This is a genomic window from Dyadobacter sandarakinus, assembly GCF_016894445.1.
In the GTDB taxonomy this organism is placed as follows: Bacteria; Bacteroidota; Bacteroidia; order Cytophagales; family Spirosomataceae; genus Dyadobacter; species Dyadobacter sandarakinus.
In genome coordinates this window covers 1,503,476-1,618,818 of sequence record NZ_CP056775.1, presented here as the reverse complement: position 1 = coordinate 1,618,818, position 115,343 = coordinate 1,503,476, and the positions used below count along the sequence as shown (strand labels likewise).

Below are 115,343 nucleotides of genomic sequence, written 5' to 3'. Positions count from 1 at the left end.
ATCACCACCCAGGAGGCCGGTACGCGTACATATTGCGCAAATCCGCCGCGGGTGTTCATCCCCAGGTCAAACCCGGTGACCAGCACCTGGTCACCGGGTTTCCATTCGTGAGCGGCAGACTCCACCACAATCCCGGCTGCATCAATGCCCGGCGTGTGCGGGAAAGTACGCGTGACGCCCCGGTTGCCACTGGCAGATAGCGCATCCTTGTAGTTGAGCGATGAGTAATGCACGCGGATCAGCACTTCGCCCGCAGGAAGCTGATCAAGCGTCTTGTCTACAACTGCCAGGCTGTATTTTCCATCGGACTCACTTACCTCCAGTGCCCTGAATGTATCTGCCATGTTCATGTGCGGTTATAATGGATGCAAAATGTATGTTGTTAATCAGGAATCGCTCCCTGTCTTGGTCAGCACGATTTTACCCTTGGTTTTGCCACTTTCCTGCTGCCGGTGTGCTTCACGCATCTGTGAAAAATCATACAGGTTTACAAAAGGCTTAATGGTACCATCTGCCAGCAGTCTGGCCAGTTCGTCCATGTGGCTGCCGTCGGATTCCACTAGAAAAAAGAAGGCGCGGATGCCCTTTTTCTCAGCTTCCGCAACGGCCTCGGCCTGCACGGAAGTGGGGGTACTGATGAGCGTTCCGCTGGGTTTGAGCACTTCGAGGGAGCGTACAATGTTGTCGCCGCCGATGGTGTCCAGTACAAAGTCGGCATCGGAAACAAGCTCTTCAAACCGTTGCGACTTGTAGTCGATATGTTCATCTGCACCGATCTCCAACACGTAATCGCGGTTTTCTGCGGATGAAGTGCCAATTACGTAAGCCCCGATGTGCTTGGCAAGCTGTACCGTAAAATGTCCGACCCCGCCGGCGGCGGCATGCACGAGGATCTTATCGCCTTTGTGTAGCGGGCCTTTCAGGATGAGGGCCTGGTAGGCGGTCAGTGCAGCCAGTGTGGTGGCGGCAGCTTCCGCGTGGGTGATACCGGCAGGTTTCAGGGCGAGGTGCGAGGCAGGTGCAGCCACAAATTCGGCATATCCGCGGCCGTGACCGGGAAAGTTGACCATGCCGAAAACATCGTCGCCCTCTTTAAACTTCGTTACGTCAGCACCTGTTTTGACAACCGTACCGCTGATATCCCAGCCGAGGATTATGGGAAACTGATCTTTGAGCCGGCCCGCCATGCCTTTTCCGGCCCGGGTTTTGGCATCCACGGGGTTAATGCTCCACGCTTTTACTTCAATGAGGACTTCTCCGGCTGCGGGCTCCGGTACAGGTACTTCGGTATAAATCAGCTGACCGGCGTCGCCGAAGTCGTTTAAAATGATCGCTTGCATAGGATTTTGAGCTTTTGTATTGACTTTATTTCGTTTTTTGTTGTTGCAAAATTGCAGAGAACCGCTGTCCCGTCTGCTGTAACTTTCGGGGTATAACAGGTAAATTTCCAGGTTTAAAATCAAGCAACATGTTTACCGAAAATGCAGTACTGCCTTTTGACATCAGCATAGAGGAACTCTCAGTCTGGAATAAAAGACCGCACCAGCACACCTTCTTTGAGCTTGTTTATGTAGAAAAAGGCGAGGGAATGCAATGTATCAACAAAAACATGCTGCCTTATGGCCCCGGTGCGATTTTTCTGCTGCCTCCCTATGACTGCCACAGTTTTGAGATCCGCGCTAAAAGCTCGTTTGTGTTTATCCGTTTCAAGGCATTGTTTTTCGGAAAAAATGCATGGAACCGCACCGATTACAGCGATTGGTTCACCAACCTGCACTACATCCTCAGCAGCTATAACCGGCAGCCCGGTGACATCCTGGCGTCGTCCACCGATAAAATGCTGGCTGTGAGCCTGATTCATAGTATCCGGCACGAGTTTATGCAAAACGAAGATGACTCCGAGCCGATCATCCGCACCAATATGGTGGCGCTGATGAACCTGATCGTCCGGAACTTTGAACGTACTTTCCGCCAGTCGCACCAGGGCGGCGACCGGCAGCCGGGCGATATGCTGCATTACATTCAGTACAACCTGTTTGACAATGAAAAGCTGCGTATAGATGCACTCGCGGAACGGTTCAATCTTTCTGCCAACTATGTCAGCGAGTACTTCAAGAAGAAAACCGGGGAGAGCCTGAAAGAATATATCCTGCGTGCAAGGGTCAATGTAGCGCAGAGCCGTATGCAGCATTCAGGACAAAGTATCAAGGAGATAGCCTGGGAGCTCGGATTTACCGATGCCAGTCACCTGTCCAAAGTCATCAAGAAATACGATCCCGCTCAGCAGGCATGTACCGCCACGACCTGGTAGCCTGCCGGCATAGCGGAACATGCCTTTGAGATACCGGATGTGCGGGTACGGGGTAGAATGCTGGCGTGATAATTTAGGGCAGCACTTTATTGTAGTTGTACCAAAATTGAACTAATGCAGTCACAAGCGGGATACCAGCGGATTGAAGATTATGGAATTATCGGCAACATGAAGACCGTTGCCCTGGTCAGTATGAATGGTTCAATCGACTTTATGTCGTTCCCAACTTTCGACTCACCCACTGTATTTGCCAGCTTGCTCGATCACCAGCGCGGGGGCAGTTTTTCGGTAGCCCCGATGATCAGCGATTTTACCACCAGCCAGCTTTACCTGCCGGGAACTGCAGTATTGCTCACCCGTTTTTTTTCTGAGGACGGGATTGTAGAAGTAACGGATTACATGCCTGTGAAAAACGGACATGCCATCAAATCCAATGCGATTGTACGCGAGATCAAAAGTGTGCGGGGCAACATCCGGTACCAGGTTCGCTGCGCACCTGCGTTCGACTATGGTACCGTCGGACATAGCTGCAAGCTGGAAGACAACGAGCTGACCTTCCGGTCGGATACGGCCGAACCTACGCTGCTGCGCCTCCTGGCCGACGTGCCGCTGGAAGTGCGTGAAAATGCAGGATATGCTGAGTTTACAGTAAAGCAATCCGAAACCGCCTACCTCGTACTGGAATGTGGTTACGATAAAATTGAAGAATCCAATCCCATTGATTTTTACAAGTTACATACCTACAAGGACACCATCGATTTCTGGCGGGGATGGAGCACACAATCGACCTACAAGGGACGCTGGAAGGAAGCTGTAAACCGGTCGGCGATCACGCTCAAACTTCTGACATCTTCGGAGCAGGGCTCCATGGTGGCTGCGGCTACGTTCAGCCTGCCGGAGACGATTGGCGGCGGGCGCAACTGGGACTATCGCTTTACCTGGATCCGGGATGCGGCTTTCACGATGTATGCATTTCTCCGGCTGGGATATACAGACGAAGCTACTGCATTCCTGCAATGGATCCACGACCGCAGCGAGGAGGATAAGCTTTACCTGATGTATTCGATTGATGGTAAGCATGATCTGGACGAACGTGAGCTGGACCACCTCGAAGGCTACAAACAATCGAAGCCTGTGCGGGTGGGCAATGCAGCCCGGGATCAGCTGCAGATAGATATTTACGGCGAGCTGATTGATACGGTTTACATCTACAACAAGCAGCACACAGCCATTACCTATGAGTTCTGGGAGACCATCGTGAAGCAGGTTGAATGTGTGAAGGAGGTATGGAACCAGGCGGATCACGGTATCTGGGAAATCAGGAACATCAAAAAAGAATTTCTGCACAGCAGGCTCATGTGCTGGGTAGCCATGGACCGGGCAATCAAGATTGCCGAGTTCAGGTCGTTTCCATATCCGCAGGCCGAGTGGCAGCAGCTGCGTGACCAGATTTACCTCGACATTTACCATAACTTCTGGAATGAAGAGGTAGGTGCATGGGTACAGTACCGGGGTGCCGATAAGGTGGACGCCAGTGTGCTGCTGATGTCACTCATGCATTTCATATCTCCGCTGGAACCACGCTGGCTCTCTACGATGAAGGTTGTGGAAAAGCAGCTCGGGCTCGACGTACTCCTGTACCGTTACCGGAATGGCGACGACCAGTTTGACGGACTTGGAGGGGAGGAGGGCACATTCAACATGTGTTCGTTCTGGTATATCGAGTCGCTTGCCAAAAGCGGGGAAGTGGCCAAAGCGCTGGATAGTTTTGAAAAAATGAACGGATATGCCAATCACCTGGGTCTTTTCAGTGAGCAGATCAGCCACAAGGCTGAGCACCTCGGCAACTTTCCACAGGCATTTACCCACCTGGCCCTGATCAGCGCAGCGCTCGAACTCGACAAGCAGCTCGACCGGCATTAGGAGGGTCGTGGGCTGATCCACCAGCAGGCATAACGCTGCAACTGGCGGGCTATCCTTTATCTTCCGGGCCCACTTTTGTTTCGCCAGACAATGCCAATGCTTTGCGCACGGCCGGTGCTACGATGGTTCCAAACAGTTCAATGGCTTTCAGGTTCTTCTCATGCGGAAGATCCTGGCCATTGACCATCTGCGCCAGGTAGCGCGTATTGCCGAACAACTCATGGAAATGCAGGATTTTTTCCGTGACTTCTGCCGGGCTACCGACGGTGAGCGGACCGTATGTGCGGCTATATTCGTACTGATCACGGGTCAGGCGCGACCAGCCACGTTCCCGGCCTACGCGGTTCATCAGCAGTTGATAAGGCGGATAAAATTCGTCAGCTGCCTGCTGCGACGTTTCTGCAACGTAAAAGTGGGTATTGATACCCAGCTGTAATCCGGAAACATCATGCCCCGCCTCCCGGGCCGACCGGCGAAAAATATCGGAGAACGACACAAACCTATCGGGCGGCCCGCCGAGTATGGCCAGGGTCATGGGCAGGTTGAGCTTGCCTGCGCGTGCTGCGGAGGCAGGTGTCCCGCCTACACCAATCCAGATCGGCAGCTCGGACTGGTAGGGCCGCGGGTACACACCCAGGTTATTGATCGGCGCGCGGTGGCGTCCTTTCCAGGTTACTTTTTCATTTTTGTTGATCTCTAAAAGCAAGTTGAGCTTTTCGCTGAACAGTGCATTGTAATCGTCCAGTTCGTACCCGAACAGCGGGAACGATTCAATGAACGATCCTCTTCCCGCCAGGATCTCTGCCCGGCCACCGGATATGAGGTCGAGTGTGGCGAAATTCTGGAAAGTGCGGACGGGATCGGCCGAGCTAAGCACGGTCACGGCACTGGAAAGCCGGATATTTTTGGTCATGGCGGCCGCCGCGGCAAGCACCACCTCCGGTGCCGAAATAAGGAAATCGGGCCGGTGATGTTCGCCAACCGCATACACGTCCAGCCCTACTTCATCGGCCAACTTGATTTCTTCCAGAAGCTGCTGCATCCGGGTATGTGCATTCACTGCCTTGCCGGGCAGGCCGTCGGGCGTAATTTCTGCAAATGAACTGATCCCAAGTTCCATCTGATCGTCGTTTTTTAAGCCTGCATAACATCCACCAGGGCAAATGCGTGCATTTGCAAGCATTTGCCCTGAAAGCGGGTACCTTACATTTTGACAAAAGCTTTGTTCTGATTCACCGTTTTTCCCGTAATCCTGATGTAGTATACTCCCGCCGCCACGCCATCGAGGCTCATCGCGATCCTGCCTGACTGAGGTGATACTTTCATCTTTTTATGTTTGATCAGAATACCTTTTTCACTGAAAAGCTGCACAGAGACAGTCTCCGGGCCTGCGGGAAAAACATTTATACTCACTTCTTCGGCTCCGGGATTGGGAAACAGGTAGGATTCTTCCCCTGCATGTTCAAGCGAGATGATCCGTGAATAGGTATAGCTGCCATCTGCATCATTCATTCTCAGCCGGTAGTACAGCTTTTTATGCTGCAAGGAAGGTAATGTATGATCTGCAAACTGGTAGTTCTTTGTTTCGGTCTTGCTGCCTGCTGCATTCACCGTACCTACTGCTTCAAAAGTCTTTGCGTCCATACTTCGTTCGATGGTAAAATCACGCGCATGTACCTCACTAACAGTTTCCCAATGCAACTGTACATGGCTTTCAGCCATTTTTCCGGTAAATGTAAGGAGGGTGACAGGCAGGGCGGGGATACTGGTGTGTACGAAAAAGCCACTGAATCCCTGGACGGGAAATGTAACTTCCCATCTGCCGGACTGCGGGTTCCATACAATTGCTTCATCCGCCGGGTCAATCGTAACTTCTGCTCCGTCGTAGCTGCCGGGCAGACCCGATGCATCGCTGCTGGTACCGTGGTACTGCGCAATCCTGAGATTGCTTCTCGCAGCAAGGTCGTCCGGGCTACCAGGGAGTTTCAGTGTGCTGGCCGGATGCGCATTGAATGCATTGAAGTCTTCCTGTGAAAAGTAGAGGGTGACCGTTCCGGTAGCCGTTCCGGCATTGTTGTCGGGCGTGATCTCGTAATGCCGTCCGACAAAAGGCCTTCCCTCCCAGGCAGGTACGTCAGTCTCCTTCCATACCTTCGCACGGATGTTGCCGGCCGCCGCATGCTCTCCCGAAACCCGCAGGGAAGAGATGACTTCACAATCGTTCGCATTCACGAATTGTGTGCTGCTTTCTCCATTTACTTGTACGGTGACCTCGCTGTACCCCTCGGGAAGGGTTACCCGGGTGGGTTTGAAAATAACGATCTTGTTATCAAAAGGCCGCCCTACGATCAGGTAGTCATAGGTTGAACTGTAAGCCGTGACAGGATTGTAGCTATCATCGACGTTGGCGCCCATGACACTGTTGCAGCTGTTGATCATACCCGACACACCTTCCGCTGCACTTCCCCATGTGATAGCGCCGCGGCGCCCGTTCCAGGAGGGACTTGCCACCAGATAGTCGCCATTTGGAAGTATTGTAACGCCATTTTGCGGCACGATACTGCCAACCTGATCATGAGCAGCACTTCCGATCAGCGAGTTGGATTCGGTTATATACCCAGAGGTAGGCCTCGTTCCGTCTGCCCAGGTAACTGCGCCCGGGGCGTTGTGCCAGACGTTGCTGCTGACGACGTAGTTTCCATTTGGTAAGGCCGTGATGTTTATTCCGGCATTATCGAACATTTTGTCGCCCATCAGCGAATTGGCTGGTGAAGCAGCTCCTGTGGTCGGTTTTGTACCATTACACCAGGTAATTGTTCCATTGTAAATCGGGCCGGTCCCTACAACTACATAATGCCCGTTGGTAAGCGGAAAAATGCCCCGGTTGCCGGGCCACGAATTTTCGCCTGCCCCGAATGCATTGGTACTGTCGATAGGACCCGTTGAGGGTTGGGTGCCATCCATCCACCTGACGCCCGTCATGTCATTGATCACGTAGTTGCCGTTCACAAGCGGCACCACACCCGGCTGATCTGCGCCCAGAATCCGGCCGCCATATGCGTGTGCAATCACCGAGTTTTGCGCTCCGACTAGTCCTTTGATCCCCGTTTTACCACTGCCCCATGTCACCGCGCCCTGTCCGTTCCATTCGCTGCTGAGTACCACATAATTTCCATTGGTAAGTGCATGTATTCCACCACCGCCAACATTGTCACCGGACTTGGTCCCCACCAGGGAATTCGCTTCACCTACGATCCCGGTAACTGGTGACCCGCTTCGCATAAAAGTGCATGCGCCTGTTGACCGCTGCCAGTACGCGCTGCTGGTCACGAAATGGCCGTTACCAAGATCGAGCATCTGATAACCTATCCAATCATCTTCATCGCTTCCGATCAGCGAGTTGGACGCGCTGATTTCACCCGTAATGCCCTTCTCTGCATTTCCTACGGTCACTGCACCGCGTTTGCCGTTCCAGGAAGGACTCTGGACCACATAGGTACCATTCGAGAGTGGAAAAATGTTTATCCCGACGTAGTCGCCGGGTTCTGAACCTACCAGGGCATTCGTGGCGTTGATTTCACCCGTGGCACCGGCCACCCCGTCGCAGCGCATGACCGCTCCGCGCTTCTCATTCCAGCGCGACGCAGATATAATATAACTGCCGCCCGACAACTCGAATACGCCGTACCCAAGCTGGTCTCCCGGGAAGGTACCGGTGACTGAGTTGGACGGTGACACAGTTCCGGTAAGTCCCGTACTTATGTTGTACCAGGTGACTGCACCCCGTTTCTCATTCCACTGCGGTGACCCTATTGTAAAGTTTCCATTTTTTAAAACCAGCGGACGCTCGCCCACCCGGTCACCTTCCCTGGTTCCTGTCAATGCCCGGGCAGCGTCGATCTCGCCCGTAAAAGGCTGACTGAGAAGTACGACGGCCCCGCGGTCGTTGTGGTAAGAAGGCGCAGCAACCAGGATTTTGTTGTTGTCCGTGAAATTCATCATTGCTCCCACGCTATCCCCGGGGTAGGTGCCTGTAAATGCATTGCTGGTGCTGATATGACCGCTGGGCAGGGTATTTCCGTCCGAATAGATGAGGGCCCCGCGGGATTCGTTCCAGGTAGGAAATCCCATTAGGAGCTTGCTATCGGGTTTGCTGCGGAAGTGAAGAAACAAATACTTATCCTTCATGACGAGCGAATTGGCAGCCGTGACTACCACGGTGCCGGTCTGGTTTCCTTTGATGAGTGTGAATGCCGTGCCTCCTTCCGGAAGGACGGATGAAGTGATGAAGTTGCTGTTGGGCAGCGCTACGATAAATCCGAGATGAGCATTTGCCGCCCTGCCGGTGATCCGGGACATCAGTGCATGTGTTTTTCCATTGTACAGGTATACGGCACCTGCATCCTGTTTGTCGCCTTCGTCGAAGTTGGCATCTGAGACTACATAGTTACCGTTGGGAAGTAACACCACGTGGCCGCCAAAGTATCCGCTCCCAGCCGGACCATTGATTTCAATGGATTGGGCATTTGCAGGCAAACAGAGGAAGAAACATGAGGTAAAAAAAATAAAAAGCAGAAGTTTTTTCATAAGCAAGCGGAGGGGTTGAGGTGCGTTTGTCCTGTACGTTTTATAAATCAGAAAGATACCGATAAATGCTGCACATTTGTAACCCTGTATAACAAAATGGACAATCATCTGTATGGTAATACTCAGGTAACATTTGCACGATATTTTTGGAGGGGCGCGCTATGCTTTATTAACTGCGAAAAAATTAACATTTATGGATTGGTATGAACAGGAGGTGGAAAGAGTTGTGGCGGAAAGAGACCAGCTGGCCTACAAACCGGAAACTATTTTCTACGGAAGTTCGAGCTTCACAAAGTGGGAAACCCTTTATCATGATTTCTCCGGGTACAAACCCGTAAACCTCGGTTTCGGTGGCTCCACGCTCGCGGCCTGCTGCTGGTTTTTCGACCGCATTGTGGCACCCCTGCCTGCACCTCAAAGGATCGTGATCTACGCGGGCGACAATGACCTGGGCGACGGGCGGAATCCCGAGGAGGTATTTATTTTCTACCGCGACCTGATGCGGCAGATCACGGAAGTATTTGGTGAGGTACCCTGCTACTACATCAGTATCAAACCGAGTTTGCAGCGCTGGAACATCATCGGAGCCATCCGCGAGCTGAACAGGCTCATACAGGACGAGGTCCGCCGGCATGAGTCGCAGCATTACATAGATATTACCCAGCAGATGCTTACCGCCGGGGGTACCCCCGATCCCGCACTGTTTGAGGAAGACGGGCTGCATCTGAGCCCCAAGGGGTACACATGCTGGACCCGTATCATCAAGGCGGCATTGGGCGCGCCGGCACAACCATAACGATATAAAGGTCATGAACAGGGCATATCTTCAATCTGCCAGTACTGTGCTGGGTAAATGCATGGAGCTGCTCATTTTCGGCGACAGGGGCAATCCCGTCATCTTCTTTCCAACTCGCATGGCGAGGTTCTTTGATATGGAAAACTGGCGGGTCATCGAAGCCATGAGGCCACGGATCGAAGCAGGGGAAATTCAGGTTTTTTGTGTAGACAGCAACGATTCGGAAAGCTTTTACTCAGACCGCGAGCCGGCCGAGCGTATCCGTCAGCATATGCTTTATGAGCGCTACATCCTCGAAGAAGTGATCCCGATGATCCGGACCCACAACCAAACGCCGGGACTGATCGCGGCCGGGTGCAGCCTGGGCGGGTACCATGCAGTCAATATTGCATTCCGGCATCCTGATCTTTTTGTAAAGGTGGTGGGTATGAGCGCCCGGTATGATCTTACCAGGGCACTGGAATATTTTCCTGATGTATTTGACGGGTACTATGATGAAAACATTTATTTCCATACACCCAATCATTATATCCCAAGACTTTCCGAGCCCGGCATTATCAGCCTTTTGCAGCAGATGGATATCATCCTGGCCGTAGGGGAGGAGGATGCTTTTCTTGAAAATAACATAGAGCTCAGCCACGCTTTGAATGACATCGGCGTGAGCCACCAGCTTTTTATATGGGGTGAGGAAGCCCATCGCCCGCGTTTCTGGCGGGAGATGGTGAAGCTTTATATTTAACCTTAATATGGAAAATAAATACTGAATGTAGCGCCCTGACCGGGCTCGCTCGTAGCCATGATCGCCCCCCCGTGATTAGCTGCTACCTTATCACAGATCGCCAGCCCGATCCCGGTACCTGCAAACTCGCTTTTGCCGTGAAGCCGCTGGAAAACCTGGAATATGCGGTTTGCATACTGCGGGTCGAACCCTATGCCATTATCTTGTATGTCAACGCGGTAGTACTTGGGCGAGGCCAATGCAGGATGCACGTGCGGCGGCACGTCCGATGCGTCTACTACTTCAGATGAAATGGTGATTTCGGGCTTACCGTCGGGCTTTCTGAATTTGATGGCGTTGCTGAGCAGGTTGGTAAAAAGCTGTATAAGCTGCATCTGGTCACCCAGGATTGCGGGCAGCTTGTCAAAGTTCACCATGGCGCCCGATTCCTGAATGCTCAGTTCAAGGTCCGAGATCACCTGATGCACCACGCTGCTGAGCGAAATGCGCGAAATGTTGGTCTGGTTATTGGAAATGCGTGAAAACGAAAGCAGGTCTTCGATCAGCACGGACATTCGTCCTGCTGCGGCCCGCATGCGGTGCAGGTAGTCGAGCCCGTCGCCCAGGCGCTCGCCGTAGCGGCTTTCGAGCAGGTTCCCGAACGACTGGATCTTGCGGAGCGGCTCCTGGAGGTCGTGGGAAGCTACGTAGGAAAATTGCTGCAGATTGTCGTTCGAGCGGGTCAGCTGCTGGTTGCTTTTCGTCAGCTCGTCATTGGCATTGGCCAGCTCGTCCACGGTACTTTCCAGCTCTTCATTGGTAGCAGCCAGTTCTTCGTTGGCGGCTTCGAGCTCCTCGGTACGCAGCTGCACGAGCTCCTGCAGCGATTTTTCAACTGAGCGCTGGGCAGTCACATCCTGTACCGTCCCGCTCATTTTGTAGGCTATGCCCTGTTCATTGAAAAATGCCCTGCCACTTACCGACAGGATCCTGCGTTCGCCTGCCACTTCGGGATCGAGCGCATACTCCACGGAAAACATGCCGTCGGAGCCGGGTCTTGTCGCTGATTCAATGGCCTTTTTCACGCGGGGTACATCCTCTTTGGCTACCACGCTGTCCGAGCGTTCCATCGTAAGTTCCTCTTCCGGGCTGATCCCGAACCATGCGCGCAGGCGGGGCGAAAAATTCATCTGCTGGGTTCGCATATCCAGCTCCCAGGTACCAAGCTGGGCCATGTCCACGGCGCTGCGCAGGTTCGACTCCGCCTCCTGGATCTGGCGCAGCGCCATCACCTCCTCGGTCACGTCCACTGCCATGTGCAGGATCGCATACACTTCGCCCGAAAAGTTGCGGACGGGCTTGTAGGTAAAATCAAAATACGATGTCCTGAGCTCGCCGTTGATCATCAGGTTTGCACTGCTGCCCTGGGACGTATAAGTGGTACCGGAGGAGTATACATCTTCCAACTGGCTTAAAAACGGCTGTCCGGCCAGCTCCGGCAATGCTTCCGCCAGCGGCAAACCAATCACCGAATGGTCTTTTCCCCAGTAGCTGATCATGGTATCGTTCACAATCTTGATCCTCAACTCCGGTCCGATATACAATGCAGTGGCTACGGGAGCTTCCAGGATCATCGTTTTCATCAGCGACTCACTGCCCTTCATGCCCGTCACATCTCGGGTGAAGCAAAGGAGGCTCTGTACTTGTCCGTGGGCATCTTTCTCGGGAATGACGAGGGTATGATGAAACAGCTCGCCCTGCGGGGTCGTAAGCTTGTTGTAATGCTCATCCTGCTGGCCGGATGCTGCCACCGATTGCAGGCACGAAAGAAAATCCAGGGCAGCTTTGGAATTGAGAACTGAATCTGTCAGTTTGGTTCCGTGCAGCCTGGCATATTCCACACCTATAACCCGTTCCAGGGTTGGATTGGCATAAATCAGCTCGAAGTCGGTATTCCAGCGGGTAATAATATCGGGTGAAGCCTGAACAATACTGCGGTAATCCACTGCATTGTCAGACTCTGAAGAGAGGGAGAGATGGCTCATTCAAAACTACTTGGTTGTAAAAAGCTGTTATGCGGTTGTTTGGAAGGTGTGTTGATGAAGTACCAGAACACGCAAGGTCTTGCGCAAGCATTAAAAGTATAGAATCTTCACCTGATTATAGAAAAAAAATCAGCTGCGGGCGAATTATTTTTAACTACCGCCTGGCTGGATTTAAATGCCCCTGCAAGCTCCTGTACACACTTTTTGATGTAAACAGCAGTTACACTTTACAGGCCGCCACTCCCGCAGCAGCTACCGACCCGGGTATTTTTTTCCGCCCCACTTGGCGCGAAATTTCATCAGCTTCTGGGAGGGCAGAACCTGGATTTGAATTACCATTCTGATACATCAGCGGGATTGCGTTTACAGGTAAGTGTTAGGGGAGCAAACAGTTACGTATGCAGCCGGCGGTACAATCCCGATGTGCTGAGAAGCTTATTCCACATAACTAGTTGGGGCTTTGTAGGGGCAATGTTCCACTTCATTGAGAACCAGCTGTAAAGATGTTTTTGGCACACGGTTTTAAACAGCGAAGCTGTATAACTCTTTCAGTTCATCCAATTCGTCTCCTTAAAGCTTCTTTTTAATGATTGAAAAATTTTACCTCCCGGCCGTATTACGGTCAGGGCTCGCCCGGTACAGCGGCCTCAGTTCCCGTTTATTTTTTAAGATGTGCGCTGGTGCCATCGTTTGTTCTCCTGCTGTAAACGCACAGGATTGTCTCCCCAACAGCACATTGCCCTGCGACAGCGTCAGGGTTGCGCTGCCGTTCAGGCTTACTTTTGCGGGCTCCGTGCCCAACTCCATTCAGGATGCCGCAGGCGCGGGTACCGGTTTCAGGATGGTGCAGCATTATACCGGAAGCCGCCTGGCGGCAGACGGCGCGGTTGCCAATGCATCATTTCCTGCCTACCTGCCTTCCAAATTGCTGGTGACAGGCGGTCAGCTGAAAGTAGAGTCTACCAAAGGCATCGCTTACCTGGATAATAACAACCAGCTTAATACATTGGGCGTGCAGGTTGATGCGCGCAATGAACTGGAAATCGTGGCAGACCTGATCAACCCGTTCAATGGGTCGCAGGATGAGCAGGCGGGTATCTGGTTCGGGCTCGGTGAGAAAACATACATCAAGTTGGTTGTCACTGAAAACAGGTTTGAGTTCCGGCGTGAGCTGAATGATCTTTCCAATAAAACCACGGGCACGTCCAATCCCGACCAGCGGCAGACAGGCGTCGTCAGCGGACTAGGCAGCAAAACCGTCCGGCTCAGAATGGTGATCAATCCTGAAACCGGAAAGGCAGCAGGTTACTACTCCACCAATGGGGGGGCGTCGTATTCCAATGTGGGTGCAGCGTATGCGGCTGCAGAGCTCAGCATTGCAGACATGGGGCTTACCGGCGGCAGCGCCTATGCTGGATTGTTTGCCACCCACCGAAATGGCAGCAAGCCTGTAAACTATTATTTTGACAACTTCGGCGTGAGCCGGCCCCTGTACTTCGATGCTTCCCGCTACGACTTTGAGGTCGTGGACAGCAGTCCGGCAGGTTCACAGGTAGGCAGTGTGCGTGCGGGAGCTTCGGGCGGAAGCCCGGTTTCCTACCAGATGATCGCAGGAAATACCAATGGGATGTTCAGCCTCAATGCATCATCCGGTGCATTGACAACCGGTAAAAGGCTCAACCACCACAGTCAGCAGGAATTCAGGATCACGATCGTGGCAAGCTCAGGCACGACCCGCGACACTACCACGGCTGTGGTACGGGTAAATGGTCAGCCTGTGCCCGAGGCATTTACAAACATATCCTGGACTACCACTGCATCCCAGCCCTACCGCGTGAGTGAGGCCCAGGGTGAAGTGGTCGGCGGGCGACTGTATTCCTTTGGCGGGTTCGATACGCAGAAGGTCAAGTTTACGCCTACTTTCCGCTCCTATATGTATGATCCGGCATCCAATAAATGGACGGCGATTGCCAATCTTCCGCATACGCCAAACGGGGCAAACTATGGTGGGGTGACCCATGCAGGTGTGGGCACAGATGGTACCGACATTTATTTTGCTGGGGGATATACTTCCAATGCAGATGGTACCGGGCAGACATTCGGGGTGCAGCAGGTATGGAAATACAATGTTTCTCAAAACACGTATTCAAAACTGCCCGACCTTCCGATCCGCATTGCAGCAGGCCAGCTGGAATATGTTGCCGGCAAGCTGCACCACATAGCAGGTACGAATGCTGCACGGACGCAGGACCTGGGCAATCATTATGTACTTGACCTCGACAACCTTGCAGCAGGCTGGAAAACACTTGCGCCGCTTCCTACGCCGCGTCAGCATGCCGGTACTGCTGTTTTTGAAGGAAAGATCTACTACATCGGAGGTCAGACCGGCCATGACGAAAAACTTGCGACCAGGAAGGACGTGCATTGCTATGATCCCGCTACCAATACCTGGACCAAAATGGCCGACCTGCCTGCACCGGGCACCTACGGGCTCGGGCATATTTCTTCGAGTGTGGTAATTGCAGGAAACAGGCTGATTGTCATGGGAGGAGAAACACAGCATGGTACCTCGGTAGGGCTGGTGTCGGCGTACTCTCCGGCAACCAATACCTGGGAAAGCCTCACGCCACTGCCGGCCGGGCGTTACTCGGGCGTGGCAGCCTACCTCAATGGCATGCTCTTCTACACGGGCGGTTCCAAAACAAATACGACTTACAAAGGTATCGTCTCGTCACCGGCAGGTACCACGGCAAGGGTAGCGGCTGAGTTGCCGCAATTATTTTCAACGGAACGGAAGCTTGTGGTATTTCCGAATCCGGCAGTGAGCGGAAACATTTCCGTGCAACTTGAAAATTTTGCAAAAAACGAAAGTGTCAAAGTTTATATCGTAAATGCATTCGGTAAAACAATAGCATCCGTAAGATGTATAACCGATGAAAATGGTCATGCAAATACTACGTTTAGAAACGCAATTTCGCTACCCAATCAAACTTATATGATTAAAGCGGAAGGTGCGCAGGGAAATGCATCAGGCAGAATCCTGGTGCCTTAAACAGGTTTATCGGTAATCGTTTTACAAGCGGATTGTATTGCTTTCCAGAAGTTTGGGGGGTAATGCAATCCGCTTTTATTTACTTGAAAAAGAAGAAAAGAGCGTTAAGAGAAATCTGATGCAGGCGAATAGTTTATGGGTTTATAAACATTATAATAAAAAACTACTTTAATTTCGCGAATGCAAAAGTGAGAATAAATAAAATGTTCCATTACTTTTGTAGAAGTAATTTATAATAATGTTATAACCCATTTAATTATGAAGCCGAAGACAATTAAGTTCTTTTCACCGGAAGAAAACGCACCTAAAACAGAGACCAAATCACAAGCAAAACCAGGCGGCTATATCTCAGGATCAGGGAAATTGGTATTCCCTTCCAAAACCCTTGAGGAACTCGGTATAGAGCCGGACGCTGCACACTTCAAGATCGGAACACAGGACGGTAAAAGAAAAATGAAATACCTTTATCTGATTCCGACTACGGATGCTGATTCTTTTTCACTGGTGAAAAGCGGCCGTGGTTATGTGGTTCCATTGTCATTGATCCTGCAAAAAGGCGGCATTGATTTTGCCAATACAAAGCATGAGTTTGTTGTTACGCTCTTTAATTACGAGGAAGGTGTAACCGGTTTTGAATTGGAACTGACCTCCAATGAAGAAAAACCTGAATACACCGGCAAACGCCGCGGACGCAAACCAAAGTCTGAGACTGTTGCGGAATAAGAAAATAGATTATGCAGTTAAAAGCCTGTGAAGATCGTCTTCACAGGCTTTTTTTGTGGCTCTTAATTCTTGGGAACGCTTCCTTTGCTCAGGATCGGGATTCGCTTCCGGAATACCGGGAAGGTCATCGGGCTGCGCGGCGGACGTTCGTCCCCAAGCAGTACTCCCCACTGCCTGAACAGGGTAGTACGGTCGAATATCACTTTCAGGACCGCAATAATAGGCATGGAAAGGAACATGCCGGATATGCCCGCGATGTTGCCGCCGATAATGACACCGAGGATGGCGAACAATGCATTGATCTTGACTTTAGAGCCTACAATGCGCGGCATCAGTATATTGTTATCAAGAAATTGTACACCTGCAATTACACAAAGTACGGTTACAATCGGCCATAACTCGGTTGATGACGTCAGCGTAATCAGAACGCCGATGATATTTCCCAGCAACGCGCCCACATAGGGAATCAGGTTAAGAAATGCGAAAATTACACCGATCAGCAATGCATGTTTTATCCCCACAGCCATCAAAATACCGCCTACCAAAACAGTCATATAAGTAACCTGGATCATCAGTCCGACAAGGTAGTTTTTGATAATAGATTCTGTTTCGTAAATCGCTTCCTTTACTTTTTCATGATGATCTTCTTTGAACCACATGAAAATGAAGCGCAGTAAAATGCTTTTGTAAAAAAGGATGAGGTAAATGTAAATAGGGAGCAGTCCGAGAAATACGAACAGCGAGCTGAGCGTAACAGCTGCGCCACTTGCAGTTTTTCCTGCAAAGCTCAACAGATCATTTGTATTCTTATTAATGAGTTCGACCTGCTCGGTGGTAGAGTAATCACTGATTTTGTAAACCCAGTTGCTCAGGGTCTGCAGGTGAATATTAATGTTCTTTCTGATCTGCGGAAAGTCGGCCACCAGGTCTCTGATCTGAGAGGAAAAAAACCAGACGATTAATCCCAGAATAACAACCAGCAATAATATCGGCAAAACAATGGCGATCGGTTCCGGCACCCGGTACTTGATTAAAAAACGAAAAACCGGGAGCAGCACAAGGCTGATAAAGAAGGCCATGATAATAGGCATCAGAATATCACTGCCTACTGCCAGTACTGCCACCAGCAGTACCAGGCCGAGTAATTCAATGGATCGCTTGACAGTAATCGGAAAGTCGTTCATGTAATTAAACAGGGGTAAATTAATGGGATGATTTGCAACTTTTTATTTTAACTCAGTCACAAAAACCATACCGTTTCCCCGGCCCTCGCACCAGACCTCTTCCCGGAACAACATACATCAGTGCGGGCGATACAGCATTTAAATTACTCAAAAGTTCTACTACATTGTAGATACAAGTTTTTGTCAATCAGCAATTTAATTCTAAAAACCTTTTATTTTCCATCGCTTTGCCCGTATTTTTAGGGACTTTATAACGCTATGACACCAAGCCGGGCGGCCATTTGCCTGGCAAATTATTAACCAGGGAATGCCCCGTCCCGCATAAGTTGATGATTTTGAGTTGGTAATGAGGATCAGGTTCCGCGAAAATGTGAAAAGTATCTACTAATACGTAAACCTCTATGAAAAAATCTTTTACCGGCTTCCGCCCGATCGGGTGGCTTGCAGGAATGATGTGCGTGCTGCTGTTACTTCATGCAGGCATTTCCAAAGCACAAAGCGTGAACTTCACCCCGAGCGGGCTGAAAGAGATCAAAATCAAAAATCCCACCTCCCTGCAGTTTGGTCCGGACGGCAGGTTGTATGTTTCCCAGCAGGACGGGATCATCCGTGCCTACACCATCAAGAGGAACGGGAAAAACGATTACACCGCCACGGCTACCGAGACCATCAGCCTCATCAACAAAATCCCCAATCACAATGACGACGGGTCGCTGAACAACACTGTCAAAAACCGCCAGATTACCGGCATACTCGTTACGGGTACCGCGGAGGTGCCGGTCATCTATGTAGGTTCCAGCGACAGCCGTATCGGCGGGCCGGATGGTGATCTGAACGTGGATACCAACTCGGGCATCGTATCCCGGCTGACCAAAACTTCGGACGGCTGGGACAAGGTGGACCTTATCCGCGCATTGCCGCGCTCCGAGGAAAACCATGCAAACAATGGCATGCAGCTCGACAAAAAAACCAATACACTTTACGTGGCGGTGGGCGGCTTTACCAATGCGGGTGCTCCCTCGACCAACTTTGCCTACATTACCGAATATGCCTGGGCTGCCGCCATTATTGCTGTGGATCTGGGCAAAATTGACGCGCTGCCTACCAAAGGAAGCGGCGATACCAAATACAAGTATGACCTGCCCACGCTGGATGATCCTACCCGGCCCAACAATGCGGACGGCAGTGATCTGAATGATCCTTTTGGCGGCAATGATGGCCTGAACCAGGCCAAGATCACCACGGATGGTCCGGTAAAAATATACTCCACCGGGTACCGCAATGCCTACGACCTCGTGATTACCCAATCGCGGAAAATGTACACCGTCGACAATGGTGCCAACCAGGGATGGGGCGGAGGCCCGGACAATGAAGGTACGGACGGCAAGGTGACCAACAAATATGTGAAAGGAGAGCCGGGTTCGAGCGGGCCCGGGATGAATGATCCGCAGGTCAACAACCTGGACGGGCTGCATTACATAGGCAACATCGATACCTACGTAGCGGGCAGCTACTACGCCGGACACCCCAATCCGATCCGGGCGAATCCGGCCGGGGCAGGACTATATACCCGCTCGGCAACCGACAGCGTGTGGCGAAACAGCAAGACGGGCGACCATCCGCTCCCGGCTGACTGGCCGCCGGTGCCGCTGAGTATGGCAAACCCGATTGAGGGCGACTACCAGAACCCTGGTGAAACGGACAATTCGCTGCTCACTTTTCCAATTTCTACCAATGGCATTGCGGAGTACACGGCTTCGAACTTCAACAATGCCATGAAAGGCAACCTGCTCGCCGCCTGCTGGAACGGACGTATTTACAGGATTAAACTGAATGAGGCAGGCGATGACGTGCTCAATAAAAAGGGTGAAAGCCGCCTCAACCAGGACGCTGCTTTTGCGCAAAGTTTTGGCTCTCAGCCGCTGGATGTGATTGCGCAGGGCGACAACGATGTATTTCCGGGTTCTATCTGGGCCGCTACCTACGGGGCCGATGCGATCATGGTGTTTGAGCCGGCGGACTTTGCTGCCTGCACAGGCGAAGACCGCGCTGACCTGGACGACGATGGTGACGGCTATTCCAATGCGGATGAAATTGATAACCAGACCGATCCCTGCTCGGCTGCGAGCATGCCAGCGGATGCTGACGGTGATAAGATTTCGGACATCAATGATGACGACGATGACAATGACAAGATCCGGGACGATGTGGACCTGTTTGCAATTGATGCCAAAAATGGCCTCGGTACCAGCCTGCCTGTTTCCTATGAGTTGTTCAACAATGATCCCGGCACCGGATTCTTCGGACTCGGGTTCACGGGGTTGATGACCAATAAAAAAGCCGGCAACGATTACCTGAAAGTATTTGATGAAAATAACCTGATTGCGGGTGGTGCCGTGGGAGCATTCTCCATTGTAAAAGTGTCTGCAGGTACAGCCCTCGGCGCGCAGAATGATCAGGAAAATGCATTTCAGTTTGGGATCAATGTCAATAAAGAAACAGCTCCGTTCACAGTCCGTGCGCGGATACTTGGTAGTTTTTTTAACAATAGAACGCCGCAGGACGGACAATCTCAGGGCATTTACATCGGTACCGGCGATCAGGATAATTACCTGAAAGTCGCGCTGAATGGAAATAAAGGCAAAGGCGGTATTGAGGTTATGTTTGAAAATGAAGGAAAGGCGGTTACTACTCAGGTGGATGTCGCCGGTATCCTGGATGCAACGACCATTGATCTGTTGCTGGCTGTAAATCCTGCAACCGGTAATGTACAGCCTAAATATGCCATCAATGGCGGCACTGCTGTGAATGCAGGTGACATTGTAAAAACAGCCGGTACCTTACTGGCTTCTATCCAGAATGACCCGGCGCTGGCCGTGGGTATTATTGCTTCTTCAGGCTCGGGCGCGGACTTCACGGCAACCTGGGATTACATCCGCGTCACATCGGACGCTGCGGCAGGAGCAGGCTCCTGGCAGGCACTCGACATCCAGTCCGGGGCAATCATCGGACGGGAGGAGAATGCATTTGTTCAGGCGGGAGATCAGTTCTACCTGCTTGGCGGGCGGGGTGTGCTGGCCGTACAGGCGTACGATCCGGTCCGGAAAACCTGGGAAAACAAGGCGAAGGTACCTATGGAGCTCCACCATTTTCAGGCCGTCGTGCTGGACGGGCTGATCTATGTAGTAGGTGCGCTCACCGGCAACTATCCCCGCGAAACACCCGTGCCGAATGTTTATATATACAATCCTCTTACGGACAAGTGGACCAAGGGCCGCTCCATACCCGAGGATCGCAGGCGCGGTTCCGCAGGGGTCGTGGTTTACAATAAAAAGCTGTACATAGCAGGCGGTATCCTCGATGGTCACTGGACCGGACACGTGCCCTGGCTTGATGAGTATGATCCTGCTGCCAACACCTGGAAAGAGCTGGCAGACGCACCCCGCGCGAGAGACCACTTTCAGGCTGCCGTAGTGAACAATAAGTTGTATGCAGCAGGAGGGCGCAGGTCGTCCGGCAGTACCGGTGAGGTTTTCAGCCTTACCGTACCAGAGGTAGACGTTTATGATTTTGGTACGGGTAAATGGAATACACTGCCCGCAGCTGCTAACATCCCTACCCAGCGCGCCGGTGCCGGTACCGCGGTGCTGGACGATGAGCTGATCATCATCGGAGGCGAAAGTCCGCAGCCCAAAGCTCATAACGAAACCGAGGCGCTAAATGTCAATACCAATACCTGGCGCAAGCTGGCTAACCTGAAACAAGGCCGCCATGGATCGCAGCCGATTGTCAATAACCGGGGAATTTATGTAGCTACCGGGGCAGGCAACCAGGGCGGCAGTCCGCTGCTCACCAATCAGGAAGTGTACTTTGCAGGTGATGCTACCACTCCGGTGGGCACGGCTCTGAAAGCAGGTGTGCTGGAAAGCGTCTCTACAATTGACTTTGGTAAAACAACAACAGGCCGCACCGTTACGAAGAGCTTGAAAATTTCCAATACCACGGGCAATCAGGCCATTGTAATTACGGCACTTAATAAGACAGGTGATGACGCATTTACCTACACAAGCCCGGCCGCACTGCCATTTGTGATCGGTGCCGGCGGAAGCATAAGTCTGGAAGTACAATTTAAACCAACCCTGGAAGGAGCTGTCACAGGAGCAATTGAGATCAAACACACTGCGGGTGATGGTACCAGCACGATTGCGCTGACAGGAGCTACGGGTGACGACGCTGCGCAGGCAACGCTGTACCGGATCAACTGTGGCGGGCCTGCAATTACACTCAATAATAAGCAGTGGTCGGCCGATCAGTATTTTACGGGAGGTAAAGTGTATTCCAATGCTGCGATCAAGGACATAGCGGGTACTACATCTGATGAGCTCTACAAATCGGAACGGAGCGGTGATACACCGTTCAGCTATTCTTTTCCGGTCAAAGAAGGTGTGTACCGGGTTCACCTGCACTTCGCGGAAATTTACTGGGGTGCGACCGACGGCGGGGCAGCAGGTGCTGGCAAGCGCGTGTTTGACGTCAACATAGAAGGTGGAGCTGTGGAGCTTGAAGATTTTGACATTTACAAGGAAGCAGGTGCGATGAAGGCTTTGGTAAAATCCTACACGGCATACGTTCGCGATGGAAATCTCGACATTGCATTTGAAGTAGGTAAAAATCAGCCCAAGATCTCAGCCATTGAAATTGAATCACTCTCCAGCGAGCTGCGCAACCAACTCGCTGCTAACAAGGAATTGCTGTACTTTTTCAGCCAGCAGGCAGGCTCGGTGTCACAGCGGCAGACCGTACGGATCACCAATGTGGGCGACGAAGTGATCGACATCCGCGATGTCCGCATTGCGGGTGTGAATGGAAACGAGTTCGTCCTGGATTCTGAAGGAAGCTCGAAACTGGGCAAAGGTGTGAGCAGTGAGATAGCTGTGTTGTTTAAGCCGCAGGCGCTGGGTGCGCGCGTGGCTACCTTGCAGATCAGCTATGCCGACCGCATTGATCCGCTCGAGATCATGCTGACAGGCGAAGGTACTGATAACCCCGCCCAGGATGCACGCCTGGTGATGGCTTACCCGAATCCCAATCTGGACGGGCATATAGCAGTGAGCATGGCACCGCAGGTGTCCGGAGATATCAGCTACGAGCTTGTGTCATCCACCGGTGCGGTCCTCGCGAAAGGACATTATGGAGACGCAGAGCCTGGCGCAACCATTCATCTGGATTTTTCACAGCAAATGCAGAGCGCCGGGATTTATCTCCTGCATGTGACGGGTCCGCAGGTACAGCAGTGGATCAGGCTGGTACATGAATAAGCAGGCTTACGGATGCCGGGAGGTCAGACTTATTGGACCCTCCGGCTAAATTATTTTCATTTTCCTTTAACCGATGCCCGGCCATGAAGCCGGGCATTGCTTTTACATGCCTGCGGGAACTTTGTCTTTTACAAGCAATCTCCAATTTGACAACTTTTTCAATGGGCTGATTTGGTTCCTAAACCGTGCACAATAAGGCACGATAAGCAATATACGTAGAGCGATTTTTCCAGGTATTTACATCATCAAATCCCTATAAAAAAACAAGCCGTTCAATCAATTTTGAACGGCTTGCGTAAGAACTTTAATGACAGTTAGATGGCCCGGAGCCGCTTTCTGAAGGAGTGTTTTAAATCTTCAACCTGGTTCTGCAGAAGCCAGTCTCTGAAATCAGGTACATTGGCAGGTTGGAAGTGTGTGATACTTCCATCTTTAAGCAAAATGGTGAACAGCTTTCCAGCCTGCAAAAATCTTGTTAAATGCGAAAAAGGGTAGTGAAATTCAGGGAAAAAATAGTTTGAAATGTCATTGTTCATTTTACCGAGCTAATTTTAATTTCAAAAGCTAATTAACGTTGAATAAACTGCCAGTTACCTGGTTAATCAGGAGAATTCCTTCTTCACTTTTTCATACAGCGAGAAGATGCGGTTGGATACCATTAAACACTCCTGCGACGACATCTGATCAATCGTGTTAGCGATTGCATTCCGGATGATTTGGCCTCTCTCATTGAAGCGCGGGCCTTTGTGGCTCACGATACTATAAATACTTTCCCACTCCCGGTTCAGTTCTCCGGAGAAGTACTTGGATGGAATCAGCTGGAAATAACTGGCTTGCGCTTTCAGATTTTCCTTGCATTGCAACAGGTTTGTGGTAAGGCTTTCTGTAAGCTTTGACAGCTCAATCAGAACAAAAATGTTTGACTTTCTCATATCAGGACGGCGTTATGTAACAATAATTAGTAACTTTCTTTCTACTGGTGTCTTGATCCTTAATGAACTGAAATCAGCGGGGAGATGATGAATGCTTACCTCGCAAGCTGCTTCCGATGTTGTTTAATGTTGGGATACCAATTTTCTAGTTAGTTGTTTAATTCATTGGTTGCACTTGAACTATGCGTCTGATAGATGGATTGGGATTACTTTATGAATTCCAGTGGATTTACGTTTTGCTATGCTTTCTATGCTGATCTTCTAACTTTTTCTTTCAAATACTTGCGTAATTCAAAATTTAGGTTATATTATTAGAAATAGTTTGCATTAACATACCTTCAAAATTGATCAAAAGAAGTGTACCTTAAAATAGGGTAGGGCTCAAATGGACAAATTGGCTCGTGAGGCGGACAAAGTTCGATGTGAAAAGTAGCAGTCCTGATCAGTAGTCGCTTCGTGCCTCTTTTTACTCATGAACATTCAGCAACAATTTCTTACCTGTAATAGAAAATATTCGCTTAAATAAACAGAAGTTATTTTGAGACACATTACTCTGCCAGCAACCCTGACCATCTTCATAGCGGCAAGCGCTACCTTTTTTTTCAATATTAAAAAGCATGCAGTACCTATCAATTCGCCCGACAAATATGCTTCCGAAGAACTCCGTGCAGATACCCTGCATGCGCCTGACTCCAGTCGCTTTACATACCTCACCCTGGCGTCGGGACTGGATGAACCCATGCAAATGGCAATCCTTCCCAACTACGATGTTGTGGTTGCCGAGCGCAAAGGTGCATTGCGGTACTACGACAATACAGCCCGAACCCTCAAAACCATTGCACAGCTGAATGTCTTCAGCGGGATTGAGGACGGGTTGCTCGGGGTGGCGGCTGACCCTGATTTCAGTAACAATCACTGGTTATACCTGTACTACGGAGTAGGAGGGAACAAAAATGTTAGTCACCTCGCGCGGTTTGAACTGAATGGTCAGAAGCTCGTTCGTTCGTCGGAAAAGGTGCTGCTGGAAGTCCCTACCCAGCGCCAGTACTGCTGCCACTCTGCGGGTTACATTACGTTTGATCCTCAGGGACTGCTGTACCTGTCGGTTGGCGACAATACCAATGCTGAAGAAATTGAAGGGCACAATCCCACAGATGAGCGGCCCGGCCGGGAGCTCGCCGATGACCAGGGTACTTCCGCCAACAGCAATGACCTTCGTGGCAAGATACTCCGCATCAGGCCCGAGTCAGACGGCACCTACACGATTCCCGACGGAAATCTTTTTCCAAGAGACGGCTCACAAGGCAGGCCGGAGGTGTACGCGATGGGCATGCGTAATCCATTCCGGGTTTCGGTAGATGCCAAAAACGGGTATGTGTATTGGGGAGATGTGGGTCCTGATACCGAAATAAAGGCCGAGGAAGGCAAGCTCAGCTACGAAGAGATCAACCAGGCCCGTAAGCCGGGATTTTTCGGCTATCCTTATTTTTTAGGGGCGAATGAGGTTTTTCCCGATTATGATTTTGCAACCAAAAAGGAAGGTCCCGGCAAAGATCCGGCACGTCCGGTGAATGACTCGCCCAACAACACCGGCATACGGGAGCTTCCTCCTGCGCAGCCGGCGTGGATCTGGTACGGAAAAGGTCCGTCCCGCCGCTGGCCGGAGGTCGGCAAGGGCGGCGCCAGCGCGATGACCGGTCCGGTTTACTACCGCGATCTATACCCGAATGCACCTTACAAACTGCCGGAATACTACCATGGCAAGCTGTTTATCTACGACTGGATCCGGAAGTGGATTATGGCCATAACGATGGACAAGGAAGGCAATTATGTACGCATGGAGCCTTTTTTGCCGGAGCTGCGCGTGGTCGCACCTATCGATATGCAGATTGCACCCGACGGCGCCATTTACCTGCTTGCCTACGGGACCAACTGGTTTGCGCGGAATACCAACTCAGGCATCATCCGGGTAGAGTATGCAGAGGGAAACCGTCGGCCGATCGCCGTGATGAGTGCCCGCCCGAATGTGGGAGGCGTGCCGCTTACCGTGCAGTTGTCTGCGAAAGGTTCGCGTGATTTTGATGAACATGATAAGCTTACCTATACGTGGAATATTGGCGGCCGGGCGTATCAGGGCGAGCAATTGAAACATACTTTCACAAAACCCGGCGTGTACGATGTTGTGCTCAGCGTCGCGGACCAGCATGGGAGCAAAGGCACGGCCACCACGCAGATCAAAGTAGGAAATACGCCGCCCGAGGTCCGGATCACTTCCCAGTCTAACCGGAGCTTTTACTGGGACGATGCCGCATTTGACTATAAAATCAGCATTAATGATAAAGAGGATCAAACTTTAAATCCGGAACGGATCACTGCGAGCTTCAACTACCTGAGTTACGGCAAGGACCTGGCGACGGCACTGGCATCCACCGGTGGTACCGGTATGGAGTACGTGCGGGCGCAGCAGCTTTATGCGTCGCTGGACTGCAAATCCTGTCATACGGTAGAAACTAAATCCATCGGTCCCGCGCTGAAGATGATTGCTGAAAGGTACAGGGACAGCACAGGAATGAGCGCCAGGCTGGCCGACAAGATCATCCGGGGCGGGAGCGGAAGCTGGGGCTCTTACCCGATGCCTCCTCACGCCGACCTCCCGCGAAAAGATGCCGAAGACATTGCGGAATACATTCTTTCGCTTGCCCGGACGCCGGAGCAACTCCCGCTGACAGGCTCCGTCAGGCTGACAGGGCATGAGGGTAAAGGATCCGAAGGAGCCTATATGATCCAGGCGGGCTATACGGACAGTGGGCACGCGGGCATTGAGCCGATACATACCAGCAGCCACCTGGTGCTGCGGAATCCGCTGATTCAGATGGAAGATTATGACGAGGGGAATGCAGGCGTGGTCATCGCCACCAAAAACACGGGTTTTATTTCCTACATCGCCAATATCACCTTCGGCAAATTCGTCCGCTTCAATCATATTGATCTCACTGGTGTTGCCGCCATCCATTTTCGGGTGCAGGAGCAAGGCGCTGGCGGGCGGATCGAGATCAGGCGGGGCACAAAAACGGGAACACTCATCGGCTCAGTCGAGATCGCGGGGGGCCAGGCAGCCGATCCGGTACGCGACTGGAAAGACCTGCGCGTGCCGCTTTCCGGTGCCCGGGGTATGTCTGACTTGTTTTTTGTTTTCAAAAACGAAAAGAAAACCGGGCCGCTCTTCCACGTCGACTATATGTATTTCGAAAAGCAAAAGTAGCTGCTCGGTTAACCACAGCTATACCCGGCCGCCTTCGAACCGGGTACAGCTGTGGCTGGAAAAAATGTCTTTCAGTGCCTAGTACCAGGTAAACGGACTGCCTGACGCGACGTGTGTTATTTTAATGCTCTGCAACTTGGGTTGAAGCCATTCCACGAAGTACTCCATGCCCGGCTCCTCGCTGGCAGCATGTCCGAGCACGATAAGTGCTGTTTTGTTGCCCATCAGCCCTGCATCCCTGAAATACTCGGGCGATTCCCATTCAGGTGCTTCACCTACGATCAGCACATCGGGCTGCTCGGCTTCCGACAGGCGCACGTGCCCCTGTCCGCCGGACGCACCCGGCAGCAGCGCAACACGCGTGCAAAGCTGCTCAGGGTTGCCAATGACGCGGAGGTGTTCAATACCAAGTGATTGCTTCAAATGCGCGACCATCGCCCCGAGCGAAACCGACGGGATTGTCATCATGGGTTTGTTTTGGTAATAAGGTACCCACCCGGTTTTCCGGACCACGCCGTAGCTGATCACGTCGGGCCTGATGGAGTGACAATAATCATGAAAACGCCATATGGCCATGTTATGTTTTTTGAGCAGCTCCTGCTTCTGGCTCACGATGCGGTTTGCCGCAACCCAGTCGGTGGCATCCTTATGGTTGTAAAAAGTCGGTTCATGGGCGATAATAAAATTGGCTCCCAGCTCCGCAGCTTTCCTGATCACTTCGGCAGTGGCAAACATCGTCGTTACAATGCTGGTTATCTGCTGGCTGCCGCTTCCCGCCTTGATCGTATCCACCGTATCCGGAATTTTGCTCAGCTTTCCTTCTTTCAGGATCAGATCAATGATGTCCTGTACCGTGTAGGTCTTGTTGTTCGTGCTGTTTGCGGGTAAAAACAGGCTGGTGCCTGTTGCTGATATGGTCAGTGCCGAGCGGATCAGTCCGGCTGTGAAGCGGCGGCGGCTCAGGTCGGTATGGCAGCTTGGTTCCGTAGGATACATGTATGCAGTGTTGAATGTTTCCAATGAAAAGGTACTATACAGGCTGTTTTACCATTATACTACAAGGTACCTTTCAAGCCTGCACGCCCTTGTTCCTGCCGAGCATGCCGGAGGCCGGCAGAAAGTACACCGTCACCGACCGATCCTGCATTGTTTTTTGTTAAGTAAAAAAGAAAATGATCAGGTAATATGCAGCAGCTCCATCTTTTTAATCCGTCCGAAAGCCTCCGTTTCCCTGAAAACCTGCTCGAATTTTATCCTGACTTCCTGCCAGGGAATGAAAGCACTGTATTACTGGAACACCTTGCTGCGACCGTGCCCTGGATGCAGAAGCGCATTATGATGTATGGAAAAGAGCTGCTGACGCCCAGGCTCACGGCCTGGTACGGCGACAGTGGCAAGTCCTACGCATTTTCTGGTTCAAGGTTTGATCCGCTTCCGTGGACACCTGAACTTTTTGCATTGAAGGAAAAAATAGAAGCGCGTACATCGCTGACTTTCAACAGCGTGCTGCTCAACTACTACCGAGACGGGAACGACTCCGTGGCCTGGCACGGCGACAATGAAAAGGAACTCGGACAAAATCCGAACATTGCCTCGCTCAGCCTCGGGCAGGCGCGCCAGTTTGAGTTCAGGAGCAGGGATGACCATGCCGCCCGGTATGCCTTGCGGCTGGAAAGCGGCTCACTGCTGATCATGAAAGGTGATTTGCAGCACAAGTGGGAACACCGCATTCCCAAGAGCAAATCGGATAGCGGCAGGCGCATTAACCTGACTTTCAGAACCATTTATTAAACCCCTGAGCCACCCTTGGCTGCACCGGGGCGGTACTCAGCAGGCCTGTCCGACAGGCGATTTTTTGCAGGTATAAATAAAGAGCTACTATCTTTACCTTTCCTGAATGACACAAAAACCCAGGCATCCCGGATGGAAAAAGAAAATGCTTCTTACGGAGTAAAGGAAATTGCAAGAAGAGCAAATGTTTCTACTGCCACCGTGGACCGGGTATTGCACAACCGTACCGGCGTGTCGGAAAAAACAAAGCAGCGGATCAACGAGATCATCAAAGAGCTTGATTACCAACCCAATATCCTCGCCAGCCGCCTCGCATCCCGAAAGGTCATCAATCTCGCAATCCTGATTCCGGCCGTGTCCGAAGAAACGAATTTCTGGGAGGCACCCCTCAATGGCGTGCGGCGTGCAGAGGCTGAGCTGAAACAATACGGGGTACAGACGCGGGTGCATTTTTTTGATCTGAACGACAAGGACAGTTTTGCCGGAAAGGTGCAGGAAATCCTGGACCAGGAAGTACAGGGCATATTGCTCGCTCCGTCGTTCATTGAAGAGACCAAGAAGTTTGCCGAGCTTTGTCACAAGCGCAAAATCCCTTTTGCCTTCATCGATTCGGACGTGCCGGGCGTCCACAACCTTACCTACATCGGACCGCATTTATACAAAAGCGGCTACGTAGGTGCCAAGCTGCTGACCTACCGGCTCAATGCGGAAAAGAAGGTACTGATCATCAACATCAGCAAGGAAATCGATAACTACAACTACCAGGAAATCGAGGACGGTTTCCGCTCGTACTTTAAAGATCACGATCAGCCGAATGAGATTGTCCGCATCGATATCCGCGAAACCGATTACCAGTCTGTGGCCAGGCACCTTACCTACGTTTTCCACCTCAATAAGGACATCGGCGCTGCATTCGTCACCAACTCCCGTGTTCATACCGTGGCTTCATTTCTGAAAAACAGCCACCGTACCGATGTATCCCTCATCGGCTATGATTTTGTAAAGGAAAATGTGGGTTACCTGGAAAGTAATGTCATCGACTTTCTGATTTGCCACCGGCCCGAAGACCAGGGTTACCGGGGCATCATGGCACTCTACCAGAGATTGATAGTCAACTCGTCAGTGACCAAGCTGAATTACATGCCCATCGACATTGTAACCAAGGAAAACTACGAGTTTTACCAGAACTAACGCAGCCTGCCTGCTGTAAGAATTCCTTTTTGGCAAACAGCATCTTTCCTGAAATTATTTTCACAAAACTTTACATATCTGATCCTCAATTCAGAAGAATTTAAATTTTCTTTCTACATTTACGGGCACGTGCCCGGTACTCACATCAAGTCACAGGCATTCGTTTCCTAAACCCCTTTTTTACATTGGCAAACCTGAAAGATAAAACGCTCCGGTGGCTCAAATCGCTCGGACCCGGCATGATTACCGCTGCCCTTGTTTTTGGCCCGAGCAAGCTGACGATTACTTCCAAGCTCGGGGCGGTGTACGGTTACTCACTGCTGTGGGTCGTGATCGTAGCGATTTTGTTCATGGCCGTTTTTACAGGCATGTCCACGCGCATCGGAGTGGCTACACACCAGTCGCTGCTGGCGTCGGTCAGGCAGAAATGGGGGAAGCCGGCCTCGGTGCTCATGGGGATTGGTGTTTTTCTGGTGACTACCTCGTTTCAGGCGGGCAACTCGATCGGGGTTGGGATTGCGGTAGGCGAGTTGTACCATACTTCTCCTGTTCCCTGGATTTTGTTTTTCAATGCATTCGGGATCAGCCTGTTGTTTTTCAGGAGTTTCTACTCGGTACTGGAGCGTACCATGATCCTGCTCATTTTTGTAAAGCTTTTTTCATTTGTCACCACCTTTTTCTGGGCTGAACCTGATGCGGGTAAAATCGTCAGCGGTTTCACCACACCCACCATCCCCGAAGGTTCGCAGGGGCTGATCATCGCATTTATCGCATCCTGCTTTTCCATTGTGGGTGCATTGTACCAGTCGTACCTGATCCAGGAACGCATCCGCATTAACCCGGCTTTGCGCGAGGCCAAAAACGACAGCACCACAGGGATCATATTACTTGGCGGAATGTGCAGTATCGTGATCATTTGTGCTGCGGCGATCCTCAATCCCAAAGGCATAGCGGTTAATTCTGCCACGGATATGGCCAAGGCACTCGAACCTATTTTCGGAAACAATGCATCCACGCTCTTCCTCGTCGGGCTATTCGGAGCTGCATTTTCCTCATTAATCGGCAACGCTTCGGTAGGTGGTACCCTGCTGGGCGACGCGCTGGGGCTGGGCAGTAATTTCAGCTCCCGGTCGGTGCGCTACCTGGTGGCACTGGTCATGATCATCGGCGCTTCCATCGCGATCCGGTTTGGCAAACTCCCGCTCGAACTCATCGTTTTTGCACAAAGCGTGACCATTTTCATTGTACCCTTTATCGGTACGGCCCTGTATATGGTGGGCAACGACCGGGAGATCATGGGCGACAAGGTCAACAGTCCGCTTGTGAAAGTAGTAGCAGGGCTTGGACTGCTCGTCATCTTTTCGCTGGCCATCATCAACTGCAAAGAATTATTCCTGAACAATCCGTAATTTAAGTAAAAATGATTGACATTGAAGCACTTGAAGAAAAGTGGCTCGCGCCTTCCGCTGCACTGATCGACGCTGTCAGGCAAATTGACGGCGATATCCTCATCCTGGGTGCGGGCGGTAAAATCGGACCAAGCATTGCCAGGCTTGCGCGCCGGGCATTGGACCAGTCGGGCAGCAACAAGCGTGTGATTGGCGTGTCAAGGTTCAGTGAAGAAGGCCTGGCTGCTGCACTGAATGCCGAAGGTATCGAAACGATCGTGGCCGACATCCTGGACGACGCCCAGTTGCAGGCGCTTCCCGAGGTTGGGAATGTGCTGTATCTTGCAGGCACCAAGTTCGGTACTTCTGGCAATGAGCCTTATACCTGGGCAATGAACACCTACCTGCCCGGCCGCGTCGCTGCCAAGTTCCGGAACGCACGCATCGTGGTATATTCAACCGGCAATGTGTACCCGTTTACGCCGGTACTTTCCGGTGGCGCCACCGAAGACCTTCGTCCTGATCCCGTGGGTGAGTACGGCCAGTCGTGCCTGGGGCGGGAGCGAATGTTCCAGTACTTTTCGTCGGTTTACGGTACACCCCTGCTGATTTACAGGCTCAATTATGCCATCGATTTCCGATATGGCGTGCTGCTCGAAGTGGCAAAGTCTGTGCTGGCCGGGAAGCTGGTTGACGTGACCATGGGCCATGTCAATGTAATCTGGCAGGGCGATGCCAATGAAATGGCGATCCGGTCGCTGCTGCATTGTGATACCCCGGCCAGGCTGCTCAATGTAACCGGGCCTGAAACCGTACCATTGCGCTGGCTGGCACAGGAATTCGGACGTATATTCATGATCGAACCGCAGTTTACAGGCGAGGAACAATCCACGGCTTTGCTCAGCAATGCAGCCGAGGCTTTCCGCCTTTTCGGCTATCCGCAAACAACCCTGAAACAAATGATCGGCATTACAGCCCAATGGCTGCGGGAAGGCGGGCAGACGATCAACAAGCCCACGCATTTTCAGGAGCGGAAAGGAAGATTTTAGGCTCAGGCGGAGCATGGAGGGGGTGTTTGGGTAATAAAATGTTATTATATGTTAATAGAAGATATAAAAAACCTGCTGTTCGACGGGACGGTGATACCGGCTCATCCGCTGGCGCTGAATGCTGCCTTACAGCTGGATGAGCAAAAGCAGCGCGGCCTTACGCGGTATTACATGGCCAGCGGGGCCGGCGGTATTGCCATTGGCGTACACACCACCCAGTTCGAGATCCGCGATCCGGCAGTCAACCTGTTTGAAAAAGTACTGGAAATTACCGCCGACGAAATTGCGAAAGCAGACCTGAAAAGGCCCTTCATCAAGGTGGCAGGCATATGCGGCCTTACGCCCCAGGCATCGCGTGAGGCGACGATAGCGGCAAAGCTCGGCTACGATATGGGGTTGGTCAGCATGGCGGCTTTCAGAAATGAGTCCGAATCAGAAATCATTGCACACGTAAAAACCATTGCAGGTATCATACCGGTATTCGGATTTTACCTGCAGACGGCCATTGGCGGAAGAGCATACAGCTATGATTTCTGGCGCCAGTTTGCCGAAATCCCCAATGTTTACGCCATCAAAATTGCTGCATTCAACCGCTACCAAACGCTGGACGTGGTGCGGGCTGTTGCCCACTCGTCGCGGCGGGAGGAGATCGCCCTTTATACAGGCAATGACGACAACATCGTGGCCGACCTGCTGACGCCCTACCGCTTTAACATCGACGGGCAAATGGTCGAGAAAAGATTTGTTGGCGGACTGCTCGGGCACTGGGCGGTATGGACCCTAAGTGCAGTGGAGTTGCTTGCTGCTGTGAAAAGTACGCTGGCCGGACCTGCTGCGGATGCTCTCAATATGCTGGCAACCAATGTGGCAGTGACGGACATGAATGCTGCGATCTTTGATCCGGCGCATGGATTCCATGGCTGCATTACAGGCGTGCATGAGGTACTCCGCCGGCAGGGGCTACTGGACGGCATCTGGACGCTAAACCCGGCCGAAAACCTGTCTCCCGGTCAATCCGAGGAGATCACGCGGGTCATTGAAGCCTATCCGCACCTGGTTGATGATGCATTTGTCGCTGCATTGCTTGAGAAAGAAAACAGTTTGACCTGAGCCTATTCCTAATCCTGATCGATAACCCTCTGCGCGTGTTCGTGCAGGGGGTACTTTTTTTCTGCCCGGGCGTCCTGCCGGTGATGAAGAACCAGGCTGCCTATTCCTTTTTGCAGTGGTACGGTTTTTCATAGAGGTTCGTATCCGCTACTAATCGCTTTTACATGGATATCGACTTCAACAACCGCGTCCGGCAGGTGTACTTTCTGCTGTTTGTAACCCTCATCGGGATCATTATCTTTCTTGAACTGTACATCTTTTTTCCGGGCTTCCTGGGCGCAGTTACCCTGTATATTCTTTCAAGAAAATGGTATTTCAAACTGACCGTTGGGAGAAAATGGAAGAAGGGCCTGACTGCCCTGTTGTTCATACTGGCATTTGTGATTTGTGTTGCAGCGCCGGTGTACCTTTCATTTCAGCTGTTATACAACAAGCTGAACATCCTTTTCAAGGATCCTCAGCAAATTGAAGCATTCGCCAAGTCCGTATCTTCCCAGATCCAGCAATGGACAGGGCAGGAGCTGGTAACCAAAGACCTGACGGGCAATATACAGAAAAGCCTTACCACCTTTGTTCCCCGGTTACTCAACAGTTCCGCCACCATAATGGGTAACTTCTTCATGATCCTGTTTCTGGCATTTTTCATGTTTGTCAATGGTGTGGAAATGGAAAAAACACTGCAGGAATACATTCCATTGCGGCAGCAGAACATAGACCGCCTTGCCGACGAGACCAACATGATGGTGCGTGCCAGTGCCATCGGTATCCCTGTTATTTCCATTATTCAGGGACTTTGCGCTGCGGTGGGTTACTGGATTTTCGGGGTAAAAGACGTGGTGTTGCTGGGATTTATGACGGGGATCTTCGCCTTTTTCCCGGTGGTCGGTACCGCTGTGATCTGGTTGCCTTTGGTGATTTTTCTGTTCTCATCAGGTGAAAGCGGCAAGGCGATCGGGCTGGCGATTTATAGTGTGGTAGTAACCGGCAACATTGATTATGTCGCCCGCATCACACTTTTGAAAAAGATCGGCGACATTCACCCGATCACCACCATTCTCGGGCTGATCGTCGGGCTGAAACTGTTCGGCTTCTGGGGCTTCATCTTCGGTCCGCTGCTGATCAGCTATTTCTTGCTCCTCATCCGGATTTACCGCAGCGAGTTCGGTCCCACGAAGGCCGCGTAGCACAAAAAAAGCCCTCCCCGTAAGAGGAGGGCTCGTAATATTTCTCAAAACCTACTTCACCGGCCGCTTGAACAAATTGGCATCCACCGGTGCATTTACCACGATTTTGTTGGTCAGGAATGATATGGTACCCGCTTGCGGATTGGTGATTTCCATTGAATTCGGAAACTTCACGCCGTCCACTTCCTTGTAGTCGGTGAAGTCGATCTCTCCATCCTGACCGTCCATTGAAACTTTGATCTTGGATATCAGGTAAGTATTTGCGTCCAGAAACTCATCCATAGACATACCCTCCTTACTGGTTACTTTCAGGTGATAAACATCTTTTTTATCTACTTTTTCCTTGCCCACCAGCTCTACCTGGTTGCCTTTTTCCTTATAGTTGACAAGCCCCCCGAACGGATCCACTGAGCTTAGCTGCTGTTTCAGCTGGGCTGCGGGCATATCCTCCGGCTCGCCGGTACCGCCCATCATCGTCGGCCGCACCATCCAGCCTTTTGCGTCATCCACTACCTGGATCATCGTATTGCCCATCACGGTGGATTCCGTCCGCACCGATTTGCCTACTACAATGGTTGTCTTCGTCGGGATTTCCATACCCTGCACGGCCAGCGACCGTTCGGTAACCAGGGTGTTTACGGCCTTGATCTTATCCATGCCGCCAAGCGCAGCAACGTGCTTGGCAACAATCTCGTCGACGGTTTGGGCGTAACTACCAACAGAAATGCAGGTAGCAGTAAGCAAGGCAATGAGTTTGTTCGTCTTCATCTGGTATGTGGTTTGTTAAAAGGTGGTTCTTAAACTGGTTCTTACTACTGGCGTCCGCCTCCTGGCTGACCGCCCTGTGTACCGCTACCCTGGGTGCCGCCTTCGCTTTTTACGTCGTCGTTATTTACCGATTTGGCTTTTCTGCGGGGCGCATCCATCGTCATTTTTCCGATTTTATAGGTAAATGTGAGTCGCAGGCCGCGGTTGTACAGGTATACATTATTTACCTGGTTAAACTGAATCGAGTTCAGCTCCGTACGCATTCTGAACCTTCTTGTAAGAAAGTTTTCCGCAGCCAATCCGATACTCGCTTTCTTGTTGGCAAATTCTTTCTTCGCGCCCACGGTATAGAATCCGAATCCGCCCTGCTTTCCCTGCAGCTGGATCTGGGTTCCCTGCATAAAACCGAATGCCTGAGCCGCCCAGCCATTGTTGAAGGTAGCCTGTGCAAACATCCCCCCGCTGATATTGATACCATCGTTGGTCAGCTCCTCGGGAGTACCATTCTGAGCCGTCGTCTGCCCGGTGAGGATGGTGTAAAAACCATTGGCAAAAATCCCGAAGTTGATTTTGGAGGTCGCCGCAATGTTGGCAAACAGGTTTACGCCGTACGCATGCTGCCGCCCGATGTTTTCATAAGTGGTGATGATCGCACCTTCCAGGGTATCCGACGGCTGGCGCACCTGGGTGATCGCATTGTTAGTTACCCGCCCGAAAAATGTCGCATTTACAAAGGTTTTTTTGATGTTTTTACTTAAACCCACCTCAAAGTTGTTGGTCAGCTCGGGACGCAGCTCGGGATTACCGATCGTAATGTTCTGCGGATTGGCTGCATTGAAGTTGGGGTTCAGCTGCTGCAGGCCCGGCCGCTGGATACGGCGGTTATAGGCCAGCTTCACCGTAGTACCCTTGAAAGTCTTCGATGCGTTGACACTCGGTACCAGCACGCCATAGTTGCCTACACCCACCACGCCTTCATTGGTGCTTGCATCAATAAACGTATGTTCGTACCGCAGTCCACCCTTGATCGTATACCGTTTTTTGGTTGTATAAGTATAAGATGTATACCCTGCGGCGATGTTCTGGTGGTATTCCAGGTCGCCGGAAGGCTGATCGGTTTCAGGTACATAGCCCCCGGTATTTTCCGCAATCAGGTAGCGGTAGCTGCTGTTTACCTGTCTGAAAATGCCTTTTCCGCCAAATTCGATCAGCTGGTTTTTTCTGATCGGTGTCTGGTAGTCACTCTGAAAAGTAAACTCCTGGTTGATGTTGTCGTTCAGGTTCCGCTGGCGGTTGGTGATTTCACTGCTGCCATTGAGCAGGTCGGCATCAAAGTTGTTCTTCAGATCGTTGCGGCTGTACAGGGTCGAAATGCTCCATTCCTGCTGCGGCTTGAAAGTATGCAGGTAGTCGAGGTTCACATCCACCGTACCCGAAAGGTTCTTGGCCTCCACATTCCTGCCCGATGTTTCGTCCAGCGACCCGTTATTATAGATTCTTGTGATTAGGTCCTGCTGGCTCGTGAAGTTGCGCACGCCGTATTTTACACCCGCCGTAATACTCTGGTTCTTGGCCAGGTCATAGTCAAAACCCAGATTATAATTCCCGAACAGGCCCCGGCTGCTTCCATCTCCTGTCTGGTTGGTCAGGGTAGTCAGGTCGTTCACCACACTTGTCTGGTCGAGGGTAGTGCGCGTCACGGTGTTGTAATTAGCCCGTCCGAATCCCCCGAGCGTAAATCCTGCCTTCCCTTTCCGGTACCCGCCGTTCAGTGACAGGATGGAGCCCCGGTTACCCACGCCCGAATCAAGGTTCAGATTAAGCCCCTGCAGACTGTTTTTCTTGGTAATAATGTTGATGATACCTCCCGATCCTTCCGCATCATACTTCGCCGACGGGCTCGTGATCACCTCTACCGATTTGATCTGGTCCGCCGGAATTTGCTTCATGGCATCCGCCACACTGTTGGCGATGATCGTACTGGGCTTGTTGTTGATGAGGACGCGGATGTTCTGGCTCCCGCGAAGGGATACGTTTCCGTCCAGGTCTACCGTGAGCAGGGGTACCTTACGCAGCACATCCGTGGCATCGCCGCCTTTTGCAGTGATGTCTTTCTCCGCATTGTAAACCAGCCGGTCCACTTTTTCCTCGATCAATGCAGCCTGTCCCGTAACGGTTACCTCGTTCAGTGTCCTGGTATTCGACGATAGCTGAACTGTACCCAGGTTCAGTTCCTGGCCTTTCGCCAGTTTGATATTACCAAGTGTTTTATTGGCATAACCGATAAACGAAATGAGGATTCGGTACTGACCCTCAGGTATTTTGCTGAGCTCAAACTTGCCCTTATCGTCCGCTACGGTACCGTCTACCGCCTGGTTTGACTGGGTATTATAAAGCGCAATGCTGGCAAACTCAATCCCTTTGGCCGAAGCAGAGTCTGCGATGGTGCCGGTGATCTTCGAGCTGCCTTTGGGGCTCTGGTCTCCGGCAGTGCCCGGAATGGCCTTGGGCTGCGTAGTTCCGCCTGCGGGAAACTGCGCAAGTACAGGCGTCATGCAGGTGATGAAGAGGGCAAGAATGGCTGGCAGAAATTTTTTCATTTTCAAGAATTGCTTTTTGATCGCATAAAGATGCCGGATCGCCGGTACAGGATGAATAAATTATTGATAAAGGCGGTATTTGAGAGGATGGATGCGGGCTGCGGGCCGATAAAGTGTTTATATTGGTTTTTGTTAAACCATCATCAGGCTTTATGGGTTATTCCGGACTTCAGAAAGGTACCGTCTCCGTTTGGGGCGGTGAAACCGAGCGTTTTTATAAGGGTGCCACGACGGTACCCGTTGTGCAAAGTGTGGCATTCTCTTACGGCGATCCGGACGAGTGGTATGAGGTAGCCACCGGCCGGGCCGAAGGCTACATTTACAGTCGCAATACCAACCCGACCGTGCGCGTGCTCGAAGAAAAGATCAGGGCACTGGAAGGTGCGGAAGCCGCGACTTCTTTTTCCACGGGTATGGGCGCCATCAGCAACACCCTATGGGCACTGCTCGGGCCGGGCAAAAGGGTGGTAACGATCAAAGATACATACGGTGGCGCAAGCCGCCTTTTTCTTGATTTTTTGCCGGCTTACGGCATTGAGGTGACCCTTTGCGAGACCGGTAACCATGAAGAAATGGAAGCCGAAATTGCGCGGGGATGCGACTTGGTTTATCTTGAAACCCCTACCAATCCCACGCTCAAAGTCGTCGATGTAGCCCGGCTTTCACTGGCTGCACGTACAGCCGGGGCAGTTACGGTCGTGGACAATACTTTTGCAACCCCCATTAACCAGAATCCCCTGAGCCTGGGCGCCGACCTGGTTATCCATAGTGCTACCAAGTTCCTGTGCGGGCATTCTGATGCGATGGGCGGCCTGCTTTGCGGCAAGGCAGCTTTGGTGCAGAAGGTGTATGGATTCAGGGAAATCAATGGAGCCAGCTTGCAGGGCGACCCTGCCTACATGATCCTGAGGGGTATGAAGACGCTCGAACTCCGCATTGAGCGTCAGAATGCGTCGGCGATGCAGGTCGCGCAGTACCTGCTCGCACACCCCGCTGTCGAAAACGTATTTTATCCCGGCCTGCCGTCCCATCATGGTTATGAGGTGGCCAGCACACAGATGTCGGGCTACGGAGGGGTACTTAGCTTTGCATTAAAAGGAGGGTACGATGCTGTAAAAGCATTTTTACCCAAACTCAGACTCGTGCACCTGGCCGCCAGCCTGGGGTCCGTAAGTACCCTTGCGGGCCCGCCGCGCACCACCAGCCACGTGGAGCTCACGGAGGAGCAGCGTGCATTGCTGGGTATTCCGGAGAGCCTCATCAGGTACTCGGTCGGCATTGAGAATGTACAGGATCTCATCGCTGATCTCGGTCAGGCACTGGCTGTCCTGTCAGCACCACCAACCCCGGAAGTGCGATGAGAAAGTTGCTTTTTGCCGCGGCGTTTATGGCTTTACCGGCATTTTCTTTTGCACAGATCAACATTACAAAAGCACACATTGCAGCGTACGACCAGTACGTGGAGGAGGTAAGAAAAGACTGGGAAGTGCCCGGCCTCGCCATGACAATTGTCAAAGACGGCAAGGTGATCCTTAAAAAAGGGTATGGTGTGCGGGAACTCGGAAAGCCTGAGCCTGTGGACACGATGACCCTTTTTGCCTGCGCATCCACGACCAAGGCAATGACCGTCACACTGCTGGGCATGCTGGTGGACGAAGGAAGGCTGCGCTGGAATGATCCGGTGCAGAAGTTCCTCCCGGAGTTACAGCTGTACGACCCCTATGTGTCGCGGGAGGTCACCATCCGCGATCTTCTTGTGCACAATACCGGCGTGGGCGGAACGGATTATTTTACAGGCGCCATGCAGATTCCGGTTGCCGAGATGATCCGGCGGATGCCCCTGGTGAAGCCTTCGTATAGTTTCAGGGATGGATTTGTGTATCAGAATATCATGTATTCCTTTGCAGGCCGCATCATTGAGCGTATAACCGGTAAAACCTGGGCGGAGGTGATCAGGGAGCGTATTTTCCTGCCCCTGCACATGGATGGTACCGCAGCCAAGCGAGGACTGGCCAAAAGCGCCAACATGACCCGGCCACACTTCCGCATGGAGGATACGATTCGTGTGATCCCGTATGGGCCCGACAGTGAGATCGGGTCGGCAGGGGCCGTGTGGTCCAATGCGGAGGATATCGGCAAGTGGGTGATCAGCATGCTCGACAGCAGCAGGTACGATGGAGGCAGGCTCCTGAAGCCGGGTACCTGGACGGAGATTTTCCAGCCGCAGACATACTTCCCGGCAGATGAGTACCCCACCATGCAACTCGTAAAGCCTGCCTGGCGAACCTACGCCCTAGGGTGGTACCAGCACGATTACAAAGGCAGGAAGCTCAACTTCCATACCGGCAGCCTGGGTGGACTCACGGCCATTACGGCCCAGCTGCCGGAAGAAGGCCTGGGCATTTTCATCTTCGGCAACCTGGACCATGCGGAGGCGCGGCACGTGCTGATGTACAAGGCGCTCGACTGGTTTGCATTGGGTGGAGACCGGGATTGGAACAGTGAGATAAAAGCCCTCTATGAAGATCTTTCCGTAAAAAACGCACGCCAGACCATTGCATTTGAATCCAGAAGACAGGCGGATACCAAGCCGTCACTGCCGCTTGACAAGTATGCCGGCAGGTATCGGAGTGCATTGTACGGCGAGGCCGAAGTAGTGGTCAAAGGAGATGCATTGTACTTCAATGTCAACAATTTTTTGAGGGCTACTTTGCCGCACTGGGAGTACGACAGCTTTTATGGCGTCCAGGAAAAAACCTGGAATGGCAAAGTCATGGCAAGGTTTACCCTGTCACAGGATGGAAGCGTGCGGGAACTGGTTTTTGGAGGAATGTCCTTCGGGAGGTAGTTTTTTCATACATAAAAAAGAGCGGTTGCACTGGCAGGTACAATCGCTCTTTTTGTGGTTAAAGACGTCGGTACAATGCCGGTTACAGCACCATTCCGCCGGAAACTTCAATACGCTGGGCATTGATCCACCTGGCGTCCCCGGTACAAAGAAAAGCCACCACGCCGCCAATGTCATCCGGCCGGCCCACACGGCCCAGCGCTGTAACCGACGCAATATGCTGGTTGACCTGCTCATTGTCCCGAACCACACCGCCACCAAAATCTGTTTCAATCGCACCCGGCGCCACTATATTCACCCGTATGCCCCTGCTTCCAAGCTCTTTGGCCTGGTAGCGCGTGAGTACCTCCATGCCGCCTTTCATGGCAGCGTAAGCGGAGTAACCGGGCATTACGAACCGCGCGAGACCGGTAGAAATATTAACAATCCCGCCGCCGTCATGGAGCACCGGCAGCAACTGCTGCGTTAAAAAGAACGGGCCTTTGAGCTGAATGTTCAGGAGGGTATCAAACTGCTCTTCACTGGTTTCAGCAAAGGAAGCATTGATGCCGATCCCTGCATTGTTGATCAGATAATCAATCCCATCAGCATCAAAAGTGGTGTTCAATGTCTCTTTCAGGTCATTGCTAAATGTGGCGAAGCTTGCACTTTTGGAAACATCCAGCTGCAGGGCGGCTGCTTTTCGCCCGAGGGCTGCGATTTCCGCTACGGTAGCCTCTGCTTCTTCTTTCTTACTGTTATAGGTGACGATGACGTCGAGCCCTTTTTCGGCGATACGGATCGCCATTTCTTTACCTAATCCACGGCTTCCCCCTGTCACGAGGGCAATTTTGCTGCTTGCTGTACTCATTTGTTTTTTGTTTTTAGTAGGGTACAAATGTGCAGCAAGGATCAGGCCCCGCAGTTACAAATCCGCCACAATTGATTGCAAAATCGCAAGGTCAGCCGGGCTGATGCATGCGACGGTAGCTCGCAGGGGTATGTGCGGCATTTTTCTTGAAATAATTACTGAAATGGGCCGCCTCCGCAAACCCGAGTGCAAATGCAATTTCCTTCGAAGACAGGCTGGTGTTGCGGAGCAGCGTTTTGGCTTCTGCAATAGTTTTTTCGGTAATCCATGCGCTGATGGTCTTGCCGGTTTTGTTCCTGATCACGCTGCCGAGGTAGGTGACATTGAGGTTTTGCATATCGGCATAATCCTGCGGCCGCAGCGTACGGTCGGTTTTGCCCTCACTTAGCTCGCGAAAGTGCATTTCAAGATTTTCACGGAAAGTTTTGACGATTTGCGAACTGCGGCGGCCCTCGTCGATGGGGTCATAGTCCAGCCAGAAGTGCTCTTTGATTTTAAGTAAAAGTACAACCAGCAGATTGGCGATAATGCGCTTACGGAGCACCGAGGTGCCATCATATTCCTCCTCGATCTGGTTTGTCAGCTTTTCAAACGCTTCGAATGTGTCCGGGTCCAGGATCTTTGGCCGTACAGTTTCGGCGAGCAGGAAAGGGAATTCCGTAAAGATATCCGCATGTACATTCTCCTTCAGAAAAGCTTCTGTAAAGGTGACAATGCATGCATCGGAGGGTTCGAGCCACTCAAACGATTTGAAGTGGCCGGGGTTGGTGAAATAAACAGTGCCTGCTCCGAATGGAAATGTACGATCATCCGTGGTATAGCTGCCCCTTCCGTTTTTTACAAACAAAAATGAAAAATAACCTGTCCGGAAACCCGGCGAGCGGTAGGGCAGGGGCATTTGCATTTCACTTACCTGGCTGATGGTAAAACCAAAGTCCGGATCCAGTTTGGTGACGGGCGCACCCACCGCCGCGTATAGGTCGTACAGGCTCTGAAAGGTTAGTATCGGTTCCGGCATGAAAGGATTGTTAATGTTGATCAAATTTAAACAGTCGCTGCCACGATGGTAGCGTGCGTTGGGCATAATTGTTTAATGTTTTGTAAAAAATCAGCAACAAACAAACTCCCATGAAGCCGGTCATTAATTTTCTGTTTGGCTCAGCCCTGGCCATGATGGCCAATCAGGGTCACGCCCAGGCTTCCAAGGAGCCACAAAAACGGTTTGTAAAAACACCGACCGGGTACCTGATGGTACTCCGCCAGGGTGATGACGTACTCGCACAGATCGAGTCACTGGCACGCACCGAAAAAATCCCTTCGGCTAACTTTACCGGGATGGGGTTTGTGAATGTACAGTTTGGCTACTTCAATTTTAAAACCAAGGCGTATGAGCCCAAAGACTTCAAAAATGTCGAGCTGGCAAGTATGACCGGATCCATTGCCTGGCAGGACAACAAGGTTTCGCTGCATACGCACGGCATCGTGACCGATAAGAAATTCAATGCATTCGGAGGGCATATGCTGGGTGCTACGGTTGGTACCGGCTCTGTGGAGATTATGGTGGTGGTACACGACCGCCAGCTCGAACGTGTGATGGAAGAGCCGCTGGGCGCCAATGTGCTGAGCCTTGAACCCTGACCTTCCGGGCAGCAGCCTGTCAGAAACCAAATTTCAGACCGAGGGATAAGCTTGTGATTTCGGGCAGGCTAAGGAAGTGCGTATTCTGTACATAGCTGATCATCAGCAGGTCGTAGGAACCCACCTCGTAGTAAAACTCAAGATTTCGCCTTTGCCCGTTCAGCTTTACATCTTTTCCAACCTTTCCGCCAATGTATGCGCCGGCCCGTACTGCCGTAGCCCACCAGTAGTAACCTTTGGGATAGTACGACGGCCACTTGGTATCGAATTGTGGCCCGAAGGTGTGACTCAGGTACGGCCCGATTGAAAACGGTACAATGTACGCATGATCCCGCAGGTGAATGCGCCAGGGTGAGTACGTCGTCTTCGCAGTAACGGTTATCAGCGCATCGCCACCGTACTTCATCGGCAGAAAGCCGAAAAGGAAATCGGTTTCCAGTGTTTTGTTCCGGGAAATGTAGCCCGGCCCGCTCGACATGAAGCCGATGTTTCCTGCAAACTGCAGTTTGATGTGGTCGGGCAGGTACCATTTTCTTCTGGTCGGCTCAGGCAGGTCGGTTTGTGCCGCGAGGGGAAGTGCGTACAGGAACCCTGCAAGGAGGAGTAGTTTTTTCATCATTTAAAATTCAACACGCTGTACATCATACCCGCCTTTCCAGACCGTCACCAGCATGTAGCCGCGGGCACCCACCGTAGTCGTAACAAAATAGTGGACACCATCATTGTAGTACTCTCCGTCGCTGAATGAGTGGTTGTGGCCGTAGAGGCTCATCTTCACATTTGGATCGTCCCCGAGGATTTTTGCATAGGTTTGTTCAAGATTAGGGTCGAAGTCGGCCGCATAGGGAGGAATGTGCGCAATGACGATCGCATCCTTGTTCCCGGGATTGTCCGCCACCTGCCCCCGAAGCCAGTTTACGTCCGGTACCGTGCCGTCGAATGCATACTCGCGGGAATTGGTATTCACAAAAATGAACTTGTGCCCGCTGAATTCGAACGAGTAGTCGGGTGGTCCGTACATTTTCCGGTAAGCGGCCAGTCCGTTTGCAATTTTGTCGTGGTTGCCCATGGCAGTTACATAGGGATATTTGAGGCGCGTCATGATCTCGTGCACCCATTTGAACTCGGCCGTCAGCCCGAAGTCCGAAATATCGCCGGCGTGAATGACGAAGGAAACGCCAGGCTGGTTATTGGCACTTTTTACAAAATCTTCCGTCTCATCGTACCAGCGCTGCGTATCGCCCATCAGGATAAACTTTAGCGTATCCTGCTCAGGCAATTCCAGTATTTTTTCAATGTTGTGAAAGTTGATGTCACGCTCATCATGTCCAAAAACAAGCTGGTTCGGATTGTACTGAAAAAGGTCGTCGCATGACAGCAGGAGTGGGGCAATCAGGACAAGAAGAAAAGGAGAGATTCTCAAAACATTGCGGATTTAATGACATGTAACCACCTTCGTTCAACTGTTTTCCAAAGGGTATAATTCCTGAAAGTGTGTTAAAATTTGCCGCAGAGGGCCATTTCGGCCGAGGCACGATTTTTTGAAATTTGTTTTGACATATAAAACATGAGATATGAAAATGAAAACTATAGTCGGCGCCCTGGTACTGACTTTCACTACAATGACGCTGTTTGCACAGGTTGTTTCAAAGGATTCGCTGAATAATCTGAAACAGCGTAAAGACGCCATTGAGGTGAATAAGAAGCTGACTGACAACAAGCTCGAACTGGCCAAACTGGAAAATGAAGTAGCGAAGAAAACCGCGGAGGCGGATAAAACTGCGGACCAGGCACAGAAGTCGGCCGACGAAAACCGCAAGAATGCAGAGCGGCTCGGACGTGACCCGCAGGATCGCAAGCTGGCCCGCAAAGCAGGCAAAAGTGCCAGTACTGCCCAGCGTGATGCAAAAAAAGCACGCAAGGCATCGGAGAGCCTGGAAAAACTAAGAAAAGACATCGAGTCGCTCCGGGGTAAGATTTCCGACGACGAAGCAAAGCTGGCCTCCATGCCTGGTTACATGCCAAATAACTAGTAGAGCAGCTACCAGCAGAAATGGATGAAAGCCGGTACCGGAAGGTACCGGCTTTTTTGTTGCTCAGCGCAGGGTACCGGGTGGCGTGGAAAGTACGAGGTGTTTCCTGGTCTTGCCCGACAACGCGGCTGATGCTGCCGGCTGAGCTGCCGGCTCACTGATGATCGTTTCGGACTTCCATGGCATGTTCATGGCATACGAACCCTGGCCGCATGCACTGATGGATAAGATGTACGTAATGACTGCCAGTATGCTTCGCAGTGATATTGCATTCAGTACGCAGCACGCAGGCAGGGAAGAGGGTAATTTTTTCATGGCTAACAGACCATCAGGAATTGGTGCATCCGGTATCCTGATGTCGTGTGCAAAGGTGCGGGTTACAAGCCTTGGTTTGCCTACGTAAAGAGGTTGAAAAACTACGGGAAACGGATTTTAGTTAATGGTTGAAAAAAGAAGGATCAACTGCGAAGACTCCTCCCTCAGGAATGGCCATAATACTAAAAGTAGTAAGCATGTAAAACTTGTATTATTAGTAGATCAGGTTAGTAGAGTATTAGTGTGACAGGTCTTTATCTGTTAAAATCAAATTGCCGATTTTCAGCTCCAAAGTGAGATAATGAGCTAAATTCTGCATTCCGGAGCCTGTTTTGTGTGCATACACAGAAAATATAATTTTTTAAGCATTTTCTAAGCTTTAATATTTGGAGGTGACAATACTTTATTTCTATTTTTGTCATGTAAATACATCAACAGGAAAATATAACATCTGTGAGCGTATCGAGACCAATGACTGACACACTTTTAAGGCTCCCGTTCACAGCGGTTTTACAGATATCAAAAGGGCGTGAGCTCTTCCTCTTTTCAGCTCAGAAGACAACGGTTTTATAGCCGGTCGGCCTGCGCTATTATGCGGTGGGAAAATCTTTTTTAATTTATGCCGGCAAGTTCTTGTCGGCATAATTTTTTATCAGGGTTGTACGAATCAACAAATGAAAATCATGAGTACGACTAAAGAAAAAACCGCAAAAAGTACTTCCGCTAAATCGGCAGACAGCAAGAGCAAATCAGCCGATACCAAAAGCAAATCAGCCGATACAAAAAGTAAATCTGACGACAGCAAAAGCAAGGCAGCAGAGACCAAAAGCAAGGCTGATGACAGCAAAAGCAAGTCTGCGGAGACAAAAAGCAAAGCCAGCGAGAGCAAAAGCAAAGACAGCGACACAAAAGCTAAATCTGCCAGCAGTAAAAGCAAATCCGGCGATTCAAAAAGCAAATCGGGGGATTCGCATTCACACGCTACCACAGACCACGATGAGATCAAGCAATGGATTGAAAGCCGCGGCGGTAAGCCTTCCACTGTGAAAGGAACCGGTAAAAAAGGAGATGAAGCCGGCATCCTGCGGGTAGACTTCCCGGGCTACTCGGGTGAAGACAAGCTTGAAGAAATTGAATGGGACGAGTTTTTTGAAAAATTCGAAGCCAGTGAACTTGAATTCCTGTACCAGGACAAAACAGCAGACGGAAAGGAAAGCCGCTTCAACAAGTTCGTGGCTCGCTCCAAATAACATTATTACACACTAGCAAACAGGCCGCAGCAATGCGGCTTTTTTGTTTGAATAAGAATACGAATTGGTGATTAGCCTAATGAAACGAACAGGAAAGGCAGTGTCGGATAAAGTGAGATTTGAAGCGCTGCCGATTTATTGGATTACACCGCTGATTCGTGCGGAAATTGCAAAAAAAGAAGCCTGACCAAACGGACAGGCTCTTTAACTATGGAGAATATGAAATGACTAGTGTGTGTATAGCAATAGTGTGTGCCTCACATTCGCTTGTATCTACTTGCACAAACAAAGCACAAGGATCACTGCTTTTCAAAACCGATGATTGACTGGTTGGTTGCAATGAGCAACCGGCATTAACTTTTTATTAAGTCCGGGATTTGAGGGCGCGGCGCGGTACTTTTGGTACATCAACGTTAACCTTCTTATGAACGCCCGCCTGCTCTTCCAAGCTTTAAGAACCCTGCTGATGGGTATGCCAATGCTGCTGACGTCACCTGCGTGGACGCAGCCTGTTTCGTACTCCCTGATTGCCCATCGTGGCGGCGTCACAGGAGGTAAGTATACTGAAAACGGACTTCCTGCATTGGAAGAGGCTGCCAAAGAAGGTTATGCAATGATTGAAACAGACCTTCGCGTGACGGCTGACGGGGTCCTGATCGCGAACCATGATGCAGATTTCCGCAGGTTTTACGGCGTTGAGAAAAAAGTAACGGAAACCCGCTGGCAGGACATCAAAAAGCTGAAAAGCAGCCTCGACGGCAACTCCCCGCTACTCCTCGAAGATATCCTGAGCTACTGTCATACGCACAAGTTGGGTATCATGCTCGACAACAAGATTGCAGGTTTGGATACAATCCTTTTCAACAAAGTGATCGGCCTGCTGGATCGGTACGATCTCCGAAGCACCGCACTGATGATCGGTACGGATGAAAGTACTGCTTTTTTTACGGGTAAAATCAGGCTGAGCTGTTCACGTACCCAGCTCGAAGAGAACATGAAAAAGCCGGGCTACCGGGCGGCTGATTACTTTTTCTTTGAGAGGCCTGCCAGGCTGACGCAGGAAGATGTAACCTGGGCACGATCGAACGGTATCATGCTCGTTGCGGCTATTAACAAATTTCACTACAATCAATCCGGCGACATGCTGACCGATGCGGCAGCAGACTGCCGGCGTATGCTGACCTCCGGCGTATCCTGGTTCCAGATAGATTCAGATTTCCGGCATTTCTTCGAGCGCTGAATTTTTTTGTAAAAAAAAACAAAAATGCATTTAGGGAAACCCTGCACTGGATTGACTATACATCGCAACCCACTTCCTCAATGAGTAAATTTCTGACCGACGAACAACTCGTCTTACAGCTTCAGGAGAGTAGTAAACGAGCTTTTGAGCAGATTTACGAGCGTTACTGGTACAAGCTGTTCAGTATTTCCTACCATCAGGTAGGTTCAAGAGAAGAAGCGGAGGAGCTGGTTCACGACATTTTTGAAAGCCTGTGGAACCGCCGTGCCGAACTGACCATCAGGAACCTGGGTGCCTACCTGGTCATTGCCATGAAATACCGCATAACCAACTTTATCAAATCCCAGATTACCTGGCGCAGGTACCAGGAATATTTGATTCTGAACAAAATACAGGAAAGCTATGCGACCGACGAAATCGTCCAGTTTTCGGACCTGTCCAGGGCTGTGGATGAGGTGATGAGCAGGCTGCCGGAAAAAACAAGCCGCATTTTCCAGATGAGCCGTTTTGAAAACCGGTCGGTGCGGGACATTGCCGAAAACATGCACCTTTCCGAAAAAGCCGTCGAATACCACATCACCAAGTCGCTTAAAGCCTTGAAGGACAGTCTCTGGATGTACCAGTCCGAGAATTAAACGCACGCCATGAATCACTTCCACATTAACGAACTCATTTCAAAATACGTGAATGGTACCACCAATGCAGATGAAGATGCGCTGGTGGAGCAGTATCTCGAGAATAATCCGATGCCGGAAAATCACGACCTGATCGCCGAAAAGGATGAAATAGGAGCCCGGATCAGCAGGAAACTATACCGCAACACCATCCGCAAACCACTGTCGGTTTGGTGGCGCAATGCAGGGATCGCCGCGGCTGCCTGCCTCGCACTTACCGCCGGACTGGGTTGGTACTTCGGCAGCGGCAATGCAGGTTACGGGACCGTTCTGACGGCGCTCCTGCCGGATCAGCCGGAAGGGGTAGAGGTAAAAAATACATCGAGGAAGCCCCAGCGGCTGACGCTGGATGACGGGAGCGAGGTGACACTGCAGCCCGGCAGCCGGATCAGTTATCCCGAACGTTTCGGGTTAAAAAAGAGGGTGGTAAGCCTGCATGGAGAGGCGTTTTTCAAGGTAAAAAAGGACCCTTCAAAACCCTTTGTGGTCGCTACCGAAAACCTGGCGACCCAGGTACTGGGAACAAGCTTCAACGTGCGGTCCTATGATCGTTCGGGTTCCATTGAGGTGCAGGTCGCGACAGGGAGGGTGTCAGTATATGAAGTATCGGGCCGGAGCAATGCCAAAAGGAATGGGGTGATCCTCACGCCCAATCAGCGGATTGTTTTTGATAAACGTTCCCAGAAAATGGAGCTGGGGATTGTGAAGAATCCGATCGTCGTCCGGCCGCTTGCAAGCCGGCAGCACTTTGAATTTACCGAAAGCCCGGTAATCAATGCGCTCGATATGCTTGAAAAAACCTACGGGATCAGCATTGTAGTGGAAGGTAATATGCTGAGGAACTGCCTTTTCACCGGCGATCTGAACAACCTGCCGATGTTTGATCAGCTGAGCCTCATTTGCCGCTCGGTCAATGTGGACTATGAGCAGCGGGGTACCACCATTTTCATTGACGGGGAAGGCTGTCCGGGCAACATGTAACATTCATAAATGAGGTCAGATACAAGTCACCCGATCCAGCACGTGTGTGCCTTCCACCAGAAGGAAAAATTCTTTTCAGAGTCGTTCAATAACCACAAAAACCACTAGTTATATGCATAGAAAAATACCCATCAACCGGGCTGTTCACAAAATGATGAGCGCTTCTGCCAGACAACTTTTCATGGCATTGCTTTGCTGCGGTGTATCCATGGCGCGCGGCGTGTACAGCCAGGAACTGCTTACCCGGGAAATTTCCCTGAAAGCAGAGTCGCAGCAGATCAGGCTGATCCTGAAGCAGATCGAAAAGCAGGCGGATGTGAAATTCGTGTACAGTACCAACAGCATTCAAAGCAATGCAACCGCGCCGGCCAGGCAGTTTCAGGGATCGCTGGACAAAGTGCTCGACCAGCTGCTTACGCCCATGAACGTTTCCTATGAAGTAGTGGGAACAAGCCGGATTTTACTGCGAAAAAAGGACGAGGCTCGGTCGGTGCCCCTGACAGGGGCCGGTACGATACGGGGCACTACCGACAGGACCATTAAAGGAAGGGTAACCGATGATAAAGGGGAAGGTTTGCCCGGCGTAAACGTACTCATTGTAGGCACCCAGCAGGGAACTTCCACCAATGAAGCAGGCGACTACACCCTGAACGTGCCCGAAGGCAATGTGACCCTGCGCTTTTCATTCATCGGTTTTGTGAGCCAGGATGCCGTGGCAGGCAGCAGCGCGGAGCTGAATATCAGCCTGGCGCCGGATGTAAGTGCACTGAAAGAAGTGGTGGTGGTAGGATATGGTACCCAGGAGAAAAAAGATGTAACCGGAGCTGTGTCGTCCGTAAAAGGTGCTGATTTCCAAAACCTGCCCTCAGGCGGGGCCCAGCAGGCGCTGCAGGGACGTGCGGCGGGTGTCAACATCATCCGTAATGGTGGCGCACCCGGTGATGCAGGCAGCATCCAGATCCGCGGTTTTGGTACCGTCAATAACTCCGACCCGCTGGTGGTGATCGACGGCATTCCGTCAGGGACCATGAACGACATCAATCCTAATGATATTGAATCCATTGAAATCCTGAAAGATGCTTCGGCATCGGCCATTTATGGTACCCGGGCTGCAAATGGAGTTATTATTGTGACCACAAAACGCGGTGCTTTCGACCGGCCGATCTCATTGTCTGTAAACGGATATGCAGGTGTTACCAACCGTATCAAGATCGTGAATGTGCTGGATGCACCTACATATGCAGCGCTCAAAAGGGAAGCGTACACCAATGATGGCCTGCCTGTACCATCGATCTGGCAGGATCCCCAGTACCAGACCCAGCGCACCAACTGGCAGGAGGAGCTCCTGAAGCAGGGTGTTACGCAAAACTACGATGCTTCCATACGCGGCGGCGGCAAATACTCTTCATTCTCGATCTCGGGAGGGTATTATAATGAAAAGGGTATCATCGGAAAGTCGTATTACAAACGCTACACTTTCCGCGTGAGCTCGGATCATAAGATAGGGAACAGGCTGAAAATCGGGCAGAACCTGCAATTTACCAATACCAACAGTACTGCCCCCAATACAACCTCGTCCCAGACCGGCCTGTTATGGACTGCAATCCGCTTCCATCCCGGCCTGCCGGTGCGCAATGCCGATGGTTCGTACAGTACCACCAAGGGGATCGGTGCATTCGGGGACATCAATAACCCGGTATTTACCGTAGACATGCAGGATCAGAACAGTGCCAGGAACCGTTTTCTGGGTAGTGTGACGGGAGAATTCGAGCTGGCCAAGGGGTTGAAAGTACGCGCCAACCTGGCCATGGACGCTACGTTTTCGGAAAACTACGTTTTTGACGTGAAGGTTGATGACCAATTCCGGACCAACTCCTATAACGAGCTGAACCTGACCCACGGGAAGTACTGGTCGTTTCTGCAGGAATATTTCGTTTCCTACGACAAGCAGTTCGGTAATCATAACCTCAGCCTGGTAGGCGGGTATACTTCCCAGACCTTCAATAACCTGGTAGCCCGGCAGCGGGGCAGGGACTTTGCGAGCGAAGATCCCACATTGCGGTACCTTCAGTATGCGGGAACGATCGTATCCGTGGCCGGGGAAGACGGCAACCGCAGCTATGATGCACTTGCATCGGTATTTGGCCGCGCCAATTATTCCTTCAGGGACCGGTACCTGGTGACTGCCACTTTCCGTTCGGACGGTTCGTCAAAGTTTGCGCCTGATAACCGCTGGGGCTATTTTCCGGCATTTTCATTAGGTTGGAGACTCTCGGAGGAAGACTTTATCAAGAATACGCTTCCTGTCATCAGCAACCTGAAACTCACCGGCGGCTGGGGCCAGCTTGGCAACCAGAATGTGGCTTCCCTTCAGTACCTTGCGCTGATCAATTCTTCGTACCGCTACGCCCTGGGTACCGGCGGAACGCAGAACAATGTTTCGGGAGCAGCACAAAGCCGGCTCGCGAATACGCGGATAGGGTGGGAAACTGCCGAGATGAGCAATTTCGGGATCGAAGCCGGACTCTGGAAAAACAGTCTTTACTTCTCGGCCAACTATTTTATCAAGAATACCAAAAAGATGCTGCTGGCACCGCCTTCTGTCGGCACCAACGGCACTGCGCAGATTCCGGACCAGAACATTGGTCAGCTGCGCAACAAAGGTCTTGAAATAGAAGCATCGTACCGGCGCACCGTAGGTCAGGTGACCTTCAACCTGAGCGGAAATGCCACATTTATCCAAAACAAGATCACACGACTCGCTACGCCGGGCGGCTTCCTGGCAACACAGCTGTACGGCCGCGGGCAGCAGGAGATCGTGCGAACTTACGAGGGGCAGCCTTATGGTACCTTTTATGGCTACCGGACTGCCGGTATTTACCAGAACCAGGGTGAGATCGACTCGGACCCGAACATTGCCAACGATTCACGCAAGACCGGCGGGCAGATCAAGCCGGGCGATGTGCGGTTTGTGGACCTGAACGGGGACGGGATCGTGGATGATGACGACCGCACGATCATCGGGAGTCCGCAGCCGAAGATCAATTACGGGTTCAATGCAGGGCTGAACTACAAGGGATTTGACTTTACGGTGTTTTTTGTTGGCGTAGGCGGAAACAAAATTTACAATGCAGACCGCATGCAGGGCCTGGATGCAAGTTATTCCTTCAACCTGTATGCCGATGCAGCCAACCGCTGGAACAAAGAGGGGTCGAGCAATACCATTCCAAGGGTGAGCATCGACAATGCGAACCGCAACTTCCGTCCGTCGGATCTGTTTGTGGAAAACGGCGATTTTCTGAGGTTGAAAAACTTTACGCTTGGCTACTCGGTGCCTAAAACGCTGCTGGAAAAAGTCAAGCTTACCCAGGCGCGGTTCTACGTCACAGGGCAGAACATTTTCACTTTTACCAAATACTCGGGTATCAATCCTGAGCTCGGTTATGTGAGTGACAGCGGCAAGCAGCTGAACGTGGATTACGCACAGTACCCACTGGCTCGCACCTGGACGATCGGCGCTACCTTATCATTCTGAAACCTGGCGGATTTTATTTGAAATACGAAGATGAAAAAGACTTATATACTCGCCGGAATGTTTTTTCTGGCCATGCTGACAAGCTGTAATGACGACCTGCTGGACAGTATTCCCTACGGTCAGGTGACCTCGCAGCAATACTGGCGTAATGGTGACGACGTAGTAGCTGCTACCAATGCCATTTATGCGCCTCTGCTTAATGAAGACGGTTTCGCCCATACGGAATATACCTTCGACAACTGCTCCGACGATATGAACCGGGCGGGTGACCATTCGGACGAAACATCGCTTGAAATGTTCACTTTCGATGCTTCAAACTCGCATATCCTGGCTACCTGGGCGACCAAGTACGAGGTAATTTCCCGTGCAAATGCGGTGCTCATCAATGCACCGAAGGTGAATATGGACGAAACGCTCCGCAACCGCAGCCTGGGTGAAGCCTATTTTCTCCGCGGGTTCATCTACTGGCGGCTCTCCCTGATCTACGGCGAGGTACCGATCCTTACCGAGCAGGATGTGCTGGATCAAAAGTACAACAAGCCGAAGTCGACCCTGGCCGAGGTACGTGCGCAGGCAGAGTCGGACTTCCTGAAAGCGGCCTCGCTGCTGCCGGTGGCGCATGATGCTGCGGAAGCAGGCAGGGCCACGCAGGGTTCGGCGTATGGTTTCCTCACCAAATTGTACGTGTACCAGGAAAACTGGCCCAAGGCAATCGAAGCAGGCACCAAAGTGATCGGCAATGCAGCTTACAAGCTGTCCGGCAACTACCGCGAAAATTTCGAGGTAGTTACTGAAAACAATCCCGAAGTGCTGTTTGCGCTGCAATATGAAACCGGCTGGACGACAGATAACTCGCCCACTTTTTACCACACGCCGCAGACTTTTGGCGGCTGGGGATTTCACGAGCCGATTGAGGACCTGGTGGATGAGTTTGAAACCAATGATCCGCGCAGGGCTTATTCCATTTACAGTCCGGGCGACAAGGTGGAAAGAGGCACCGCCGGTACCACTACCTTTGAAGCAAACATGACGCGTGTAACCGGGTATGCATTCAAAAAATACACGGCATTTACCGCCTCGGGTGATATGAGCCAGAGTTTGAATGCCCCCTTCCTGCGCTCCTCGGACGTGTACCTGCTCGTAGCCGAGGCCAAAATCCGGTCAGGTGCAAATGGTGATACGGAACTGAATGCCGTGCGCACGCGCGCCGGTCTGCCGAAAAAGACCAGTGCCAAGATGGCCGACATCATGCACGAGCGCCGGGTAGAACTCGCCGGCGAAAACGAGCGTCACCAGGATCTGCTGCGCTGGGACAAAGCCGGGTTGATCGACATTGCAGCACATTACCGCATCCCGCGCGGGCCGTACAAGCCTGCCCGCAACTTTGTGAAACCCAAGCACTACTACTTTCCACTTCCGCAGCGTGAGGTGGATCTGAGCAATGGGGTGCTGGTTCAAAATCCTAATTATTGATCGTTTACAGCGGCTCCGGTTTTTACAGGCCGGGGCCGTTTTTCTTTTTTGTAAAAAAATAAGATATTACCCCTACCGGTCTTGAAGCGTATTGTCTGTATAAAATGGAAAGGAGTACTAATGCTGGTGATTGGTGCTTTGTGCGTGAGCCGGTGCAATGTGCCTGTAGCTATGCAGGAGCGCGCGCTCGAAGGAGCCTGGCAAACCGACTCGATCCAGAATATCGTCAACGGATTCAGTTACACCAATAATTCTTTCGATGAGCACTGGTCGACGTTTGAGTACCATGCAGACGGCGTGCTCACCGAGCGGAAAAAAGATAAATTCAGAAATTACCGCTACCAGCTGCCTGCAAAAGACTCGCTCGTGTACACCGATTCGCTTGGCAACCACATGAGCGCATTCCGGATTCTGAGACTGGACAGCCGGCAGCTCGTGCTGAAAAAGGCACAAAAGCCTTATCTTCCCGGAAAAAACCAGGTACTCTTTGAAGTCAGGTTTTTTTCAAGAATCAATAAAGAAAAATGAACCCTCGCGCATGAACCACGGCCGCGAACTTGCCTGTATTTTCCTGATGATCTTCCTGGCGGCATGCAGCCGCCGACAGCCGGATACCCTTTTTGAACTCCTGCCGGCAGACGAAACAAACGTTCACTTTGCCAATAACCTGCGCGAAGACGACCGCCTCAACATCCTTACCTACGAGTACTTTTACAATGGGGGAGGTGTGGGCGCCGGTGACTTCAATAATGATGGTCTGACCGACCTGGTATTTGGCGGCAACATGACCGAAAGCCGCATTTACCTGAACCGCACCAAGCCCGGAGAAAGCATTCATTTTGAAGACATTACGGAGACTTCGGGTATTAAAGTTCCGGGCGGCTGGGCGAGGGGCATTGCGCTGGTGGATATCAATGCGGATGGTTACCAGGACATTTATATTTCGCGCTCAGGTCCTGCGCGTGCAGGTGCATTGCCCAACCTGCTTTTCATCAACCAGCGTAACAATACCTTCAAAGAGCAGGGAGCGGCTTACGGGCTTGATTTCCGGGGCAATACCACACAAGCCGCTTTTTTCGACTACGACCGGGACGGTAACCTGGATGTGTACCTGGTTACCAATGTGATGAACCGCAATGGTCCCAACAACATCCGGAAAAAAGTAACGGACGGCTCTTCTCCCAATGCTGATCGTCTTTTCCGCAACAATGGAAATCTGACGTTCACAAACGTATCGGCCAAAGCCGGGATCCTCGAAGAAGGGTATGGACTAGGTATTTCTGTGGTGGATGTGAATGCCGACGGCTGGACGGATGTATATGTTTCCAATGACTACGTTTCCAATGATCTGCTGTACATCAACCAGCAGGATGGTACATTTAAGAACGAGATAGCGTCCGCTTTCCGGCATCAGAGCTACTCGGCGATGGGCAATGATGCTGCCGATATCGACAATGACGGCATGGTCGATATCATCACCATGGACATGCTGCCGGAAGGCAACGAGCGCCGCAAGAACATGTTCGGGCTGATGAACTACGACCGGCATTTGTCGGAACTCCGGATGGGGTACGAGCCGCAGTTTATGCGCAATACTTTGCAGCATAACAATGGCAACAGGCCGGGTAGCAGCCATCCTTTTTTCAGTGAGACGGGGCGGTACTCCGGGGTGCAGGCGACAGACTGGAGTTGGAGCGCGCTCCTGGCCGACTACGATAATGACGGGTTTCGTGATCTGATGATCACAAACGGGTACCCGCGGGATATTACCAACCGTGACTTTGTAATGTACCGCATGGCCGAGTACCAGCAGCGGCGGGGACCGGCAGGCGAGCGCAGGCTTGCGGAGGCACTGAAAAAAGTGCCCGGCGCCCATGTACCCAACTACCTGTTTGCCAGCAACCATGACCTGACATTTACAAACCGATCGGCCGAGTGGGGCTTTGACCGCCCTTCATTTTCCAACGGAGCCGTGTATGCAGACCTGGACAATGATGGCGACCTGGACCTTATTACCAATAATATTGACGAAGAAGCATTCATTTATCAAAACCATTCAGACAAAAAGCCCGACCGCCGTTTTCTGACATTCAAGCTCCGGGGTACGCCGCTGAACCCTTATGGCTTTGGGGCAAAAATTTGGGTTTACAGCGGTGGAAATATGCAGTATGCCGAGCACTCGCCCTACCGCGGTTACCAGTCGTCGGTAGGGAACGATATCCATTTTGGAATGGGTAAAGCGGAAACAGCTGATTCGGTCAGGATCGTGTGGCCCGATGCACGTATGCAGGTACTGGTAAATGTAAAGACCAATCAGAAGCTGCAACTGGAATACAGCCGCGCGACAGCTGCATACAATACTCCATCGCCCGGAGCGGCCACGTTGTTTGCGCCTGACACCATTTCCGGCATTGACTTTACCCACAAAGACCCCCTTTACATTGACTTCAAAATTCAGCCGCTGCTGCCACACCTGCTTTCCCAGAATGGTCCCGGCATTGCAGTAGGAGACATCAACGGCGACGGACTAGAAGATTGCTACATCGGCGGGGCATTCAACCAGTCGGGTACATTTTATGTGCAGGACGAAAAGCAGCATTTCAAGGCACAGGTACTTACTACCGGCACGAAATACGAGGAGGATATGGGCTCGCTGCTTTTTGATGCCGACGGTGATGGGGATCTGGACTTGTACGTGGTGAGCGGAAGCAGCGAGTTTGCACCGGGGTCGCCCTACTACCAGGATCGGTTGTATACCAATGATGGGAAAGGGCACTTTACGCCTAACCCGAATGCATTGCCCGCGACCCTGGGCAGCGGGTCATCTGTAAATGCGGCTGACTTTGACCATGACGGTGATCTGGATCTTTTTGTGGGAGGGCGGCTTGCTCCGGGCCAGTATCCCATGCCGGGCGAAAGTTACCTGCTCAGGAATGATGGCGGGACTTTTTCCGACGTGACCGACCAGGTTTGTCCGGAACTCCGCAATCTGGGTATGGTCGCTGCTGCATTGTGGACCGACTTTGACCAGGACGGGCTTACCGACCTCATCGTAACCGGAGAGTGGATGCCCATTGTTTTTTTTAAAAATGAAGATGGAAAGCTTGAAAATGTAAGCAGCCAAACCGGTCTCGCACAAACCCACGGATGGTGGAACAGCCTCGCAGGAGCCGACTTTGATGAAGACGGAGACGTGGATTATATTGTCGGGAATGTGGGACTAAATACCGAGGGACATCCTTCCGTCAACAGGCCCGTCACGATGTTCGCCAAGGATTTTGACGGGAGCGGCACCATGGATCCGGTACTCTGCCGGTACTATGGCAATGAACTTTACCCGGTACACCCCCGGGACGAAATGACCAGCCAGATGAACTTCCTGAAAAAGCGCTTCGTCTACTATGCCGATTATTCGAAAGCGGGCATCAAAGATGTGTTTAAGCCTGGGGAAATGAAGGGTGCTACCCGGCTGGTCTGTGAAGTCATGGAATCCGTCATGCTAGTCAACCAGGGTCAGGGTAAGTTCGTCATGCAGAAACTGCCTGCCCCGGCCCAGCTGGGAACAATTTACGGCCTGGCCACCGGCGATTTCAACCATGACGGGCATCAGGATATTTTGATGACGGGCAACAGCTATGCAACGGAGTCGATCAGCGGGCGCCTGGACGCATTCAGCGGTCTGGTACTGGCTGGCGATGGCCGCAGCCATTTCCGGGCTTTGTCGCCCGGCGAAAGTGGTTTTCTGGTCGAGGGGGATGCCAAAGGCCTTGCCACACTCCGGCTTCCTGACGGTGCCACGCTTGCGCTCGCCGCCCAGAACAATGATCGTATGCTGACATACAGGCTGCCGGCAGCACCGGCAGGAAGGATCGTGCCCGTGCTGCCCGGCGATGTGGCAATCGATGTGGTGTATAGCGATGGGCGCAAGCAGCGCGCGGAACTGTACTATGGCTCGGGCTATCTTTCCCAATCCACCCGGGTTCCGGTCGTTTCAGCTACCGGGCTGCAAAGCATTACCATCACCGGTTTTGACCGAAAAAAACGAAAGGTAGACCTGGATCAATAGCGCCTAGCCCGCGTTATTACCCTCCATTTTACTAATCACAGCTGTAAGATCAATGCCCGGGCCGAGGACCGGTGTGAACAGGTCGCCTTCGCTTTTGATACGATCCATCGCATTAAGAATGGTAAAATCGCGCAATTGCAAGCCATGCTTCACCTCATCCCAATGCAGCGGCATGGACACTGTCGCTCCTGGCTTCGGCCGAACCGAGTACGGTGCCGCCAGTGTCGCTTTCGGACGGTTCTGCAGATAGTCGATGTACAGCTTGCCTTTCCGGTTTTTGGTCATGCGCTCAATGCTTGTAAATGTATCCAGCTCCTGCTGTGCCTGACTGGCAATCCAGTTTGCAAATAGCTGGCATTGGTCATAGTCATACTGCGCACCCAGCGGAATGTAAATGTGCAGTCCGGTCGAACCCGATGTCTTGCAATAGCTCGGGACTTTGAGGTCGTCCAGGAGGTGTTTGATCGTCTGGGCGGTGGTGATTACCTGCTCAAATGTGTTGCTGGTGTCAGGATCGAGGTCGAGGAGGCACCAGTCGGGATGATCGGGTTTTTCAATGCGGCTGTTCCAGGGATTGACGTCGATCGCGCCAAGGTTGGCCATATACAGGAGGGTAGCCTCATCATTGCATACCATAAAGTTCTTTTCCTCTTCCTCATCATTCGCGTGGTAGGGCGTGGTTTTGATCCAGGAAGGTACCTTGCCGGTTACGTCTTTCTGGTAAAAACTTTTACCATGAATGCCATTTGGAAACCGGTTGAGGGACAGTGGCCGGTCTTTCAGGTAGGGCAAAATGTAGGGCGCCACCTGGTAGTAGTAGTTCAGCAGATCTCGCTTCGTCAGATTGTCCTCCGGCCAGAAAACCTTCCCCAGATTTGAGAATTTGAGCTCCTGCCCGTTCACTTTTCTCACCTGGCTGTCGTCTTTGGGATTGAGCAAGGTTTTGCGTGAGCTCGCAGCCGGTTTTTCGATGATCGGTTTGAATTGTGCTGCCGCTGGCTGCGCTTCGGCCTGCTCCACAGCCTTGCCGGTAGGTTCCTCCACCTCACGCACCACCTCGGCGGCCTTCTTGTCCTCCCGCATTCCCTCAAACGAAGGGTGCCTGAAAACACCATCTGAAGTAACTTCCGTAAAGCTCACCTCACATACCAGCTCCGGTTTGAGCCAGGTAGCATTGGCACCGGGCGGGTTGGGGCGGAACCGGGAGGGTTTGTTGTAATCCGGCATTTTATCGAAGGGACTTTCGGGTGTAAACAGCGGTTCAAACAGCGCCATCATTTCCCGCTGCTGCTTGTCGCGGAAACCGGTTCCGACTTTGCCTACGTACATTAGTCTCCCGTCGTCATACACCCCCAGCAGGAGCGAGCTGAACAGTTTCGAAGTCCCTTTATTTTGCGTAAAACCACATATAATTACCTCCTGACGCTTGTTCACTTTGATTTTTAGCCAATCGCGGGTACGCAGTCCGGCCTGGTACGGGCTGTCGGAACGCTTGGCAATAATACCTTCAAGCCCCATCTTACGTGCCGCTTCATAGAAAGACGTACCCTCTGCGGTCACACTGTACCCCACCCGGATCAATCCATCGGCAGGCACCAGGCTTTGAAGGATCTGCTTGCGCTCAGAAAGGGGCAGGTTGGTCAGGTCTTTTCCATCCAGCCACAGCAGGTCAAACACATAGTACAGCAAGTTGCCGTCGGCTTCGCTGCGCCAGTTTTGCAATGCACCAAAATCCGAGTGACCATCCTCCTTCACCACGACAATTTCCCCGTCTACCACGGCCTCAATGTTCCAGGTTTTCAGCTGATCGAAAATGGGATAGAACTTTTCGTCAAAGGATTTCTTATTGCGCGATTGCAGCGAGACGGTACCTTTGTGCATATACGCCAGCGCACGGTAACCATCCCATTTTACTTCATATTCCCATCCCGGATCGTCAAAAGGCTCATTCACGAGCGTAGCCAGCATGGGCACAATGCCTTCCGGAAACTTACTTTTTTTTCCTTTTTTCAAAATGTCCGCCCGATCTTCCCCGGACTGCTCGGGAGTCGGTTCGGCAGGCTGCTCTTTTACCGCTTCGGGTGCTGCTGCTTCCTTTTTTGCCTTTTTGCTCTTCTTCTCCTTGTCGCCTTTTTCGTCATCTTCACCATACACATGTTCCGGATCGGCCTCAATACTTTCGAGCGTTTTACGCGATAATACCGAGCGGTCCTGCCCGGTAATGTCCTCCTTGGATGCGTATTCATCCCTGTGCTTGATCAGCAGCCAGGCATTTTCGTCCATGCCCTTTGTTTTCACCAATGCAAATTCACCATGGAGTTTCTTCCCGTTCATCCTGAACTTCAGTGAACCCGCCTGCAGGCCTGCGAGCAGTATCCGTTCCCGGTCCTTTCTGGTTTTGGCCTCCTCGAGCGGCTCATACGTGCCCGTATCCCACACCATCACGGTACCAGCCCCATAGTTTCCTTCCGGGATAATGCCTTCAAAGTTTTTGTAGTCGTAAGGGTGGTCTTCCACCATCATGGCGAGTCTTTTCACGGCGGGGTCCATGGATGGCCCTTTGGGTACAGCCCAGCTTTTCAATACTCCTTCCATTTCGAGGCGGAAGTCGTAATGCAGGCGGGTCGCATCGTGTTTCTGAATGACGAAGATCAGGTCTCCGGCGTTGGATTTACCGCCCTCGGGTTCAGGCGTTTCGTCGAATTTGCGTTTCTCCTTGTACTTGGTGAGGCTCATATCCGATGTGCTTAATGGTGATTAAACAGGGCGTCAGGCAGGCATTCTGATTTCTGACGGCATTCAGCAGGTACCATTTCCGTGCCAGATCAGGCATGTGAATGCCGGACGAACAGATATCAAATCCTGCATTCCTGTCCTACCATTGTCCGTCTTCGGGGAGTCCACATGTACCTGGCGGGAGCATGCTGCGCTTTACGGCAGGTGCCACTTTCGGCAGTGTGTTGCGGGAATGGTTTTTTATCTAAGATAAACAAGGAAAATAGGTTTCTATCTGATTTAAATACGTCTGTAATGAGTGTAATTGATATTTTGAGCGAGCAGGATGATACGCTTGGTACTGCGGAAGACCTTCGGGAGGAGATCGTTGTAGACGTAGCGGTGCAGGAAGTTTCGGGCAGTCTGGTGAAGATCGAATTTGAAACTTCTGTCGGCTTGTGCCGGGGACATTATATCAGCAGCGAGCTCGGGCATGAAGAAATCCACCTGGACGAAGCTTCGCTGGACATTCTTCAGCGCCTTTTCCCCGTCTGCAATGGTGCGTTCATGCACCAGGTCAACCGCGATTGGGTGGAGATCAGCCTGGCTGAGCCTATGCATGGCTTGCCCGAGTACAAAATTTACAGCCGCGTAGTTACAGGCTAAGACCCGCGTTTTTTCCGGGAATATCCCGATATTGAAGCATTGACTTCAACAAATGCTTCAATGAAGGACGTAACAGTACAAGAGCTGCAAAGCATGGAAGTTTTCCGGGATGTTCCGGGCGACCAGCTGCAATGGATGATCGACAGAAGCCGGCACTACGAGCTGGAAGAAAGGCAATATCTTTCCGGACCTGGCGACCCGCTCGTCGGTACCCACGTCGTTATCTCGGGGCATATCGAGCTTTTCCGGCTGCAGAGTAATTCCAAGCACATCATTTCGGAGTTTGTGCCGGGCAACGTGACCGGTATGCTGCCTTTTTCGCGCGGAAAAACGGGCATTGCCTATGCACAATGCACAGCCAGTACGCAGCTGATGACTTTCCCCGGCGAGCAGCTCCGCGAGCTGGTCGTCACCAATTACGAGCTCACACAGGCGCTGGTGACGGTGATGACCTCACGCGTACGGGAATACACCGAGCTCGAACAGCAGAATGAAAAAATGATGGCGCTCGGGAAGCTCTCCGCAGGCCTCGCGCATGAGCTGAATAATCCGGCCGCGGCTCTGGTGCGCGGCTCTGCCCTGCTGAAAAAACACCTTCAGTTACAGCCGGATGCATTCCGGAAGCTGATCTCGATCCATTTATCCAAAGAAGAGATTGAAATTATCAATGAAAAGATGTTCGCGATCCTGTCCGGATCTTCTCAGCCTGTACTTTCCATGATGCAGCGGTCCGAGCGTGAAGACGAAATCCTCGACTGGCTCGACTCCAACCAGATTGCGGAGTGCGACTACATGGCTGAAAACATAGTCGAATTCGGAATTACCGAGCAGGACCTTGAAGAGTTGAAAAGCAAGATCAACAAAAATGATTTTTCACCCGTATTGTTCTGGATTAATCTGAACCTCACGACCGAGCGGATGGTCACGGACATACACGAGTCGTCGCGCCGCATTGCCGAGCTGGTAGGGTCCGTGAAGCGGTTTACGCACATGGACCGCGGCGGTGAAAAAGAGCTGACAGACATTCATTCAGGTATTCAGAATACCCTTACAATGCTGAATTACAAGATCAAAAAAGGCAATGTAAAGCTGGTGAGGGAGTTCGATAACACCCTGCCTCCGATCAAAGCCATGGTGGGCGAACTCAACCAGGTCTGGACCAACCTGATCGACAATGCGGTGGATGCATTGGAAAACCAGCCTGATCCACAGCTTACCATCAGCACACGGCGTGAAAAGGAATTTATCAAAGTATCGGTTTGCGACAATGGTCCCGGAATTCCCGAGGAGATCCGCACGCGCATCTTCGATCCCTTTTTCACGACCAAAGCCATCGGCCAGGGAACCGGCCTGGGACTGGACGTGGTATGCCGCATTGTGAAGCAGCATCATGGCTCGGTAACCCTGCAGTCGAAGCCGGGCCAAACCGAATTTCTGGTTTGTTTCCCCATTAATGGATAAATTGTCCGCCTTTCCCACTCCATAATCAATGCCCTCATGGCTTTGCCCATTATTTTTTCCATTGACGACGATGCCCAGGTGCTGCGGGCGATCAGCCGCGATCTGAAAGCCCACTACCGCGACCGGTACCGCGTGCTGAGCACGACATCGGTGCAGGAAGCCCTCGACAGCCTGCTCGACCTTCAGAATAAAGGAGAGGAGGTTGCCATTTTTGTTTCTGACCAAAGAATGCCCGAAATGCAGGGCGTTGATTTCCTGCAGAAGGCAATGATGTTTTTCCCTGATGCAAAAAGAGTACTGCTGACTGCCTACTCGGATACCGAGGCGGCGATCAAGGCGATCAACGATGTGCAGCTCGACTATTACCTCATGAAGCCCTGGGATCCGCCCGAAGAAAAGCTTTATCCTGCCATCGACGAGCTGCTGAATGACTGGGAAGGAAGTTACCGGCCTACGTTCAGGGGTATTAAAGTGATAGGTTATCAATTTTCACCTAAGTCCCACGAGATAAAGGATTTCCTGGCAAGTAATCTGGTGCCTTATGCATGGCTTGATGCGGAATTCAGCGATGCCGGCAAGCAGATCGCCGCCACAAACAGTCTATGCCCGGTCGATTTTCCTGCCATTATTTTCGAAGACGGATCACTGCTTAAAACGCCTTCGCTGATCGATGTGGCAACGCACATTGGTTTGAATGCCAAGGTCAAGCAGCAGATCTACGATGTCATTATCATTGGTGCAGGCCCTGCCGGCCTGGCAGCTTCGGTGTATGGGGCTTCGGAAGGTTTGAGTACCTTACTGATCGAGCGGAAGGCGCCTGGTGGTCAGGCAGGTACAAGTTCAAGAATTGAAAACTACCTCGGTTTTCCCACGGGTCTGAGCGGTGCCGAGCTCACCCGGCGTGCGCTGATGCAGGCCACGCGCTTTGGTACCGAGTTCCTGTCCCCGCAGATTGTCCAGGAAATTCGTCTGAAAGACAGTTACAAGACAATCGTGCTGGCCGACGGGAGTGAGATCAACGGAAAAGCGGTAGTGATTACCACCGGGGTCGACTACCGCAAGCTGGAAACGAAAGGAATCGAGGAGTATACCGGCATGGGCATTTACTATGGCGCTGCGAGCACAGAAGCGAGTTCCTGCGGCAACAAGGACGCCTACGTGCTGGGCGGCGGCAACTCGGCGGGTCAGGCTGCCATGTACCTTTCCAAGTTTGCAAGAAATGTGTATATCCTGATCCGGAAAACCGACCTGACCTCCTCCATGTCGTCGTACCTGATAGACCAGATCAAAGGTACCGAGAACATTACCGTGCTGGGTTGTACCGAGATCGTGGAGGCGAGCGGTGACGGCCATCTTGAAACGCTCAGGCTGGTAGACCTGAATACCGGCGAGCAGCGCGACGTTCCCGCCGATGCATTGTTTATCTTTATCGGCGCACGCCCCTTTACGGACTGGATCGGGTTGGAGATCATCAAAAATAACAAGGGTTTTATAGAGACGGGGCGTGAAATGAAATCGCATCACCGGTTCAGGCAGATCTGGAAAATGGATCGTGACCCGTACCTGCTCGAAACCAGCTCGCCAGGCATATTTGCGGCCGGCGACGTGCGCGCGGGTGCTATGAACCGCGTGACCTCAGCAGTAGGCGAGGGCTCTATGGCCATCAGTTTTGTTCATCAATATTTAAGTGAAGTATAAATGGAAGGAGTTTGTGAGCATATCAATGCATTGGAGACTGTACGGCAGCCGGCAGAGCTCATTTGTGAAGAATGTGTAAAAACCGACGGCAGCTGGGTGCACTTGCGCACCTGCCAGACCTGTGGCGTCACCCTGTGCTGCGACAGCTCGCCGTCCAAGCACATGACCAAACATTTTCACCGTTCAGGCCATCCTGTGGTGATTTCGGCTGAGCCTGGCGAGCGGTGGCTCTGGTGCTATAAAGACGAGTCTTTTGTAGCGTATGAATAAAGCAAGTTCCTGGGAACGTTCCCGGGGCTTGTTGCTGAAAAGGCTTTCCATGCCTTTCCGATGGTGCGGGTTCTCAGGTTTGCATTTAAAAAATTAAAAGACAGCGGCCGCACAATGCACAGAAGCAAATTGCTAATAGTTTGAATATGTTGGATATTTGTAACGGATTGAACTAACAATACTAAGAATGTCCAGAAGAGGGCCAATTATTTCAATTGAAGACGACGTTGACGATCAGTTTTTAATCAAAAGTATTATCGAGGAGCTGGAAATCCCTAACCCGGTCATCTTCCTTGAGAACGGCATGGAAGCACTGATATTTTTGGAAACTACTCAGGAGCAGCCATTCCTCATTATGTGCGACATCAATATGCCGGTTATGAACGGTCTCGAACTGCGCGACAGAATTGAACGGAACGAGTACCTGAAAAAAAAGGCGATCCCGTTTATTTTCCTGACCACAGCGGACGATCCGCGCGTGATCAATCTTGCCTACGATGATACCATACAGGGGTTTTTCAAAAAAGAAACCAACTTTACCGAGCTGAAAAGCCGTTTTCAGGTTATTTATCAGTACTGGCAGAGCTGCCTGCACCCCAATACCTTCGCGTGATCTGCCGGCATGAGTAAAATTCTGGTTATTGACGACGAAGACAAGCTCCGCGGGCTCATTGCGCGGGTAATTTCCCTGGAAGGTTTTCAGACCCTCGAAGCGGCTGACATCAAAACAGCCTGGAAAAAGCTGGAACAATCGGATATTGACGTGGTACTCTGCGACGTAAAGCTGCCCGACGGACATGGCGTGACGTTCGTGAAAGACCTCAAAGCGAAATACCCGTCCATTGAAGCGGTACTGCTGACAGCCTACGGAAATATAGAAGACGGCGTTCAGGCGATTAAAAACGGCGCTTTCGACTACATTACCAAAGGAGACGACAACAACAAAATCATTCCGCTGCTGCACCGCGCCATGGAAAAGGCCGAGCTGAACAAGCGCGTGATCAACCTTGAAAAGCAGCTCGGGCAAAAGCATTCCTTTGATGCAATCATCGGAAAGTCGCGGAAGCTGCTGGCAAGTGTAGACCTTGCGCGGAGAGTAGCACCCACAGACACAACCGTCCTGCTGCTGGGTGAAACCGGCACCGGGAAAGAGGTTTTTGCACAATCCATTCATCAGGGCAGCGGGCGCGCTAAAAAGCCTTTTGTGGCTGTGAATTGTTCAGCATTTGGAAAAGACCTGCTCGAAAGCGAGATGTTCGGGCACAAGGCAGGTGCATTTACAGGTGCTTTGCGCGACAAAAAAGGGTTGTTTGAAGAAGCCAGTGCAGGCACCATTTTCCTGGATGAAATCGGCGAACTTGCGCATGAGCTCCAAGCCAAGCTGTTGCGCGTGCTGGAAACCGGCGAGTTCCTCAAAATCGGGGATACGCAGCCTACCCGTGTAAATGTCCGCGTGATTGCTGCTACGAACCGCGACCTGCAGAAAGAAATCGAAAAAGGAGAATTCCGGAGTGATCTGTACTACCGGCTTTCTGTATTTCAAATTACAATTCCCGCCCTGCGTGAAAGAACTTCCGACATTGCCAGCCTGGCAAGCAGCTTTGCAGCACAGTTTTCGCTGAAAGCCAACCGGAAGATCGCATCCCTCAGCGAAGCGTACATTTCGGCATTGGAGCATTATCCGTGGCCCGGAAACATCCGCGAGCTCAAAAATGTGATTGAGCGAAGCGTCATTCTTACAGACGGACCCGTACTCGACGTGCAAAGTCTGCCCTACGAGCTTACACAGCCAGCCGCACGCGACCACAAGGGCATGTCTGCATTTTCCATGTCCAGCGCTGAGAAAATCCATCTTCAGAAAGTACTCAACTACACCCAGGGCAACAAGGCGGAGGCAGCCCGCCTGCTCGAAATCGGGATTGCGACGTTGTACCGGAAAATAGAAGAGTACAAGCTGTGAATGCTGCTTACATGCTGTTTTTTACCCAAAGACTATCGGTAAAGTAATGCCTGCAATCCAGGAAATGCTCCACAACACCATACCCGGTTGCCGCGGCTACCGCCTCAATTTCAGGAAGGGTGTACTTCCGCGAAAGTTCCGTCGAGATCAGCTCATTGGCTTCAAAATCATAGCATTTATCCATGCGCGACAGGTGTATCCTTTGCTTCGCAAGACTGACCAGGTAACTTCTTACCTCCCCGTTTACGGGATTGTAAAATGAGTAAAAGTCAAACTGGCTGGTAACGATGTTGCCGCCAAGTTCCCGGTTCATCCTGTGCAGCAGGTTCATGTTAAACCTTTTGGTGATTCCGGCAGGATCGTCGTAGGCATTGCGGATCAGGGCAGGATTCTTGCGCAGGTCGAACCCTGTCAGCAACTTGTCACCGGGCTTCATACTTTTACCAAATGCCCGCATGAGGTCATGCACCTCGGCGTCTTCATAGTTACCGATATTTCCTCCCAAAAACAGGAACAGGCTGGGCGTATCATCCCCGGCAAGGGTTTCGAGCACTGAAAAGTAGTTGCCCACTACTGACCGGATTTTCAGCTGCGGCAAATGCTGCAGCATGCTGGCTTCCAGCTCGTCAATCGCTTTCCTGGAAATATCAATGGGCATATAGGAAAATGCAGCGTCCTGATCAATCAGCTTTTTAAGCAGCTGCCGGGTCTTCATGCCGTCACCCGCTCCGAATTCAACGATATTAAAGGGTTGCTGAAAATCCAGCTTTGCAATGATCTTGTCACTTTGCATGGAAAGAATCTCAAACTCGGACCGGGTAGGGTAGTACTCGGGCATTTGCATGATCTCCTGGAAAATAACGCTGCCTGCATCGTCGTAAAAGTATCGGGACGAGATATACTTCTGCGCGGCAGAAAGGCCCGTATGAATGTCACGGGCGAAGGTAGAATCTGACATAGTGGGTTTTGTTATCGGGCCAAACGGATGCCGGTATACTGCCAGCGTTCGTGGGCGTGAAAAAAGTTGCGGTAAGTAAATCGGCTGTGTCCAGGTGACGTAGCCACCGAGGCTCCTCTCAGTACCATCTGGTTGATCATAAACTTACCATTGTACTCGCCCACCGCTCCCGGTGCCTTGCTGAATCCGGGGTATGGAAGATATGCGCTGTTGGTCCACTCCCAGCGTAGCCCCCACGGAATGGTTTGCGACGCAATCTCCCATTCAAATTCGGTAGGCAGGCGCATGCCTTTCCACTGGGCATAAGCGGAGGCCTCGTAGAAGCTGATATGCGCAACCGGTGCCTCAGGGTTGATCTTTTTGAACCCGTCGAGGGTGTAGTAGTACCATTCACCGTCCTGCCGGTACCAGTACATGGGCGCGGCAATATTGCTGTGCGTGACCCACGACCAACCTTCGTCCATCCAGAGGTTGAAGTCGCGGTAGCCGCCTGCATTGATAAAATCAATGTACTCTGCATTGGTCACCAGCGCCCGGCTGATCTCGAACGAATGGAGGTACACCTTGTGGCGGCCCAGCTCATTGTCGAAACAAAATCCCGGTCCCTCATGACCTATCTCATATACACCCTCCGGAATTTGCTCCCAACCGGTAGCCGGGTTGGTGCCGTCTACCAGGTTGCAGCCCGGCCTGTATACAGGAAAAAGCGGGTTGTGGCCCAGAATGTACTTGATATCGGTAACCAGCAGTTCCTGGTGCTGCTGCTCGTGGTGCAGCCCGAGCTCTACCATTGCCAGTGCGGCAGGATCGGCGAGCTCGTCGAGCAGTTCGAGCATCTGGGCGTCCACGTATTTGCGATAGGCGTACACATTCCGGGTGGTGGGGCGTGTAACATTTCCCCTGTCGGTACGGATGGTACGTTCGCCTATGTTGTTGTAATAACTGTTAAAAAGGTAGTTGAAATCGGGATCGTATACTTTGTAGTTCGGGACCAGGTTTTTCAGTATAAATGTTTCAAAAAACCATGTAGAATGCGCCAGGTGCCACTTTGGCGGACTTACAAATGCAACGGGCTGGGGTACGTAGTCTTCGGTTTCAAGAGGTTCGCAGATTTGTTCGGAGTAAGTTCGTACACGGCTATAAGCCTGACCGATCTCTGTGGTTGTCATTCGATGCATATTGTTTAAGATCCGATATCGTATTCAGCTTAAAGGATTGTGCCTGTTTTCGGCGCATCATCAGCGCATATGCATTGTTGAACCCGATCGGGCGCAGCCACTGCAGCTGGTACTGCCTTGAAAACTCATTTTTGACATATTCAAATACCTTGTCCCGGTCTCCCATGACCCTGGCGAGCTCGGCAGGCCGGGGTTTCAGGATCACCAGAAGGCCTGTGCCGGTATACTCGGGATAGAGGTCAATCTCTCCGTTTGTCAAGGCATCAAAGCAGATCTTGGTACCGCCCAGTCCCGTCTTGGTGACTACCTGAAGGTCTGTGTACCCTTCAATCAGCATTTTGTACATAGCCGCCAGGGTGTACTGTTCACCAAAAATCTTCGACCCGATCCTGATTTGCCCTGCATGGCCGGAGCGTGCCGGTTTCAGTAGTCCTTTTGACCGCAGGAAGTCACGTGCTACCTGTTCAGGCGCCTGTTTTTTGACGTCGGTACGGTAGTTCAGCTCTGTCATCGTGGCGTCATCAATCTGCCCCGAGAGCATTTCGAGGACGGGTTGCAGCCCGGGATATTTTTTCAAAACAGCTGTACGCACCAGCGGGGCAGCATAATAGGGAGGGAAAATATGCTGGTCGTCTTCCAATGTCACAAGATCGTATGCTTTGAGGCGACCATCCGTACTATACCCGCTGATCACGTCGAGCTTCTTTTCGTAGGCTGCCTTGTACATGACGGCGTCACTGATGACGACGACGGGAATCGCGAGGCCATATTTACTTTTCAGGCCCAGGTACCCGTCTTCCCGGCCCATGAACTCCGGCGTGAACCCGCCCAGCAATCCACTTCCCGAATAAGGGAGCAGGTAGCAGGAGGAGAGAATCAGCAGCAAAGCCGGCAGCGCTGCCGCCACAAGCCGGGATTTGCGGATATTCATCTGCTGCAAATGCGATAGCAGGAAGTCAAAAAGAATGGCCAGCAAAGCTGCGGGTATGGCTCCTGCCAGGATCATATTGGTGTTGTTCAATGCAATTCCGCCGAAGATGAACTCACCCAGGCCTCCCGCCGCTATATACGCCGCCAGCGTGGCTACGCCTACATTGATCACGGTCGCCGTGCGGATACCCGCCAGGATTACAGGCAGTGCCAGCGGAATCTCAACGCGCGTGAGGATCTGGCGGCTGGTCATACCCAGTCCCCGCGCCGATTCGGTAATTGCGGGATCAATGCCCGTAATGCCCGTGTACGTGTTCCGGATGATGGGCAGGAGGGCGTAGAGGAACAAGGCCGTGATGGCGGGCAACATGCCTATGCCGAGTAATGGTATCATAAATCCCAGCAACGCGATGCTCGGGACTGTCTGCAATATGCCAGCTATGCCAAGGATGATCCAGGCAAGTTTCTGGCAGCGCGCGATCAGGATGCCGAGCGGCAGTCCTACCAGCACGGCTGTGAACAGTGAAATGGAAGTAAGGCCGACGTGCGCCAGTACCTGGTCCCACAGCTTGTCGGACTGCTGCTGCATAAACTGCCAGAGTGTTTGCGTTTCTTCCATCAATATTCATTTTTGATACGACTGTAAGCCTCGAGAATGTGCGAAAACGTAAGCCCTCTTACATCTTTGCCTGCGGGATCAGCCACCTGTACAGCAGCACTTTCCCTGCCGGAGAGTACATCCAGCGCATCCCAGAGACTGCTGGCAATGCTTAGCTTTGAAGTAGTCGATCCTTCTCCCGGTGGTAATTGCTGCCAGATATCGCGCAAGCTGAGCGCACTCAGTTCGAGCATATAGCGCTGGTGATCAAAGAAATTTGCAACAAATGCATTTGCGGGGTCAAACATCAGGTCATGTGCACTTCCAGCCTGGACAATGCGTCCTTCATGCATGAGGCAAATCGTATTGCCAAGTGCAAAAGCCTCCTGTATGTCGTGCGTGACGAGCACAATGGTTTTGCTTTTTACCTGCTGTATGGCCAGAAATTCATTCCTGACAGCAATCCGGGTCACGGGATCGAGCGCGCCGAAAGGTTCGTCCATCAGCAGGAGCGGTGGCTCCGCCACAAGTGCCCGCGCCAGTGCAACCCTTTGCTTTTGGCCGCCGCTGAGCTCGTCGGGGTACTTGCTGCCGTACATGTCAGACGGGAGCCGGAGCTGTTCGAGCCAGTGACCTGTCTTACGGGCAGTCTCAGCCTTGTTCCACCCGGCAAGTCCGGGCACAATGCCAATGTTTTCAGCAACAGTGTAATGCGGAAATAATCCGTGGTGCTGGGATACGTAGCCAATGCTGCGCCGGAGCTCCTCGCGATTGCGCGTTCTGATATCCCGACCGTCGATGGTGATCGTCCCGGACGTAGCATCGATCAGCCTGTTGAGCATTTTAAGCGTTGTGGTTTTCCCGCATCCGCTGGTGCCCAGCAGCACCATGATCTCGCCCGCTTTTACTTCAAAGGAAACGTTTTCCACTGCGGCCATCAGGCCAAAATGCTTGCTGACGTTGTCGGCAACGATCATGCTGGAAGCCATGCATCTGTGTTATTACTTTTCAAGTGTTGAGAACAGATTATTAAGTGACTCGGCGTAGGTAGGATGTGCAAAGACACTGTTCATGATCTGATCGTAGGTAATTCCGCCCATCATTGCCATCTGAAGGATCGTAACGATCTCCCCGCCCTGTTCTGCCAGGATAGATGCTCCCAGAATCTGCCCGGTATAGGCGTCAACCACAGCTTTCATCATCCCGCGTTCATCGCCGGTTTCTATGGAGCGGGCAACGCTTTCATTTTTGAGCACTGCTACTTTTACATCCATTCCTTTCTCCTTCGCTTCAGTTTCGGTAATGCCTACACGTCCGAGCTGCGGGTCGATGAACATGCAGTAAGGTACCGGGCGGTCCTGCACCGATCTGCTGCCCGGCTTATCCATGTTTTCATAAATAATGCGGTAATCGTCAAATGCGATGTGCGTAAATGCAGGCCCGCCTTTGACATCGCCCAGCGCGTAAATGCCCTCTGTGCTGGTTTCAAGCTGGTCATTGACCGTAATATAGCCTTTTTCATCTGTTTTAACACCCGTCATTTCCAGGTTCAGTGCGGGTGTCTGCGGCTCGCGGCCGGCAGCCACCAGTACGTGCGTGCATTGTACCTCCCGTGTACTTCCATCGGAATGCAATGTGGCACAGATCAGACCACCCTGGCGGGCGAGCGACATTACTTCTGTTTTTACCAGAATGTCGATGTGTTCCAGAGAAAGGATGTCCGCAATATTCTGCGCAATATCTTCCTCTTCATGCTTTAATATGCGTGCGGAAGGCTCAATAACCGTCACTTTGCTGCCAAACCTCCGGAACATCTGCCCGAATTCAAGACCGATATACCCGCTGCCGAGTATAAGCAGGTGTTCGGGTACAGTATCCAGCTCCATGATTGAAGTAGATGTAAGAAATTCAATGTCCCGGATGCCGGGAATGTCAGGAACTTCCGGTTTCAGTCCTGTATTGATGTAAATGCGGTCGGCAGTGAGCACCTGTTCTTCTCCGCTTTGCAGCTGGACCGTTACCTGCTTCATACCGGAGAATGCCGCCGTGCCGTAAATCAGATCCAGGTTTTCCGTTTCCAGAATTCCTTTTTCGGAGTTTTCCCGCATGCGGGTTACGATCTCGTTTTTTCGCTTGATGATGGAAGGAAAGTCAACATGCGCATGTTCCACGAGTACACCCAGCCGGGCACTGTTTTCGGATACCCACACTGCTTTGGCAGAGGCAATCATGGCTTTGGTAGGGGAGCACCCATCATTTACACAGGTACCGCCCACCCACCTTTTTTCAATTAATGCTGTTTTTAAACCGGAGTTGGCCAGTTTTTTGGAAAGGGGAGTACCGGCCTGGCCAGAGCCAATTACAATCGCATCGTAGTGTTGCATAAAGATGGGTTTTCAGCAAAGCAGTTTGTCCGTGCTGTTCTGTACCATCCTGACAACATTAAAAGTGTGCCCGTACCAAGCGGCACGGGCAATATCATTTTTACATTTTTGCTAAAAAAGAAATGGCGCTTTCACGGTCGATCATAAGCTGACTTACAAGCGCATCCAAACCTGCAAATTTCTGCTCCGGGCGGAGATAATGCAGCAGATCCAGTTTAAGATCTTCACCATAAATTTCCTGATCAAAGTCGAACAAATGTGCCTCAATGGTGCGCAGCGTACCGTCTACGGTGGGTCTCACGCCAATGTTGAGCATACCCTGAAAGCGTTTTCCTTCATGGTCGGCATGAATCACATACACGCCATTCATCGGTACAAGCTTGTACGATTCGTGCAAATGCAGGTTTGCAGTTGGAAAGCCGATGGTACGTCCGAGCTGCTTGCCTTTCACCACATTTCCGACGAGCGAATAGGGCCGGCCGAGCAGTTCATTGGCCTCCTGGATGTGGCCCGTAGCCAGGGCCTTGCGGATGCGCGACGAACTGATGGCCATATTCTCAATGTCCTCACGCGGTATTTCCTCCACATCGAAGCCATAAATGGCACAATGCTCTTTCAGAAACTCAAAGCTGCCTTCCCGGTTGCGGCCAAAACGGTGGTCGTAGCCGATTACCAGCTTTTTGGTGCCGATCTTTTCCACCAGTATCTGTATGATGAATGCATCGGAAGACAGTTCAGAAAATGCCCTCGTGAAAGGTACGATCACCAGATGGTCAATGCCGAGGCCGGCGAAAAGCTCGATTTTCTCTTCGATGGTCGACAGCAGCTGTAATCCCTGGCTGTCTTCCGAAACTACCGTGCGCGGATGCGGCCAGAAAGTGAGCACCACGGATTGTCCGCCTGACTGGCGGGTAATTTCAAGGAGCCGGGCTAGGATCTTGCGGTGGCCCAGATGCACGCCGTCAAAGGTCCCGCTTGTGACAACACCCAGTTCAAGCCTGGGGAAGGTTTCGAGACTATGATATATTTTCATTCGTCGACCGTCAGCTTCAATTCCGTTCTTTTACTGCTGATGTACTCAGTCAGGTTCCATGCATCTTTCAGCTCGAATGCGCCGATGCGTGTCCGGCACAGCGCGCTCAGGTAAGCACCGCTCCCTGCCAGCAACCCGAAATCACGCACGAGGCTGCGAATATAGGTACCTTTTGAACAAATAATCCTGAAATGCACCTGGGGGAAGTCCGCCGCGTCGATCTCGAAAAGAGAAACGGTCACCGGGCGGCTCTTGATCTCAATCTGCTCTCCGCGCCTTGCTTTTTTGTAAAGACGCTCTCCGTTCACACGCAGGGCAGAGTAAATAGGAGGAAGCTGGTCGATCTGTCCGGTCAGTTGCTGCCGGGCATTGTCCAGTATTTCAGGTGTGATATGTTCCGTTGGAAAACTGACATCAAACTCCGTTTCAAGGTCGATGGATGGCGTGGTCTGCCCGAGCACCAAGGTGCCGGTATATTCCTTTTCCTGCGCCTGGTAGCTGTCAATCTGCTTGGTTTTCTTGCCGGTACAAAGGATGAGCAGGCCGGTTGCGAGCGGATCGAGGGTACCTGCATGCCCGATCTTTTTAAACTTGCAGGCACGTTTCAGCTTGTTGGCAACATCAAAGGACGTCCAGGTGAGAGGTTTGTCGATCAGAATTACCTCTCCTTCGTCCGGTACGGGCGGGTCGTTGTTCAAAATAGCAATCAAAGTATGGGCAATGGATAGGGTGCAAAACTACACAATATCCAGCTTATAGCCTGACGCAAGCAGGCCAAGCAGCACAAGCCCCAGAATGATCCGGTAGTACCCGAAAATTTTGAAACCGTATTTGGTAAGAAAGCTGATAAAAAACCTGATCGCGAGCATGGCCACTACAAAGGCAACTGCATTGCCGATCAGCAGGGTTTTGATATCCTCAGGACGGATGCTTTCATAGGTTTTCAACAGCTTGTAACCACCTGCCGCAGCCATAGTAGGTACAGCGAGAAAAAAAGAAAATTCAGCCGCCTGCTTTCTCGAAAGTCCCTGAAGCATGCCTCCTATGATGGTGGATGCGGAGCGCGAAACGCCTGGGATCATGGCAATGCATTGGAAAAAACCGATCTTTAGGGCAGTGCCGTAGGACACCGGCCTGTCATCGCGGGAGTTGTTTCCGAGCCGGTCGATGAAAAGCAGGATAATGCCACCCACCAGCAGGGATACCGCTACTACGACCACGTTTTCGAGCAAAGCATCAATAAAGTCATTCAGCAGAAACCCGATCACTGCCGCCGGCAGGAATGCCACAAAAAGCTTGAAATAGAAGTCGGTTGTTTGAAAAAAACGCTTCCAGTAAAGCACCAGTACCGAAAGTATGGCACCGAACTGAATGTTCACCGTAAACATTTTGGTAAATTCCAGGTGGCTGATCCCCATGAAAGAGGATGCAATGATCATGTGCCCCGTGGAAGAAATGGGTAGAAATTCGGTAATGCCTTCGACAATCGCGAGGATAATGGCCTGCCAGATACTCATGAATGCGTGGGTTTACGTAAAATAGCCCAGAACTCGATGATAAAGCCCAGGATCGTGATGATGGGGCCCAGCGTGATGCCGAAAAAGCCAAAGCCAAACTCCTCGCCATCAAACGTCATGATAAGGAAGCCGGCCAGGATCACGGCAATGCCGATCAGCATGGTCGTGTAATTGGCGGCGGAAAAAGGAAGCTTGTCGCGGGATGTGCTCATAGCTGGTAAGTTCTTGATTGTTAATTAAATGTCGGATCAATAAAGGTCGTCGAGGGCCATGCGGAGATAGCGCGCCAGCGACTGGTAAGTACTGGCAATCCCAATTGAGATACCCAGTATCACAACAATACCGATCAGGATGCCGATTTTTTCGTACTCCTGCAATAGTGCAAGGCCTTCCACATTCCGGACCGCTACCTGCTGCAATACTACCAGCAAAGCCGCGGCAAGAATTCCGCCCACCAGGCCCTGGATCGCACCACGCATGACATAAGGTTTCTGGATAAATCCGTTGGTAGCGCCCACGAGCTGCATACTGCGGATCAGGAAGCGCTGCGAGTAAATAGCCAGCTTAATGGTATTGTTTACCAGCAATACAATGATGATCAGCATGATCACTGCAAAGCTGGCGAGTACAATGTATATTTTGGTAACGTTCTTGTTAATATTATCAGCCAGGTTTTCCTGGTAAACAACCTCGTAAACGCCGGTAATCTGTTCGAGCTCCTTTTTGATCTGCGCAAGCTTTACCTCTTCAAAGTACTCCTCGCGTACCTTCACCCGGTAGCTGTCGCGGAGCGGGTTTTCACCCAGAAAGTTTACAAAGTCCTCTTTGGTACCCTGGATAAATTCCTTGGCAGCATCCTCTTTGGATACGTACGTGATAGGTTGTGCTTCGGCAGAGCTTAGTACAAAAGGTTTCGCCTGGATGATACTGAGTATGGAATCCTGCCCTGCTTTGGTAACCGATTTGTCTACAAATACGCGTACTTCAACATTCTGACGGATAATGGAAACCAGCTTTTTGGATTGAATTACCAGCAGACCGCAGAAGCCGATGAGGAACAGCGCGGCTGTCAGGCTTATCACGATCATGGTATTGGGATAGCTGCCAATCTTTTTTTTCTTGGGCATACGCGGGCGGTTTCTCGGGATATCGGGAGGACAGAGTGCGGCAAAAATAGGGATTTAAACTTCAACCCAATGCCTGGTACAGCCTGCCTTAACTATTTTTAACTTAAACGTAAAAAGGCCTGCCTAGTTGCGGCGGCCCATTTCATCCCTGATCTTGGCTGCTTTTTCGTAGTCCTCCTTGGCGAGGGCTTCTTCCAGCATTTTCTGTAGTTCATCAAAGGGAAAATCGCGCAGCTGCTCCTTGGCAGTGCCCGGCTTGATGGTCTCGCGAACCGACTGCTCGTCGTCCTCATCCTCCGACAAGGTGCTGGAAATAATTCCTGCCTCGGAAAGGATTGCCTCGTAGGTGAAAATAGGAATATCGAAACGCAGGCCTATGGCAATCGCATCAGAAGGGCGGGCGTCAATCTCTACTTCCCGCAGGCTGTCGGTACAAATGATCTTGGCGTAAAAAATACCTTCTTTCAGATCCGAAATGACGATTTCTTTCAGTGTGTAGTTCATCCCGTCGGCAAAGGAACGGAAAAGGTCGTGGGTCATCGGACGGTTCGGGACGATGTTTTCTATCTGGACCGCGATGGCCTGGGCTTCAAATACACCAATGATGATTGGAAGCCTGCGATTACCCAGTTCTTCACCCAGAACAAGAGCAAATGACCCTGCCTGGGATTGGCTTGGGGATAGACCCAGAATTTCTAGTTTTATTTTTTTCACGTTAAAACTTAAAGCGCAACAGTTGTGGTGAACGCGTCCGGATAACAGATTTCCGGTCCGTTAAAGTTGCAAAAGTAAAAAACCCGTGCTGCATAAAAAAGCGCTGCACGGGTTACCAAAGGTATTATCAGGGTCAATTAAGACGCTTATTGTGATAAATGGCTGATTTTTAAGAAAAATACTGCCGGCAAAATCCGGTAATACCGGAAACGATTGCCCGAATTGTGTCTGATGTGCTTTACCGCAGCTTCCTGGCCGCGTCCGTAAGCCGGGGCAATATCTCGAAAATATCCCCTACAATCCCATAATCCGCCGACTTAAAAAACGGAGCCTCCGGGTCCTTATTAATTACGACAATGCAGCGGGAACCATTGACGCCGGCCAGGTGCTGAATGGCACCCGAAATGCCGCATGCGATATACAAGCCCGGAGTTACCTTAATGCCCGTCTGGCCAATGTGCTCGTGGTGCGGGCGCCAGTCGAGGTCGGATACCGGCTTGGAGCAACCCGTAGCTGCACCCAGAGCCGAAGCGAGGTCCAGCAGCAAATGCCAGTTTTCCGGTCCCTTCAAGCCCCGCCCGCCGGATACGATGATCTCCGCTTCGGTCAGGGATATTTCATTGGTGACTTTTTCGGTGCTGATGACTTTTGCCTTAAACCCTGCTTCGCTCAGTACCGGGGAAAATGCTTCCACTTGTGCCGGAGATCCGGTTGCATTTTCATCGGTCTCTATGGCGTTTTTCTGGATCACCAGTATTTTTCTGGCCGCTGCCATGTCGATGCTGGCAAATGCCTTTCCGGAAAAGATCCTCTTGGTCACCCGGAAGGTGTCCCCGGTAATTTCCGGCAAGCCTGTAATCCCGGATACGACCGCAGCTTTCAGCCTGGCACCGGCACGGGCAGCCACAGCATCGCCCAGCCCGGATTTCGGGATGATTATCACCTCGCTCTCTTCTTGTTCTGCAGCCTGCACCAATGCTTCTGCATAGGCAAGGCTGTTTTCATGATCAAGGCGCGGATCGGCAACGTGCAGCACCTTCGCTGCGCCGTGATGACCGGCTTGTTCAAGTTCTGATGAATTGGCCGTACCCAGTGAGAGGGCAGTAGTGGTGGTACCGAGTTTGGCAGCAATCATCGCGCCATATTGAATGGCCCCAAATGAGGTTTTCTTAACTGAGCCTTTGTCCAGCTCAATGTATATCAGGACAGACATGATTTGTTCAATGATTGGAATGGGAAATCAGATAACCTTTGCTTCGGTCTGCAGCAGGCGGATCAGCGTCTCGGCTGCATCTGCCGGTATCATTTTGCAGGCACCTTTGGGAGCAGGCAGGGTGTACTTGCCGGTCACCGACAGTTGTTCGGTCTCTACCGGTGGTACCACCTGTAGTGGCTTGGTACGAGCCGTCATAATGCCCTTCATGCTCGGACTTTTCCATTCGGCGATGGGCTCCTGGCAGCCGAGTACGAGCGGTAGTGAGGCTTCCAATACTTCTTTTCCGCCGTCGATCTCGCGGGTGATGGTAGCGGTGGATCCGTTGATGTCGAGCTTCATGACCGGCGAGTAGGAGGGCAGGTCGAGCATTTCTGCGACGAGGCCGTGAACAATCCCGCTATTGTAGTCGATGGACTCACGGCCCATCAGAATGAGATCGTAGCTGTTTTGCCTCGCAATATGGGCGATCTGAACTGCGGTATCGTAAGAGTCGGCGGGCTCCACATCCACCCGGATCGCCTCGTCCGCACCCAGTGCAAGCGCCTTGCGGATCTGCGGATCGGCATCAGCTCCGCCTACGTGCAGCACTGTCACCTTGCCGGCAGCCTGCTCTTTGAGCTCCACTGCCCGCGACAGTGCGTAGTCGTCGTAAGGCCCGATGATGAGCTGCACGCCCGCTTTATTCAGTTTGGTGTCGTTGTCTGTAAAAGTTATCTTGGCGGTTGTGTCCGGCACACTGGTTATACAAACAAGAATATTCATGATATTGTAATTAAAAACTTTGACTTTTCTTCGAATAAGTTGTTTTTGCAATTACGCAAAATCTAAAATAGTATGCAAGCATAATAAAATACGTCATGAATAGCACACTTTTTGAAAATCTGCTCGGCTTTTACGAAGACGATCCTGCTGATCCGTTCAATGTATATGCACTGGCACTGGAATACACCAAGTCTGAGCCGGCGAAGGCAGCGCATTTCTTTAATAAGCTGCTTACAGAGCACCCAACTTACCTGCCAGCTTACTATCATGCCGGTGCTCTTTTTGCAGAAATGGAACAAATTGAAAAGGCTGAAAATATTTACCAGAAAGGGATCGAACTCGCCATCACACAGCAGAATACGAAAGCGCACCAGGAGCTTTTAAGGGCCTACCGCAACTTTCTGGACGAGCTGGACGATTGAGCAAAACCGAAATTTGTTTGGTTCTTCCTTAAAAAAATTCTAACTTTATTTTAATAAGTACATAACTGCTTCCTCCTGGTTACTGGTCTGCAATTTCCTCTGTTCAGTTCCTGTTAACTTTTTAGCATTAATTCCCGGTTGGGAATAACTAATTTCATTCACCTATGGAAAAGAATTTGTTCATTCCACTTGTTGTCAAGTGGGCAAAGGCACACGGCTTTAAGGATATCCAGGCAAACCTGGAAGGGTATGAGGTACCCAAGTCTTACGAGCGGTCGGGCGACAATACCAGGTTCACCCCCGATGTTACAGGCGTAAATATGTTTAACAGGCATTACCTGGAAGTTTCGGTTAAAACGGATCAGCTGAGGGGAAGCATTTCCAAATGGAAGCTTCTGAGTGAGCTGGCAGGGATGAAAGGAGCAAAACTTTACCTGATGGCACCGAGAGGACACGTGAGGTTCACGCGGGAGGTCATAGACCAGTATAATATTCCGGCCGAAGTTGTCCGGATCGACTAAAATAAAAAAGGGCCTGCATTGTTGAGATGCCGGCCCTTTTTTATTTGCTCAAACTTCCGGGTATTTCCATTCACCCCGATACTCCCGTCTCAGGAGCTTGTTGGCCTCTTCATCCCCGGGAATAATTTCCTTTTCCCCATCCCAGATAATGCTTCTGCCCAGCTTGTACGAAAGCATGCCGAGCAACGCAACGTTTGTAGAGCGCTGACCAATTTCGATCTCACAAATTGGCGGCGTACCGGTTTTGATGGAGGTCAGGAAGTTGGCCCATAATTGCTGAATATTCTGGTCGTCTGGTTTATTAAGCTGCGGATCCTGGTGAATGACAGGCTTATTGGGGTTGGACGGGTAAAACGTCCATCCATCGAGCCAGCCCATGTGAAAGGTTCCTTCCGTGCCATAGAAGTATACGCCCACCGCCTGCTGCGGGTGCGTTTTCTCGGCCGTGTTCCCAGCAAACGTCCTGTGTTCCCATTCAAGCGTAAATCCGTCGAAGTCGTAAACTGCCACCTGGTGGTCCGGCGCATCCGTACTGTCCTGCCGGATGGCGCGCCCTCCGGTCGAGTAAATCTTTTTAGGGTATTTCTGCTCCGACCACCACAGCACCTGATCCAGCCAGTGAATGCCCCAGTCACCGAGGGTACCATTGGCAAAGTTGAGGTAATTGCGGAAGCCTCTGGGATGGATCGTCTTGTTGTACGGTACCAGTGAAGCAGGACCGCAGTAGAAGTCCCAGTCCAGTCCCTTCGGAGGCTCCTCGTTAACAGCTTTCTGACCTGCCCCTCCTGCGTAGTGCACAAATGCGCGCGCCATGCCGATCTTACCGGCTTTTCCCGATTTAAGGAACTCCATACCCGAAATATTATGGGGAGAAACACGCCTGTGCGTGCCTACCTGTACTATGCGGCCATGCTTGCGGGTGGCGTTCACCATGGCACGGCCCTCGGCTATGGTATGGGAAATAGGTTTTTCAACATACACGTGCGCTCCCGATTCAATTGCTGCAATGCAGCACAGGGGATGCCAGTGGTCCGGCGTCGCCACGATCACGATCTCCGGTTTTTCCTTTAATAACATTTCGCGGAAGTCGCGGTAGCGCTTTGGCTTGTCCGAAGTGAGCTTAGCAACTTCGGTCTCACAGATGTTTAGCTGGTTTTCGTCTACGTCGCACAGCGCGACAATCTTTGACTCACCCGCCTGTATGGCGCAGCGCAAGATGTTGGTACCCCACCATCCCGCACCAATCAGTGCCGTGCGGTAGGGAGCAGCCCGGTGCAGTGCCGAAAGCAACGGAAGGGCCGAAAATGCCGCACTTGCAATAGTTGATTTTTCGAGGAATGAGCGGCGGTCCATAGGCTCTTCGTTCGTGAAGTATTTTTTGTTAAATGTCATTTTGCTTTCAGTTTGCCGATCAGCCACTCGTTCATGATGTCTCTTTCTTCCTGGTAGGTCCAGTGCCCGGTATCCAGGTAAAGTTTCAGCTCTTTCGGTGCAGTGGTCACATTGTAGGCTGCATACATGGAAGTAGGAGGGCAGGTCTCATCATTGAAACCCCAGATGTAAAAACCCGGCGCTTTCACCCTTCTTGCAAAATTTACAACATCATAGTAACCCAGGGTAGCGAGCTTTTCCTTCGTGTTATTAATGGCCATACTGCCTTTGTCAAAGTAGTGCGGCCAGCCACCGGCACGTCCGTGAAGGTAACCCGTCACATCGCTCAATGCCGGATAAAATGCTCCCAGCCACTTTACACGGGGGTCCAGGGCAGCAGTGACGATCGACAAAGCACCTCCCTGACTTCCGCCGGTTACAGCCAGGTTTTTCCCGTCATATTGCGGCAGGCTGACCAGAAAATCATTGGCGCGCACACAACCGAGATAAACCCTTTTGTAATAAAAACGGTCAGCATTGTCCAGATTGTAGGATGGATAGCCATTGAGCGCGCCCTGACCCAGGTCGGTGTACACGCCCGGATCCATCGTTACAGGAATGCCGTGAATGCCAATTTCAAGCGTGATGATATCGTTTTCAGCGGTCGTCACGTCGCCATAGTAGCCCCTCACACCAGCTCCTGGAACGCGGAGGAGCGCAGGATACTTTCCTTCTTTTTTGGGAATGGATAAAATGCCATAGAGGCGCGCGCCTTTTTTGAAGTTTTGCAAATTGAGATGGTAAACATTCACTTTCTCAGTGCAGCGCTCGGGCAAAAGGGTCATTTTGGCATCGAGCGGAAGGTTTGCCAGCTCCTGTTTTGCCTTTTCCCAGAAAGTGTCAAAGTTCTCCGGGTTGGTGACGGTCGGCTGGATAGCCAATGGATCAAAGCCCGCCGTAGCAAGGCCGCGCACTTCCAAACCGTCTACATTGGCATAGGCAACGCACCTCAGGAAACCGGGACTTTTCATGGTGCCGCCATCGACGACCAGCTTGCCTTCGGCGGCTGTTTTACTTTCCGTGATCGTAGGATCCAGCTTCTCGGGGCCGATTTCATACCGCACGGGCGCATTCCGGACCAGATTGCCATTCCGGAATACCTGTATGGTAAACCTGGCCTTTTCTCCGGTCTTATAAGTCCAGTCTTCATGGTCGGCGGCAACGATCACCTCGACCGGGCGACGGGCGGGCTGGGCAAATGCCCCAACGGAAATACAGATTAAAATGGCATGCAGCCGAAAGCGGAGTTTCATAAAGGCGTCTTTGTTTCTTTTCTTAGCGTTATTTTAATTTGATAAAGGGCTGGCAAGGCCGAATCTTTATCCGGTCGGGGATAAATTTTGCTTGCAGCCATGATTTACCCGATTTAGAGAACATTACTTCAATTGCATTGACATTGATCAGGATTAACAAATGGATCAGCGAAACGGGTTTTTGCTCCCGGCGGGAAGCTGACAGGCTGGTACAGGAAGGCCGCGTCACCCTGAACGGTCGGGTGGCCGTGCTGGGCGACAAGGCATCCGAAACCGACGAGGTAAAAGTCAACGGAAAGCTGCTGAAAGCCAAACAGGCTGCGGTGTACATCGCTTTCAACAAGCCGGTGGGCATTACGTGTACCACCGAGCGGGACGTAAAAGGAAACATTGTCGATTACATCGGGCATCCCCGCCGCATTTTTCCGGTCGGCAGGTTGGACAAACCGTCGGAAGGGCTTATTTTCCTGACCAGCGACGGCGATATCGTGAATAAGATCCTGCGCGCCGGAAACCGGCACGAAAAGGAATATGTGGTCACGGTGGATCGGCCGGTCACGCCCGAGTTTGTGCAGAAAATGTCGTCGGGCGTACCCATACTGGACACGATTACCCGTAAATGCCGCGTGCGGAAGGAGAGCGCATTTGTCTTCAACATTGTGCTTACACAGGGATTAAACCGCCAGATCAGACGTATGTGCGAGTACCTGGGCTACCAGGTGAGGCGCCTCAAAAGGGTACGGATCATGAATGTTACGCTGGACAATCTTCCTACCGGCAAATGGCGCGACCTCACTCCGGAAGAACTCGCCGAGATCATGGACGCCGTGGTACATTCTGTGAAAACGGAGGAGGCATCATTGGGCGACCCTGATCAGGACGAGGACTAAGCCGGGTTTTCAGCATTTCAGGCCCGTGAAAGTTTAGGTGACGGAATTGAAGTTGTTCTTGTATTTGTATAAATTTAAAAGGAAAAACCAGCAAAGAACAGCTCCATGAAAACACTGATATCCAGCTTGCTTGTGCTGTGCTGTATGGCGAATGCAGCCGCACAGGTTCCGCAGAAAACTTACCGGATCAAAAACGGTACCAAAGCCTCCGAGGTCATTCCCTACGATGATCGTTTTCAGTATCAGGAATTTACCGACGGACAGGTGTTTTTCAGAAACGGGCGTACCGGAAGGGCAAAGCTCAATTACAGCTTGTTACATGGCGAGGTGATGTTCATTGGACCGGTCAACGATACTTTGCTGCTGACCAACAACGATTTCATTCATAAAATTGAGATTGGTTCCCAGGCTTACTATTTCAACAAGGGACGCGGCCATATTGAGCTCATTGGCGATTACGGTAATGTCAGTTTGGGTAAAAAGCTTTTGCTGGTACGTGCTGGAAATGAAAAACTGGCTGCCTACAATCAATATACCGAAACTTCCTCAATTGATACTTTTTCCTCATTTATCAATCACAATGGCGATTTCCAGTTTTTACAGGGTTCTGATAAGCTGATCCTGCATAAGCGTGAGCTGTTTTTTCTCATGGACCGCAATGCTCAATTTCATTTTGTCAATCGCGCCAGTATCGGCAGGCTATACCCCGGGCACAAGCGCGAAATCGAAAGTTTTATTAAAATCAACGGGTACGATCTGGAAAGGGAAAAGGATCTGAGGCAGGTACTCGACTTTTGCAGCACATTATAACCTGAATGCCCAATCGCTGCTATTCTCCTTAAAACAGAGTGGTGCAGCGACTTAATCCTAAACCTTTTAATTCATGTTCATTTTTTCAAGAGCCTGGCTGATCGCCATGCCGCTGTGTTTTACGTGTCTTTTTGCCCATACACAATCTTTGCCCGTCTGGAAACCCGAACCACAGCATCACACCCCCGCCGACTGGCTTATTACGCCCGTCAAGGAAAAGGCAGGCATTTACCTCAGCAGCGACCGGAAGGACATTGTGCTCTACAATGGTCTTGTTAAAAGGGTTTTCCGCATCACACCAGACCTGGCCTGTACCGACTACCGCAATATGCGGAACGGGCAGCAGCTGCTTCGGGCTGTGAAGCCCGAAGCCCGGCTGGTGATCCATGGAGTTACTTTCCCGGTAGGTGGGCTGACCGGTCAGAAAGAGCTCGGTTACCTGCTACCCGAGTGGGTGGACGACCTGCGCAGGTCAGACAGCGCATTTCATTTCGTTGATTTTACAACAACCGAATTGCAGCCTGTACTGGAATGGAAGGGTGCATTCTGGACGGGGGTCAAAAAGGGTGCGTCAGGCAAGAAAATTTCGTTTCGGTTTACATCCGAGCTACCTGCACTGCGTGGCCTGGAAGTGCTTGTGCACTATGCGGTATTTGACGGACTTCCGCTGCTGAGCAAATGGGTAACCGTCGAAAACAAAGGTGAACAAAAGGTGCTGATTGACCAGGTAATCAGTGAAATTCTGGCAGTCGCGGAGGAGGAAAGTGCAGTGGTGGGAAGTACGGAGAAGCTGGCGAAGCCCAATGGTATTTACATTGAAAACAATTTTGCTTTCAACAATGCCATGCGCTACAACCTGAGCGACCAGGCCACACACTGGATGCCCGACCCGGCTTATACCTCGCAGGTGAACTACGATTTTCAAACGCCCTGCCTGCTGGAAATACATCCGACCCGGAATATGGGGGTAACACTTGCAAAAGGCGATTCGGTCGAATCTGTGCGCACTTACGAGCTGCTGCAGGATACTTACGACCGTGAGCGGAAAGGGATGGCAATCCGCAGCATGTACCGCGCCATCGCTCCGTGGACCACCTCAAACCCGATCTTTATGCATCTGGTGAGTAAGAATGATGAGGAAGTTGTCACTGCCATTGACCAGTGTGCCGCAACCGGGTACGAGGCATTGATCCTCAGCTTTGGAAGCCACTGCGACATGGAAGATGTATCAGAAGCAAACCTGCAAAAATGGAAGAAACTTGCAGATTATGCCAGGAGCAGGCATATTGCTATCGGAAGTTACTCGCTGTTCAGTTCAAGAAAAATCAGTCGTGAGGACGATGTGATAGATCCGAAAACCGGGGAACCCGGCGGCGCGTTTTTCGGGAATGCCCCCTGCCTGGGAAGCAAATGGGGCCTGGCGTACCTGGACAAGCTGAAAAAATTCATGAGCAACACAGGCTTTACAATCTTCGAAAACGACGGTCCGTACCCCGGTGATGTTTGCGCATCCGTAACCCACCCCGGTCACGAAGGGCTGCATGATTCGCAATGGAAGCAGATGGAGCTGCAAAAAAGCCTGTACCGCTGGTGCAATGCGCAGGGGATTTACGTCAATGCGCCCGACTGGTATTTTCTTGACGGTACGAATAAGATCGGCCTCGGTTACCGGGAGGTTAATTTTTCCTTGTCAAGAGAGCAGCAGAGAATTTTGAACCGGCAGAACATATTTGATGCTACCTGGAATGAGATCCCTTCCATGGTCTGGGGCTTTGTACCATTGACCAAATACCAGGGAGGAGGGCCCGATGCCATCCTCGAACCGCTCTCTGAGCATCTCGGCGATTACGAACAACTCATGACGCAATACTATGGAGCCGGTGTGCAGGCCTGCTACCGCGGGCCCAGGCTTTTCGACACGGAAAAGACCCGGCAGACTGTGGCCGGGGTTGTGGATTGGTACAAAAAGTACCGCGATATCCTTAACTCCGACATCATCCATCTCCGCCGGGCAGACGGACGTGACTGGGACGGTATCCTGCATGTGAATCCTGTACTGCCGCAAAAAGGGCTGGCCATGCTGTACAATCCGTCGGAGAAGCCGCTGACCCGCGTAATCAGCCTTCCAGTGTACTATACGGGTCTTCATAAGTCCGTGACGATCCGGGAAAAAGGCGGACAAAGCAAGACGTACACCGTCTCCCGCGACTACCACATAACCCTGACGGTGCAAATCCCGGCCGATAGTTATACCTGGCTGACCCTGGAATAAAATAGCGGCCGATCTTTCATTCCAATGCAAATGCCACGTACTGATTTCCTTTCCGGGTTCCCAGCTTGGTGCCGCCGCACGCGATCACCACGTATTGCTTTCCATTGACTTCGTAGGTCGAGGGAGTTGCAAAGCCTGCGGCGGGCAGCTGCGTTTCCCACAGGAGCTTACCTGTTTTTTTATCATAAGCATGAAACTTGCCGTCGCGGGTAGCCGCTATGAACAGCAATCCGCCCGCCGTGACCACAGGCCCACCGTAGTTTTCGGATCCGGTAACAGGTATCCCTTTGTTACGCAGGCTCTCGATTTCACCAAAAGGAATTTTCCAGAGGTACTCGCCGGTATTCAGGTTGATTGCATTGAGCGTACCCCAGGGCGGTGCAATCGCAGGAAGGCCGTTTGCGTCCAGGAATTTGTTGTACCCGGTGCTTTGATATGGCAGGAAGGTTTTTCTGGATGCAGGCAGATCGCTGCCGGGTTCCGTTTTTTCTTCTTCAAACAAAAAAGCGATCAGTGCGGCTTTTTCGCCCGCAGAAAGCATGGTGAACCCGGGCATCATGCCCTTACCTGTGGTGAGCAGCTGGCTTACATATGCATGATCACGCCGCTGCCCGATGCCCAGGAGCGATGGATATCCACTTTTTGCATTTCCTTTACGCTCCGGTCCGTGGCAAGTAGTGCAGTAGGTGCTGTACACTTTTTGCCCGGGAGTCAATGCAGCCAGGTCACTTGCCTTAGGCGTATCTTTCATGGTCAGGATCCAGGCCATTTCATTGCTGTTGACGTACAAAATTCCGCGGTCCGGATCAGCGGCTGCGCCTCCCCACTCAGCTCCGCCATCAAATCCGGGCATAATGACCGTACCTTCCCGGCTGGGCGCAGCAAACAGCTCCCGGCGGTACGTACTGAACTTCGCACGCAGTGAATCGCGATCCGGCGCATAGGGACTGATATCCTTTTCTGTAAGCGTATAAGCCTGCCGGGCAAATGGTGCCGGCTGGGCGGGGACGGGCTGGGTTGGCCACGGAAATTCTCCGGGCAGCGCATCCAGGGGCGCATTCACTTCCTTGATCGGGTATACAGGTTTTCCCGTTTTTCTTTCAAAAACAAAAACATAGCCCTGCTTGCTGACCTGCGCTACTGCTTCAAGGGTTTTGCCATTTTTCTTCACCGTAATCAGGTTTGGCGGTGCGGGAAGGTCACGATCCCAGATGTCGTGGTGCATCGTCTGGTAATGCCAGATCCGCTTGCCCGTGCGGGCATCGATTGCGAGAAGGCAGTTGGCAAAAAGGTTGGCACCCTTGCGCTTGCCGCCATAAAAGTCGTATCCGGCGGATCCCGTAGGAACAAACAGGATCCCTGACTTGCGGTCGATTGCCATGCCCGCCCAGTTGTTGGCTCCGCCAGTATAGGTGTTTTGATATGCATCCGGTGGAAACGTCTCGTAGCCAAATTCACCGGGGTAAGGGATCGTATGAAACGTCCATTCCAGCTTTCCTGTCCGCACATTGAATGCGCGCAGATCACCCGGCGCGGCATCCGATTCTTCCGAAAGCCTCAACGGCATGATGATCAGGTCTTCAAAGATGGTTCCGGGCGTGTTGGATACCATGTATTTGTCCTGCGCAATATCGGGAAGACCGGTATGCAGGTCTATGCGCCCATGATCGCCGAAGCGTTCCATTATCTTGCCTGTGCGTGCATCCAGCGCGTACAGGTACGGGCCCATGCTATGAAAAATCACCTTTTCGCGTCCGTCAGTCCAGTAGGTAAGCCCCCGGCTGGTATTGGAGCCTACTTTTGATTTATCCCCAAACATCCACAGCTCCCGGCCGGTAGCTGCGTCGAGTGCAAATGCCTGAACCCCGCTGGTCACGCCATAAAGCACCCCATCCACAATCAGCGGATTTACCTGCGTCTGGCCTGAGTCCGGCATGGCATACGTCCAGGCCACTTTGAGCTTTTGTACATTGCCGGTGTTGATCTGACTGAGGGTAGAGTAATGATTGCGGCCCGGACCGCCCAGGTACTCGGCCCAGTTCTTACCGGAGTTTTCACCGTCCTGGTCTCCGGCAGTTATAAAAGCAAATCCGCAGAAAGCAGCGGCTGCGGCAACAGATTGTAGAAATCGCATCAGTGGGTCAGCAGTATAAGTTTCCGGAATTACTTACTCGAATTTGGCATTGATGGTTGTGCCGGGCCAGTCGTCTGTGCGGAAGGGACTTGCAGGCAGGTTGTCCTGACCATACAGGTTGGCATCGTCCGGGGCATACGCCCAGGCGTAGCGCACGGCTACCGGGCGCGTCACGGCAGGATGCGACACGATGACTTTACCTCCATCCACTTCTGCCTTTGCAAAATGGAATACCTTATCTTCGCCGGCGATTTCAAAACCTTTCAGGTAGCCGTACCGATCCTTAACCACAAGGCCCTGCTCCGCATGTTTGAAAGTGATAACAGCCTTGCTGCCTTCCACTGACATTTTATCGTATAGGGGAGAGGCATAAGGTAAATCCATCCCGTAATCCATCTTCAATGCATTTACCGCCAGCCGGTGACCGACATCCTGCTTGTTGGTGGGGTGAATGTCTTTTGGGTTGCCCACATCGGTTGTGACCGCCATGCCTGTTTTGGGCAGTTCAAGCGTCATGTTCTGCGCTTCGCGCAGCTCGGCCCAGTTGCTGCCTTTGTTGCTGTCAGTTTCGGGTCCGAAGCTGGACAGCTGAACCCAGTAGAAAGAAAACTCGTCGTTCCATGCCTTGCGCCAGTCTTTGATCATCAGCGGAAACGTACGGCGGTACTGGTAGGCGCGCCCTGTGTTAGTTTCGCCCTGGTACCAGAGCGTACCGCGTATGCCAAAAGGAACCAATGGAGCGATCATGGCATTGTAAATCGTTGTACCGACATTGTTCATCAGGTGAGCGTACTGGTGGGGCGAAGCAAACGAGGGCATCAGGTACCAGTCTTTGGCGAGGCTCACCTTTTGTCCGCCGGCTTCCACGTAAAGGTCGCCTGCTGAACCCATCATTCCCGGTCCGAACCATGCATTTGCCACCATATTTCCCATTTTAACAACAAGTTGGTTGCTGCCTGCCGACCAGGTTCCGGCCGGTACAGTGATCTTCCGCACTCCTTTCTGAGTGCCTTCGTGAACGATCTTTCCATTGATCCAGATCACATTTGGACTATCATTTTCAGGAAGCGACAGGATCGTCTCTTTACTTGCAATTTCAGCGGGAATATCGACTTCCTTGGCCATAAATGCCTGTCCGCGAAAGCCCATCAGACCTTTCCAGTCCCACTGCCCGATAGGATCTTCGACTTTTTGCCAGGCTGAAAAAGCAGCTTTTCCGCTCGCGTAAGCCTTTTCATCTTCTGGCGACGGCGTATAGCCTGCTTTTTTGAATAGTTGTTTTTTTAATTTTTCGTCCATGATACCATCCGCCTGCTCCCAGGTTTTGGGCATGGTTGCCACATAGGATTTGAGCTCGGGGTCGGTAAGCATCGCTTCCTTGCTGATCCAGCCTTCAATCTGGGAGCCACCCCAGGAGGAATGCAGCAGCCCGACCGGCACGTGCAGCTTTTCATAAATTTCCCGTGCAAAGAAAAATCCCACTGCCGAAAAACCGCCGACCGACTCCGGCGACGCAACTTTCCACTCACCGGTTTTCAGGTCCTGCTCGGGGGTGAGCGTCACCTCATGGTCCACACGGAAATGACGTATCTGGGGGTAATCTGCATTTTTGCGCTCCTGCTCGTAGTTTTTGGCCGAGGCAACGGTCCATTCCATATTGGACTGGCCTGAACAAAGCCATACCTCACCAATGAGTACGTCGTTGACCGACAGGCTGCCCGACTTTGCCGTGGCAGTGATGGTATGCGGCCCGCCTGCTTCGAGCGGGGCAAAGCGTACGGCCCATTTTCCATTGGCGTCGGCTTTGGTGCTCAGCGTCTGGCTGGCAAGCATTACCTTCACACGTTCGCCCGGAGCTGCCCAGCCCCATACAGGGATGGGTTTCTGGCGCTGCAATACCACGTGGTCGGAGAAGAGCCTTGCAAGTTTGAGCTGGGCAAATGCCGTGGTATGGACTACCAGCAGCAGGAGGAACAGAATGCGTTTCATACGTATAGGGATTTTGGTAATAAATGCGCTGCCGGGTCGTATTCTACTTAAAACATTAACTTTGCCCACCATCTTCACGGTCTATTTTTCATGATTTCCATTGTTATCTGTTCCGTCCGGCCTGCCGATCTTTCACAGGCTAAGTCGAGCATTGAAGCCACCATCGGGGTACCACACGAGATTATTGCAATCGACAATGCTGCGGCTCGGAGGGGAATTTGTGCGGTTTACAATGAAGTTACACGTGCGGCCAGGTACGATATCATTTGCTACATGCATGAAGATATTGAAATGCTGACACCGGACTGGGGGCAGAAAATAGTGGAAATTTTTGATGAGAATGCCAGGCTTGGGATCGTCGGCATTGCGGGAGGCGGATACAAAAGTCTTTGCCCGTCAAGCTGGTACAATTACCATTTGCAGGAAAATGGCGGCTTTTACTGCAATCTTATTCAGGGATACCGGCATTCCGGCGCACCTGATAAGGCTGACCTCCGGAATCCCCGGAATGAGAAGTTGTCGCGCGTTGCCTGTGTGGATGGCTGCTGGTTTTGTGCACGGAAAGAAGCGGCGGTCAGGTATCCGTTTGATGAACATTTACTGAGGCGCTTCCATGGGTATGACTTGGATTTCGCTATCGCAGCGGGACAGGCGTATGAGGTAGCCGTCACATTTGAAATCCTGCTCAGGCATTTTTCCGAAGGGAATTTTGATCATACCTGGCTGGAAGAAATCGTGAAGGTGCACGAAAAATGGAGCCATATTCTCCCGGTGAATGCAGACAACCTGCCTGAAAAGAACCTCAAAAGCCTGGAAAGGCATGTTCTGACCTTGTTTTTACAGGACTGTATCAACAAGGAAAATTTTACAAAATTACAGCTGCTGCGCCTGGTATGGAGTACGCGGAGGTCACGGGTTGCTACACTTTCCTTTCCTTTCAAGCTGATGATTGCGCTGGTGAGAATGAGAAAGTCGGTCTGATCACCGGATTTTTTTGAGCTCCGTATAAAATTTACGCAGCCGGTTGAGATAGGAGAAGTAGCTTCGACCTTCCCATTTGTACTCGTAGTAAAACCGCTCGCGGCTCGTCAGTTCAAGCCGCTCTTTCACATTCTTCGTGTTCAGCGTGCGGCTTTCCAGGTGATCGACAATGGAGGAAGTCACCAAGGCGTGTTTGAGCCCGAACTTCTGAAGTGTATTGCTGTAATCATTATCAGCATACCAGAACTTAAAAGCAGGATCCAGGCGGCCGGTCGTTTTCAGTATGCTCCTTTTAAAAAGCAGGCACCAGCCGATGAGTTCCTTACGTACCTCATAGCCGTAATGTAAGCCGGAGTTCAGAGCAATGCCGTGCTCGGGATGATGCACACTGCACGCCGGGGATACGCTCACGAGTTCCGGATCCGATCGGAATGCTTTGAGGATTTCACTGGCCCAGCCGGGATGAAAAATAAGGTCGTTGTTGCAGATACACACATACGGCGCACTGGTTTTGCGGATCCCGATGTTCATGTAGCGGTGGTAGCCAAACTGCTGCCAAGGATATAAGGTAGTCGTACCCGGGTACCGGTAAGGTTTCAGCGACTTGTTCGATTCCAGCACGACAATGTTAAACTTCACTTCTGCGGGATTTTCGGAAGCCTGCAGGGACCGGACGGCATCTTCGGTGATCTTCTTTAAAGCATTGCTGCTGGCATAGCTGAGCATGATGATGTCGATCTCCACCGGGCTTTGTGCATTTTCGGGTACCATTTACCTTGATTTTTTGAAAAGCGCCTTCCGCTTGTAGTTGAGGGCTTTGAAGTAAAATGAAACAAACGTCTTGAAGCTTGTGAGTCCGTACATGGTCCTGAGCTGCTCCGGGCTCGCCAGGTTTGCATGGTACATCATGTACTTGTAAAGCTTATGGGTGCTCGCCTCGTTTTTGGCTAGCAGCCGCTCTTTCTCTTCCCCGCTCAAAAATGCAGATTGCTGCACATTCGCAACAATCCTTTTACGGTACTTCAGCTCGCCGGCCTGCATGATCTGGATGTTCCGGCTGGTATTGCGCTGGTGAATGCGGATCATCGTAAGGGCATCGGGATGGTTGAGGAAAGTGTAGCGGGCACCATTTACGGCACACAAAAACCAGAACTCCCAATCCTCGGTATAGTTGCTGTACTCGGGAAATCCATTTACTTTTTCAACAATCTCCCGCCGGAGCAAGGGACTACTTACAACAGCTATGTTGGAGTATATCAGCACATTAACAACCTCATACCCCCTCGCGTCAATCTTAGGCAGCCAGTTGTGGTGGTTCATTTCATAATCCGGATAATGAATGTCCGGCTTATTGGTCTCAAAGTAAATATGGTCCGTGTACGAAATGTCCGTATCCGGGTTTCTTTCCAGAAAATCGACCTGTAATGTCAGCTTGTCGCGACTCAGCAGGTCGTCGGCATCCAGAAACTGGATGTATTTCCCGTTAGCCTTTTGAAAACCCAGGTTGCGGGCTGCCGACACGCCCTTATTTTCCTGGGGGAAGAAGCGGATGCGCGCATCCGTATCCACAAATTGCCTGACGACCGCCGCCGTATTGTCGCGCGAGCCATCGTCCACAATGATCGCTTCCCAGTTTTGAAATGACTGATCCTGAATGTTGCGCAGGGTTTCGCCAATAACAAAACCGTAGTTGTAAGAGGGTATGATAATGCTGACGATCGGGTTCATACGTTATTTGTTGACGGGGTTCAGGCCAGTACCTTGGCTTTGCGTCCCCATATTTTCCTCAGCGTATAAAAAAACTTGCTTGTAGCGGGTTTTTTGAGCAGATATAAAAGCGTCCGGCGATTTTTCCAGATCTCAATGCCGTAACGGAGGTTCATAAATGAATTGTTTCTGATGCGGCAAAGCTGCCAGAGCCGCCCGATGAGTTCGCGGTGGGTTTCTCCTAGCCGCGAGCACAAGGCGAGCCACTCTTCCTCACGTTCAAGTTGTCTGATGCGTTCCTGCGCACTTCTTTTCTTTACATGCAATGCAAGCAGGTCAGTGTTATTATTCCGGTGCTGACGGTACTGGACAAGGTTTTCGGGTATGAAGTCAATCGAGCCTGTACCAGCCGCCACAAATGCCAGCCACTGGTCGTAATGAAAGTGGTGCGGAAAAGGTAGCGCACGCTGCAGCAGGCTGCGTTTCATCAGAATCGTATGTCCGGATACACAGTTCATGTACAGGAAAACTTCGGGCTCACTGCCCCGGTAAAAGTTGAATCTTTCAGAAATTGAAACATGCATCGGCTTACCGTGCTGGTCGATCAATGCCGAGTCGTGGTACACCAGCTGATGGTCACTCATTGCATTCAGCTGTGTCTGCAGCTTGTCGGGATGCCATACATCATCCTGGTCACAAATGGCAATGTAATCACCGTCACACAGCTGTACTGCTTTCTCAAAATTACGGTTGTAGCCCATATTATCCGCATTCCGGTGCAGACTGATGCGCTCGTCCGCTCCGGCGTAGCGTTGCAAAATATTCCAGGTTTCATCCGTGGAACAATCGTCCACTACCACCAGCTGCCATTTTTTGAATGACTGAGCTATAACCGACTGCAACTGTAATTCCAGGAATTCGGCTCCGTTGTAGGTGCACAATGCAATCGATACCAGCGCAGCGTTTTCCATCATATTTCGGTAAACTGCTGCATGTCCACCAACCTGCGGTAAAGGCCTTCCCTCGCCATCAGTTCCGCATGGTTGCCCTGCTCTACAATGCATCCGTCTTCCAGTACCACAATGCAATCGGCACTCTGGATGGTGCTGAGTCTGTGTGCGATAACCAGGGAAGTGCGGTTTCTCATCAGGTTGTTCAATGCTTCCTGAACCAGCTTTTCTGATTCCGTATCAAGGGCAGACGTAGCTTCGTCGAGCAACATGACAGGTGGATTTTTGAGTACGGCCCGCGCAATGCAGAGGCGCTGCTTTTGTCCGCCCGAGAGCTTCACGCCACGGTCGCCGATGTTTGTATTGTACCCGTGCTCCGTTTGCATGATAAATTCATGTGCATTGGCCACCCTGGCTGCCGCTTCCACAGCCTCGCGGGTAGCACCCGGAACGCCGAATGCAATGTTGGCGTGGATGGTTTCATTGAAAAGTACCGACTCCTGGTTCACAACACCAATCAGCGACCAGAGCGATTCGAGCCTGATCTGGCGGGTATCGAGTCCGTCCAGCGTAACACTTCCTTGATCTGCCTCGATAAACCTTGGTATGAGGTCCATCAGCGTTGACTTGCCACCGCCCGACGGACCTACCAGCGCAATCGTCTTTCCTTTCGGTATGGTCAGGTTGATTGATTTGAGCACCTGCCGGCCGGGGTAGGAGAACGACAGGTCGTGAAGCCTGATGGATTCTCTGAATTCCTGTACGTGAATGGCATCGGGCCCGTCCTGTATCGCGGGTTTTTCGTCAATCAGTTCAAGTACACGCTCACCCGCAGCGATGCCCGCGTGAATGGTGCTGAACGAGTCTGTAAGTGCTTTGGCCGGGCGCATCACCTGCGAAAACAGGGCAATATACCCGATGAACTTGGGCACGGTGAGCTCAGACTGATTGTCGAGGATCAGCGTGCCGCCGTAGAGTACAATGACCGCTACCATCAGCACACCCAGAAATTCGGATACGGGCCCGCCAAGCTGCTGCCGGCGCGCCATTTTCCTGCCCAGCTCGGAGTAGCGGATATTTTCCTGATGAAATTTGTCCTTGATATCCTGGGTGGCATTGAATGCCTTGATGATCTTGATGCCCGAAAGTGCTTCATCCAAGTAACTGATCATCAACCCGAACAACTGCTGCGCCTGGGTCGCCTGCTCCTTTAATCTCTTGACAATCTTTGAAATCAGAAATGCGGAGATCGGAATTACAAGTACTGCAAAAAAGGTAAGCTTCACCGAAATCGCAAAAAGCATGAACACGTAGGCAATCAGCTGAAGCGGCTCCTTGAATACGACCTGCAGCGTCCCTGTCACAGAAAATTGCACCACCTGAACGTCCGACGCAATCTTTGAAATAATATCACCTTTCCGCTGGTTGCTGAAATAGCCCGTGTGCAGGTTCATTACATTGTCAAAAACCGTTTTTCGCAGATTCAGCAGGGTATGAATGCGCAGGTTTTCCATAACCCGCTGCGAAAAGTATTTGAAAACATTGGAGAACATCACGGAAAGCACAATCACGCCGCACACGATCTGAAGGGCCGTATGCGGACCGTAGGTCTGGTTGGCCAGCTGTGCGTAGTAGGTCATGACATCCGTCACCTCCCACCAGCTTTCAGGCTTATGCACGGGTACGGCAGTTTCCCTCGTGCTGAACAACGTGCTCAGCAGGGGTACCAGAAGTGCAAGGTTTAATGTATTGAAAATAACCCCGAGAACAGTGAAAATGATGTAGGGTACAGCGAATCTCGCAATGGGTTGGGCAAAAGAAAGTAATCTGAAATATGTCTTCATCAGCAATAAGGGCGCGACTGGCACGCCTGAAAGTAAAATAGCCGGAAATCGTGAGATTTCCGGTTTTTAGAGGGTCAAAATTAACCCATATCGGCAGAAAACCCGCCCGTGACTATAATTTAATTACCTGCTTGTGTTGTAGCATGAAATGGATGTTCTCCATAATTTCCTTGATGCCAATGTTCGATTTGTAGGTTTTCATCTGCTTGGTGAACGCTGTCTTCTTCAGTTTCAGCTCGTTCATATTCTGCAGAAAATCGAAGTAAGCCTGCGCTTTATAAAACTGGAACGTCAGGATACTGGGAATGACATCGCTCAGAATTACCTGCAAATGATACAGATTCAGGTCAATGCCGTGCAGGTGCAGGTGGTGCATGTAGTACCGGTTGCGGAAATAAATTCTTTTGACAGAATAATTGTCCTTATGCCCCTTGGTACTGGCCGAAACCTCGTGCCGGCACACTGCATTGTGCTCGTAGTAGCATTTCCAGCCGAGTCGCCACGCGCGGATCGACATTTCCTGATCTTCCCCGTAATAAGGGTTAAACATTTCATTGAAACCGTTGATCGCTTTCAGTTTACGCGTATCCATCAGCGCGATGGCACCGGAAAGGTAAAAAGTCGGCGTAAGACTATCGGAATCCTGCAAATAGAAGAAGTTGCTCGGTTTAATCTTTCTCCCCAGGATTTTGGGTGAGCGGGCGGCATCCAGGATATTGTCGTCATCCATTCCGATAATGCGCCCCATAACACCAAAGGTGTCTTCCAGCTCAAAATATTTGTAAAGCTTCTCAAAATAACCTTCTTCAAGGGTCACATCGGTATTGAGAAGAAATATCAGATCGTTGTTTGCTTGCTGGATGCCCAGATTGCAGGTGTGTGAAAAGCCTGAATTTTGTTCCTTACGGATGATGGTAATCTCGTCACCGTAATGTTCTTCCAGGTAAGCGACGGAATCATCCTTGGACGCATCGTCGACGACAATGATCTGGACATTGGTGCCGAGCCGCTGAAGAATCCTGTAATTACTCTCGAAATACTTTTCGAACAGGTGTCTTCCGTTGTAGTTCGGAATTACTACCGAGATGCTTTTCATTAATCTTCCTGTTTAAGTGTAGAGTATATAGTGTACCCGATAGCATTCAGTTTTAAGTAAACTTTGTGGGCGAAGAAGGAAGCGGAATGCTTTTCAAACGCCTTGTACTCATATTTCATTGCCCTCTGCTTTGAATGTAAAATCCACTTGTAAATAATTGAACCATCCTTTTCGACCTGAAAACGGCCTCGCAGACCTATATACGCTTGTCAATGGCCGGTTACTTTCTTTTTTCGGCATAGGCAGCCCGGAGCTGAAATAGGGACGGCAGAATAAGGATTGCTGGCTTTGGTTGGTGGATTTGGAAGAAGCGCAAAGGTACTTTCAACTGTCTGGTTCAGCGGATCACCGGGTTTGTCTATGCCTTTCCGGCATTTGGTAAAAACATTATTTCTATTCTCCAATTATTCCCGCCTTTACCCGGACAAGTGCATCGGTGCGGCATCCTGTGTTCTCTTACTGAAGTATTCATTTGATTGGTGTTTTTGCAATGTTCATGGCCGCCGGATCGATTGCCTTCCGGCATTTTATATAGTGTACGACGTCAGCGTACCGGGATTGGTTGGAACGCAAGGTGCATTTTTTTGTAGAACAAAATAGATAAACACTTATTCTGCGGCTGAAAATTGTTCATTGTCACAGCAATGCGCTTCTGATGATGGGTAAAAAGTCTTGGATTGTTGAGAAAAAAAATACTCAGTGCCGGCTCCGCCCAACTTTTTGAAGTCTGCGTTTGTTCATACAGGTAATCGGCCCAAACCCGTTTGTCAGGCATTCACAAGCCTGGAACATCACCATTAAAATGTTCGTCAGATGATTTTTGATCTCCCTAGACCCGAGGTAAGTGAAGGAGCCTCGGTACCGGTCACGACCTATAAAGCAGCCCGCATTGTTTCGGCAGAAGTTGAGCGGCACTTTCAGAAGCATCATTTGTCGGTCCGCAGCTACTATGAACAGGAGCTGGCACCTATCCCGACGGCTGGTATGATCGAGACGATCATTGATACCACTTTCTGGGCCAGTCTGGGCAGGGAAGAGGGACGTTCTCCCAAAATTTCACTTGCCTTCCTGCCGCCGGAGGCTGCTGAACATCCCCTCATTTTCGGTCAGAACCTGCCGCTTACAAGTGCCAACCTGACGAAGCTCGCACCGGCAGTGGAACGTTCAGGCATCCATCTTGGCATCTGGAATTATGGTGGCGAGCTGAAAATATGGGGCACCACCCGCGTCATTCCGGGCCTGTGCTTTGTGCTGGAAGTCATTGAACCCGGTATGCTCGTGATCAAGCACCGGAGGGTTGATGGTTTTGGAAAATTCGTGAACGTGGCGGTTCTTAAAGGTGACCAGGTAAAAGTGGTCGACGAGTCGAGCGGGCGGGTGAGGGACTGTCCTTCGGTAATCAATTCCATGATCGGCTTTACGGCCTCTACCATCTGGAATGACTCACTCAATATTCTGGTGCAAGTGGCAGTATCCATGCGCAGCCACGAACGCGGCGGTATTTTGCTCGTCGTACCCAAAGGAAGTGAACGCTGGCGGCGCTCGATCGTGCATCCGATTACCTACCAGGTACAACCATTTTCCGAGCTATCCTCGGTGCACCGGCGCTTTCGCGATGAGCTGCATCCCGTGGTCTGGCAGGGACAGCTCACTGCCGCGATCGACCACCTGGCAGGGCTTACTGCTGTGGACGGTGCTACCATTATCAATGAGCAATATGAGCTGCTTGCCTTTGGCGCGAAGATCAGCCGGGCGGAAGGAGCGCCGGCGGTGGAGGAAATGCTCGTGACGGAGCCTGTGCTGGGCAATGTTCCGGCGGTAGTGCACCCCGTACAGAACGGTGGTACCCGGCATTTGTCAGCAGCCCAGTTTGTGTACGACCAGCGCGACACGATTGCACTGGTGGCGTCCCAGGACGGCCGATTTACCATATTTTCGTGGTCACCCTGCGAGGGCAAGGTACAGGCACACCGCGTGGATGCATTGCTTCTGTAAGTTTCAGGTTAAAGGGAAAAGTTCGAGCTGCTCGGGGTAACCCGGGCGGCGCACTACTTCCCGCTCTCCGAAGTTGGACAGCGAAATACCCAGCAGCCGCACGGCCTTGCCCTGCATCTCCAGTTTATTGAGGAGCTCAATGGCAGTACCCGTAATGGTGTTCAGGTCTCCCACCGGATGCAGGAAAGAATAGTTGCGCGTCAGCTGGGTGAAGTCTGCGAATTTTACTTTCAACGTCAGTGTTCGCCCTTTCAGCTGCTTCTTTTCCAGGCGGGTGCAAACGGTTTCCCCGATCCTTTCGAGTTCTGCATACATATCTTCCATTTCGGTGAGGTCTTTGGTAAATGTATCCTCAGGGCCCAGCGATTTGGTCTCGCGGTGGGGCTGCACCTGGCGGTCGTCGATACCGCGTACGATCTGGTAAAAAAAGCGGCCTGTTTTTCCAAAATGCCGCACCAGCTCATCCTCTGTAAGTTTTTTAAGATCCGCTCCGGTAAACAGCTGCATACGCTGCATCTTGGCAGCGGTCACCCTGCCTACGCCAAAAAATTTCTCTACCGGAAGATTGTTGATGAAGGTCTCTACTTTCGATGGGCCGATGAAGGTAATCCCGTCGGGTTTGTTAATGTCCGAAGCTATTTTGGCCACGAATTTGTTCACCGACACGCCCGCGGATGCTGTAAGGTGGAGCTCGTCCCGGATCGCCGCCTTGATCCGCCCTGCAATGTCCATCGCAGAGCCGATCTGTTGCTTATCGACAGTCACGTCCAAGAATGCTTCATCCAGCGAAAGGGGCTCAATAATGTCTGTATAGCGCCTGAAAATGTCCCGGATCTGGGACGAAACTGTTTTATAAACATCAAACCGGGGGCGCACAAAAATGAGCTGCGGACATAGCTGGATTGCCTTGGCCGAAGACATGGCCGACTTCACACCGTACTTTCTTGCCTCGTAGCTTGCCGTCGCTACCACGCCACGGCCGGTAGGAGAGCCGCCTACCGCAATGGGTTTGCCGCGGTACTGAGGAAAGTCCCGCTGCTCCACCGACGCGTAGAATGCGTCCATATCAATATGGATGATCTTGCGTAAGGGATTTCCGGAGTTGGTTGTGGCGGCGGGCTCCATGCAGCGTTCGTTTTATTAAAAACAAATTAAATAAAGAACTGTCGCATCATGCGGCATCAAATTTTCGTAGTAATAATTAATTATTCGCTCAGCCGGATCATCATGGGCATGGGCGGCACCCTGATTTATTATACCAGTCCAATGCAACAAATTATACGTTTTTATAAAACAATTACCTGCTTTATCACATTTCTTGTACTGTTTAGTGCTGCAAGCCAGGCGCAGGACCGGTGTGGTACGATGGAGCTCCTCAATACGCGATTTTTAAAGCAACCTGGTCTTAAACTGATGTTCGATCAGCGCGAAAGCCAGCTTAAAGAGCTCATCAGGCTGCGCATTGCTCAGGGTAAAAACTTTAAAACAAACGCAGACATTACCATACCCGTGGTTTTCCACGTCGTAATGAACAGGCAATCGTTCGTCACCGACGCGCAAATCCAGGCGCAGCTCGACACGATCAACAAGGATTATGCCGGACTGAATGCAGGTGCAGCAAGGATACCTTCGTATTTCAGGGCACTGTTCGGTCAGTCCCGCATTCGTTTTTGTCTTGCCCAGCGTACACCTGCTGATCAGCCCGCTACCGGCATTGTGCGCTATACCACCACCCGCAATACTTTTGATTATACTACCAACCTCGTCAAGCATGCCGAAACCGGCGGGGCAGATGCCTGGGATCCGGATCAATACCTCAACATCTGGATCTGCGACCTGGCGTCGAGCACATTGGGCTATGCAACTTTTCCTGATGACGGGGTGCCCGCTGAGCAGGGTGTGGTGATCGACTATGCTTCGCTGCCGGAAGGTGCAGCGGCAAGCTACAACCAGGGCAAAACGCTGACGCATGAGCTGGGTCACTATTTCAACCTGTACCACATCTGGGGAGACGATAACGGGTCCTGCTCGGGTACCGATCAGGTAGACGATACGCCAAACCAGGCAAACAGTTCGTCAGCCTGCCGGACCGGCGTGGTCACTGACAACTGCACGCCAACCTCACCGGGGATCATGTACCAGAATTTCATGGATTACACGCCCGATAACTGTCTGCTCATGTTTACCGTGCAGCAGGTACTCCGCATGGAAAGTGCATTTTCGCAGTACCGGTCGTCGCTGGGGCAGAGTGACCGCTGTACCCCCATCAACCTCAAATCAAAAGATGCATCCATCAGGAGTATCACCCAGCCTGACCAGCGCCTTTGCGAACCTGCCTTCACGCCGCGCATCACGCTTGTGAACCGCGGCTCAGAGACGCTCTCGTCGGTGCAGGTTCATGCAGTGATTGATGATGGGACGGTTTACAACTACAACTGGACCGGCTCCCTTGCCACTTATGCAGAGGCAACTTTGTCACTGTCCGAACTGTCCGTCGGTGAGGGCATCCACGTGCTGAGCGTTTACACCAGCAATCCAAACGGGGCAGCGGATGAGGATCCGACCAATGATGCTGAAAGTTTGTCTTTCCTGTATTACGAACCGTTTCAGCCACCCGTGACGGAAAGCTTCGAAAGCCTTTTTATGCCGAAGGGTTGGGACATTGTCAATGAAGACGGCGGATCGACCTGGGAGAAAACGGCCGCAGCAGCCAGGACGGGCAGCTCATCGGTAAGAATCTCGAATTTTAATAATGACACGGTTGGAGCACGCGATTACCTTCGCACGCCTACGGTCAACATTGCAGGCACTGACTCCGCATTCGTGTCTTTTCAGGTGGCAGCAGCTACTTATACCAATCCGTCAGCCCAGGGGAATGTCTGGGATACATTGTCTGTCCTGATCAGTACAGACTGCGGGCAGACCTACACGACTTTGTACAAAAAATGGGGCTCGGAGCTCGTGACCCGGAACGCGGCCACACGAACTGCATTTACGCCGGCCGCAAGTGAATGGAGGCAGGAGCGGATTAATATAAGTGAGTACATCGGCCAGGGCGAAGTGCTGATCGCGTTTTTGAACACCAATGGAAACGAGAATGACGTATACCTTGACGATATCAACATCCGCACAGTTACGGTCAACCCGAATTTGAAAGAAGCCGGCTTTCTGGTGACGCCAAACCCGACGGGCGGGCTGGTTTCGGTGCAGTTTTATCCGCATCCGGCTAACCTGAAAGCGGTGTCGGTGTACAATTCGGCAGGGAAGAAAGTGGCCGGAAAGTTAGTTGAGGGAGAGGTCGGGACCAATATTTACAATTTCAACCTCACGCCATTTGCAGCCGGCCTGTACATTATTCAGGCTGAATTTACAGACCGGGTGCTGACTAAAAAGATCGTGAAATATTAATCCGATATAACCATTGTGGTCGTCAGAGATCAAAGGATCCTTTTGACGACCACTTTGCTGTTGGTTTGCGCGACGGCGAAGTCTTTCGGATTTTCGTTTTCGGGAGAAATAAATATCTGCTTGCGTTTCTTACCGTCGGTAGTCACCCAGTTGGCCGAGTAGATGCCCGGAAGGGTCCCGGAATAAATCGGGTGGCCGTCAGAAGCCATAAAAACCTCCTCTTGCTCGAAGGCTTGTTCGAGATCACTTCCTTCAATTACATCGCAGATGATTTTCAGCCGGCCATATTGATCGTCTATCAGTCCCCTGATCCTGGCTTTTCCGTAAAACGGCTCTTCTTCAAAGTCCCACCGGACGTAGTAGTCAATAATATTTCCAATCTGTGAGTCCACATAGTCGACGGTAAGCAATTGTTCCTGGCTCATTGCGTGTAAGTTTTATAGTTATTTCCAACAGTCGGGGCTGCCTTGTAACTGCATAGGGGTATTTGACAAATGTAATGGTAACCTTGTTTTTTCCAAAAACGGCTATTGTGTTTCACCCTATTTAGCAAAATAACAAATTACATTCCCCCGCATTCCTCTCTTACAGCCACGAGCGTGCCACACATATAGGTGTGAGGGTTAGCTCCTCAAAATGTCCTGCCAATCCCTGCAAAAAGGTATTCCAGCCCGCCGAGGGAGGTCGGTATGATTTTTTTCCCCGCTGCATTATTCAAACAAACAGGACATCTTCCTGCTCACCAAGCCAACAAAACTATGCTGAAAGCTCAACGATCAGACGAGCCCGGCCCCATCCGGTCCCGGCTCGTTCTTCTGAGGGGTATTTTTATGCTGCTGCTTTTTACTTTTACCAACAACATCAACCTCCAAGCCCAGCAAAATGCCCCGGACAGCACACGAACAAAGGAAGCATCGCCACCCGGCGGGACCACCAGGCAGGACACCACTCGTAAATCGACCCCTGCCGACACCAGCCGCCCCGCACCAGCCCGCTCATCCCAGGCATTTGACCCGCTCGTCAAGCCTGCGCAGGCCGACACTACTTCCCGCCCGGCGCTGACAGACTCCACGTCACAATCCAGGCCCGACTCATCCTCCCAGGTTCCTTCCCGCAATCCCACACCGCAACCATCTGCTGCGGGTACTCCGAACCAGCCGCAGCCCGGTACAGCCACACTTTCCCCTGATTCAGCAGCAAGCCAAGTTGGCGGTAAGCAGATCAAAGGGAAAGTAACAGACGAAAAAGGCGGGGCTATGCCCGGCGTGAGTGTACTGGTAAAAGGTACCCAAACACAGGCGATCACGGAACCGGACGGCACCTTTACATTGAAAGTACCGGAACAGGGTGCAACGCTGGTGATCAGTTCAATGGGTTTTACTACCCGGGAAATGCCGGTACAGGGGCAAACCGCTTTCAACATACAGCTTGTGCCGTCGGCCAGGTCGCTGGACGAGGTAGTGGTAGTAGGCTATGGCGCCCAGAGCAAGCGCGACCTCGCCAGTGCAACATCCAGGGTGTCTTCAACGGAGTATAAGTCTGCTGTCATCAACACGGTGGATCAGGCGTTGCAGGGCCGTACCACGGGTGTGCAGATCGTGGAAACCTCCGGGGAGCCAGGAGCAGCTTCGGTAGTGCGGATCAGGGGAAATAACTCGCTGAGCGGAAACAATGAGCCGCTGTATGTGATCGATGGTTTTCCAATGCCGCCCTACCGCGAGGCCGGCGCCAACTTTACGGGTGCGTATAGCCAGAACGGGCTGTATGGGATCAATCCCAACGACATTGAAAGCATGGAGATCCTGAAAGATGCTTCCGCTACTGCCATCTATGGGTCGCGCGGTGCCAATGGCGTGGTGCTCATCACCACGAAGTCGGGTAAGCGGGGCGAGGGCAGGGTAGAGCTGGTCAATAAAACATCCTTCGGGGCGGTGTCCAACCCGATCAGAATGATGAATTCGCGTCAGTATGCGGAGATCATCAATGAGAGTTATGCGATGACCGACCGCACACCGCCTTTTGCTAACCTCGACAGTGCTATGACCAATACCGACTGGGTTGCCGCTGTGACGCAGCCAAGTTTCCGCCAGGATGTGACGCTGAGCCTGTCGGGCGGGGCCGAAAAGTCTTCGTATTATATCTCCGGCAACTATCTTCAGGAAAAAGGCACGATCATCAACTCCAATAACAACCGGGGAAGCCTGCGGGTGAACCTGAACAGTGCACTCAACAACTGGTACAGCGTTAAAGGCCAGCTTGCATTTACCCGCCAGAAAACCAACCGGGCTGTAACAGCTTCCCGCGCGTGGCCGAGTGCGGGTGGTCTGATGGACGGTTTGCGGGCTGCGCCTACACTCGGCATCGACTATCTTGGAAACAACAGTCTGGGTATCCCGAACTACCAGGGGTATTATTTTTCAAATCCCTATAATGAGCTCATGGCGAAGACGGACGTGACGCAAAGCGACTATTCCATTCTGAACTTTGAAAACTATTTCAAGCTCGCCGACGGGTTGCAGCTGGTCGTAAGCCTGGGAGGTAACCAGAACCTCACCCGCCGGAAAGTGTTTCTGCCACCCTCCACTGCAGAGGGAAACCCGGTTAAAGGAAGGGGCAGCAACAACACATCCAATACATACAGCTACAACGTCAATGCTTATTTTCAGTATGAAAAAACATTGAACACAAACCACTACCTGAACACAACCCTGGGGGTGGAGTACAATGACCAGGTCACGGAGTTTGTCAATACGGTGTACTCAGGCTTTGAAGTTCCTTTTTTCGGGGTGGATAATATCGGTGCTGCTCAGTCGCAATCAATCGGTTCGTTCAAGGAAAAACGCATTTTGCAATCTGCTTTTATCCGTGCCAATTACTCTTTCAAAGGCAAATATGTACTCAACTCATCTTTGCGGGTGGACGGGGCTTCACCTTTTGCCGAAAACCGCAAGTACGGCTGGTTCCCGTCGGTAGCACTGGCCTGGAACCTCGACCAGGAGGAATTCATGAAGAATGTCCGGTTTGTATCGAACACCAAGTTGCGGGTTTCATATGGAGAAACCGGAAGCCAGGCGATCGGACCTTACTCCTCGCTTTCACAATTTGCGAGCAGCTTTTACGAAATGGGGCCCGGCGGTGCAGGTGCGGTAATCAACACCGGTATTTTTCCAAATACCCTTTCGAATCCTAACCTGTCCTGGGAGCGTACGCGGCAGTTTAATGCAGGTGCAGATTTCAATACCGCAAACGACCGTCTTGTACTCAGCTTTGACTACTATAACAAAACAACCCAGGACCTGCTTCAGCCGCGGCGCGTACCCACACAGTCGGGGGTTTCCACCATTATCGACAATTACGGGACCATGCGAAACCAGGGTGTTGAGCTGAGCATCACGGGCAACATCATTAAAAAACAGAACATTACGCTGTCGAGCCGGCTGAATATTTCCAGGAACCTGAATACGCTGGTAAACCTGGGCGAGCGGACGCAGCCGGATTATGTCAGCATCAATGGAAACCTGCTCGGCGGTGTGTCCGGGATTCTTACACCAGGTGAGGAAGTCGGCCGTTTTTTCGGGTACCGCGTCCAGGGCTTGACTCAGCCGACCGATTTTGATCAGGACGGCAATCCTACCTTCGCAACTTTTGAGGGACCGCGTCCGCCAGGCTCCAAGGGTACGCCCATTTACGGATCGTGGATTTATGCAGATACCAACGCCGATGGCATCATCACGGCCGCCGACCGGGTGGTACTCGGCAAGTCTAACCCTGATTTTACATTCGGGTGGAGCAATGACCTGACCTGGCGGAACCTGTCTGTGAATGCATTATTTACAGGTTCGGTGGGTAATGATGTGCTGAACCTTACCAATTTTTACATCAACAATGGAGTCGTGGATTATGGGGGCGTAGGCTTCAACCAGTCTGAGGAGTGGTACCAGAAACGTTATACCGAATCCAATCCGCATAATGATCCCAAGTTTCCCGGCATCCAGCGCGGTATCGCTTCCGGTGACATCAACTCCACGATGGTGGAGGACGGTAGTTTTGTCCGGCTAAAAATGCTGAGCATTGCCTATACGTTCCCGAAGCTGGGCCCGGTACAGCATCCGCGGCTTTTCGTTACGGCTACCAACTTGTGGACTTTGACCCACTACACCGGCTTTGATCCCGAGGTAAGCTCTTACGCACAGTCACTCTTGCAGCAGGGCATCGACTATGGTGCGTACCCGTCGCAGCGGTCGTACACCATCGGGTTTTCGTGTAATTTTTAATTCAACAACCATGAAAATAAAAAACTATATCGCACTCGCTTCCATTACGGCTGTGTTGTCCGGCATGTGGGGATGCAAGAATAACCTCGAAGAATCGCCCTATTCGTCACTGAGCAAAGAGGTGGCATTCAGAGATGAGGAAAGTCTCAATCAGGCGACTATCGGTGTGTACCAGGCCTGGACGGCTGCGGACTTCGGTGATATCTCGAACCGTTTTATCCTGTCGGAGTCCGGGCACCGGTATGCTACTGCGGGAATTCTCGGGGCGGGATCGGATCCTTATTACAGCTTCGGGCACGTGGCTACCTCGCCTGCATTTGAGTCTGTGTGGGCGCGCTTTTACCGTATTATACTCCGTGCCAACACGGTGATTGACAATGCAGAACGGGCAGTGCCGGGGGAGGAGGAAGAAGCTACTCCCTACATTGCCGAAGCCAGATTTTTGCGGGCCTATGCATATTTTAACCTCGTGCGCCTCTTTGGCGGTGTGCCGCTCATTCTTAGGGAAGTAGGGTCTCTCGCGGATGATGACCTCATCTTTGCGCCGCGGGCGTCTGTGGAGGAGGTGTATGCGGCCATTGTGGACGACCTCACGTTTGCAGAAGCTAACCTGCCCGACTCCCGAGGCGGGGCAGAGCTGGGCCGCGCATCCGCAGGCTCAGCGAAGGCAGTACTGGGTAAAGTGTACCTTACCATGGCCGGCAAGCCCCTGAGCAGCACTGAAAATTACCAGAAAGCAGCCGGTAAGCTGAGTGAGCTTGTAGGTGCGGTGAACGAAGAAAAGTATGATATGGAACTCCTGCCGGATTTCGAGGAGGTATTTGCACTGACAAATGAGCGCAACCGGGAAATCGTACTTTCGTTCGGGTATTTTATTAATTCTGCCAATCCCAATGGAAACATCCTGCCATTCAACCTCTTTCCTTCCGGGCTGGTTAATGGGGACGAGCAAACCAACTACGGACTGACTTACGACTTTTACAAGCTCTTTGACAGTACTGATACCCGCCGGGATTTTACAATGGTACCCAGGTACATTTTCCAGGGCTCGGCCCGAGCGGGTGCCGAGCCGGGCGACAGCATTGTGTATGATCCAAAAGTTGGCAATTACATCATCCGGCGTACCGGAGCCTCCCTGGCACATGACGATTTCAGGTACGGGATCGCATATGGAAAGCTGGCCAGGGTACCCCGGCCGGCGGGAGCTGCGATCCAGGGATATAGTGCTGACCTGATTGAAATGCGCTTTTCGGATGTGCTGCTCTGCCTGGCCGAAGCATTGAACGAAACCGGCAAATCCAACGAAGCCTTGCCCTTGCTCAACCGCGTAAGAGCGCGGGCGAAAGCGATGCCCGTCAAGGCTGGTACGACAGCTCAGCTGCGTGCTGCCATCCGCAGGGAGCGCCGCCTGGAACTGACAGGGGAGTTCAACACGGTTTTCGATATCCGGCGGTGGGGGACTTTGCAGGAGGAAATTAGTGCCATGACGCAGGAGCAGATTGTAGATAACGTCCTGATTCCCTATTCACCTCGCCTCGAACTTTACCCCATACCGCAATCGCAGATAGACGCAAACCCGAACCTTCGCCAGAACGAAAACTGGTAGTACATACGGGGATTGTGCCAGGCTTTCCGGGATTTTAGGTCCGGAAAGCCTATTTTTATGTATTAAATAGGTTTTTATGTTTTTGGTAAAATATGGCAGACTGATTTCAATGCTTCTGCTGGCATGTACGGCTGGCTGCCACCGGCCACTTACAGTTTCAAAAAATGACTACATCCAGTACAGCATTGATCAGCAGCTTCCGCAGGACTCGGCCATTGTCAGGTACTACCTGCCATATAAGGAAAAGTTGCAGCAGGAAATGAACCGGGTGATCGGGCAGACCGAGCAGGAGCTGACCAAACCCGCTGATCCTGAGACTTTGATGGGTAACTTTTTTGCGGACGCCCTGCTGACCGAAGGCTTGAAGCGGGATACTTCCATACAGTTTGCATTTGCCAACCGCGGAGGGCTGCGGATTACATTCCCGAAAGGTGACATCACGGTTTCCCATGTATTTGGTTTGATGCCTTTTGAAAATCAGATGGTTGTATTGAAACTTCGTGGGTCTGACGTGTGGAAGCTCGCAAGTTTTATTGCGGCCCATGATGGCGAGCCGGTCTCGGGTTTGAGAATGAAAATCAGGAACAAACTGCCTGACGAAGTCACCATTGCAGGGATGCCACTGGACACAGCCCGCACGTACCAGATGCTCACGTACGATTACCTGGCGGATGGTGGAGGTGATCTCGACTTTCTCCGGTTTGCATTGGAGCGGCGCGACCTGAACCAGAAAGTACGGGAGGCCTTACTTGAAAATATTTCCGACATGACCCGCAGCGGGCAGAAAATAAATGTGAAACTCGATGGAAGAATTGTTGTCGAAAATTGACCGCCGGAAGTTTATCAAAACCAGCTCTGCGGCTGCTGCATTGTGGTCGCTCGGAGAGGTGCCGGCGCTTGCAAAAAGTCCGGTGGTGCAGCTTACGATACTGCATACCAATGATGTTCACAGCCGCATCGAACCTTTTCCGATGGATGGGTCGCGGAACCAGGGCATGGGCGGAACTGCCCGGCGCGCCGCGCTGATTGAGAAAATAAGACGGGAGCAGGACAATGTGCTGCTGCTGGATGCGGGTGATATCTTTCAGGGAACAGCCTACTTCAACCTGTATGGAGGCGAGCTGGAAATGAAGATCATGAGCAGCATGGGCTATGATGCCGGCACAATGGGAAACCACGATTTTGACAATGGGATTGCTGGATTTGTCAAGCAGCTTCCGCATGCAAACTTCCCGTTTCTTGTCAGCAACTACGATTTCAGCAATACCGAATTGAAAGGTCGGACGCAGGACTATAAAGTGTTCAGGAAGCAGGGATTGCGCATCGGCGTGTTTGGGCTGGGTATCCAGCTTGAAGGGTTGGTAAACCGGAAAAACTATGGCGATACCATTTACCTGGATCCGATCCGGAAAGCCAATGAGGTTGCCGCTTTCCTGAAAAATGAAGCCCATTGCGACCTGATCATCTGCCTGTCACATCTTGGGTACAAGTACAAGGAAAACAAGGTCTCGGATCAGGTACTCGCCGCAAGTACGCGCCACATCGACCTGATCATCGGCGGGCATACGCATACTTTCATGAAAGCCCCGGAACAAATTGCAAATCTCGACGGAAAGCCTGCCACAATCAACCAGGTAGGTTTTGCGGGCATCAACCTGGGTCGGCTGGACTATTTTTTTGATAAAAAGTCGGGTAAAAAAGAGCTGGTGTCCAGTGTTTACGCGGTGCATGAAACAGGGCTGGTGTAGCTCCTATTCCAGATGCAGGAATTGCTGGCGGATCTTTTCCTCTTCCAGGTCCAGCTGCGACAAATGCTGTCTGATCACTTCTTCTTCGTAGGTTTCTTTTTTGTTGAACTGTTTCAGTAAACTCCGTTTGTGTTCGAGGATTTCGCGGGTAACCAGCTGATACTGCGCTACATGCTCGGAGGTGTTGTAGGTTAGGTCGCTCTCCCGCACATGGTTCAGAAAGCCGATATCGTTTTCAATTTTTTGTTTCAAACTTTGTACAAGATCATTCTCACCGGCTTCTTTTTCAAACCTTGAATTGATCAGGTTCAGGGATTCCTGGGCCAGCTTCCTGCGGATGTTGACGGCCTGCTCCTGCGAGGTCAGCGAATAATCCATTTCACCCACATCCAGCCATTTTACCAGATAAGGAAGTGTAAGCCCCTGGAAAACCAGCGTGACCAGAATTACTACAAACGTGATGAAAATGATCAGGTTGCGCTGCGGGAATGGCTGACCAGTGTTCAGAAGGAACGGAATGGACAAGGCCGATGCCAGCGAAACCACACCGCGCATCCCGGTCCAGCCAAACATCAGCGGCGCCCGCCATCCCGGCCGGTCATCCGCCGTCCGGATAAATCTGCTGATAAAAACTGTGAAAAGCGCAGTACCCTGGGTACAGGCAAGACGGGTCAGAATAATCACACCCGAGATAATGAGTCCGTACCGGATGGCATCGTACAACGAAGTATCGCCCAGCTGCTGCACGATCACGGGCAGTTCGAGTCCGATCAGCATGAATACAATTCCATTCAGCACGAACCCGATGGTTGACCAGACATTAATGCCCTGGATCCGACTCAGGTGACTCAGGATATTGTGGCTGTGGTGCGAGAGGAAGAGGCCGCCCGTAACCACCGCAATGACGCCTGAAAATTGGAAATGTTCCGCCGCAATATACATGGCATAAGGCGCGACGAAGGTCAGGATGGTATCGATGGGAGGCGTCGTAGGCAGCCAGCGGTGGATGGCATAAAATATCAGCGCGACGGCAAGACCAATGACCACGCCCATCCCGATGACCAGAAAAAAGCTCACAACAGCCTGTGAAAGCACAAAGCTCCCGGAAACCACCGCCGTCGTAGCAAACCGGAACACAATTAAGCTGGACGCATCATTGAGCAGACTTTCACCTTCCACAATCGTAATCAGGCGCTTGGTAACCTTAATGTCTTTGAGAATGGAAGTGGCAGCTACTGCGTCAGGAGGCGAGATAATGCCCCCGAGAAGAAAGCCCAGCGCCAGCGTAAAACCCGGGATGAGCGACTGCGAAACATAGGCGATCACACCTGCGGTAAGAATAACAATCAGAAAGGCAAATGACGCAATCACCCGCCTCCATTTATAGAAATCCTTCCAGGAAGTCTGCCAGGCGGCCTCAAACAGCAGCGGCGGCAGGAAGATCAGGAAAATGAGCTCGGGATCAATCGAGACTTCCGGCAGGCCCGGTACGAAGCCTAAGGCCAGCCCGCCGAGCACCAGCACGATGGGGTAGGAGATGCGTACCCGCTGTGCCAGCATCACCAGAAAAAGAACCACAACAATCAATGAAAGGTAAAGGACAATGCTGTCGTGCATAGGAGTGAGGGCCGCAGCCTATTTGATATACAATTTAATTCCGTGGGATGATTTGAGAACTATTTGCGGGTGCATGCCCGCCGGCTTACCAGTTTCTCTTACAAAGTCAAACCGCTTGACCAGCGCGGCCAGGAGAAGCTGCATTTCCATCATTGCAAATTGCTGACCGATGCAAATACGCGGCCCCAGCCCGAAGGGCAGGTACTGGTATTTGGAGCGGCCTTTCACCGCTTCGGGTTCAAAGTTGGCGGGATCAAAACGGGTAGGATCTTTCCACAATCCAGGATTGCGGTGTAACTCGAAGATCGACATAAAAACGGATGTTCCCGGCGCAATTGCAAACCCACCAATTTCGTCGCTTCCTATCGACTCGCGCGTCATGGTCCACGCAGGCGGGTACAGCCTCAGGCCTTCTTCCACCACCTGGCGGGTGTAGGGCATTTGCATGAGTTGTGTAAAACCGGGAACACGGTCGAAAAGAGCAGCTTCGCGGCGGATTTCCGCTACAATATCGGGCTGCGCAGCCAGCTCGTACAGCAGCCAGCTCAGGCCCGTAGCCGAGGTTTCATGGCCGGCTGCAAACATCGTGATCGCCTCATCACGGATCTGCTGATCGTCCATTTGTTCGCCCGTATCCTCATCCCGGCTGTCGAGCAAAAGTTGCAGCAGGTCGTTGGGCTGTTCGCCGGACACCCGCCGCTGCTGAATGAAGTTGAATACGAGCGTGTTGAAGTAAGCCACGTCTGCCTTAAAGTGCCGGTCCTCTCCATTCACCGCCATGAGGGGAATGCGGTACGGCCTGCGCACGCGCGTCACCAGGTACTTTTGAGTACGTGTCACCTGCCTGTAAATCTGCGCTTTATCTTCGGTAGTCATGTTGCCGAAGAGCGTTTTCAATGCAATGTCGGAGGTGACGGCCATCATTCTGGCATCCATGTCGATGGCCGGACCGCCCCTGTGCTGTTCCATTTCATCGAGGAAACGGTCTGCAATTTCGCCCATCATCACAAACAGGTCCTGTAACCGCTCGCGGTGAAATGCGGGCTGCACAAGCCTGCGCTGCCGGAGCCAGAAATCTCCGTCGCTGGTGACCAGTCCGTTGCCGAGTACAGGACGCAGCATTTTGGATGAACTGCCTTTCTTATAGTTGCGGTGGTTCTGCTGCAGAATATGCCTGAAAAAAGCAGGATCACGCGTGATGACGAATTCTCTGAAAAGTCTGAGCCGGTAAGTATCACCACAGGCATCGAAGCCCTCTTTCAGAAATCTGAGCGGATCACCGGCAAACCGGAAAGGGGCCAGCAAGCTGACAGGACCAATATGGTGTTCGGGGATCGTTCGCATATGTACTACATGGTTTTCCTTTGGTTAAATATAGTGACCGTTTAATCATCCCAAGCACATATCTCAGCACAGGTTTGCAAAATTGGCGGTGTCCTGCTAAAAATCTGTCCGCTATGAAAATACATTACAAAGTACCGCTCCTCAGCATTGCAGTAGTCCTGAGCTGCTGCATTCTCTTCTTTTTTGCACAAAAAACGTCCTCAAAGAGGGTTTCTGGCCACAAAGCACGGGTTTCCGCCGCGCCTGACCTGCCTGTGTCTTCCTCTGCCATGTCAGGCATCCGCCAGAGCCTGGCCGGACGTGAGTACAATATTACTTACGACAGCACGCGTCAGACGCTACAAAGTCCCAATCGCAAGCAAAACCTGCGGGCAAGCTACAAGCCGGGCATGCTTTCCCTTGCACCCAGGATCACAAAAAAAGACAGTCACTTTGTGCTGAACTTACGCCTGGACGGTATCTATGCAGGTAGTGTAAAGGCTTACAGGGTTGATACAGCTGCCCGCATTGAGCAAGCCGAAAACGAGCTCAGGATCCATCACAAGGGATTCACAGAGGAATATATCAACAACGAGGCGGGTATTCGCCAGAACTTTATCATTCACGAAAAGAGATCAGAGGCAGCCCTGCTAAAAGTGAAACTGAACGTTGAGGGTGCCAGGCCCGTAAGTGCCGGTATTAATGCAGTTGGCTTTGTGCAGGCTGGTCATGAAGAGGCCAGGCTCACCTACAACGATTTCAAATGCTGGGATGACGAGGGGCAGCCACTGGATGGATCGGTTACCATCCAAGGCAACGATATTGTGCTTGCTGTAAATGTTAAAGATGCCGTGTATCCCATTACCATCGATCCGATCATTGCCAATGGTACTCCGGCCAATGCCAATACGGTACTGAGAAGCAACCAGCAGGGTGCCAATGCGTATGCCGTGGCAAGTGCCGGCGATGTGAATGGCGATGGGTACAGCGACGTGCTGGTGGGCGCGCCATTTTACGACAAGGGCGAGAATGATGAAGGAGCCGTGTTCG

At 51.7% G+C, this 115,343-nt stretch carries 87 protein-coding genes (2 of these 87 running past the window's edge); 45 read left to right on the top strand and 42 right to left on the bottom strand.

What is annotated here, in order from left to right:
* Positions 1-344, bottom strand: the start of a protein-coding gene (locus HWI92_RS06415; protein WP_229248999.1) for a YhdH/YhfP family quinone oxidoreductase. It extends 646 nt beyond the left edge of the window; the window shows 344 of its 990 coding nt (coding positions 1-344); it begins with the start codon at positions 342-344; the stop codon falls past the left edge of the window.
* Positions 345-386: 42 nt separating this feature from the next.
* Positions 387-1,340, bottom strand: coding sequence for an NADP-dependent oxidoreductase (locus HWI92_RS06410; RefSeq protein WP_204661747.1), 954 nt, complete (start codon positions 1,338-1,340; stop codon positions 387-389).
* 128 nt (positions 1,341-1,468) lie between these two features.
* Between HWI92_RS06410 and HWI92_RS06405 the strand changes: the two genes are divergently transcribed.
* Positions 1,469-2,311 (top strand): AraC family transcriptional regulator, encoded by an 843-nt coding sequence (locus HWI92_RS06405; RefSeq protein WP_204661745.1) that lies wholly within the window; start codon positions 1,469-1,471, stop codon positions 2,309-2,311.
* A gap of 114 nt (positions 2,312-2,425) precedes the next feature.
* Positions 2,426-4,234 (top strand): glycoside hydrolase family 15 protein, encoded by a 1,809-nt coding sequence (locus tag HWI92_RS06400; RefSeq protein ID WP_204661743.1) that lies wholly within the window; start codon positions 2,426-2,428, stop codon positions 4,232-4,234.
* Between the two features lie 49 nt (positions 4,235-4,283).
* Here the strand turns inward: HWI92_RS06400 and HWI92_RS06395 are convergent, their stop codons facing one another.
* Together HWI92_RS06395 and HWI92_RS06390 are read right to left on the bottom strand one after the other, a co-directional pair.
* Positions 4,284-5,354 carry an LLM class flavin-dependent oxidoreductase gene (locus tag HWI92_RS06395; RefSeq protein ID WP_204661741.1) on the bottom strand — a complete coding sequence of 357 codons (1,071 nt, stop codon included), beginning with the start codon at positions 5,352-5,354 and terminating at the stop codon, positions 4,284-4,286.
* Between the two features lie 83 nt (positions 5,355-5,437).
* Entirely contained in the window at positions 5,438-8,821 is a 3,384-nt protein-coding gene (locus HWI92_RS06390) for a T9SS type A sorting domain-containing protein (protein ID WP_204661738.1), read from the bottom strand.
* 193 nt (positions 8,822-9,014) lie between these two features.
* On the opposite strand from HWI92_RS06390, the gene HWI92_RS06385 reads away from it, so the two are divergent.
* Positions 9,015-9,617 carry a GDSL-type esterase/lipase family protein gene (locus tag HWI92_RS06385; RefSeq protein WP_204661736.1) on the top strand — a complete coding sequence of 201 codons (603 nt, stop codon included), beginning with the start codon at positions 9,015-9,017 and terminating at the stop codon, positions 9,615-9,617.
* A gap of 13 nt (positions 9,618-9,630) precedes the next feature.
* A complete protein-coding gene (locus HWI92_RS06380) occupies positions 9,631-10,356 on the top strand; it encodes an esterase family protein (RefSeq protein ID WP_229248997.1) in 726 nt (241 codons plus the stop codon).
* A 2-nt stretch (positions 10,357-10,358) separates the two neighbouring features.
* Here HWI92_RS06380 and HWI92_RS06375 read toward each other — a convergent pair whose 3' ends face one another.
* On the bottom strand, positions 10,359-12,380 hold the full coding sequence (locus HWI92_RS06375) for a PAS domain-containing sensor histidine kinase (RefSeq protein ID WP_204661734.1): 2,022 nt from the start codon (positions 12,378-12,380) through the stop codon (positions 10,359-10,361).
* Between the two features lie 586 nt (positions 12,381-12,966).
* On the opposite strand from HWI92_RS06375, the gene HWI92_RS06370 reads away from it, so the two are divergent.
* Entirely contained in the window at positions 12,967-15,432 is a 2,466-nt protein-coding gene (locus HWI92_RS06370) for a Kelch repeat-containing protein (RefSeq protein ID WP_204661732.1), read from the top strand.
* 258 nt (positions 15,433-15,690) lie between these two features.
* Positions 15,691-16,155: a hypothetical protein gene (locus HWI92_RS06365; protein ID WP_204661730.1), complete on the top strand. Its 465-nt coding sequence runs from the start codon at positions 15,691-15,693 to the stop codon at positions 16,153-16,155.
* 62 nt (positions 16,156-16,217) lie between these two features.
* On the opposite strand, the gene HWI92_RS06360 is transcribed toward HWI92_RS06365, so the two are convergent.
* The gene (locus HWI92_RS06360) at positions 16,218-17,339 is read right to left on the bottom strand and encodes an AI-2E family transporter (RefSeq protein WP_204661728.1); all 1,122 of its coding nucleotides are present in this window, start codon (positions 17,337-17,339) and stop codon (positions 16,218-16,220) included.
* A 401-nt stretch (positions 17,340-17,740) separates the two neighbouring features.
* Between HWI92_RS06360 and HWI92_RS06355 the strand changes: the two genes are divergently transcribed.
* The gene (locus tag HWI92_RS06355) at positions 17,741-22,657 is read left to right on the top strand and encodes a malectin domain-containing carbohydrate-binding protein (RefSeq protein ID WP_204661726.1); all 4,917 of its coding nucleotides are present in this window, start codon (positions 17,741-17,743) and stop codon (positions 22,655-22,657) included.
* 602 nt (positions 22,658-23,259) lie between these two features.
* On the opposite strand, the gene HWI92_RS06350 is transcribed toward HWI92_RS06355, so the two are convergent.
* Complete coding sequence (locus HWI92_RS06350) at positions 23,260-23,589, bottom strand: hypothetical protein (RefSeq protein ID WP_204661724.1); 330 nt, start codon at positions 23,587-23,589, stop codon at positions 23,260-23,262.
* A 538-nt stretch (positions 23,590-24,127) separates the two neighbouring features.
* On the opposite strand from HWI92_RS06350, the gene HWI92_RS06345 reads away from it, so the two are divergent.
* On the top strand, positions 24,128-26,851 hold the full coding sequence (locus HWI92_RS06345) for a PQQ-dependent sugar dehydrogenase (protein WP_229248994.1): 2,724 nt from the start codon (positions 24,128-24,130) through the stop codon (positions 26,849-26,851).
* Between the two features lie 78 nt (positions 26,852-26,929).
* Here HWI92_RS06345 and HWI92_RS06340 read toward each other — a convergent pair whose 3' ends face one another.
* Positions 26,930-27,847, bottom strand: coding sequence for a Nif3-like dinuclear metal center hexameric protein (locus HWI92_RS06340; protein WP_204661722.1), 918 nt, complete (start codon positions 27,845-27,847; stop codon positions 26,930-26,932).
* A 189-nt stretch (positions 27,848-28,036) separates the two neighbouring features.
* On the opposite strand from HWI92_RS06340, the gene HWI92_RS06335 reads away from it, so the two are divergent.
* The 6 genes from HWI92_RS06335 to HWI92_RS06310 all read left to right on the top strand — a co-directional run bounded on the left by HWI92_RS06335 (position 28,037) and on the right by HWI92_RS06310 (position 34,564).
* Positions 28,037-28,642 carry an alpha-ketoglutarate-dependent dioxygenase AlkB family protein gene (locus HWI92_RS06335; RefSeq protein ID WP_204661720.1) on the top strand — a complete coding sequence of 202 codons (606 nt, stop codon included), beginning with the start codon at positions 28,037-28,039 and terminating at the stop codon, positions 28,640-28,642.
* 132 nt (positions 28,643-28,774) lie between these two features.
* Positions 28,775-29,833: a LacI family DNA-binding transcriptional regulator gene (locus HWI92_RS06330; RefSeq protein WP_204661718.1), complete on the top strand. Its 1,059-nt coding sequence runs from the start codon at positions 28,775-28,777 to the stop codon at positions 29,831-29,833.
* A 185-nt stretch (positions 29,834-30,018) separates the two neighbouring features.
* A complete protein-coding gene (locus HWI92_RS06325) occupies positions 30,019-31,242 on the top strand; it encodes an Nramp family divalent metal transporter (RefSeq protein ID WP_229248993.1) in 1,224 nt (407 codons plus the stop codon).
* A gap of 11 nt (positions 31,243-31,253) precedes the next feature.
* Positions 31,254-32,270, top strand: coding sequence for an NAD-dependent epimerase/dehydratase family protein (locus tag HWI92_RS06320; protein ID WP_204661716.1), 1,017 nt, complete (start codon positions 31,254-31,256; stop codon positions 32,268-32,270).
* Positions 32,271-32,318: 48 nt separating this feature from the next.
* Positions 32,319-33,380 (top strand): dihydrodipicolinate synthase family protein, encoded by a 1,062-nt coding sequence (locus HWI92_RS06315; protein WP_204661714.1) that lies wholly within the window; start codon positions 32,319-32,321, stop codon positions 33,378-33,380.
* A gap of 164 nt (positions 33,381-33,544) precedes the next feature.
* Complete coding sequence (locus tag HWI92_RS06310) at positions 33,545-34,564, top strand: AI-2E family transporter (protein ID WP_204661712.1); 1,020 nt, start codon at positions 33,545-33,547, stop codon at positions 34,562-34,564.
* 51 nt (positions 34,565-34,615) lie between these two features.
* Here HWI92_RS06310 and HWI92_RS06305 read toward each other — a convergent pair whose 3' ends face one another.
* Positions 34,616-35,332: a LolA-like protein gene (locus HWI92_RS06305; RefSeq protein WP_204661710.1), complete on the bottom strand. Its 717-nt coding sequence runs from the start codon at positions 35,330-35,332 to the stop codon at positions 34,616-34,618.
* A 44-nt stretch (positions 35,333-35,376) separates the two neighbouring features.
* Positions 35,377-37,932, bottom strand: a complete 2,556-nt coding sequence (locus HWI92_RS06300; RefSeq protein ID WP_204661708.1) for a TonB-dependent receptor — start codon at positions 37,930-37,932, stop codon at positions 35,377-35,379.
* A 152-nt stretch (positions 37,933-38,084) separates the two neighbouring features.
* Between HWI92_RS06300 and HWI92_RS06295 the strand changes: the two genes are divergently transcribed.
* Together HWI92_RS06295 and HWI92_RS06290 are read left to right on the top strand one after the other, a co-directional pair.
* The gene (locus HWI92_RS06295; protein WP_204661706.1) at positions 38,085-39,293 is read left to right on the top strand and encodes a cystathionine gamma-synthase family protein; all 1,209 of its coding nucleotides are present in this window, start codon (positions 38,085-38,087) and stop codon (positions 39,291-39,293) included.
* On the top strand, positions 39,290-40,780 hold the full coding sequence (locus tag HWI92_RS06290; RefSeq protein WP_229248978.1) for a serine hydrolase: 1,491 nt from the start codon (positions 39,290-39,292) through the stop codon (positions 40,778-40,780). Before HWI92_RS06295 ends, HWI92_RS06290 begins: the two co-directional genes overlap by 4 nt.
* Positions 40,781-40,862: 82 nt before the next feature.
* Here HWI92_RS06290 and HWI92_RS06285 read toward each other — a convergent pair whose 3' ends face one another.
* Both HWI92_RS06285 and HWI92_RS06280 read right to left on the bottom strand, forming a co-directional pair.
* Positions 40,863-41,630 carry an SDR family NAD(P)-dependent oxidoreductase gene (locus HWI92_RS06285; protein ID WP_204661704.1) on the bottom strand — a complete coding sequence of 256 codons (768 nt, stop codon included), beginning with the start codon at positions 41,628-41,630 and terminating at the stop codon, positions 40,863-40,865.
* A gap of 91 nt (positions 41,631-41,721) precedes the next feature.
* Positions 41,722-42,648, bottom strand: coding sequence for an AraC family transcriptional regulator (locus HWI92_RS06280; protein WP_204661702.1), 927 nt, complete (start codon positions 42,646-42,648; stop codon positions 41,722-41,724).
* 110 nt (positions 42,649-42,758) lie between these two features.
* On the opposite strand from HWI92_RS06280, the gene HWI92_RS06275 reads away from it, so the two are divergent.
* Positions 42,759-43,268, top strand: coding sequence for a PPC domain-containing DNA-binding protein (locus HWI92_RS06275; RefSeq protein WP_229248976.1), 510 nt, complete (start codon positions 42,759-42,761; stop codon positions 43,266-43,268).
* 19 nt (positions 43,269-43,287) lie between these two features.
* Here the strand turns inward: HWI92_RS06275 and HWI92_RS06270 are convergent, their stop codons facing one another.
* A complete protein-coding gene (locus tag HWI92_RS06270) occupies positions 43,288-43,887 on the bottom strand; it encodes a hypothetical protein (protein ID WP_229248974.1) in 600 nt (199 codons plus the stop codon).
* Positions 43,888-44,691 (bottom strand): metallophosphoesterase family protein, encoded by an 804-nt coding sequence (locus tag HWI92_RS06265; RefSeq protein WP_229248972.1) that lies wholly within the window; start codon positions 44,689-44,691, stop codon positions 43,888-43,890. It abuts the gene before it with no gap.
* Positions 44,692-44,848: 157 nt separating this feature from the next.
* On the opposite strand from HWI92_RS06265, the gene HWI92_RS06260 reads away from it, so the two are divergent.
* On the top strand, positions 44,849-45,301 hold the full coding sequence (locus tag HWI92_RS06260) for a hypothetical protein (protein WP_229248970.1): 453 nt from the start codon (positions 44,849-44,851) through the stop codon (positions 45,299-45,301).
* Positions 45,302-45,364: 63 nt separating this feature from the next.
* On the opposite strand, the gene HWI92_RS06255 is transcribed toward HWI92_RS06260, so the two are convergent.
* Positions 45,365-45,616: a hypothetical protein gene (locus HWI92_RS06255; protein ID WP_204661698.1), complete on the bottom strand. Its 252-nt coding sequence runs from the start codon at positions 45,614-45,616 to the stop codon at positions 45,365-45,367.
* 683 nt (positions 45,617-46,299) lie between these two features.
* Here HWI92_RS06255 and HWI92_RS25255 point away from each other — a divergent pair.
* The 8 genes from HWI92_RS25255 (at position 46,300) to HWI92_RS06215 (ending at position 58,835) form a co-directional block, all read left to right on the top strand.
* Positions 46,300-46,866 carry a hypothetical protein gene (locus HWI92_RS25255; protein WP_229248968.1) on the top strand — a complete coding sequence of 189 codons (567 nt, stop codon included), beginning with the start codon at positions 46,300-46,302 and terminating at the stop codon, positions 46,864-46,866.
* A gap of 424 nt (positions 46,867-47,290) precedes the next feature.
* Positions 47,291-48,106, top strand: coding sequence for a glycerophosphodiester phosphodiesterase (locus HWI92_RS06245; RefSeq protein ID WP_204661696.1), 816 nt, complete (start codon positions 47,291-47,293; stop codon positions 48,104-48,106).
* 80 nt (positions 48,107-48,186) lie between these two features.
* On the top strand, positions 48,187-48,741 hold the full coding sequence (locus HWI92_RS06240) for an RNA polymerase sigma factor (protein ID WP_204661694.1): 555 nt from the start codon (positions 48,187-48,189) through the stop codon (positions 48,739-48,741).
* 9 nt (positions 48,742-48,750) lie between these two features.
* Complete coding sequence (locus tag HWI92_RS06235; protein WP_204661692.1) at positions 48,751-49,761, top strand: FecR family protein; 1,011 nt, start codon at positions 48,751-48,753, stop codon at positions 49,759-49,761.
* Between the two features lie 112 nt (positions 49,762-49,873).
* Positions 49,874-53,296, top strand: coding sequence for a SusC/RagA family TonB-linked outer membrane protein (locus tag HWI92_RS06230; RefSeq protein WP_204661690.1), 3,423 nt, complete (start codon positions 49,874-49,876; stop codon positions 53,294-53,296).
* A gap of 30 nt (positions 53,297-53,326) precedes the next feature.
* Positions 53,327-54,769, top strand: a complete 1,443-nt coding sequence (locus HWI92_RS06225) for a RagB/SusD family nutrient uptake outer membrane protein (protein WP_204661688.1) — start codon at positions 53,327-53,329, stop codon at positions 54,767-54,769.
* Between the two features lie 81 nt (positions 54,770-54,850).
* Positions 54,851-55,297 (top strand): hypothetical protein, encoded by a 447-nt coding sequence (locus tag HWI92_RS06220; RefSeq protein ID WP_204661686.1) that lies wholly within the window; start codon positions 54,851-54,853, stop codon positions 55,295-55,297.
* Between the two features lie 10 nt (positions 55,298-55,307).
* On the top strand, positions 55,308-58,835 hold the full coding sequence (locus HWI92_RS06215; protein WP_204661684.1) for a VCBS repeat-containing protein: 3,528 nt from the start codon (positions 55,308-55,310) through the stop codon (positions 58,833-58,835).
* Positions 58,836-58,838: 3 nt separating this feature from the next.
* Here the strand turns inward: HWI92_RS06215 and ligD are convergent, their stop codons facing one another.
* Positions 58,839-61,571: a DNA ligase D gene (ligD, locus tag HWI92_RS06210; protein WP_204661682.1), complete on the bottom strand. Its 2,733-nt coding sequence runs from the start codon at positions 61,569-61,571 to the stop codon at positions 58,839-58,841.
* Positions 61,572-61,865: 294 nt separating this feature from the next.
* Here ligD and HWI92_RS06205 point away from each other — a divergent pair, with 294 nt between their 5' ends.
* From HWI92_RS06205 to HWI92_RS06180, 6 genes are all read left to right on the top strand, one after another.
* A complete protein-coding gene (locus tag HWI92_RS06205; RefSeq protein WP_204661680.1) occupies positions 61,866-62,216 on the top strand; it encodes a hypothetical protein in 351 nt (116 codons plus the stop codon).
* Positions 62,217-62,276: 60 nt separating this feature from the next.
* Entirely contained in the window at positions 62,277-63,677 is a 1,401-nt protein-coding gene (locus HWI92_RS06200) for an ATP-binding protein (protein ID WP_204661678.1), read from the top strand.
* A 36-nt stretch (positions 63,678-63,713) separates the two neighbouring features.
* Positions 63,714-65,375, top strand: a complete 1,662-nt coding sequence (locus HWI92_RS06195; RefSeq protein ID WP_204661676.1) for an NAD(P)/FAD-dependent oxidoreductase — start codon at positions 63,714-63,716, stop codon at positions 65,373-65,375.
* Positions 65,376-65,645, top strand: coding sequence for a UBP-type zinc finger domain-containing protein (locus tag HWI92_RS06190; RefSeq protein WP_204661673.1), 270 nt, complete (start codon positions 65,376-65,378; stop codon positions 65,643-65,645).
* Positions 65,646-65,832: 187 nt separating this feature from the next.
* On the top strand, positions 65,833-66,258 hold the full coding sequence (locus HWI92_RS06185) for a response regulator (protein WP_204661671.1): 426 nt from the start codon (positions 65,833-65,835) through the stop codon (positions 66,256-66,258).
* A 9-nt stretch (positions 66,259-66,267) separates the two neighbouring features.
* A complete protein-coding gene (locus HWI92_RS06180; protein WP_204661669.1) occupies positions 66,268-67,605 on the top strand; it encodes a sigma-54-dependent transcriptional regulator in 1,338 nt (445 codons plus the stop codon).
* 7 nt (positions 67,606-67,612) lie between these two features.
* Here HWI92_RS06180 and HWI92_RS06175 read toward each other — a convergent pair whose 3' ends face one another.
* The 13 genes from HWI92_RS06175 to HWI92_RS06115 all read right to left on the bottom strand — a co-directional run bounded on the left by HWI92_RS06175 (position 67,613) and on the right by HWI92_RS06115 (position 80,022).
* Entirely contained in the window at positions 67,613-68,563 is a 951-nt protein-coding gene (locus HWI92_RS06175) for an L-histidine N(alpha)-methyltransferase (protein WP_204661667.1), read from the bottom strand.
* Positions 68,564-68,574: 11 nt separating this feature from the next.
* Positions 68,575-69,732 (bottom strand): ergothioneine biosynthesis protein EgtB, encoded by a 1,158-nt coding sequence (egtB, locus tag HWI92_RS06170; protein ID WP_204661664.1) that lies wholly within the window; start codon positions 69,730-69,732, stop codon positions 68,575-68,577.
* On the bottom strand, positions 69,701-71,290 hold the full coding sequence (locus HWI92_RS06165) for an ABC transporter permease/substrate-binding protein (protein ID WP_204661662.1): 1,590 nt from the start codon (positions 71,288-71,290) through the stop codon (positions 69,701-69,703). The genes egtB and HWI92_RS06165 overlap by 32 nt, the downstream gene beginning before the upstream one ends.
* On the bottom strand, positions 71,290-72,258 hold the full coding sequence (locus HWI92_RS06160) for an ABC transporter ATP-binding protein (RefSeq protein ID WP_229248966.1): 969 nt from the start codon (positions 72,256-72,258) through the stop codon (positions 71,290-71,292). Before HWI92_RS06160 ends, HWI92_RS06165 begins: the two co-directional genes overlap by 1 nt.
* Positions 72,259-72,270: 12 nt before the next feature.
* Complete coding sequence (locus tag HWI92_RS06155; RefSeq protein ID WP_204661659.1) at positions 72,271-73,653, bottom strand: mercuric reductase; 1,383 nt, start codon at positions 73,651-73,653, stop codon at positions 72,271-72,273.
* A gap of 100 nt (positions 73,654-73,753) precedes the next feature.
* Positions 73,754-74,686 (bottom strand): bifunctional riboflavin kinase/FAD synthetase, encoded by a 933-nt coding sequence (locus tag HWI92_RS06150; RefSeq protein WP_204661657.1) that lies wholly within the window; start codon positions 74,684-74,686, stop codon positions 73,754-73,756.
* The gene (truB, locus tag HWI92_RS06145; protein ID WP_374757892.1) at positions 74,683-75,387 is read right to left on the bottom strand and encodes a tRNA pseudouridine(55) synthase TruB; all 705 of its coding nucleotides are present in this window, start codon (positions 75,385-75,387) and stop codon (positions 74,683-74,685) included. The genes HWI92_RS06150 and truB overlap by 4 nt, the downstream gene beginning before the upstream one ends.
* A 36-nt stretch (positions 75,388-75,423) precedes the next feature.
* Positions 75,424-76,203, bottom strand: coding sequence for an undecaprenyl-diphosphate phosphatase (locus HWI92_RS06140; protein WP_204661653.1), 780 nt, complete (start codon positions 76,201-76,203; stop codon positions 75,424-75,426).
* Entirely contained in the window at positions 76,200-76,415 is a 216-nt protein-coding gene (locus HWI92_RS06135) for a DUF3098 domain-containing protein (RefSeq protein ID WP_204661651.1), read from the bottom strand. Before HWI92_RS06135 ends, HWI92_RS06140 begins: the two co-directional genes overlap by 4 nt.
* Before the next feature lie 36 nt (positions 76,416-76,451).
* A complete protein-coding gene (locus HWI92_RS06130; protein ID WP_204661649.1) occupies positions 76,452-77,330 on the bottom strand; it encodes a cell division protein FtsX in 879 nt (292 codons plus the stop codon).
* A 123-nt stretch (positions 77,331-77,453) separates the two neighbouring features.
* The gene (locus HWI92_RS06125) at positions 77,454-78,044 is read right to left on the bottom strand and encodes a bifunctional nuclease family protein (RefSeq protein WP_204661647.1); all 591 of its coding nucleotides are present in this window, start codon (positions 78,042-78,044) and stop codon (positions 77,454-77,456) included.
* A 238-nt stretch (positions 78,045-78,282) separates the two neighbouring features.
* A complete protein-coding gene (locus HWI92_RS06120; RefSeq protein WP_204661645.1) occupies positions 78,283-79,257 on the bottom strand; it encodes an electron transfer flavoprotein subunit alpha/FixB family protein in 975 nt (324 codons plus the stop codon).
* Positions 79,258-79,284: 27 nt separating this feature from the next.
* On the bottom strand, positions 79,285-80,022 hold the full coding sequence (locus HWI92_RS06115) for an electron transfer flavoprotein subunit beta/FixA family protein (RefSeq protein WP_204661643.1): 738 nt from the start codon (positions 80,020-80,022) through the stop codon (positions 79,285-79,287).
* Positions 80,023-80,117: 95 nt separating this feature from the next.
* Between HWI92_RS06115 and HWI92_RS06110 the strand changes: the two genes are divergently transcribed.
* Together HWI92_RS06110 and HWI92_RS06105 are read left to right on the top strand one after the other, a co-directional pair.
* A complete protein-coding gene (locus HWI92_RS06110) occupies positions 80,118-80,444 on the top strand; it encodes a tetratricopeptide repeat protein (protein ID WP_204661641.1) in 327 nt (108 codons plus the stop codon).
* Positions 80,445-80,608: 164 nt separating this feature from the next.
* Entirely contained in the window at positions 80,609-80,965 is a 357-nt protein-coding gene (locus tag HWI92_RS06105; protein WP_204661639.1) for a hypothetical protein, read from the top strand.
* 48 nt (positions 80,966-81,013) lie between these two features.
* On the opposite strand, the gene HWI92_RS06100 is transcribed toward HWI92_RS06105, so the two are convergent.
* On the bottom strand, positions 81,014-82,318 hold the full coding sequence (locus HWI92_RS06100) for a Gfo/Idh/MocA family protein (RefSeq protein WP_204664308.1): 1,305 nt from the start codon (positions 82,316-82,318) through the stop codon (positions 81,014-81,016).
* Positions 82,319-82,353: 35 nt separating this feature from the next.
* Complete coding sequence (locus HWI92_RS06095; protein ID WP_204661637.1) at positions 82,354-83,649, bottom strand: acetylxylan esterase; 1,296 nt, start codon at positions 83,647-83,649, stop codon at positions 82,354-82,356.
* A 137-nt stretch (positions 83,650-83,786) separates the two neighbouring features.
* On the opposite strand from HWI92_RS06095, the gene rluF reads away from it, so the two are divergent.
* The 3 genes from rluF (at position 83,787) to HWI92_RS06080 (ending at position 87,621) form a co-directional block, all read left to right on the top strand.
* On the top strand, positions 83,787-84,539 hold the full coding sequence (gene rluF / locus HWI92_RS06090; protein WP_204661635.1) for a 23S rRNA pseudouridine(2604) synthase RluF: 753 nt from the start codon (positions 83,787-83,789) through the stop codon (positions 84,537-84,539).
* A gap of 105 nt (positions 84,540-84,644) precedes the next feature.
* Entirely contained in the window at positions 84,645-85,349 is a 705-nt protein-coding gene (locus HWI92_RS06085; RefSeq protein WP_204661633.1) for a hypothetical protein, read from the top strand.
* 73 nt (positions 85,350-85,422) lie between these two features.
* Positions 85,423-87,621: an alpha-galactosidase gene (locus tag HWI92_RS06080; RefSeq protein WP_204661631.1), complete on the top strand. Its 2,199-nt coding sequence runs from the start codon at positions 85,423-85,425 to the stop codon at positions 87,619-87,621.
* A gap of 16 nt (positions 87,622-87,637) precedes the next feature.
* On the opposite strand, the gene HWI92_RS06075 is transcribed toward HWI92_RS06080, so the two are convergent.
* Positions 87,638-89,755, bottom strand: coding sequence for an outer membrane protein assembly factor BamB family protein (locus HWI92_RS06075; RefSeq protein ID WP_204661629.1), 2,118 nt, complete (start codon positions 89,753-89,755; stop codon positions 87,638-87,640).
* A 33-nt stretch (positions 89,756-89,788) separates the two neighbouring features.
* On the bottom strand, positions 89,789-91,744 hold the full coding sequence (locus HWI92_RS06070; protein ID WP_204661627.1) for a sialate O-acetylesterase: 1,956 nt from the start codon (positions 91,742-91,744) through the stop codon (positions 89,789-89,791).
* 90 nt (positions 91,745-91,834) lie between these two features.
* On the opposite strand from HWI92_RS06070, the gene HWI92_RS06065 reads away from it, so the two are divergent.
* Positions 91,835-92,725 (top strand): glycosyltransferase, encoded by an 891-nt coding sequence (locus HWI92_RS06065; protein WP_204661625.1) that lies wholly within the window; start codon positions 91,835-91,837, stop codon positions 92,723-92,725.
* Here the strand turns inward: HWI92_RS06065 and HWI92_RS06060 are convergent, their stop codons facing one another.
* From HWI92_RS06060 to HWI92_RS06040, 5 genes are all read right to left on the bottom strand, one after another.
* The gene (locus tag HWI92_RS06060) at positions 92,726-93,496 is read right to left on the bottom strand and encodes a glycosyltransferase family 2 protein (protein WP_204661623.1); all 771 of its coding nucleotides are present in this window, start codon (positions 93,494-93,496) and stop codon (positions 92,726-92,728) included.
* Positions 93,497-94,453, bottom strand: a complete 957-nt coding sequence (locus HWI92_RS06055) for a glycosyltransferase family 2 protein (RefSeq protein WP_204661621.1) — start codon at positions 94,451-94,453, stop codon at positions 93,497-93,499. It abuts the gene before it with no gap.
* 20 nt (positions 94,454-94,473) lie between these two features.
* Entirely contained in the window at positions 94,474-95,406 is a 933-nt protein-coding gene (locus HWI92_RS06050; RefSeq protein WP_229248964.1) for a glycosyltransferase family 2 protein, read from the bottom strand.
* A complete protein-coding gene (locus tag HWI92_RS06045; protein WP_204661618.1) occupies positions 95,403-97,226 on the bottom strand; it encodes an ABC transporter ATP-binding protein in 1,824 nt (607 codons plus the stop codon). Before HWI92_RS06045 ends, HWI92_RS06050 begins: the two co-directional genes overlap by 4 nt.
* Before the next feature lie 112 nt (positions 97,227-97,338).
* The gene (locus tag HWI92_RS06040; RefSeq protein WP_204661616.1) at positions 97,339-98,322 is read right to left on the bottom strand and encodes a glycosyltransferase family 2 protein; all 984 of its coding nucleotides are present in this window, start codon (positions 98,320-98,322) and stop codon (positions 97,339-97,341) included.
* Between the two features lie 813 nt (positions 98,323-99,135).
* Between HWI92_RS06040 and HWI92_RS06035 the strand changes: the two genes are divergently transcribed.
* Positions 99,136-100,317 (top strand): putative sensor domain DACNV-containing protein, encoded by a 1,182-nt coding sequence (locus HWI92_RS06035; protein ID WP_204661614.1) that lies wholly within the window; start codon positions 99,136-99,138, stop codon positions 100,315-100,317.
* A gap of 3 nt (positions 100,318-100,320) precedes the next feature.
* Here the strand turns inward: HWI92_RS06035 and dinB are convergent, their stop codons facing one another.
* Positions 100,321-101,442, bottom strand: coding sequence for a DNA polymerase IV (gene dinB / locus HWI92_RS06030; protein ID WP_204661611.1), 1,122 nt, complete (start codon positions 101,440-101,442; stop codon positions 100,321-100,323).
* Between the two features lie 141 nt (positions 101,443-101,583).
* On the opposite strand from dinB, the gene HWI92_RS06025 reads away from it, so the two are divergent.
* The gene (locus HWI92_RS06025; protein WP_229248961.1) at positions 101,584-103,725 is read left to right on the top strand and encodes a M43 family zinc metalloprotease; all 2,142 of its coding nucleotides are present in this window, start codon (positions 101,584-101,586) and stop codon (positions 103,723-103,725) included.
* A gap of 29 nt (positions 103,726-103,754) precedes the next feature.
* Here HWI92_RS06025 and HWI92_RS06020 read toward each other — a convergent pair whose 3' ends face one another.
* Complete coding sequence (locus HWI92_RS06020; protein WP_204661609.1) at positions 103,755-104,150, bottom strand: hypothetical protein; 396 nt, start codon at positions 104,148-104,150, stop codon at positions 103,755-103,757.
* Positions 104,151-104,483: 333 nt separating this feature from the next.
* Here HWI92_RS06020 and HWI92_RS06015 point away from each other — a divergent pair, with 333 nt between their 5' ends.
* The 4 genes from HWI92_RS06015 (at position 104,484) to HWI92_RS06000 (ending at position 111,353) form a co-directional block, all read left to right on the top strand.
* Positions 104,484-107,999, top strand: coding sequence for a SusC/RagA family TonB-linked outer membrane protein (locus HWI92_RS06015; RefSeq protein ID WP_204661607.1), 3,516 nt, complete (start codon positions 104,484-104,486; stop codon positions 107,997-107,999).
* Between the two features lie 10 nt (positions 108,000-108,009).
* A complete protein-coding gene (locus tag HWI92_RS06010) occupies positions 108,010-109,605 on the top strand; it encodes a RagB/SusD family nutrient uptake outer membrane protein (RefSeq protein WP_204661605.1) in 1,596 nt (531 codons plus the stop codon).
* Between the two features lie 76 nt (positions 109,606-109,681).
* Positions 109,682-110,434 (top strand): 5'-nucleotidase C-terminal domain-containing protein, encoded by a 753-nt coding sequence (locus tag HWI92_RS06005; RefSeq protein ID WP_204661603.1) that lies wholly within the window; start codon positions 109,682-109,684, stop codon positions 110,432-110,434.
* On the top strand, positions 110,409-111,353 hold the full coding sequence (locus HWI92_RS06000) for a bifunctional metallophosphatase/5'-nucleotidase (protein WP_204661601.1): 945 nt from the start codon (positions 110,409-110,411) through the stop codon (positions 111,351-111,353). The genes HWI92_RS06005 and HWI92_RS06000 overlap by 26 nt, the downstream gene beginning before the upstream one ends.
* 3 nt (positions 111,354-111,356) lie before the next feature.
* Here the strand turns inward: HWI92_RS06000 and HWI92_RS05995 are convergent, their stop codons facing one another.
* Positions 111,357-112,970, bottom strand: a complete 1,614-nt coding sequence (locus HWI92_RS05995; RefSeq protein ID WP_204661599.1) for a Na+/H+ antiporter — start codon at positions 112,968-112,970, stop codon at positions 111,357-111,359.
* A gap of 18 nt (positions 112,971-112,988) precedes the next feature.
* The gene (locus tag HWI92_RS05990; protein ID WP_204661597.1) at positions 112,989-114,314 is read right to left on the bottom strand and encodes a cytochrome P450; all 1,326 of its coding nucleotides are present in this window, start codon (positions 114,312-114,314) and stop codon (positions 112,989-112,991) included.
* Positions 114,315-114,427: 113 nt separating this feature from the next.
* Here HWI92_RS05990 and HWI92_RS05985 point away from each other — a divergent pair, with 113 nt between their 5' ends.
* Positions 114,428-115,343, top strand: the 5' portion of a protein-coding gene (locus HWI92_RS05985) for an FG-GAP-like repeat-containing protein (RefSeq protein ID WP_204661595.1). It continues 3,128 nt past the right edge of the window; 916 of the gene's 4,044 nt are visible here — the first part of the coding sequence; its start codon is at positions 114,428-114,430; its stop codon lies off the right edge, out of view.

What these genes read in the sequence shown, in the direction of transcription:
- HWI92_RS06410 (WP_204661747.1), bottom strand. Translation starts at nt 1,340, where the DNA reads ATGCAAGCGATCATTTTAAACGACTTCGGCGACGCCGGTCAGCTGATT.
- HWI92_RS06405 (WP_204661745.1), top strand. Translation starts at nt 1,469, where the DNA reads ATGTTTACCGAAAATGCAGTACTGCCTTTTGACATCAGCATAGAGGAA.
- HWI92_RS06400 (WP_204661743.1), top strand. Translation starts at nt 2,426, where the DNA reads ATGCAGTCACAAGCGGGATACCAGCGGATTGAAGATTATGGAATTATC.
- HWI92_RS06395 (WP_204661741.1), bottom strand. Translation starts at nt 5,354, where the DNA reads ATGGAACTTGGGATCAGTTCATTTGCAGAAATTACGCCCGACGGCCTG.
- HWI92_RS06390 (WP_204661738.1), bottom strand. Translation starts at nt 8,821, where the DNA reads ATGAAAAAACTTCTGCTTTTTATTTTTTTTACCTCATGTTTCTTCCTC.
- HWI92_RS06385 (WP_204661736.1), top strand. Translation starts at nt 9,015, where the DNA reads ATGGATTGGTATGAACAGGAGGTGGAAAGAGTTGTGGCGGAAAGAGAC.
- HWI92_RS06380 (WP_229248997.1), top strand. Translation starts at nt 9,631, where the DNA reads ATGAACAGGGCATATCTTCAATCTGCCAGTACTGTGCTGGGTAAATGC.
- HWI92_RS06375 (WP_204661734.1), bottom strand. Translation starts at nt 12,380, where the DNA reads ATGAGCCATCTCTCCCTCTCTTCAGAGTCTGACAATGCAGTGGATTAC.
- HWI92_RS06370 (WP_204661732.1), top strand. Translation starts at nt 12,967, where the DNA reads ATGATTGAAAAATTTTACCTCCCGGCCGTATTACGGTCAGGGCTCGCC.
- HWI92_RS06365 (WP_204661730.1), top strand. Translation starts at nt 15,691, where the DNA reads ATGAAGCCGAAGACAATTAAGTTCTTTTCACCGGAAGAAAACGCACCT.
- HWI92_RS06360 (WP_204661728.1), bottom strand. Translation starts at nt 17,339, where the DNA reads ATGAACGACTTTCCGATTACTGTCAAGCGATCCATTGAATTACTCGGC.
- HWI92_RS06355 (WP_204661726.1), top strand. Translation starts at nt 17,741, where the DNA reads ATGAAAAAATCTTTTACCGGCTTCCGCCCGATCGGGTGGCTTGCAGGA.
- HWI92_RS06350 (WP_204661724.1), bottom strand. Translation starts at nt 23,589, where the DNA reads ATGAGAAAGTCAAACATTTTTGTTCTGATTGAGCTGTCAAAGCTTACA.
- HWI92_RS06340 (WP_204661722.1), bottom strand. Translation starts at nt 27,847, where the DNA reads ATGTATCCTACGGAACCAAGCTGCCATACCGACCTGAGCCGCCGCCGC.
- HWI92_RS06335 (WP_204661720.1), top strand. Translation starts at nt 28,037, where the DNA reads ATGCAGCAGCTCCATCTTTTTAATCCGTCCGAAAGCCTCCGTTTCCCT.
- HWI92_RS06330 (WP_204661718.1), top strand. Translation starts at nt 28,775, where the DNA reads ATGGAAAAAGAAAATGCTTCTTACGGAGTAAAGGAAATTGCAAGAAGA.
- HWI92_RS06320 (WP_204661716.1), top strand. Translation starts at nt 31,254, where the DNA reads ATGATTGACATTGAAGCACTTGAAGAAAAGTGGCTCGCGCCTTCCGCT.
- HWI92_RS06315 (WP_204661714.1), top strand. Translation starts at nt 32,319, where the DNA reads ATGTTAATAGAAGATATAAAAAACCTGCTGTTCGACGGGACGGTGATA.
- HWI92_RS06310 (WP_204661712.1), top strand. Translation starts at nt 33,545, where the DNA reads ATGGATATCGACTTCAACAACCGCGTCCGGCAGGTGTACTTTCTGCTG.
- HWI92_RS06305 (WP_204661710.1), bottom strand. Translation starts at nt 35,332, where the DNA reads ATGAAGACGAACAAACTCATTGCCTTGCTTACTGCTACCTGCATTTCT.
- HWI92_RS06300 (WP_204661708.1), bottom strand. Translation starts at nt 37,932, where the DNA reads ATGAAAAAATTTCTGCCAGCCATTCTTGCCCTCTTCATCACCTGCATG.
- HWI92_RS06295 (WP_204661706.1), top strand. Translation starts at nt 38,085, where the DNA reads ATGGGTTATTCCGGACTTCAGAAAGGTACCGTCTCCGTTTGGGGCGGT.
- HWI92_RS06290 (WP_229248978.1), top strand. Translation starts at nt 39,290, where the DNA reads ATGAGAAAGTTGCTTTTTGCCGCGGCGTTTATGGCTTTACCGGCATTT.
- HWI92_RS06285 (WP_204661704.1), bottom strand. Translation starts at nt 41,630, where the DNA reads ATGAGTACAGCAAGCAGCAAAATTGCCCTCGTGACAGGGGGAAGCCGT.
- HWI92_RS06280 (WP_204661702.1), bottom strand. Translation starts at nt 42,648, where the DNA reads ATGCCGGAACCGATACTAACCTTTCAGAGCCTGTACGACCTATACGCG.
- HWI92_RS06275 (WP_229248976.1), top strand. Translation starts at nt 42,759, where the DNA reads ATGAAGCCGGTCATTAATTTTCTGTTTGGCTCAGCCCTGGCCATGATG.
- HWI92_RS06270 (WP_229248974.1), bottom strand. Translation starts at nt 43,887, where the DNA reads ATGATGAAAAAACTACTCCTCCTTGCAGGGTTCCTGTACGCACTTCCC.
- HWI92_RS06260 (WP_229248970.1), top strand. Translation starts at nt 44,849, where the DNA reads ATGAAAACTATAGTCGGCGCCCTGGTACTGACTTTCACTACAATGACG.
- HWI92_RS06255 (WP_204661698.1), bottom strand. Translation starts at nt 45,616, where the DNA reads ATGAAAAAATTACCCTCTTCCCTGCCTGCGTGCTGCGTACTGAATGCA.
- HWI92_RS25255 (WP_229248968.1), top strand. Translation starts at nt 46,300, where the DNA reads ATGAGTACGACTAAAGAAAAAACCGCAAAAAGTACTTCCGCTAAATCG.
- HWI92_RS06245 (WP_204661696.1), top strand. Translation starts at nt 47,291, where the DNA reads ATGAACGCCCGCCTGCTCTTCCAAGCTTTAAGAACCCTGCTGATGGGT.
- HWI92_RS06240 (WP_204661694.1), top strand. Translation starts at nt 48,187, where the DNA reads ATGAGTAAATTTCTGACCGACGAACAACTCGTCTTACAGCTTCAGGAG.
- HWI92_RS06235 (WP_204661692.1), top strand. Translation starts at nt 48,751, where the DNA reads ATGAATCACTTCCACATTAACGAACTCATTTCAAAATACGTGAATGGT.
- HWI92_RS06230 (WP_204661690.1), top strand. Translation starts at nt 49,874, where the DNA reads ATGCATAGAAAAATACCCATCAACCGGGCTGTTCACAAAATGATGAGC.
- HWI92_RS06225 (WP_204661688.1), top strand. Translation starts at nt 53,327, where the DNA reads ATGAAAAAGACTTATATACTCGCCGGAATGTTTTTTCTGGCCATGCTG.
- HWI92_RS06215 (WP_204661684.1), top strand. Translation starts at nt 55,308, where the DNA reads ATGAACCACGGCCGCGAACTTGCCTGTATTTTCCTGATGATCTTCCTG.
- ligD (WP_204661682.1), bottom strand. Translation starts at nt 61,571, where the DNA reads ATGAGCCTCACCAAGTACAAGGAGAAACGCAAATTCGACGAAACGCCT.
- HWI92_RS06205 (WP_204661680.1), top strand. Translation starts at nt 61,866, where the DNA reads ATGAGTGTAATTGATATTTTGAGCGAGCAGGATGATACGCTTGGTACT.
- HWI92_RS06200 (WP_204661678.1), top strand. Translation starts at nt 62,277, where the DNA reads ATGAAGGACGTAACAGTACAAGAGCTGCAAAGCATGGAAGTTTTCCGG.
- HWI92_RS06195 (WP_204661676.1), top strand. Translation starts at nt 63,714, where the DNA reads ATGGCTTTGCCCATTATTTTTTCCATTGACGACGATGCCCAGGTGCTG.
- HWI92_RS06190 (WP_204661673.1), top strand. Translation starts at nt 65,376, where the DNA reads ATGGAAGGAGTTTGTGAGCATATCAATGCATTGGAGACTGTACGGCAG.
- HWI92_RS06185 (WP_204661671.1), top strand. Translation starts at nt 65,833, where the DNA reads ATGTCCAGAAGAGGGCCAATTATTTCAATTGAAGACGACGTTGACGAT.
- HWI92_RS06180 (WP_204661669.1), top strand. Translation starts at nt 66,268, where the DNA reads ATGAGTAAAATTCTGGTTATTGACGACGAAGACAAGCTCCGCGGGCTC.
- HWI92_RS06175 (WP_204661667.1), bottom strand. Translation starts at nt 68,563, where the DNA reads ATGTCAGATTCTACCTTCGCCCGTGACATTCATACGGGCCTTTCTGCC.
- egtB (WP_204661664.1), bottom strand. Translation starts at nt 69,732, where the DNA reads ATGACAACCACAGAGATCGGTCAGGCTTATAGCCGTGTACGAACTTAC.
- HWI92_RS06165 (WP_204661662.1), bottom strand. Translation starts at nt 71,290, where the DNA reads ATGGAAGAAACGCAAACACTCTGGCAGTTTATGCAGCAGCAGTCCGAC.
- HWI92_RS06160 (WP_229248966.1), bottom strand. Translation starts at nt 72,258, where the DNA reads ATGGCTTCCAGCATGATCGTTGCCGACAACGTCAGCAAGCATTTTGGC.
- HWI92_RS06155 (WP_204661659.1), bottom strand. Translation starts at nt 73,653, where the DNA reads ATGCAACACTACGATGCGATTGTAATTGGCTCTGGCCAGGCCGGTACT.
- HWI92_RS06150 (WP_204661657.1), bottom strand. Translation starts at nt 74,686, where the DNA reads ATGAAAATATATCATAGTCTCGAAACCTTCCCCAGGCTTGAACTGGGT.
- HWI92_RS06140 (WP_204661653.1), bottom strand. Translation starts at nt 76,203, where the DNA reads ATGAGTATCTGGCAGGCCATTATCCTCGCGATTGTCGAAGGCATTACC.
- HWI92_RS06135 (WP_204661651.1), bottom strand. Translation starts at nt 76,415, where the DNA reads ATGAGCACATCCCGCGACAAGCTTCCTTTTTCCGCCGCCAATTACACG.
- HWI92_RS06130 (WP_204661649.1), bottom strand. Translation starts at nt 77,330, where the DNA reads ATGCCCAAGAAAAAAAAGATTGGCAGCTATCCCAATACCATGATCGTG.
- HWI92_RS06120 (WP_204661645.1), bottom strand. Translation starts at nt 79,257, where the DNA reads ATGTCTGTCCTGATATACATTGAGCTGGACAAAGGCTCAGTTAAGAAA.
- HWI92_RS06115 (WP_204661643.1), bottom strand. Translation starts at nt 80,022, where the DNA reads ATGAATATTCTTGTTTGTATAACCAGTGTGCCGGACACAACCGCCAAG.
- HWI92_RS06110 (WP_204661641.1), top strand. Translation starts at nt 80,118, where the DNA reads ATGAATAGCACACTTTTTGAAAATCTGCTCGGCTTTTACGAAGACGAT.
- HWI92_RS06105 (WP_204661639.1), top strand. Translation starts at nt 80,609, where the DNA reads ATGGAAAAGAATTTGTTCATTCCACTTGTTGTCAAGTGGGCAAAGGCA.
- HWI92_RS06100 (WP_204664308.1), bottom strand. Translation starts at nt 82,318, where the DNA reads ATGGACCGCCGCTCATTCCTCGAAAAATCAACTATTGCAAGTGCGGCA.
- HWI92_RS06095 (WP_204661637.1), bottom strand. Translation starts at nt 83,649, where the DNA reads ATGAAACTCCGCTTTCGGCTGCATGCCATTTTAATCTGTATTTCCGTT.
- HWI92_RS06085 (WP_204661633.1), top strand. Translation starts at nt 84,645, where the DNA reads ATGAAAACACTGATATCCAGCTTGCTTGTGCTGTGCTGTATGGCGAAT.
- HWI92_RS06080 (WP_204661631.1), top strand. Translation starts at nt 85,423, where the DNA reads ATGTTCATTTTTTCAAGAGCCTGGCTGATCGCCATGCCGCTGTGTTTT.
- HWI92_RS06075 (WP_204661629.1), bottom strand. Translation starts at nt 89,755, where the DNA reads ATGCGATTTCTACAATCTGTTGCCGCAGCCGCTGCTTTCTGCGGATTT.
- HWI92_RS06070 (WP_204661627.1), bottom strand. Translation starts at nt 91,744, where the DNA reads ATGAAACGCATTCTGTTCCTCCTGCTGCTGGTAGTCCATACCACGGCA.
- HWI92_RS06065 (WP_204661625.1), top strand. Translation starts at nt 91,835, where the DNA reads ATGATTTCCATTGTTATCTGTTCCGTCCGGCCTGCCGATCTTTCACAG.
- HWI92_RS06060 (WP_204661623.1), bottom strand. Translation starts at nt 93,496, where the DNA reads ATGGTACCCGAAAATGCACAAAGCCCGGTGGAGATCGACATCATCATG.
- HWI92_RS06055 (WP_204661621.1), bottom strand. Translation starts at nt 94,453, where the DNA reads ATGAACCCGATCGTCAGCATTATCATACCCTCTTACAACTACGGTTTT.
- HWI92_RS06050 (WP_229248964.1), bottom strand. Translation starts at nt 95,406, where the DNA reads ATGATGGAAAACGCTGCGCTGGTATCGATTGCATTGTGCACCTACAAC.
- HWI92_RS06045 (WP_204661618.1), bottom strand. Translation starts at nt 97,226, where the DNA reads ATGAAGACATATTTCAGATTACTTTCTTTTGCCCAACCCATTGCGAGA.
- HWI92_RS06040 (WP_204661616.1), bottom strand. Translation starts at nt 98,322, where the DNA reads ATGAAAAGCATCTCGGTAGTAATTCCGAACTACAACGGAAGACACCTG.
- HWI92_RS06035 (WP_204661614.1), top strand. Translation starts at nt 99,136, where the DNA reads ATGATTTTTGATCTCCCTAGACCCGAGGTAAGTGAAGGAGCCTCGGTA.
- dinB (WP_204661611.1), bottom strand. Translation starts at nt 101,442, where the DNA reads ATGGAGCCCGCCGCCACAACCAACTCCGGAAATCCCTTACGCAAGATC.
- HWI92_RS06025 (WP_229248961.1), top strand. Translation starts at nt 101,584, where the DNA reads ATGCAACAAATTATACGTTTTTATAAAACAATTACCTGCTTTATCACA.
- HWI92_RS06020 (WP_204661609.1), bottom strand. Translation starts at nt 104,150, where the DNA reads ATGAGCCAGGAACAATTGCTTACCGTCGACTATGTGGACTCACAGATT.
- HWI92_RS06015 (WP_204661607.1), top strand. Translation starts at nt 104,484, where the DNA reads ATGCTGAAAGCTCAACGATCAGACGAGCCCGGCCCCATCCGGTCCCGG.
- HWI92_RS06010 (WP_204661605.1), top strand. Translation starts at nt 108,010, where the DNA reads ATGAAAATAAAAAACTATATCGCACTCGCTTCCATTACGGCTGTGTTG.
- HWI92_RS06005 (WP_204661603.1), top strand. Translation starts at nt 109,682, where the DNA reads ATGTTTTTGGTAAAATATGGCAGACTGATTTCAATGCTTCTGCTGGCA.
- HWI92_RS06000 (WP_204661601.1), top strand. Translation starts at nt 110,409, where the DNA reads ATGGAAGAATTGTTGTCGAAAATTGACCGCCGGAAGTTTATCAAAACC.
- HWI92_RS05995 (WP_204661599.1), bottom strand. Translation starts at nt 112,970, where the DNA reads ATGCACGACAGCATTGTCCTTTACCTTTCATTGATTGTTGTGGTTCTT.
- HWI92_RS05990 (WP_204661597.1), bottom strand. Translation starts at nt 114,314, where the DNA reads ATGCGAACGATCCCCGAACACCATATTGGTCCTGTCAGCTTGCTGGCC.